The 114318-nt window shown below is 72.4% G+C and carries 97 protein-coding genes and 1 pseudogene; 39 read left to right on the top strand and 59 right to left on the bottom strand.

Annotated elements, in window-relative coordinates; all coding sequences use genetic code 11:
* The first annotated feature begins 70 nt into the window (after positions 1-70).
* Complete coding sequence (locus tag ACZ6CL_RS31450) at positions 71-682, top strand: GOLPH3/VPS74 family protein (RefSeq protein WP_468941847.1); 612 nt, start codon at positions 71-73, stop codon at positions 680-682.
* Positions 683-704: 22 nt separating this feature from the next.
* Here ACZ6CL_RS31450 and ACZ6CL_RS31445 read toward each other — a convergent pair whose 3' ends face one another.
* On the bottom strand, positions 705-1835 hold the full coding sequence (locus ACZ6CL_RS31445) for a carboxylesterase/lipase family protein (protein ID WP_468941844.1): 1131 nt from the start codon (positions 1833-1835) through the stop codon (positions 705-707).
* Positions 1826-2719 carry an MBL fold metallo-hydrolase gene (locus ACZ6CL_RS31440; protein ID WP_468941841.1) on the bottom strand — a complete coding sequence of 298 codons (894 nt, stop codon included), beginning with the start codon at positions 2717-2719 and terminating at the stop codon, positions 1826-1828. The genes ACZ6CL_RS31445 and ACZ6CL_RS31440 overlap by 10 nt, the downstream gene beginning before the upstream one ends.
* A 79-nt stretch (positions 2720-2798) precedes the next feature.
* Between ACZ6CL_RS31440 and ACZ6CL_RS31435 the strand changes: the two genes are divergently transcribed.
* Positions 2799-5498, top strand: coding sequence for a helix-turn-helix transcriptional regulator (locus ACZ6CL_RS31435; protein WP_468941882.1), 2700 nt, complete (start codon positions 2799-2801; stop codon positions 5496-5498).
* 35 nt (positions 5499-5533) lie between these two features.
* Here ACZ6CL_RS31435 and ACZ6CL_RS31430 read toward each other — a convergent pair whose 3' ends face one another.
* The 6 genes from ACZ6CL_RS31430 to ACZ6CL_RS31405 all read right to left on the bottom strand — a co-directional run bounded on the left by ACZ6CL_RS31430 (position 5534) and on the right by ACZ6CL_RS31405 (position 15562).
* Positions 5534-6934 carry a nitrosuccinate lyase gene (locus tag ACZ6CL_RS31430; RefSeq protein ID WP_468941838.1) on the bottom strand — a complete coding sequence of 467 codons (1401 nt, stop codon included), beginning with the start codon at positions 6932-6934 and terminating at the stop codon, positions 5534-5536.
* Positions 6931-8910: an FAD/NAD(P)-binding protein gene (locus ACZ6CL_RS31425; protein ID WP_468941836.1), complete on the bottom strand. Its 1980-nt coding sequence runs from the start codon at positions 8908-8910 to the stop codon at positions 6931-6933. Before ACZ6CL_RS31425 ends, ACZ6CL_RS31430 begins: the two co-directional genes overlap by 4 nt.
* Positions 8911-9146: 236 nt before the next feature.
* Positions 9147-11993: an SAV_2336 N-terminal domain-related protein gene (locus ACZ6CL_RS31420; protein ID WP_468941833.1), complete on the bottom strand. Its 2847-nt coding sequence runs from the start codon at positions 11991-11993 to the stop codon at positions 9147-9149.
* Positions 11994-12002: 9 nt separating this feature from the next.
* Positions 12003-12977, bottom strand: a complete 975-nt coding sequence (locus tag ACZ6CL_RS31415; RefSeq protein ID WP_468941831.1) for an AAA family ATPase — start codon at positions 12975-12977, stop codon at positions 12003-12005.
* 16 nt (positions 12978-12993) lie between these two features.
* Positions 12994-15219, bottom strand: a complete 2226-nt coding sequence (locus tag ACZ6CL_RS31410; RefSeq protein ID WP_468941828.1) for a VMAP-C domain-containing protein — start codon at positions 15217-15219, stop codon at positions 12994-12996.
* Positions 15220-15235: 16 nt separating this feature from the next.
* On the bottom strand, positions 15236-15562 hold the full coding sequence (locus ACZ6CL_RS31405; RefSeq protein WP_468941825.1) for a CU044_2847 family protein: 327 nt from the start codon (positions 15560-15562) through the stop codon (positions 15236-15238).
* Between the two features lie 249 nt (positions 15563-15811).
* Between ACZ6CL_RS31405 and ACZ6CL_RS31400 the strand changes: the two genes are divergently transcribed.
* The 6 genes from ACZ6CL_RS31400 (at position 15812) to ACZ6CL_RS31375 (ending at position 24759) form a co-directional block, all read left to right on the top strand.
* Positions 15812-18064 (top strand): HelD family protein, encoded by a 2253-nt coding sequence (locus ACZ6CL_RS31400; RefSeq protein WP_468941879.1) that lies wholly within the window; start codon positions 15812-15814, stop codon positions 18062-18064.
* 542 nt (positions 18065-18606) lie between these two features.
* Positions 18607-19368: a GNAT family N-acetyltransferase gene (locus ACZ6CL_RS31395; RefSeq protein WP_468941823.1), complete on the top strand. Its 762-nt coding sequence runs from the start codon at positions 18607-18609 to the stop codon at positions 19366-19368.
* Positions 19369-19774: 406 nt separating this feature from the next.
* Entirely contained in the window at positions 19775-20563 is a 789-nt protein-coding gene (locus ACZ6CL_RS31390) for a CAP domain-containing protein (protein WP_468941820.1), read from the top strand.
* Positions 20564-20662: 99 nt separating this feature from the next.
* Positions 20663-22378: a phospholipid carrier-dependent glycosyltransferase gene (locus ACZ6CL_RS31385; RefSeq protein WP_468941818.1), complete on the top strand. Its 1716-nt coding sequence runs from the start codon at positions 20663-20665 to the stop codon at positions 22376-22378.
* A gap of 267 nt (positions 22379-22645) precedes the next feature.
* Complete coding sequence (locus ACZ6CL_RS31380) at positions 22646-23581, top strand: hypothetical protein (RefSeq protein WP_468941815.1); 936 nt, start codon at positions 22646-22648, stop codon at positions 23579-23581.
* A complete protein-coding gene (locus ACZ6CL_RS31375) occupies positions 23578-24759 on the top strand; it encodes a S8 family peptidase (protein WP_468941813.1) in 1182 nt (393 codons plus the stop codon). Before ACZ6CL_RS31380 ends, ACZ6CL_RS31375 begins: the two co-directional genes overlap by 4 nt.
* A 67-nt stretch (positions 24760-24826) precedes the next feature.
* Here the strand turns inward: ACZ6CL_RS31375 and ACZ6CL_RS31370 are convergent, their stop codons facing one another.
* Positions 24827-25492, bottom strand: a complete 666-nt coding sequence (locus tag ACZ6CL_RS31370; RefSeq protein WP_468941811.1) for a TetR/AcrR family transcriptional regulator — start codon at positions 25490-25492, stop codon at positions 24827-24829.
* Between the two features lie 82 nt (positions 25493-25574).
* Here ACZ6CL_RS31370 and ACZ6CL_RS31365 point away from each other — a divergent pair, with 82 nt between their 5' ends.
* Positions 25575-26681 carry a DUF3533 domain-containing protein gene (locus ACZ6CL_RS31365; protein ID WP_468941808.1) on the top strand — a complete coding sequence of 369 codons (1107 nt, stop codon included), beginning with the start codon at positions 25575-25577 and terminating at the stop codon, positions 26679-26681.
* A 100-nt stretch (positions 26682-26781) separates the two neighbouring features.
* On the opposite strand, the gene ACZ6CL_RS31360 is transcribed toward ACZ6CL_RS31365, so the two are convergent.
* Both ACZ6CL_RS31360 and ACZ6CL_RS31355 read right to left on the bottom strand, forming a co-directional pair.
* On the bottom strand, positions 26782-27444 hold the full coding sequence (locus ACZ6CL_RS31360) for a CATRA conflict system CASPASE/TPR repeat-associated protein (RefSeq protein ID WP_468941876.1): 663 nt from the start codon (positions 27442-27444) through the stop codon (positions 26782-26784).
* Positions 27441-28217, bottom strand: coding sequence for a class I SAM-dependent methyltransferase (locus ACZ6CL_RS31355; RefSeq protein WP_468941805.1), 777 nt, complete (start codon positions 28215-28217; stop codon positions 27441-27443). The genes ACZ6CL_RS31360 and ACZ6CL_RS31355 overlap by 4 nt, the downstream gene beginning before the upstream one ends.
* 232 nt (positions 28218-28449) lie before the next feature.
* On the opposite strand from ACZ6CL_RS31355, the gene ACZ6CL_RS31350 reads away from it, so the two are divergent.
* The 6 genes from ACZ6CL_RS31350 (at position 28450) to ACZ6CL_RS31325 (ending at position 35400) form a co-directional block, all read left to right on the top strand.
* Positions 28450-29673, top strand: coding sequence for a sensor histidine kinase (locus ACZ6CL_RS31350; RefSeq protein ID WP_468941803.1), 1224 nt, complete (start codon positions 28450-28452; stop codon positions 29671-29673).
* Positions 29674-29710: 37 nt separating this feature from the next.
* Positions 29711-30373 carry a response regulator gene (locus ACZ6CL_RS31345; RefSeq protein WP_468941800.1) on the top strand — a complete coding sequence of 221 codons (663 nt, stop codon included), beginning with the start codon at positions 29711-29713 and terminating at the stop codon, positions 30371-30373.
* A 505-nt stretch (positions 30374-30878) separates the two neighbouring features.
* The gene (locus ACZ6CL_RS31340; RefSeq protein ID WP_468941798.1) at positions 30879-32099 is read left to right on the top strand and encodes an ABC transporter substrate-binding protein; all 1221 of its coding nucleotides are present in this window, start codon (positions 30879-30881) and stop codon (positions 32097-32099) included.
* Positions 32100-32115: 16 nt separating this feature from the next.
* On the top strand, positions 32116-33234 hold the full coding sequence (locus ACZ6CL_RS31335; protein ID WP_468941795.1) for a carbohydrate ABC transporter permease: 1119 nt from the start codon (positions 32116-32118) through the stop codon (positions 33232-33234).
* Positions 33227-34081 carry a carbohydrate ABC transporter permease gene (locus ACZ6CL_RS31330; protein ID WP_468941793.1) on the top strand — a complete coding sequence of 285 codons (855 nt, stop codon included), beginning with the start codon at positions 33227-33229 and terminating at the stop codon, positions 34079-34081. Before ACZ6CL_RS31335 ends, ACZ6CL_RS31330 begins: the two co-directional genes overlap by 8 nt.
* Complete coding sequence (locus ACZ6CL_RS31325) at positions 33964-35400, top strand: alpha-L-fucosidase (protein WP_468941790.1); 1437 nt, start codon at positions 33964-33966, stop codon at positions 35398-35400. The genes ACZ6CL_RS31330 and ACZ6CL_RS31325 overlap by 118 nt, the downstream gene beginning before the upstream one ends.
* 58 nt (positions 35401-35458) lie before the next feature.
* Here ACZ6CL_RS31325 and ACZ6CL_RS31320 read toward each other — a convergent pair whose 3' ends face one another.
* The 3 genes from ACZ6CL_RS31320 to ACZ6CL_RS31310 all read right to left on the bottom strand — a co-directional run bounded on the left by ACZ6CL_RS31320 (position 35459) and on the right by ACZ6CL_RS31310 (position 41819).
* Complete coding sequence (locus ACZ6CL_RS31320; protein WP_468941787.1) at positions 35459-36370, bottom strand: endonuclease/exonuclease/phosphatase family protein; 912 nt, start codon at positions 36368-36370, stop codon at positions 35459-35461.
* Between the two features lie 113 nt (positions 36371-36483).
* Positions 36484-37881 (bottom strand): M1 family metallopeptidase, encoded by a 1398-nt coding sequence (locus ACZ6CL_RS31315; protein ID WP_468941785.1) that lies wholly within the window; start codon positions 37879-37881, stop codon positions 36484-36486.
* Entirely contained in the window at positions 37878-41819 is a 3942-nt protein-coding gene (locus tag ACZ6CL_RS31310; RefSeq protein ID WP_468941782.1) for a Pls/PosA family non-ribosomal peptide synthetase, read from the bottom strand. Before ACZ6CL_RS31310 ends, ACZ6CL_RS31315 begins: the two co-directional genes overlap by 4 nt.
* 567 nt (positions 41820-42386) lie before the next feature.
* On the opposite strand from ACZ6CL_RS31310, the gene ACZ6CL_RS31305 reads away from it, so the two are divergent.
* A complete protein-coding gene (locus ACZ6CL_RS31305; protein WP_468941874.1) occupies positions 42387-43868 on the top strand; it encodes an amino acid permease in 1482 nt (493 codons plus the stop codon).
* Entirely contained in the window at positions 43865-44941 is a 1077-nt protein-coding gene (gene dapE, locus ACZ6CL_RS31300) for a succinyl-diaminopimelate desuccinylase (protein WP_468941779.1), read from the top strand. The genes ACZ6CL_RS31305 and dapE overlap by 4 nt, the downstream gene beginning before the upstream one ends.
* Here the strand turns inward: dapE and ACZ6CL_RS31295 are convergent.
* The gene (locus tag ACZ6CL_RS31295; protein ID WP_468941777.1) at positions 44938-46539 is read right to left on the bottom strand and encodes a PucR family transcriptional regulator; all 1602 of its coding nucleotides are present in this window, start codon (positions 46537-46539) and stop codon (positions 44938-44940) included. The genes dapE and ACZ6CL_RS31295 overlap by 4 nt on opposite strands.
* A gap of 82 nt (positions 46540-46621) precedes the next feature.
* Here ACZ6CL_RS31295 and ACZ6CL_RS31290 point away from each other — a divergent pair, with 82 nt between their 5' ends.
* From ACZ6CL_RS31290 to ACZ6CL_RS31280, 3 genes are read left to right on the top strand one after another with little or no spacing between them, the layout of a single operon-like run.
* Entirely contained in the window at positions 46622-47470 is an 849-nt protein-coding gene (locus tag ACZ6CL_RS31290; RefSeq protein ID WP_468941774.1) for a chorismate synthase, read from the top strand.
* Positions 47467-48576, top strand: a complete 1110-nt coding sequence (gene menC, locus ACZ6CL_RS31285; RefSeq protein ID WP_468941772.1) for an o-succinylbenzoate synthase — start codon at positions 47467-47469, stop codon at positions 48574-48576. Before ACZ6CL_RS31290 ends, menC begins: the two co-directional genes overlap by 4 nt.
* 25 nt (positions 48577-48601) lie before the next feature.
* Entirely contained in the window at positions 48602-49435 is an 834-nt protein-coding gene (locus ACZ6CL_RS31280) for a class I SAM-dependent methyltransferase (RefSeq protein WP_468941770.1), read from the top strand.
* 14 nt (positions 49436-49449) lie between these two features.
* On the opposite strand, the gene glpK is transcribed toward ACZ6CL_RS31280, so the two are convergent.
* Entirely contained in the window at positions 49450-50949 is a 1500-nt protein-coding gene (glpK, locus tag ACZ6CL_RS31275) for a glycerol kinase GlpK (protein WP_468941767.1), read from the bottom strand.
* Positions 50950-51016: 67 nt separating this feature from the next.
* Positions 51017-51784: an IclR family transcriptional regulator gene (locus tag ACZ6CL_RS31270; protein WP_468941765.1), complete on the bottom strand. Its 768-nt coding sequence runs from the start codon at positions 51782-51784 to the stop codon at positions 51017-51019.
* Between the two features lie 153 nt (positions 51785-51937).
* On the opposite strand from ACZ6CL_RS31270, the gene ACZ6CL_RS31265 reads away from it, so the two are divergent.
* Positions 51938-52372, top strand: coding sequence for an ATP-binding protein (locus ACZ6CL_RS31265; protein ID WP_468941763.1), 435 nt, complete (start codon positions 51938-51940; stop codon positions 52370-52372).
* A gap of 23 nt (positions 52373-52395) precedes the next feature.
* Here ACZ6CL_RS31265 and ACZ6CL_RS31260 read toward each other — a convergent pair whose 3' ends face one another.
* The 4 genes and pseudogenes from ACZ6CL_RS31260 to ACZ6CL_RS31245 all read right to left on the bottom strand — a co-directional run.
* A complete protein-coding gene (locus ACZ6CL_RS31260) occupies positions 52396-53517 on the bottom strand; it encodes a PP2C family protein-serine/threonine phosphatase (protein ID WP_468941761.1) in 1122 nt (373 codons plus the stop codon).
* Between the two features lie 61 nt (positions 53518-53578).
* Positions 53579-54805 (bottom strand): cytochrome P450, encoded by a 1227-nt coding sequence (locus ACZ6CL_RS31255; RefSeq protein ID WP_468941758.1) that lies wholly within the window; start codon positions 54803-54805, stop codon positions 53579-53581.
* A gap of 57 nt (positions 54806-54862) precedes the next feature.
* Positions 54863-55996, bottom strand: a complete 1134-nt coding sequence (locus ACZ6CL_RS31250) for a PP2C family protein-serine/threonine phosphatase (RefSeq protein ID WP_468941755.1) — start codon at positions 55994-55996, stop codon at positions 54863-54865.
* Between the two features lie 65 nt (positions 55997-56061).
* Positions 56062-57018, bottom strand: a pseudogene (locus ACZ6CL_RS31245) (gluconate:H+ symporter); the annotation flags it as partial.
* 122 nt (positions 57019-57140) lie between these two features.
* On the opposite strand from ACZ6CL_RS31245, the gene ACZ6CL_RS31240 reads away from it, so the two are divergent.
* Positions 57141-58265, top strand: coding sequence for a DUF5954 family protein (locus ACZ6CL_RS31240; RefSeq protein WP_468941752.1), 1125 nt, complete (start codon positions 57141-57143; stop codon positions 58263-58265).
* A gap of 12 nt (positions 58266-58277) precedes the next feature.
* Here the strand turns inward: ACZ6CL_RS31240 and ACZ6CL_RS31235 are convergent, their stop codons facing one another.
* From ACZ6CL_RS31235 to ACZ6CL_RS31210, 6 genes are all read right to left on the bottom strand, one after another.
* Positions 58278-58814, bottom strand: coding sequence for a hypothetical protein (locus tag ACZ6CL_RS31235; protein ID WP_468941750.1), 537 nt, complete (start codon positions 58812-58814; stop codon positions 58278-58280).
* Between the two features lie 100 nt (positions 58815-58914).
* Positions 58915-59289, bottom strand: coding sequence for a hypothetical protein (locus ACZ6CL_RS31230; RefSeq protein WP_468941748.1), 375 nt, complete (start codon positions 59287-59289; stop codon positions 58915-58917).
* 58 nt (positions 59290-59347) lie between these two features.
* Positions 59348-59740, bottom strand: a complete 393-nt coding sequence (locus ACZ6CL_RS31225; RefSeq protein ID WP_468941746.1) for a roadblock/LC7 domain-containing protein — start codon at positions 59738-59740, stop codon at positions 59348-59350.
* A 133-nt stretch (positions 59741-59873) separates the two neighbouring features.
* A complete protein-coding gene (locus tag ACZ6CL_RS31220) occupies positions 59874-60641 on the bottom strand; it encodes a transcriptional regulator (RefSeq protein WP_468941744.1) in 768 nt (255 codons plus the stop codon).
* Positions 60641-61090: a hypothetical protein gene (locus ACZ6CL_RS31215; RefSeq protein ID WP_468941741.1), complete on the bottom strand. Its 450-nt coding sequence runs from the start codon at positions 61088-61090 to the stop codon at positions 60641-60643. The genes ACZ6CL_RS31220 and ACZ6CL_RS31215 overlap by 1 nt, the downstream gene beginning before the upstream one ends.
* Before the next feature lie 459 nt (positions 61091-61549).
* Complete coding sequence (locus tag ACZ6CL_RS31210; protein ID WP_468941738.1) at positions 61550-62632, bottom strand: Lrp/AsnC family transcriptional regulator; 1083 nt, start codon at positions 62630-62632, stop codon at positions 61550-61552.
* A gap of 123 nt (positions 62633-62755) precedes the next feature.
* Here ACZ6CL_RS31210 and ACZ6CL_RS31205 point away from each other — a divergent pair, with 123 nt between their 5' ends.
* Positions 62756-64051, top strand: coding sequence for a metal-dependent hydrolase family protein (locus ACZ6CL_RS31205; protein ID WP_468941735.1), 1296 nt, complete (start codon positions 62756-62758; stop codon positions 64049-64051).
* Entirely contained in the window at positions 64051-65634 is a 1584-nt protein-coding gene (locus ACZ6CL_RS31200; RefSeq protein WP_468941732.1) for an AbgT family transporter, read from the top strand. Before ACZ6CL_RS31205 ends, ACZ6CL_RS31200 begins: the two co-directional genes overlap by 1 nt.
* A gap of 48 nt (positions 65635-65682) precedes the next feature.
* On the opposite strand, the gene ACZ6CL_RS31195 is transcribed toward ACZ6CL_RS31200, so the two are convergent.
* From ACZ6CL_RS31195 to ACZ6CL_RS31125, 15 genes are all read right to left on the bottom strand, one after another.
* Positions 65683-66519, bottom strand: coding sequence for an undecaprenyl-diphosphate phosphatase (locus ACZ6CL_RS31195; RefSeq protein WP_468941731.1), 837 nt, complete (start codon positions 66517-66519; stop codon positions 65683-65685).
* Positions 66520-66643: 124 nt separating this feature from the next.
* A complete protein-coding gene (locus ACZ6CL_RS31190) occupies positions 66644-67696 on the bottom strand; it encodes an AEC family transporter (RefSeq protein WP_468941729.1) in 1053 nt (350 codons plus the stop codon).
* 36 nt (positions 67697-67732) lie between these two features.
* Entirely contained in the window at positions 67733-69493 is a 1761-nt protein-coding gene (locus ACZ6CL_RS31185; protein WP_468941726.1) for an NAD-dependent malic enzyme, read from the bottom strand.
* A gap of 83 nt (positions 69494-69576) precedes the next feature.
* The gene (locus ACZ6CL_RS31180; protein ID WP_468941872.1) at positions 69577-70608 is read right to left on the bottom strand and encodes a bile acid:sodium symporter family protein; all 1032 of its coding nucleotides are present in this window, start codon (positions 70606-70608) and stop codon (positions 69577-69579) included.
* Between the two features lies 1 nt (position 70609).
* A complete protein-coding gene (locus ACZ6CL_RS31175) occupies positions 70610-70999 on the bottom strand; it encodes a hypothetical protein (RefSeq protein ID WP_468941724.1) in 390 nt (129 codons plus the stop codon).
* Positions 70996-71859, bottom strand: coding sequence for an isocitrate lyase/PEP mutase family protein (locus ACZ6CL_RS31170; protein WP_468941721.1), 864 nt, complete (start codon positions 71857-71859; stop codon positions 70996-70998). The genes ACZ6CL_RS31175 and ACZ6CL_RS31170 overlap by 4 nt, the downstream gene beginning before the upstream one ends.
* Before the next feature lie 133 nt (positions 71860-71992).
* Complete coding sequence (locus ACZ6CL_RS31165; RefSeq protein ID WP_468941718.1) at positions 71993-72304, bottom strand: gas vesicle protein K; 312 nt, start codon at positions 72302-72304, stop codon at positions 71993-71995.
* 19 nt (positions 72305-72323) lie between these two features.
* Positions 72324-72533 carry a gas vesicle protein gene (locus tag ACZ6CL_RS31160; protein ID WP_468941715.1) on the bottom strand — a complete coding sequence of 70 codons (210 nt, stop codon included), beginning with the start codon at positions 72531-72533 and terminating at the stop codon, positions 72324-72326.
* A complete protein-coding gene (locus tag ACZ6CL_RS31155) occupies positions 72530-73351 on the bottom strand; it encodes a GvpL/GvpF family gas vesicle protein (RefSeq protein ID WP_468941713.1) in 822 nt (273 codons plus the stop codon). Before ACZ6CL_RS31155 ends, ACZ6CL_RS31160 begins: the two co-directional genes overlap by 4 nt.
* Complete coding sequence (locus ACZ6CL_RS31150; protein WP_468941711.1) at positions 73348-73752, bottom strand: gas vesicle protein; 405 nt, start codon at positions 73750-73752, stop codon at positions 73348-73350. Before ACZ6CL_RS31150 ends, ACZ6CL_RS31155 begins: the two co-directional genes overlap by 4 nt.
* A gap of 2 nt (positions 73753-73754) precedes the next feature.
* Entirely contained in the window at positions 73755-74009 is a 255-nt protein-coding gene (locus tag ACZ6CL_RS31145; RefSeq protein WP_468941708.1) for a gas vesicle protein GvpG, read from the bottom strand.
* 13 nt (positions 74010-74022) lie between these two features.
* Complete coding sequence (locus ACZ6CL_RS31140; protein ID WP_468941869.1) at positions 74023-74739, bottom strand: GvpL/GvpF family gas vesicle protein; 717 nt, start codon at positions 74737-74739, stop codon at positions 74023-74025.
* Positions 74740-74741: 2 nt separating this feature from the next.
* Positions 74742-75122, bottom strand: a complete 381-nt coding sequence (locus ACZ6CL_RS31135) for a gas vesicle structural protein GvpA (RefSeq protein WP_385441556.1) — start codon at positions 75120-75122, stop codon at positions 74742-74744.
* Between the two features lie 184 nt (positions 75123-75306).
* Positions 75307-75615, bottom strand: coding sequence for a gas vesicle protein GvpO (locus tag ACZ6CL_RS31130; RefSeq protein ID WP_450882096.1), 309 nt, complete (start codon positions 75613-75615; stop codon positions 75307-75309).
* A gap of 4 nt (positions 75616-75619) precedes the next feature.
* Positions 75620-76249 carry a TetR/AcrR family transcriptional regulator gene (locus ACZ6CL_RS31125; RefSeq protein ID WP_468941705.1) on the bottom strand — a complete coding sequence of 210 codons (630 nt, stop codon included), beginning with the start codon at positions 76247-76249 and terminating at the stop codon, positions 75620-75622.
* A gap of 150 nt (positions 76250-76399) precedes the next feature.
* On the opposite strand from ACZ6CL_RS31125, the gene ACZ6CL_RS31120 reads away from it, so the two are divergent.
* Entirely contained in the window at positions 76400-77590 is a 1191-nt protein-coding gene (locus ACZ6CL_RS31120; protein ID WP_468941702.1) for a cytochrome P450, read from the top strand.
* 5 nt (positions 77591-77595) lie between these two features.
* Positions 77596-77814, top strand: a complete 219-nt coding sequence (locus ACZ6CL_RS31115) for a ferredoxin (RefSeq protein ID WP_468941699.1) — start codon at positions 77596-77598, stop codon at positions 77812-77814.
* A gap of 9 nt (positions 77815-77823) precedes the next feature.
* Here the strand turns inward: ACZ6CL_RS31115 and ACZ6CL_RS31110 are convergent, their stop codons facing one another.
* From ACZ6CL_RS31110 to ACZ6CL_RS31060, 11 genes are all read right to left on the bottom strand, one after another.
* The gene (locus ACZ6CL_RS31110) at positions 77824-78672 is read right to left on the bottom strand and encodes a DUF4142 domain-containing protein (RefSeq protein WP_468941696.1); all 849 of its coding nucleotides are present in this window, start codon (positions 78670-78672) and stop codon (positions 77824-77826) included.
* Between the two features lie 206 nt (positions 78673-78878).
* A complete protein-coding gene (locus ACZ6CL_RS31105; RefSeq protein WP_468941694.1) occupies positions 78879-79280 on the bottom strand; it encodes a DUF3662 domain-containing protein in 402 nt (133 codons plus the stop codon).
* A 91-nt stretch (positions 79281-79371) separates the two neighbouring features.
* Positions 79372-79767 (bottom strand): SseB family protein, encoded by a 396-nt coding sequence (locus ACZ6CL_RS31100; RefSeq protein WP_468941691.1) that lies wholly within the window; start codon positions 79765-79767, stop codon positions 79372-79374.
* Positions 79768-79904: 137 nt separating this feature from the next.
* Positions 79905-80693: a hypothetical protein gene (locus tag ACZ6CL_RS31095; protein WP_468941688.1), complete on the bottom strand. Its 789-nt coding sequence runs from the start codon at positions 80691-80693 to the stop codon at positions 79905-79907.
* A 283-nt stretch (positions 80694-80976) separates the two neighbouring features.
* A complete protein-coding gene (locus ACZ6CL_RS31090) occupies positions 80977-82017 on the bottom strand; it encodes an NAD(P)-dependent alcohol dehydrogenase (protein ID WP_468941685.1) in 1041 nt (346 codons plus the stop codon).
* 231 nt (positions 82018-82248) lie between these two features.
* Complete coding sequence (locus ACZ6CL_RS31085; protein WP_468941682.1) at positions 82249-83628, bottom strand: MFS transporter; 1380 nt, start codon at positions 83626-83628, stop codon at positions 82249-82251.
* Between the two features lie 106 nt (positions 83629-83734).
* Positions 83735-85267 carry a mannitol dehydrogenase family protein gene (locus ACZ6CL_RS31080; RefSeq protein WP_468941680.1) on the bottom strand — a complete coding sequence of 511 codons (1533 nt, stop codon included), beginning with the start codon at positions 85265-85267 and terminating at the stop codon, positions 83735-83737.
* Positions 85268-85278: 11 nt separating this feature from the next.
* A complete protein-coding gene (manD, locus tag ACZ6CL_RS31075; protein WP_468941678.1) occupies positions 85279-86544 on the bottom strand; it encodes a D-mannonate dehydratase ManD in 1266 nt (421 codons plus the stop codon).
* Positions 86541-87539, bottom strand: coding sequence for a 2-hydroxyacid dehydrogenase (locus tag ACZ6CL_RS31070; RefSeq protein ID WP_468941675.1), 999 nt, complete (start codon positions 87537-87539; stop codon positions 86541-86543). The genes manD and ACZ6CL_RS31070 overlap by 4 nt, the downstream gene beginning before the upstream one ends.
* Positions 87536-88570: a LacI family DNA-binding transcriptional regulator gene (locus ACZ6CL_RS31065; protein WP_468941673.1), complete on the bottom strand. Its 1035-nt coding sequence runs from the start codon at positions 88568-88570 to the stop codon at positions 87536-87538. Before ACZ6CL_RS31065 ends, ACZ6CL_RS31070 begins: the two co-directional genes overlap by 4 nt.
* 152 nt (positions 88571-88722) lie before the next feature.
* Positions 88723-92100, bottom strand: coding sequence for a pyruvate carboxylase (locus ACZ6CL_RS31060; RefSeq protein ID WP_468941671.1), 3378 nt, complete (start codon positions 92098-92100; stop codon positions 88723-88725).
* 192 nt (positions 92101-92292) lie between these two features.
* Between ACZ6CL_RS31060 and ACZ6CL_RS31055 the strand changes: the two genes are divergently transcribed.
* Entirely contained in the window at positions 92293-93495 is a 1203-nt protein-coding gene (locus ACZ6CL_RS31055; protein ID WP_468941668.1) for a cytochrome P450, read from the top strand.
* A gap of 63 nt (positions 93496-93558) precedes the next feature.
* Positions 93559-94149 (top strand): helix-turn-helix domain-containing protein, encoded by a 591-nt coding sequence (locus tag ACZ6CL_RS31050; RefSeq protein WP_468941665.1) that lies wholly within the window; start codon positions 93559-93561, stop codon positions 94147-94149.
* Positions 94150-94161: 12 nt separating this feature from the next.
* Here the strand turns inward: ACZ6CL_RS31050 and ACZ6CL_RS31045 are convergent, their stop codons facing one another.
* Positions 94162-97344 (bottom strand): cytochrome P450, encoded by a 3183-nt coding sequence (locus ACZ6CL_RS31045; RefSeq protein ID WP_468941663.1) that lies wholly within the window; start codon positions 97342-97344, stop codon positions 94162-94164.
* 169 nt (positions 97345-97513) lie between these two features.
* Between ACZ6CL_RS31045 and ACZ6CL_RS31040 the strand changes: the two genes are divergently transcribed.
* On the top strand, positions 97514-98197 hold the full coding sequence (locus ACZ6CL_RS31040) for a PAS domain S-box protein (RefSeq protein ID WP_468941661.1): 684 nt from the start codon (positions 97514-97516) through the stop codon (positions 98195-98197).
* A 69-nt stretch (positions 98198-98266) separates the two neighbouring features.
* On the opposite strand, the gene ACZ6CL_RS31035 is transcribed toward ACZ6CL_RS31040, so the two are convergent.
* Positions 98267-99193, bottom strand: a complete 927-nt coding sequence (locus tag ACZ6CL_RS31035; RefSeq protein WP_468941659.1) for a hypothetical protein — start codon at positions 99191-99193, stop codon at positions 98267-98269.
* Between the two features lie 99 nt (positions 99194-99292).
* On the opposite strand from ACZ6CL_RS31035, the gene ACZ6CL_RS31030 reads away from it, so the two are divergent.
* The 8 genes from ACZ6CL_RS31030 to ACZ6CL_RS30995 are packed head-to-tail and all read left to right on the top strand — an operon-like array spanning position 99293 to position 106661.
* Positions 99293-100486 (top strand): NAD(P)/FAD-dependent oxidoreductase, encoded by a 1194-nt coding sequence (locus ACZ6CL_RS31030; RefSeq protein WP_468941658.1) that lies wholly within the window; start codon positions 99293-99295, stop codon positions 100484-100486.
* Positions 100483-100770: a (2Fe-2S)-binding protein gene (locus tag ACZ6CL_RS31025; RefSeq protein WP_468941656.1), complete on the top strand. Its 288-nt coding sequence runs from the start codon at positions 100483-100485 to the stop codon at positions 100768-100770. Before ACZ6CL_RS31030 ends, ACZ6CL_RS31025 begins: the two co-directional genes overlap by 4 nt.
* On the top strand, positions 100751-102244 hold the full coding sequence (locus ACZ6CL_RS31020) for an FAD-dependent oxidoreductase (RefSeq protein ID WP_468941654.1): 1494 nt from the start codon (positions 100751-100753) through the stop codon (positions 102242-102244). Before ACZ6CL_RS31025 ends, ACZ6CL_RS31020 begins: the two co-directional genes overlap by 20 nt.
* Positions 102241-103149 carry a dihydrodipicolinate synthase family protein gene (locus ACZ6CL_RS31015; protein ID WP_468941653.1) on the top strand — a complete coding sequence of 303 codons (909 nt, stop codon included), beginning with the start codon at positions 102241-102243 and terminating at the stop codon, positions 103147-103149. Before ACZ6CL_RS31020 ends, ACZ6CL_RS31015 begins: the two co-directional genes overlap by 4 nt.
* Positions 103150-103153: 4 nt before the next feature.
* Positions 103154-104155 carry a proline racemase family protein gene (locus ACZ6CL_RS31010; protein WP_468941650.1) on the top strand — a complete coding sequence of 334 codons (1002 nt, stop codon included), beginning with the start codon at positions 103154-103156 and terminating at the stop codon, positions 104153-104155.
* A gap of 43 nt (positions 104156-104198) precedes the next feature.
* Positions 104199-105191, top strand: a complete 993-nt coding sequence (locus ACZ6CL_RS31005) for an ornithine cyclodeaminase family protein (protein ID WP_468941647.1) — start codon at positions 104199-104201, stop codon at positions 105189-105191.
* Positions 105192-105201: 10 nt separating this feature from the next.
* Positions 105202-105936, top strand: coding sequence for a GntR family transcriptional regulator (locus ACZ6CL_RS31000; RefSeq protein ID WP_468941645.1), 735 nt, complete (start codon positions 105202-105204; stop codon positions 105934-105936).
* Positions 105933-106661 carry an oxygenase MpaB family protein gene (locus ACZ6CL_RS30995; RefSeq protein WP_468941643.1) on the top strand — a complete coding sequence of 243 codons (729 nt, stop codon included), beginning with the start codon at positions 105933-105935 and terminating at the stop codon, positions 106659-106661. Before ACZ6CL_RS31000 ends, ACZ6CL_RS30995 begins: the two co-directional genes overlap by 4 nt.
* Before the next feature lie 20 nt (positions 106662-106681).
* Here the strand turns inward: ACZ6CL_RS30995 and ACZ6CL_RS30990 are convergent, their stop codons facing one another.
* Positions 106682-108160: an FGGY-family carbohydrate kinase gene (locus ACZ6CL_RS30990; RefSeq protein ID WP_468941640.1), complete on the bottom strand. Its 1479-nt coding sequence runs from the start codon at positions 108158-108160 to the stop codon at positions 106682-106684.
* Complete coding sequence (locus ACZ6CL_RS30985) at positions 108160-109803, bottom strand: fucose isomerase (RefSeq protein WP_468941637.1); 1644 nt, start codon at positions 109801-109803, stop codon at positions 108160-108162. Before ACZ6CL_RS30985 ends, ACZ6CL_RS30990 begins: the two co-directional genes overlap by 1 nt.
* A gap of 142 nt (positions 109804-109945) precedes the next feature.
* On the opposite strand from ACZ6CL_RS30985, the gene ACZ6CL_RS30980 reads away from it, so the two are divergent.
* Entirely contained in the window at positions 109946-110953 is a 1008-nt protein-coding gene (locus ACZ6CL_RS30980) for a LacI family DNA-binding transcriptional regulator (protein WP_468941634.1), read from the top strand.
* A 25-nt stretch (positions 110954-110978) separates the two neighbouring features.
* On the opposite strand, the gene ACZ6CL_RS30975 is transcribed toward ACZ6CL_RS30980, so the two are convergent.
* Positions 110979-112100: a mechanosensitive ion channel family protein gene (locus tag ACZ6CL_RS30975; RefSeq protein WP_468941632.1), complete on the bottom strand. Its 1122-nt coding sequence runs from the start codon at positions 112098-112100 to the stop codon at positions 110979-110981.
* Between the two features lie 278 nt (positions 112101-112378).
* On the opposite strand from ACZ6CL_RS30975, the gene ACZ6CL_RS30970 reads away from it, so the two are divergent.
* On the top strand, positions 112379-113560 hold the full coding sequence (locus tag ACZ6CL_RS30970; protein WP_468941629.1) for a MalY/PatB family protein: 1182 nt from the start codon (positions 112379-112381) through the stop codon (positions 113558-113560).
* Between the two features lie 86 nt (positions 113561-113646).
* On the opposite strand, the gene ACZ6CL_RS30965 is transcribed toward ACZ6CL_RS30970, so the two are convergent.
* Positions 113647-114318: alpha-amylase family glycosyl hydrolase (locus ACZ6CL_RS30965; protein WP_468941627.1), on the bottom strand; the 672-nt coding region annotated here is incomplete at its 5' end.

Raw genomic sequence — 114318 nt, 5'->3', positions numbered from 1 at the left:
CTGGGAGGATGCATCCGTACGACACCGGGAGGACACTGGTCGTAACGGACGCCTGACGGGGAGCCCTTTCATGACCACACCCCGGGACCTGTTGATCGTCACCATGGACGCGGAGCCCAGCCGCCTGGTCGAGCGGGGCGATCTGTCACTCGCGCTCGCCGGGGCCGAATTGATCGACCTCCTCGCCGCCCGGGAGGCCGGGCTGGACGGCGAGCGCGTCGTGCCGGGCCCGGTGGGCGCCCCCGGCGATCCGCTGCTGCACCAGGCCGCCACCTCACTCGTGCGGGAGGAGCCGTACGAGACCGTCGCCGACTGGCTGTGGCGCCGGGGCCGTGGGCTGTCCGCGGACTATCTGTCCGCGCTGGAGGCGGACGGGCAGCTCGTCCGGCAGCGCAACCGCCGCTGGAAGGTGTTCTGGACCCGCGAACTGGCCCTGGTCGACACCGATGCGCGCCGCCGGGCTGCGCACCGCTGGCGGTCGGACGAACCCGTCCTGACCGCCCTGACGGAGGCCATCGGCATCCGCGAGCGGGACGGCGAGGCCCCGAAGGTGTCCGACGACGCCGTGGCACGCGTGCTCGCAGCCCTCGACGACGTGCTCGCGGAGCTGGCGGCCGAGCGGCAGCGGCGGGACCGGCGGCGTGACGCGGCGGCCGTGGACAACGTCCGCCGCGGCTACTGAGCCACGGCGGCCACTGACGCCGCTAGCCGAACCGGCGCGAACCCGACCAGCCCGGATCCCCCGTGGTGGCGAAGCGCACCCACGCCCCGTGCATCTCCGCGGCGAGCGACGGCGGGATGTCCGGCCCGAGCAGCCCGTCCGGCGTCCGCAGCTCGGGCAGGTCGGTGTTGTCGAACACGAACGGCAGTTCCGCGGTGTGGCAGGCGCCGTGCGGGCCGCCCCGCCAGTCGAAGTCGTAACGGAACGCCTTGCCGTGCAGGGACACCAGCCGCTGGCTGCCGCCCCGGAACATCGCGTCGATGGCCGTGCTGTACTCCGGCCGCTGGTAGAGCCGTGATTCCTGGGTGTTCGTGCCCACCAGCAGGTCCACCGGGTGCGCCTCGGGTACGTCGTCCAGGACCACCCCGAACGGGGTGATCCGGGCCCCGGCGGGCAGTTCGTTCACCGCGGACACCAACTGCTCGTCGGGGATGTCGGCGAACCCCGCCACCGTCGCCGGAACGCCCAGCCGGTCGGCCAGCGCCCGGGCCGTCTCCGCCGCCTCCTCGCCGGTCCGCGTGTGCAGTCCGCCGCTCTGGCTGATGGCGCGCCGGAACAGTCCGGCCGCCTCGGGCGTCACCAGCAGCCCACTGACGAGCATCGCGCCCGCCGACTGACCGAACACCGTGACCCGGTCCGCGTCCCCGCCGAACTCCGCGATGTGCGCGCGCACCCACCGCAGCGCGGCGATCACGTCCAGCAGGCCACGGTTGCGCGGGGCGTCCGGCAGATCGAGCCAGCCGGGCGCGCCGAGCCGGTAGTTGAGCGTGACCAGGACGACGCCGTCGCGGGTGAAGGACGTCCCGTCGTACAGCGGCGCCTGGCCGGTGCCGGAGAGGAAGCCGCCGCCGTGCACGAAGACCATCACCGGCGCGTTCGCGTCCGGCCGTACCTCCGGGGTCCACACATTGAGGGTCAGATAGTCGTCGCCGCGCACCCAGCCCGGACCCATCACCGGGCTCAGGTCCACCCCGAACCGCCGTGCCGGGGCGGGGGCGGTCGGCCCCGGCCCGTCGAAACCGCGCACACCGTCCACCGGCGTCGGCGCCGCGAACCGCGCGGCACCGGTCGGGGCGGCGGCGTACGGGATGTTGCGGAAGACCTTCACCGCCATGCCGCCCACTCCTTCACCGCGAACCGGTCGCCGTCGCGCCGCACTTCGGCCGCGCCCGCGCCGGGGAAGTGCGCGGGGAACAGCAGGGCCCCCTCGTCCGAGGCCGCCTCCAGCACCCGGCGGCGGGCGATCCGGGCCCGGTCCTCGTCCTCGTCGAAGCAGGGGCAGTCGTCGGGCTCGGCGATCTGCAGCGGGCTGTGCAGCAGGTCGCCCGCGAACAGCGCCCGGTCCGTGCCCGAGCGCAGCCGTACGACGGCGGAGCCGGGTGTGTGGCCCGGAGCGGCCTCAAGGCGCAGCTGGGAGTCGATGTCGTAGTGGTCGCCCTCCCACAACACGGTCTGTCCCGCCCGGTGGACCGGGGCCACGCTGTCCTCGAAGACGTTCGCCATGCCCGGGCCGGAGCGGGTGCGGTGGCCGTTCGCCGGGTTCCAGTAGTCGAAGTCGGCGCGGGAGATCACGTACCGCGCGTTCGGGAAGGTCGGCCGCCATGCGCCGTCGACCAGTGTGGTGTTCCAGCCGACGTGGTCGGCGTGCACATGGGTGCAGATCACCGTGTCGACGTCCGCCGGCCGCACACCCGCCGCGGCCAGCTCGCCGAGGTAGTTGGTGTCCAGCTGGTGGAAGAGCGGCATGTGCCGATCGCGGCCGTTGCCGATGCCGGTGTCGATGAGGATGGTCCGGCCCTCGCTGCGCAGCACCCAGGTCTGGATCATCGTGCGCACCTCGTCGGCGGCCAGGTCGACGAACTCGGGTGCCAGCCAGCTCTCGTGCGCCCGCCAGTGCTCCATGGGTACGTCGGGAAAGATGGTGTCGCGGGAGAGGCCCCTCGAGGGCAGTTCGACGACGCGGGTGACGTCGACGTTGCCCAGTGTCATGGTGTCCATGCGTCCAGCCTGCTCCCGGGCCCCGGGCCGGCGGTATCCGTCACATGACTGCACCGGCGGATACAGTCGAGTGATGACCATGGTGGGGAGGGAGCGCGAGAGCGCGACCGTGCTCGGAGTGACCAGCGGCGTGCTCATCGTGACGGGAGAACCGGGCGCGGGCAAGAGCAGCCTGCTCGGGCTGGCGGCGGACCGGCACCGGGGCCGGGTACTGCGGATGACGGGCAGCGAGAGCGAGGCGAACCTGCCGTTCGCCGCGCTGCACCAACTGCTGCGACCGGTCCTCGGCGACACCGCCCGGCTGCCCGCCCGCCAGCGGTCGGCGCTGCTCGGCGCGATAGGAGCCGAGGACACCGGGCCTCCCGACCGGCTGCTGCTCGGGGTCGCGCTGCTCGCCCTGCTGTCCGACCTCGCCCAGCGGTCGCCCCTGCTGGTGATCGTCGACGATCTGCAGTGGATCGACACCGGCTCGCTGGAGGCCCTGGCCTTCGCCGCCCGGCGCATCGACGACGAGCCCCTGGCCGTCCTCGCGGGGACTCGGGACACCACGGGCGCGGCCCCGGTGGCGTTCTCCGGATTTCCCACGCTCGCGCTGGGCCCGCTGGACGCCTCCGCCGCGGCCCTGCTGCTGGACCGGCAGCCGCATCCGCCCACCGGCGGCCGCCGGATGCGCATCCTCGACCAGGCCGCCGGAAACCCACTGGCCCTGGTCGAGCTGGCCCGGGCGTACGGGGCCTCCGGCCCGGACATCACGCCTGCCCCGGACCCCACCGGTGAGGACCTGCTGCCGCCCACCGACCGCCTGATGCGGCTCTACGCCGCCGACCTCGACGCCCTGCCCGAGGCCACCCGCCACGCGCTGCTCCTGGTCGCCGCGGACGAACGGGCCGTATCCGGCCGGATCGAGGCGCTGGCCCCGGCCGAGGCCGCAGGACTGCTCCGGATCACCGGCGGTGGCGACGCGCGGCGCGCCCGCTTCCGGCATCCGCTGATACGGTCCGCGATCTACCACTCCGTACCGCTGGCCGACCGGCGCCGGGCGCACCGCGACCTCGCCGCGTCGCTCGCCTCGTCGCAGGCCTCCTCGCAGACCACCTCGCAGACCACCTCGCACACGGCGTCGCCCACCGCGTCGCTCACCGGGGAACCCGACCGCCGCGCCTGGCATCTGGCCGCCGCCGCTGAGGGCCCGGACGAGGAGATCGCCGTCGCGCTGGAGGAGTCCGCGGGCCGGGCCCGGGAACGCGGTGGGTACACCGCCGCCGTCACCGCGCTGGAACGCGCCGCCGAGCTGAGCCCCGCACCCCACGACCGCGCCCGCCGCCTGGTGGCCGCCGCCCGCGAGGCCGTCGCCACCGGCCAGCCCCACTGGGTGCGCGAACTCGCCGCCCGGGCCCGCGCCCTCACCGACGACCCGGCGCTGGTGGCCGAGGCGTCGCTGCGGGTCGGGCAGGTGCTCACGCTGAGCGCCGAGCACGGCACCGCGCTGACGCTGCTGACGCGGGCGGCGGAGGATCCCCGGCTGCGCCGGACGGCCACCGTCCTGGCGTCCGTGGCCGGTTTCTACTCCGGCGACGAGGAGTACCGGCGCACCATACGGGCACGGGCGCAGGGCGACCCCTGGACGCTCACCGTGACCGACCCCATCGAGCACCGCTCCGCACACGTGGCGGCGCTCCCGGCGCTGGTGGAGCGGGCGAACGGCGACCCCGCGCTGCTCAACTCGCTCGGCGCGATGGCCTGGCTGCTCGACGAGACGGCCCTCGCGGTACGGATCTTCGACGACGCCCTCGACCGCTGGCGGCTGCGCGGCGCCCTGCCCACCGGCCTCGGCTGCACCGCCGGGTGGGCGTACCTGGACCACGGGCTGTGGGCGCAGGCCCGGATCGCCGCCGCGAACACCGTCTCCTCCGTCGCCGGGCTGCCCCACCTCGAAGCCGCCGTACGGTCCCTCGAAGCCGCCCCGCTGGCCCTGACCGGCCGGACCGCCGAGGCCCGCACCGCCGCCTCGGACGCCCTCACCCTCATCGACCCGCACCGCAGCCGCGCGGTCGCCGTCCGCGCCCGCTGGGCGCTCGGCATGGCCGCCGTCGCCGAGGGCGACCAGGCGACCGCGTACGAACAGTTCCGCCTGCTGTTCACCGCCGACGGCGACCCCGTCCACTACGCGTGCTCCCACGCCGGAGTGGCCGAACTCGCCGCCGCGGCCGTACGCACCGGCCACCACGCGGAGGCCGCCGCCATCGTGGAACGCACCGAGAAGCGGCTCGCCGACGACCCCTCACCCCGGATGCGCGCGCTGATCCACCGCGCACACGCCCTGCTCGACCCGTCCCGCGCGGAACCACACTTCCACGCGGCCCTGGCCGACCCGGCAGGCCGTCAATGGCCTTTCGAACGCGCGCAGATCCTCCTGGACCACGCCGAATGGCTGCGCCGCGCCCACCGCATCACTGACGCCCGCCCCCGCCTGCACACCGCCCTGGAGACCTTCCGCCGCCTCGGCGCCCAGCCCTGGACCGACCGCGCCGGGGCCGAACTCCGCGCCGCGGGCGTCGACCCGGCCCCCACCACCCCGGACGCCCTCACCACCCTCACACCCCAGCAGCAGCACATCATCCGCCTCGCCGCGAAGGGCCTGAGCAACCGCGAGATCGGCGAACGCCTCTTCCTCTCCCCCCGGACCGTGGGCTCCCATCTCTACCGCAGCTTCCCCAAACTCGGCGTCACGGCCCGCGCCCAGCTCCGCGACGTCCTGGAGGCCTCCGGCCAGACGTAACGCCTGGGCGCGGGGCCCGTCAGTCCCGCGGCCCGTCAGTCGCGCGGCCGCAGGGCGCGGTCGACCAGGGGGCCCGCGGCGCCGGTGTAGTGGGACGGGTCGCACAGGGGCGCCAGTTCCGTGGCGGTGAGATCCACCTCGGGCAGGGTGGCGAGGACCTTCGCGAGGGGCTGGCCGGTGCGCTCGGCTTCCGCCGTCGCCGTGTCGAGCAGCTGCCGGGCCGCCGCCTTGCCCAGGCGGGGGGCCAGGATGGCCGCGATGCGTTCGGAGACGATGCGGGAGCCGGTCAGCTCCAGGTTGTCGGCCATCCGTCCGGCCCGGACGCGCAGGCCTTCGGCCAGTTCGACGGCGGTGTGCGCGGCGCCGCCGGTGAGGCGGAGGCATTCCCGCAGGAGTTGCCATTCGGCGTGCCAGCCGCCCGCCGAGCGTTCGTCCTCGGACAGCAGACACTGCGTCAGGCCGGTGGCCATGGGCGGCACCTGGAGGGCGGCGCCGCGCAGCAACGTGGCCAGGACCGGGTTGCGTTTGTGCGGCATGGCCGAGGAGCTGCCGCGGCCGGGGGCGGCGGGCTCCTCGACCTCGCCGACCTCGGTGCGGGCGAGTGACTGCACATCGACGGCGATCTTGCCGAGTGCCCCGGCGGTGAACGCCAGGGCCGAGGCGAGGTCGGCGATGGGGGTGCGCAGCGTGTGCCACGGCAGCACCGGCCGGGCGAGTCCGGTCTCGGCGGCGAACGCGGCCACCAGAGCGTCGAGATAACCACCGGGTTCGACGAGCCCGGGGCCGGGGGTGCCGTCGAGTCCGGCGTATTCGAGATAGCCCGCCAGAGTCCCCGCGGCTCCGCCGAGCGACACCGGAAGGCCGGTGTCCGCGACGGTGCCGATCCGGTGGCCCGCCTCCAGGAGCAACTCGCGCCAGCCCGCCGCCTTGAGCCCGAAGGTGGTGGGCACCGCGTGCAGGGCCAGGGTGCGGCCCGCCATCACGGTGTCCCGGTGCTCGGCCGCGAGCCGGGCCAGCGCGTGGGCGGCGGTGTCCAGGTCCGCCCGGATCAGCCGGAGGGCGTTGCGCGCGACCAGCATGGCGCCGGTGTCGAACACGTCCTGGCTGGTGGAGCCGCGGTGGACGTACTCGGCGGCGGCCGGGTCCTCGGCCGCCACCACCTCGGTGAACGCCCGCACCAGGCCGACCACCGGATTCGCCGTCTCCCGCGCCCCTACGGCGACCGCCCGCAGATCGAGCCGTTCGGCGCGGGCCGCCCGGGTGATGGTCTCGGCCGCGGACCGCGGCAGGGTGCCCAGCCGGGCCTGGGCGCGGGCCAGCGCGGCTTCGGCGTCGAGCATGGCCTGCAGCCAGGCCAGATCGCACACCGTGGCCTCGGCGGGGGTTCCGGCGCGCACCGGTGAGAGCAGGCCCGCGTCGGTCAGGGTGTCGCTCACACGATCACTCCCGTCAAGTGGGTGTCCCCCGCGGTGGTGAGCGGGGCGGGGGAGAGGGACAGGACGGTACGGGCGATCGCGTCGGCGTCCTTGAGGGTCACCGAGTCCACGCCGGGGCGTATCCCGGCGGCGGTCACCCAGTGCACCGACTCGGTCGGGACACCGTAGGCGAACCGGCGCGGATGGAGCCGCCCCCGCGCGTCGACGACATGACACGGCCGCTCGGTGACGGCGAGCCCGCCCGTCTCGTGACCGGTGCCGCCGTCCCCCTCGATCCGGTACGGGCGGCACTGCTCGGTCAGCAGCAGATGGCGCACCAGTGGATCGGCGGCGCGGCGCACATCGGGCACCGGCAGCCGGGCCTCGATCAGATGCCGGGAGCGCACCCGCTCCCCGGGTACCAGCGTGGACCGCGCGACGAACGCGGGCCGCTCGGTGTCGATGCACACCTGGGTTCCGGGGCCGGTGACCTCCAGGACGCCCGCCTCGATGAGCGCGATCATCTCCTCGATACGGGAGACCGGCGGGCCGATGGACAGGAACGCGTTGAGCGGGGTGTACCAGCCCTCCAACTCGTCCAGATGGGACGCGCCGTCCAGACCGCCGTGTTCCACGACCAGACGTACTTCGTTGCGCAGGTCCCGCAGCACGTCCAGCGCCGCCTTGAGCGGGCCGCCGACGTTGCCCGCCTTCGCCTCCGCCACGTCCCGGGCCAGATGGTCCAGCAGCCAGGCCCGGAACTCCGCCCGGTCGGCGAACTCCCGCCCGGCGCAGGGCTGTTCGAGTCGCTGCCAGTCCCAGCGGTCGCCGGGGGCGATGCCGTACGCGTCCAGGAGGGCGGCCCGCTCCCGGGGCGACGCGGCCGACGAAGCCGACGAAGCCGACGCGGCCAGGAAGCGGTCGGTGAACGGCCCGGGGTCGGTGCCACGGGAGGTCAGCAGCGTGCCGTAGTAGACGCTCTCCACCTCCGCCGCGATCAGCGGCCACACATCGGTGCCGAAGCGCACCCGGTCGCCCGCCGCGGCGCGGCGGCGCAGCCCGGCGATGGTCCCGGGGGTGAGCAGCCGTGGAACGTGGCGGCCGGAGGCGCCCTTCTGGTTCTCCCCGCGCGCGTGGTACGGCACCCCGCGGCGCGAGCTGGCGTACATCACCGGCTCGCGCCCCGAGGGCCGGTACACCAGGCGGTCCCCGACCCGGTCGAACACCCCGCCGCGGCCGGTGGTGAACAGCGCCATGTGGTCGAAGAAGGTGAGGCCGAGCCCGCGCAGCAGCACCGGCTCCCCGGCCCCGATGGAACCGGTGTCCACATCGGCCGGGTTGGCCGGGGTGACATAGCCGAGGTGGTGGATGCGGGCCAGGCTGGCGGTGCGCTCCTCGCGAGGGGTGAGGTGGGTGGGAAGGTGGCCGAGGGCCAGGACCACGGCGTCCAGCTGGTGGATCCGGGTGCCGTCCGCCAGCCGGATGCCCTGCGGCCCGCCCGGCACTCCGCTGGTGTCCGCCATCGCCACCGCGCGCGAGCGGTGCACCCTCAGCGTGATGTGCTCCGGGGCGCGCGCGGCCACCCGCTGGAAGCTGTCCAGCAGATAGCGGCCGTAGAACGCGCGGGTGGGGTACGCGTCGGGGCCGAGCGCGCGGGCCTCGGCGAGCGTGGGCGTGTCGTACTCGCCCGGCTCACCGAACCGCGCGAGGCTCCGCGCCCACTCGTACAGGCTAGGCCCCGGCTCGATCGGACCCTCGACGCGCACGCTGTCGTCGGTGTACACGGTGATCTGGGACGCCACGGTGTTGGTGAGCAGATGCCGGGACTGGCCGGGGCGCCACACCGCCCCCGCGCCGGGCGCCGCCGGGTCGACGACGTGCACGGTGACGGTCTCGTACGACCGCGCCGCGCGCTCGTTGGCGCACAGCCGCTCCACCACACACAGCCCCCGGGGCCCGGCGCCGACGACACACACCTCCAGATGGCCGTCGCTCATCGGCGCGCCCCTTCGCCGCCGGACTCATGTGGTTTCGTGGCGGGCCTCACGGATATCACGGACAACATCTCGATCCTCGCTCTCGCTTCGGCTCCGAGGGGTGCCACAGCCGGGTGCTCTCCCGCGCGAGCAGCGTAGGGCGAGCGGTGCGTCTCCGTCGTCGCGCGCCGTTTTCCCCAGTCGCCCGCGGCGACTGAGCAGCGCCCCCGGCCATCGCCCCAGTTGTCCGCCGGAGTTCACCCCGGCGGCGCGCCATCGGACTCGGCCGCCGCCCGCTCGGCCCGGCGACGGACGTCCAGCGCCCGGCCGAGCAGCAGTTGCCGCTCGCCCCGCACGGGGTCCGTCCCGGGCGTACTCAGCACGGCCTCCCTCAGCACGTCCACCGCCTCCCGCACCGCCGCGAGGCCCACCGGTGCGCCGGATCCGGCGAGGTCGAGGAGTGTCACTCCCAGCGTCTCCAGAACGGCCGCGCGCTCCGCGGAGCCCCCGGTGGTCTCACCGGCCGCCCGCCGCAGGAAGCCGAGGGCCCGCGCCAGGGCGGTGTCCCCGCCGCCCGCCGCGAAGCGCCCCCGCCACGCCTCACCGAGGCGCGTCAGGATGGTCAGGCGCGTCGCCGGGGCGTACTCGCTGGCGCGCAGTGCCTCCTCCAGCGTGGCCGGTACGGACTCGCCCGCGTCGCCGGTGAGTTCCCGGGCACGCGCCAGGTCCAGCAGCAGGGCGCTCATCCGCGACGGCCCGTCCGGCTCCACGTCCAGCAGCTTCCGGGCGGCCGTCAGCTCCTCCACGGCGTCGGCCGCGTACCCGCGACGGCGCTCCTCCCGATCCTCCGGTGCCGTGGCCGCCAGCGTGAGCAGCACCCGGCCGAGCTGGAGATGGAGATCGGCGGTGTGCGGGGCCCAGAACGACTGGGCACCGGCCATCGCGCGCAGCCCACCCACCGCCTCGTGCAGCAACTGGTCGTCGCCGATCAGACCCCACAGCTCATGGAGCACCGCTGCCCGTTCCAGCACCGCTTCCAGCACCGCGTCCGTGTCCGGCACCAGCAGCCGCGACGCCCGGTCCAGCGTGCGCTCCGTCTGCCGCAGCAGGTCGACGGCCTCCTGTTCGCGGTGGCCGGACGAAGGGACCCCGGCGCGCTCCCGCAGCAGCCGCCCCAGGGTCTGATGGGCCCTGCCGAGCCACGGAGCGGGCGGCCCCTCGCCCAGCCGCGCCACGCACGAGCGCATCAGCACCACCGCCTCGTCCAGGACGGCGGGGTCGCGCCGCAGCCGCCACAGGGAGAGCAGCGCCCCGCCCAGCTCCGTGTCCACCTGGTCCGTCTCCGGGCCCCGCCGGTCCGCGGCCAGCTCGCGCAGGACCGCCACCGCCTCGTGCAGCGCCCCGGCGTCACCCCCCGTCTCGTACCGAGCGCGCAGCGCACGGGCCTCGGCGAGCCGCGTACCGTACGTCCGCGGCCGTACGGCGGTGACCGGCAGGAACCGCCGCACCACGAGCGCCGGTACCGCGGCGAACGGCGCGGGTACCCCCGCCGGGCGCGGCGGCTCGCCCGGGTGCGTGACCGCAGGCGCGGTGGCGCCGATCAGGTGGCCGAGGGCCAGGGCCGGGAAGTTGGGGCCCCCGGCGCCGAAGGCGCGCTCCACATGGGCGGAGGCGAGTTTGAGGATCAGGGCCGCCTCGTCCCGGGAGAGCAGGCTGAGCAGCAGCTCACGGACGCCGGGTGCGAAGTCGTACCACGGGCCGTCCACCCACGGGCCGTCCTCGACGCCCGCCGTGTTCCCGGTGCCGTCCCCGATGTACACCGTGTTCCTGGCCCCCGCCGGGTCGGCGTGCGAGAGCAGCCCGCTCAACAGCACCTCGGCCAGATCGGACGGGCCCCCGTCGGGCAGCATCGTCCGCTGGACGGTGAGCATCAGCGGCAGCACCAGCGGGACCGCCGAGAGGTACGTCGCCAGCCGTCGCGCCGCGGGCGAGGCGCCCGCCCGGAAGCGGCGCATCAGCTCCTCGGCACCGCGCGGCGCCCACTGCGGATCCGGCTCCGGCACCGCCGGATGGTCGCCCTCCACCCAGGCCGCGGCAGCCTTGATCCCTTCCGGTACCGCCCCCGCGAGCATCCGCGCCCAGGCTCCCAGCGCCACGGCAGACGGGGGCAGTACGGGAACCGGGAGCGCCCCCGGCGCCGGAGGGCCGTCCTGTGGCCGGAAGACGGGGAGCGCGCCCGGCCCGTGCCCCTGCCACAGCCGGCCCGGTCCCGGCCGCAGCGCCGTACGCCCCCACAGCCGCTGCGGCAGGGGCTGGAGCACCGCCACGGGCGCGTCCAGCGAGGCCAGCCGGTGCAGAAACCGCTGGGCCGCGCCGCTGCGCCACAGCGGGCCCGCACAGTCGCTGACCAGCAGCGTGAACGTCCGTCCTGTGGGGTCCCGCAGCTCGTCGGCGGGGCGCGCCCGGCGGGCCGGGTCGTCGCGTGCGCCGACGGCGAGGCCGCTGCCTGGGGCCGGGTGCAGCCGCAGCAGCCGCACATCGCGGAACGCGCCGCTCCGTTCGCAGACCTGCCGCACCTGCTCGACCGTCCGCTCCCAGACGACCATCGAAGAGGAGGAGTCGAAGAGCAGATGAAGGGACAGGGTAGGTACGTGGCGGGCGGGCCCGAGCACCGGAAGGAGCAGGCCCGCACGGGCCGACAGATCCGCCGTCGCCCCCTCGTCCAGCGCCCGGGGCACCGGGCCCACCGCGGAGCGGAGCCGCCGCAGCGGCCTCAGGGCCCGCTCCAGGGGCAGGAGCCCGGGCAGCGCTTCGCGGATCGGCGGGGGCGGCGGAGGGATGTGCCGGGGCGGCAGGCTGCCGGGCCGCACCGGCGGCGGGTACAGAGGTGCCTCCAGTCGCGATTCCCCGGCGGCCATCGGAGGGCCCACCTCCGGCGGACGCGGGTGCGGCCCGGCCGCTCCGGCGTGCCGCGACCGCGCGCCGGGTCCGGGCCCGGCCCACTGGGCGAGCCACAGCGCGTCCGCGACGGACACCACGTCCACGGGATGGCCCGCCTCTGCCAGCCGGTCCAGGAGCCTGCGGATCGGCTCATGCGCGGTCATGGCCGCACCTCACCAGGGACGGTTGAGCGGCCGCATGAGCTGCTCGGCGAGCCGCTCGCGGGCGAGCGCCCCGCCGGAGGTGAGGACGGCCAGGTAGATGGCGTTCAGCAACTGGTCCACGGCCCGGAGGTCGCCGGGGGCGCTGTCGAGGAAGCGTTCGATCAGGGCCGCCGACTCCTGTGCGGCCTCCTCGCCGAGATGGGCCACGACCATCGCGGTGAGCCGCTCGTGGTCGGGCATCGTGAGGTGCAGATGGAGGCAGCGGCGCAACAGGGGCGCTGGGAAGTCCCGTTCGCCGTTGCTGGTCAGCACCACCAGCGGAAAGGCGAGGCAGCGGACCCGGCCCCCGGTGACCGGGGCCCGCTCGCCGTCGTCCGTCGCCACCTCCACGACGTGCGGATCCGCCAGCCGCTCCAGCTCCGGGATCGCGAACTCCCCTTCCTCCAGCACATTCAGCAGGTCGTTGGGGAAGTCGGCGTCGCTCTTGTCGATCTCGTCGATGAGCAGCACCCGCGGACGCTCCCACGGCAGGAGCGCGGTGCCCAGCGGCCCGAGCCTCACATAGCGGCCGATGTCCTCGGCCGACCCGCCGAGCTGGCTGTCCTGCAGCCGGGCGATGGCGTCGTAGCCGTACAACCCGTCCTGGAGCGCCGAGCGGCTCACGATCGGCCACCGCAGGACGCGGCCCAGTCCCAGTTCCTGCGCGACCGCGTGCGGAATGGTGCTCTTGCCCGCGCCCGGCGGGCCCGTGACGAGGAGCGGACGGCGCAGGTACAGCGCCGCGTTGACCATCTCCAGCTCTTCCGGCCCGGGCCGGTACGCGTGGGCCGGTTGCCCGAGGCGGCGTGTGGACGCCGAGTCGAGCGCCGCGGGCGCGGGCAGTGGCGGACCGCCGTCGAAGCGCCGCCAGGGCGGTGGGGGCGGCAGCTCCGCGATGCCGTCGTGCGGCTCTCCCGTGCCCCGGTAAATGAGCCATTCGGTCACTTCTGCTCCTGTGCGGTCATGGTGTCTCCAGCAGATCGGATGCGGGTGCCCCGCCGGGTCGCCGACCGGGGTCGTGATGGAGCAGGACGATGCCGCGGGCCCAGTCCGTACCGGGGTCGCCCCGCCAGTTCCGGGCGCGTAACTCCGTGACGGCCGACGGAAGGTCGGCCAGTGTGGCAAGACCGTCGACGAACCCGGCCGCCGCCCGGTGGAACCGCTCCTCCGCCCCGGCGCTCCCGGTGTCCTCCCCGGCGGCGGGGTACCGCCGCCACAGCAGGGCCGTGAGGCCGCGGTCGAGCGCCCGCCGCAGCCGCCCCGCCGTGTCGCCGTCGCCCACCGGGCCGCCGTGGACGAACACGGCGCCCGGGCCGGGGAACGGCTCGCGGCCGTCCGCCGCGAGCGAGTCCAGCCGGACGGCGAACGGGCGTGGCGCCGGGGGCGGCGTGGCCCGCCACCGGGAGCGGCACCCGTTCGGCCGGTGTTCCGGGGTCGCCTGGTCGACCACGATCACGGCCCGGGTCACGCCGAGCGGCCGCCGCCTGAAGGTCCATTCGTCCACCGGTATGTCGAACAGCTCCTGCGGCAAGTGGAGTTCGACGGGGGCGATGTGATGACCGGCGTCGGCGCGCAGGAACGCCTGGTGGAGTGCGTCGAGCAACACGCCGGGCGGATCGGCCAGTCCGGCCGGGCCCAGGTCCTCGCCCATGGCGAGCAGTTCGACCTCCCCGAGGGAGGTGACGAGGCGGGCCGTCCAGCGGTAGCGGTTCTCCTGCCACCAGTCGGTGCGCAGGTCGAGCACGACGACGGAGGGATCGAAACGCTCCAGCGGTTCCGGTTCCGGTTCCTGTTCTGGTTCGGGCAGCGGTTCGGGTTCGGGAGACGGCTCCGGGCCTGGTTCGGGCTCGGGCCGGGTCTCGGGCTCGGGCGTGGGCGTGGGCGTGGGCGTGGGCTCCGGCGTGGGCGCGGGCTCCGGCGTGGGCACAGGCACAGGGTTGGGCTCGGGCACAGACACAGGCTCCGGCGCGGGCGGGGCCAGAGGCACGGGCACCGCCACCTCCACCGCATCGGGCACGAACACCAGTCCGGCCAGCAGCTTCCGCAGCGACCACGGCAGTGCGTGGGCCCGGTCCAGCGCCCACTCCTGGAGGCTGAGCGCGCCCCGCGGGCACTCGGCGCGCACGCTCCGCGCCACCCGCAGCAGATAGTCGAGGAAGACGACGATCTCGTTCTGCCCGGTCGGGTCGTACAGCAGCCCCGCCCCGTCCCGCCAGCCGCGCGGTGGAGCGGTGCGGCTGGTGGGCTGTTCCGCGCCCGCCTCCACCACAAGCCGCTCCACCGTGCCGACGTCCGGCGCCGGGGGAAGCCCGGCGAGCAGCCCCAGCGCCTTGGTGCGGTCGACGGGCTGCCACAGCCCGCTGGAAAGGGGGAGGCCGCCCTGGACGTCGGTCCAGGTGTTCCGCGCCGCCTTCGGCGGGTGCTGTGCCATCCAGTGCCAGTGGTCATGGGCGGTCATCAGGTCCTGGTACGGATCCGATTCCGCCCCCTCGACCGGCAGTTCCCGCAGGGCCGTGAGCTGCACGGCCTTTCCGCCGTCCCGGTCGTTGCGCTGCGCTTTGACGACCCCGACGACCGCGCCTCGGCCGAGGTCGACCACCGGGCCCCCGGAGACACCGGCCCGGATCTGTCCGCCCTCGATCCCGAGGCGGAAGACATGGTTCTCCTGAGCACCCTCGACCGTGCATTCGCCGGTCCAGGGGTACACCGGGCCGGTCTCGTCGGCCGTGAATCCCTGGAGCAGAACCTTGCCGCCCTGCCCGTGGGGCGGGGTGGAGAGGTCGGAGAGCCATGCGCACGGGTGATCGTCGACCGGGTCGGCCAGTTGGATGATGGCCAGGTCGGGGGTCGGCCATGCGCCCTCCGAGCCGTCGGGCACATCCGCCCACCCGGGCAGGGCGTGGAGCAGTTGCCCTGTCGTCGTCACCAGGTCCCGGCCCGCGCGGTAGGTGACGCCGATCGGAGCGGTGCCCTTCCACTCGGCCGTCCGCCCCGAGCCGCGCAGCAGGACATGGGCGCAGGTGAGGACCCGCCCAGGAGCCGCGAAGAATCCGCTCCCCCATAAGTCGGCCGGGGCTGGTGCGCCGTCGGAGTCCGGGCTGTGGATCCACACCGTGACGTCCTGGACGAGGTCGCGCAGATTGTTCTCGGCCGTGCGCTGCCGCAGCCCTCGTTCGTTGTCCGACATCGCCGTCGGAGCGCTGTCAGCGCGCGGCCCCGTCCCGCCAGGTGAGGGTGACGGTGACCGACGCCTTCGCCTCACCGTCCGCGAGGACGCTCACGACCTTGCCGGGCTTGGCGGCCAGTTCGACTCCGAAGGTCACCGCGACCTCGTCAGGCGCCACGGCCGCCGTCGCCTGCCGCATGCTGGCGGCCACGCCCCTGATCATCTCGGTCAGCCCCTCGACCCGGGCCGTGAACGCCTCCGACAGCCCGGTATCGCTGTAGCCGCCGGGGCTTTGGCCAAGCTGTGCGGCGTCCGAGATCCGTGCCTCGATCACCGTTCCGTCCGGCAGTTCGACCTGTGTCATGTTGTTGTCCCCCGATGTCCCACCGGCCGATGACCCGCCGGCCTATCGCCCACCCGATCGTGGACACCGTTCAAACTACCCATGGGCGCCCGGCGGAACACGCGGAAAACAAAAGACGCTCCGTTCGCCTTGACGGCCGGAGCGTTTCTCTGCGTATATTGGTGATTTGCATGTCTGCCTTGTTTTTAGGCAAAGCAATACTCGATGAAGTCATCTTATCCAGCGGGAGTTGAATTGTCAAACGCGGAATTGCGCCAGGAGCAGGAATTCATCGACCTGCTCCATGCGCGTCTCGCCGAACTGCGGGCCGGGGCCGAGGAGGCGGTGAGTGACGCCCTGTCGATGGAGGGGCGGAACTTCCAGGCGCGGCTGGAGCGCGATGTGCTGGTGGCCGAGCGGTCCGGGCTGCTCGCCGCGTTCGACGCGGGGGAGCGGGGGCTGTGCTTCGGGCGGCTGAAGTTCCGCGACGGCCGCGACCACCACATCGGGCGCATCGGCATCCGGCGCGACGACGCGGAACGCACCCCGCTGGTCATCGACTGGCGGGCCGATGTGGCGCGCCCGTTCTACCTGGCGACCGGACACACCCCGATGGGGCTGCGCCGCAGGCGCCACATCACCACCGAGCGCGGGCAGGTCACCGCCCTGCACGACGAGATCCTGGACCTGGACGACACCGTGAGGACCGGGCACGAGAACAGCGACGCGGACGCCGTGCTGCTCTCCGCGCTCGACTCCGCGCGCACCGGCCGGATGCACGACATCGTGCAGACCATCCAGGCTGAGCAGGACCGGATCATCCGTGCCCCGCACCACGGTGTCCTCGTCGTCGAGGGCGGCCCCGGCACCGGGAAGACCGTGGTCGCGCTGCACCGCGCCGCGTATCTGCTCTACGCGCAGCGGGAGCTGCTGGCCCGCCGCGCGGTGCTGGTCCTGGGGCCCAACCCGGCGTTCCTCGGGTACATCGGCGAGGTGCTGCCCGCGCTCGGCGAGACCGGTGTGCTGCTCGCCACGCTCGGCGAGCTGTTCCCTGGTGTGACGGCCACCGGCACCGACACCCCGGAGGCCGCCGAGGCCAAGGGCCGCGCCACCATGGCGGACGCCCTGGCCCGCTTCGTCCGGGACCGGCAGGCGCTGCCCGACCCGGAGATCGTGATCGACCACGACGACGGTGACCTGGTCCTGGACGCGGATATCGCGAGCGACGCGCGGTGGCGGGCACGCGAGACCCGGCTGCCGCACAACCTGGCCCGCCCGCACTTCGCGTTCAGCGTCATCGACGGGCTGACCGCCCAGCTGACCGACCGGATCGGCGCGGACCCGTACGGCGGCCCGAACCTCCTCGGCCCCGACGACATCGCCCAGCTCGGCAAGGCGATCGCGGCCAGCCCCGAGGTGCACGCCGCCATCGACGAGCTGTGGCCCGAACTCACCCCGGAGCAGCTGGTCGCGGACTTCCTCACCGACCCCGTCCACGTCTCCGACGCCGACGCCGCCGCGATCCGCCGTACCGGCGGTGAGTGGACCCCGGCGGACGTGCCGCTGCTGGACGAGGCCGCCGAGCTGGTCGGCGAGGACGACTCGGCGGCCCGCGCCGCCGCCGAGGGGGCACGGCTGGAGCGCATCGAGTACGCGCAGGGCGTGCTCGACCTCTCCTACGGCTCCCGCACCCAGGAGTTCGAGGACCGCGAGGACGACGACTCGGAGGTGCTGGCCGCCCACAACCTCATCGACGCCGAGCGCCTGGCGGACCGGAACGAGGAGATCGACCACCGCAGCGCCGCCGAACGCGCCGCCGCCGACCGCACCTGGGCCTTCGGCCACATCATCGTGGACGAGGCCCAGGAGCTGTCCCCGATGGCGTGGCGGCTGCTGATGCGCCGGTCCCCGACCCGTTCCATGACGCTCGTCGGCGACCCCGCGCAGACCGCGGAGCCGGGCGGCTGCGGCTCCTGGGCCTCGATCCTCGCCCCGTACGTCGAGGACCGCTGGGAACACACCCGGCTCGGCGTCAACTACCGCACCCCGGCCGAGATCATGGACGTCGCGGCGGAGGTGGCCTGGACCGCGGACCCGGCCTTCGAACCGCCGCGTTCGGTGCGCGCCACCGGCGTACGCCCCTGGGCGCGGCACACCGCCGACCTGCCGGGCGCGGTGGCCGACGCGGTGGCGCGGGAGTCGGGGACGGAGGGCCGCGTGGCGGTGATCGCCCCGCCCGGTCACCACGACGCCCTCGCGGCCGCGCTTCCGTACGCCTCCGCGGGCCGGTCCCCGGACCTGACGTGCCCGGTGGTGCTGCTGGCCCCGCGGCAGGCCAAGGGGCTGGAGTTCGACACGGTGATCGTGGCCGAGCCGGGGGAGTTCGGGACGAGCGACCTGTACGTGGCGCTGACCCGGGCGACCCAGCGGCTGGGCGTGGTGCACACCGGGGCGCTCCCGGAGGGGCTGGCCGGGGCCGGGCTGGCCGGGCCGCAGGACACGGCCGCGTCGCCGGAGCGGTGAGCCGGGCCGCGGTGTCCGGCCGCGGTGCCGGGCCGCGGTGTCAGGCTGCGGTGCGGCGCGCCGGGCCGTGCGCGCAGGCGTGGCGGCCCCGGCGGGCCGGGCGTCAATGCCCGGCCCGCGCCCACGGTGTCCGTCGTGCCCCGGTGGCCAGGGCGGTCAGGGCCAGACGCTCCCCTCCCTCGGCCACGCCGGACGGCCGTACGGGGACGGCAGGGCCCGGCGGACCCTGGCAGAGGCGTCGCGGCGTGGATCGCTCGTAGCCCGCGGGCAGTTGACCCAGTGCCGGGCAGGGGGACGCCCGGCGTCGGAATCCTGAACGGCGGGGGACACCTCCGGGGCGGTCGGACGAACGCCTGGTGGGCGACCTCCGCCGATTTGCCCCAGGCCGGGGGCCGTATGCGAGAGTAGACCGCCCCGCTCGGCCGGGCGCGCCCGCGCGCGCAGCCGCCGACGGGCTCCCCATACCCCAGTAGGCAGTCTCCGGTCGCGCCCGCGCGTGTCCGGGCTGTCGCCGTCCCTCCACTACGTCCTTCCTGAGAGCGATGCTGGCAACGACTCTTCCTCCCCGGACCACGGACCTGTTCGACCAGGGCCTGGAGTTGCGACCCGGTTCCGCGCTGCTGCGGTTCGGCGCGGCGCGACAGCGACCGGCCGGCCGGTTCGGCTGGTCGGGCCATGGTGCCGCGGCGTGGCTCGACGACGTCCGCGGGCATGTGTGGACCGTCGGCGGTCCGGAGGCGGCCGCCGGGCTCGTCCTGCGCGCCGCGCAGCGCCGCCCGGAGCAGGTGCGGGAGTTCACCGGGCCACGCGGCACCGACACCCTGGTCGCCCGCCATCTGCCGGTGAACGACATCGTCGAGTGGGTGTTCCGCTGGACGCTGGAGGAACCGCCCGTGCAGCGGGGCGAGGAGCGCGTGGTCGTCCTCGACGAGAGCCACCACGACGAGCTGCTCACCTTCCTCGGCGAACACAGCCCCGCCTACTCGACCGGCCCCGGCTCCCCGGATGTGAGCCTGTGGTGTGGAATCCGTGACGACGAGGGCAGGCTCGTGGCCTGTGGCGCCATGAGCAGCCTGCGGGACAGCGGGGCGCCGCTGATGGCGTCCGTCGCGACCGACGCCGCCCAGCGCGGCCAGGGTCTTGGCGCGGCGCTGACGTCGTGGCTGACCCGGTACGCGGTGCGCCGCCACGGTTTCTGCACCCTGTGGCAGCTCGCGGACAACGCCCCCGCCGAGCGGCTCTACACCCGCCTCGGCTACCGCAACGAGGACCCCTGCGTGGCCGCCCGGATCGCCTCCAACTGATCGCGGCGAACCTCATGACAACAGTCACACCGCGCCCCGGAACGAACGGGGCGCAATAGTAGATACCCGCTCGGCGAAATCGGAGACTTTTCGGCTCTTGCCGACATGTCGCATCCGGGTTCGCGGCGGGTCCGGTGTCCCGCCCAGTCGTCTGGCCACCAGCGTTTCTGACGGCGGAACACCGTCACATCTCCTTCACGGAACCTGCGCAGCACACCTCGGTGTCCCTCCGCAAGCGACGTCCCGCACTACGACCCCCGGTAGTAGCGAACACTCGTTGCATTGCTTTCGGCGCGGACCTAACAATGACGGCCCACACCGCGCCTCGGCAGTCCTGGCATCGCTGCGCACAGAGTCAGCCGTACACGGGGGAGGGCGTACCGCGACTACCGAGTGAGGGTCACGCATGAGCAAGCACCGGACCACGAAGACGCACCACCGGAAGATAGCCGTCGCCGCCGTCGCGGTGGCCGCCGTGGGTGTGCCGTCGGTCGCGATGGCGTGTCTGAACGGGCCGGATGACAAGGGCGACGAGGCCCGTGGGGTGGAGACCAGTGCGACCGCGGAGCACGGGCAGGGCCAGCGGTGGCAGGAGAAGAAGAGTGACCACCGGGACGCGGAGAAATCGGCGCCGGTGAAGCGGGCGAAGGAGACGGAGCGGGCGTCGCGGTCGGCCTCCGCCACGCCGAGAGCCCGTACGGCCTCCGCCCCCGCCACCACCCTGTCCGCCACCGCCCCGGTGGCGGCGAAGTCCAAGGCCCCGGCCACCACGGCCGCCGCCACCACCAAGGCCGCCGCCTCCCCGTCGTCGGCGGCGTCCAGCGCCGAGTCCCAGGTCGTGGACCTCGTCAACGACGAGCGCGCCAAGGTGGGGTGCTCGCCGGTGAAGGTGAACGCGAAGCTCACCGAGGCCGCCGAGGCCCACAGCAAGGACATGGCCGAGCACAGCAACATGTCGCACACCGGGTCCGACGGGTCCCAGCCGGGCGACCGGATCGAGGCCGCGGGCTACTCGTGGAGCACCTACGGTGAGAACGTCGCCTACGGCTACAGCTCGGCCAAGAGTGTGATGGAGGGCTGGATGAACAGCTCCGGTCACAAGGCCAACATCCTGAACTGCGACTTCAAGGAGATCGGCGTCGGCCTCTCCGGGTCCGGTAACTACTGGACGCAGGACTTCGGCACGGCCCGCTAGCCTGCCCTCCCGTGCTCGCTCCCGCGCGCTTTTTGCGGATCGCGCCGAGTTCGCGTCCCTGAGCACCTTCGCGGACGCGCACCATTATGGTCGGGTGCCATGCACGTGGCTGGTGTCCTCGACAGGGTGACCCGGGTGGCCGTCGGTCCGGTGGCGCGGGCCGGGGAGCCGCGGGTCAGACAGCCGTGGCGACGCCGGGTGGCCGTGCTCGTCGTGGTCCTCGTGGTCGTGCTGCTCGCGCAGATGGCCGTCGCGATGGTGACCGCGGCCGTGGAGCAGACGCCGACCATCGACGAGCCGGTGTACGTGGGGACGGCCCTGACCTACCTGCGGGAACACAGCCTGCGGTTCAACCCCGAACACCCGCCACTGGGCAAGCTCGTCATCGCCACCGGGCTGCTGTTCGCCCACGCCCGCCTGGCCCCCGGATTCGCCGGGGACCAGGGGGCGCTGGGGCGGCGGCTGTTGTACGAGTCGGGCAATGACCCGTGGCAGGTGATGCTGTGGGCGCGGCTGCCGGTGATTGTGCTGACGCTGCTGTTCGGGCTGGTCGTCTTCGCGTTCGCAAGGGATCTGGCCGGTCCGGTGGGCGGAGTGGCGGCGCTCACGCTGTACACGTTCTCGCCCGATGTCATCGCGCACGGCTCGCTCGCCACGCTCGACGTACCGATGGCCGGATTCCTGCTGACCTCGGTGTGGTTGCTCTGGCGGGCCCGGCGCCGCCCCCGGACACATCTGCCGCTCGCCGGGGTGGCGCTCGGCGCGGCCGTGGCCACCAAGATGAGCGCGCTGCCCGCGGTTCCGGTACTGATGCTCCTGGCGGTGCTCTCGTACGTGTCGTACGCCCGCCGCACACCCGGCACCGGGCGGTGGCGCGGCACGGCGTGGGGCATGGCGCGGGGCGTGGCGGGCGCGGTGGGCATGGCGCTGGTGGCGCTCGCCGTGGTGTGGGCCGCGTACCTCGCCGTGGACCCGCGGCTGCGCTGGACCACGCCCGGCCAGGTGCCCGCCGTGCACGGGCTGCGCGGGCTCGCCGTCGACCTGCTGCCGGTCCCCGAGCCGTTCCGCGACGGGATGCGCGTCCAGTTCGGATTCGAGAACGAGCTGTGGCGCGGCTTCCTGTTCGGCCACCGGTACCACGGCTCGCTCTGGTACTACCTGCCCGCCGCGCTGCTGGTGAAGACGCCCCTGGGCATGCTCGCGCTGTGGGCCGCCGGTGCCGTGGCGATGGTGGCGGTGCCCCGGCTGCGGCCCGCGGCGCCGTACGTCCTGGTGCCCGCTGCCGTGCTGATGGCCGTGGCCATGATCGGCGCCCGCGACCTCGGCGTGCGGTACGCCATCTTCCTGCCCATGTTCCTGGCGGTCGCCGTGGCCGGGCTGGTCACGCTCCGGTGGCGAGGGGCGCGTGGCGTGACGGCGGCCCTGGCCGTGTGCGTGGCGGTCAGCTCGCTGCGGACGTTTCCGTACTACCTGCCGTACGCCAACGAGGCGTTCGGCGGCCCGGCCAGGACCCATCTCCACCTGCACGACTCGAACGTCGACTGGGGCCAGGACCTGGGGCGGCTGGCCGACCGCCTCCGGGGGCGCTACCGGGACGAGCGGGTGTGGCTGGTGTACAAGGGCAGCGGTGTGCCGTCCGCGTACGGCATCCGCGCCCGCGACCCGCGCAGGGTGTTCCCGGGCCGGGTCCACGGGTTGCTCGCCGTCTCGGACTCCTCGGTCGCCCAGGCGCGGGGCAGGCTCGCGTCGCTGATCGAACACAGCCGTCCTGTCGACGAGATCGGACACTCCATCACCGTCTACCGCCGGACATAGCGCGTGAACGGCGCCTTTCCGGCCGCGCCTCCGAGGCCGGTTGCTCCGATTCCAGCCATGATCGGTAAAGTTCTCCTCTGCACGTGCGGGGGCGTGTGCCGTGGGAGGTCATCTCCTCAGCTGTCGTGCGCCCGCTCACCGGCCGCCGACACCGAGGAGGGGTGCCCCATGTCGTACCCGAGGCCGTCCGAAGGCCCTGGCAACGCTGGACCCTACGGACAGCAACAGCCTCAGCAGGGCCAACCACCCATGCCACCCCCACCGCCCATGCCCCCGCCACCCGGCCCCCCACAGGCCTGGCAGGGGACACCGGGGTACGGCGGGCAACCACCCCACGGCGCACCGCCATACGCCGCGCCGGGCGCACCGTATGCCGGGCAGCCGCCCCAGGGCGCACCGTATGGCCACCCGTCCGCCCCGCAACCGCCGCCGCCCGCGCCACCGCGGAAGAGCACAGGCCGCACCTGCCTCACCGCCTTCCTCGGCATCACCGGCGCGCTCGCGATGCTGGGCGGTGGCGCGCTGACCGCGCACGCCTACTCGAACCACAGCCAGAACATCGCCAACCGCACCGAGTACGGCGGGTCGATGTGGCGCAACGAGCCCGCCGACAAGCTCTTCCCGGACACCCTGGCGCCCAAGGAGAACTCCCAGTCCGAGAGCGCGGACCGCAAGCGCGCGCAGTGGCACCGCATCGGGATATCCGAGCAGACCGGCTGTGCCGACGGGCTGAGCGGAGCCACCGCGGCCGAGGCGAAGAAGCTCGGCTGCAAGGCCGTGCTGCGCGCCACCTACGTGGACCCGACGGGCAACACCGTTGCGACCGCGGCGCTGATCGTCCTGCCCGAGGGCGACTCCGTGAAGAACGAGATGAGCACCTTCTTCGACGCCGAGCAGGAGAAGGACGACCCGGGCCCGGGGGTGAAGGCGTACGGCGTCCCGGGCACCATCGCGGCCCGGTGGAGCGACGCGCGGTCCAACGGCTCGGCGGGGCAGTCGGCCACCGAGATGTATCTCCCCTGTGCCCTCATGGTTTCCGCCGGTGCCGTCGACGGCCGCAAGGCGGGCGAGCTGCCGGGGGAGTGGGGCAAGTACAGCTCCGACGCCGAGCAGGACCGCGCGCCATGGCGGGGCGCCGCCACCGGCCTCGTCGACGCCCTGAACATGCACCTCGGTGATCTGCTGTTGGAGGAGACCTCATGAGCGTCCGGCGACACACCGGCGTACGCCTCGGCACGGCCATGACGGCGACCGTCCTCAGCTCGGTGCTGGGCGTGGCGGCCGCGCCGCCCGCGGCCGCTGCCAACCCCACCCCCACCAGCTGGGAGGCGAAGGCGCTCGGCCTGGCGTCGGCGCAGAGCACCGCGCAGGGCGAGGGCATCAAGGTCGCGGTACTCGACACCGGCGTCATGACCAACCACGTGGCGCTGAACGGCAAGGTGACCACCGGCCCCGACTTCCTCAAGGACGGTCTGCGGCCCGGCGATCCGCGCTGGGGCGGCCATGGCACCGCGATGGCCTCGGACGTCCTCAAGGTGGCTCCGAAAGCGAGCATCCTGTCGGTCCGGGTGATCGACGACAAGGAGGAACACGATCCCGAGGACTGGAAGCAGGGGCCCAGCCCGGTCGGCCAGGGCATCGACTACGCGGTCGACCACGGCGCCGATGTGATCTCCATGTCGCTCGGTGGCGAGATGTTCGGCGACAGCGTCGACGAGGACGAGGTCGATGCCCTCGCCCGGGCGGCCCAGAAGGGCATTCCGGTCATCGCCTCGGCGGGCAACGACGGCGACATGTTCAACGACGCCTCGTACCCGGCGGGCTACCCGGGTGTGATCGCCGTGGCCGCCACCCAGCAGAACGGCAGCCGCGCCGAGTTCTCCACGGTACGGACGTACAACTCGGTGGCCGCACCCGGTGTGGCCATCGTGAGCGCGAAGAACACGGGCGGCTACGAGCCGGTCAACGGCACCTCGCCCGCGGCGGCGCTCACCTCGGGCGTCGTGGCCCTGATGCTGTCGCACAACGACAAGCTGACCCCGGCCCAGGTCCGCGCCCTGCTGACGAAGACGGCGACCCATCCGGCCGGCGGGCGTAACGCGCTGGTCGGGTACGGGCCGATCAACGCCGCTGCCGCCGTCCGGGCCTCCGCGAAGCCGCCCGCCGACGGGACGGGCCCGGTGAAGTACACGGGCAAGGAGCATCTGGCCACCCCGGACGGTACGCCGAAGACCCAGCACCCGCCCCTGGAGACGGATCTGGTGACGATCGGCCTCGGCGCGGCGGGCGTGGGGCTGCTGATGGTCATCGGCGCGGTGCTGATCACCCGGGCGGGCCGCCGCCGGGCGGCCACGGCTGTCGCGGGCGCTCCACGGGGCTGATGGCTGATACGAATGTGGCGGGTGGCGAGCGCGTCTCGCCCCCCGCCACACGCGTCTCGTCTCCCCCTCAGCGCCGGGGGGTGAGCAGAGCGGTGAGCATGTCGCGCAGCCAGTCGCGCGGCGCGTCGAGATCCGGGTCGAGCAGCAGCCGTTCGGCCGCCGCGTCGTGGATCGTGAGGACCGCCGCCGTCAGCGACTCGGGGTCGCGCAGCCCGGGCGGCATGGTGTCGGGGTCGACGAAGGCGGTCACGATCGGCTGCAGCGTTTCGCGCAGCGCCTCGCGGTGCCGGATCAGGGCGGCCGCGGTGTCCGGGTCGCGCGCCGCGTACAGCATGAAGTCGGTGCGTACGAGGACCCAGGTGCGGTCGATGAGCAGCGCGCTCACCACCCGGTCCAGCAGGACCGCCAGCCCCTCGTCGGGGGTGGCGCCGTCCAGCGCGTCCCGTACCTGGGCCGTCACCAGCGCGGCCTGCCGCTCGTAGAGCGCGAAGAACAGCTCGTCGAGGCTGTCGAAGTTGGAGTAGAAGGCGCCGCGCGTGTACCCGGCGGCCTCGCAGATCTCCTCGATCCCCGCGCGGCCGAAGCCGCGCTCGGCGAAGACCGTGAGCGCCGCGGCCAGCAGCCGTTCCCGGGTCTCGGCCCGGCGCCTGGTGACGCGGGTGGGGGTGCCGTCCGCGCGTCGTCCGCTGCGCAGCGCCCGGCGGTCGACTGCGCTGTTACTGGCTTCCGTCATGCGCTCCATCCTAGTTCGATACACTCGTGTATCCGATACGATTGTGTATCGAACTCGTCGGTGATTGAGGAAGTGCGGATCAGTGAGCCAGGTGGATACGGACGACACGCAGACCCCGGTGGCGCGGAGCGGGGAGTCGGACGCGGACCAGTCGGGAGGCGAGGGCGCGGCGCGCCGGGGATGGTGGTCCCGGCTGCGCGGCGCGGTCCCGGCGCGCATCGCGGCGATGCTCGTCGGCGCGCTGCTGCTGCAACTGGGATTCGTCCTGTCGTACGTGGGCGCGTTCCATCACCCCGAGCCGCACCGCATTTCGATCGCGGTCGCGGCACCGGAGCGGATGGCCCCGGGCGCGGTGAAGAAGCTCAACGAGATCCCCGGCCACCCGCTGAAGGCCACCGCCACCGATGAGGCCACGGCCCGCGAGCGACTGCGTACGGGGGAGATCAGCGGCGCGCTCATCGTGAAGCCCGGCTCCCGCACCGACACCCTCCTGACCGCCGGTGCCGGTGGCGCCTCCACGGCCACCGCGCTGGAGACGGTGATCACGAAGGCCGAGAAGGCTCAGGGCCGCGCCGCGTCCGTCGTCGACGCCTTCCCCGCGCAGGCCGGTGACGCCCGGGGCTTGAGCAGCTTCTACCTGGTGGTGGGCTGGACCGTGGGCGGCTATCTGTTCGCCGCGCTGCTGGGCATGTCCCTCGGCGCCCGCCCGGCCACCGCGCGCGGCGCCGGACGGCGACTGCTGGCGGCCGTGCCCTACGCGGTGCTGTCCGGCCTGGGCGGCGCGGCGATCGTGGGTCCGCTGCTCGGAGCGCTGAACGGCCACTTCCTCGCCCTGTCGGCGATCGGAGCGCTGGTCGTCTTCGGCGCGGCCGCCATGACGATCGCCTTCCAGGTGCTCTTCGGTGTCCTGGGCATCGGCGTCACGATCCTGCTGTTCGTGGTCCTCGGCAACCCCAGCGCCGGTGGCGCGTACGGCCCCGAGCTGCTGCCCCCGTTCTGGCGGGCGCTGAGCCCCGCGCTGCCCAACGGCGCCGCCACCCATGCCGTGCGCCACATCATGTACTTCTCCGGCCACGGCATCACCGCCAACCTGGCGGTGCTGGCCGCCTACGCCCTCGGCGGCGCGCTGGTCAGCGTCTTCGGCGTCACCCTGTTCCGCCGTCGGCGCGCAGCAGTCGCCGCCGCATGACCAGCCACCCGCGGCCGAACGCCGGAAGCGCGACCGCCCAGGTCAGCACGGGCGGCGCGGCGCTGCCGGTGGCCGCGTGCACGGCCACCGTGCTGGCCAGTCACCCGGCCGTGGCGCCCACCAGCCCGGCGAGCAGCGAGCCGAGCCGGGCCGGTGCCCGGCTCTCCGGCGGGGTGGCCAGCCACAGCACCAGCGTGGCCAGCAGGAGGGCGAGCGCGCCGAGCAGGGCGATGAGGGCGGGCACCACGGGAGGCGGCAGGAACGGGACGTCGTACGCGAAGCTCTGGATCGCGGCGAGCACCATGAGGACCGCGCCGAGGAACGCGCTCTGCAGCAGATTGACCTTGCTCTGCCGCTGCTGCGCGGCGGCCTCCCGGCGCTGCGTCAGCTCCCGGCGCCGCTGGAGGGCGTGTTCCGACGCGACCGTCAGGGCCGTCAGCGCGTCCCGGGCCCGTTCCCGGTCCGCCTCCAGATAGACCAGGCCGTCGCCCAGCCGCTGGACGAACCAGGCGGCCAGCGCGAGGTCTTCGGCGAACGGGCCGTGGCCGCCCTCGGGGACGCCCGCGGCGTCCCGCTGGGCGCGCAGGTTGGCCTCGGCGACGCGGACGGTGGCGCGCATCTCCCTGAGCCTGGTGATCCACTGGGTGAGGCCCGTGGAGCCCGCGGTGAGTGACAGCAACTGGACGCGCCACCGCGCGAGTTCCTCGCCGCGGTCCTGGGTGTGCCCGTCGTCGGCGGTGTCCCGGCGGCCGGGAGGGCTCAGTCGCCGTGGGTGACGCGGATCTTGGACTGGCCGTGTGGAAGCTCCTCCCAGTCCTCCATGAAGCGGGCCGCCAGACCGTGTTTCCCGGCGAGGTCGATGAGGGTTTCGGTGCGGTAGTAGAAGTCCTCCCGCAGGACCTGGTGCTCCTTGCCCTCGGTGCGGTCGAAGGTGAAGTCGAACCAGCCGCCCGGCGCCAGCACACGGCCGACGTTGGCCAGGCACTCGTCGATGACCGGCAGCGGGGAGTGGGAGAACACGCTGTGGGCGTGGACGACGTCGAAGTGCGCCTCGGGCAGAAAACGCAGAGTGAGGTCGCGGACGGGGGTGAGGGTGGGAAGCCGGTCCTGCAGCTCGGTGTGGACCAGGGTGTCCTGCGCGGCGACCAGGATGTCGGGGGAGATGTCGACGCCGTAGTAGTGGCCGGGTTCGAGGTGGCGGATGAAGCGCCATCCCGCGCGCAGATTGCCGCAGCCGATCTCCAGCATGCGGTGCTCGGGGCGCAGACCGTGCTTCACCAGGTAGTCGAACTGCATCGCGCCCAGCGCCAGCCACCGCTCCCGGGTGCGGCCGCCGACCGCCGCGTCGGCGCTGGCACGGGTGTCGGAACGCATCACGGCGCGGTAGTAGGAGACGTGGTCCGGCCAGCGGTAGCGCAGCCAGGCGTCCCGGGTGGCCCGCACCAGATGGCGCGGTACGCGCTCGGGGTGACGGAGCGCGTACGAGACACGGTGGCCGAGGCTGGCACGGTTGACGGTGACGTTCTTGGCGGGCATGAAGGGTCCTTTCCACGGGAGGCGGGGTGTGTGTCGCTGGCCCCGGACTTCAGCCTCCGTGCGGGTGACGGCCGTCGGCGTCGGCAGACCGGCCACCGGCCGGAGGCGGTTCGGGCGACGGCGGGGTCAACCGATCGGATGATGCGGAGCGCGGTACGGCGTAATAGGACTGGCTGTAGAGGGCTGGCTCGAGGACGGGCCAGGGGACGGCGAGGCAGTGAGGGGTGCGGCGATGCGGAGCGGTCCGGCGGGGGAGGGCGAATGGGTCGATCCGGACGCCCGGTGGCTCCGGGCTGTACTGGACGGGGCGTTCCTCCTGCTGCTCGGTTCGTCACTGATCCGCTTCCTGACCCGCGATCAGGGCCGGACGCACACCGGATATGCCGTCGCCCTGTTCATCGCCTTCGGGCTGCTGTATGTGCTCGGACGGCTGCTGGCCCCCGCGCCACCCCCCGGCGCCCGGCCGAGCGCACGGCATCTGGCCTGGCTGGGTGCGGTGTCGGTGGTCTGGGCCGGACTACTGGGCCTCGCCCCGAGCGCCACGTGGTGTGCCATGCCGCTCCTGTTCACCGGGCTGCAGACGCTGCCCGTACGCGTCGCGGTGCCGCTGGCGGCCGTGCTCACCGTGGCGGTCGTCGCCACCGAGCTGCGACTGTCCCACCAGGGGCTCAACCCGAATGTGGTGGTCGCCCCGCTCGCCATCAGCGCCGTCGCCACCGCCGTGCTGGTCCATCTGCAGCGCCAGGCGGCCCGGCAGCGCGTCCTGATCGACGACCTGGTCCGCACCCGCCGCGATCTGGCCGCCACCGAGCGGCGGGCGGGCATCCTCGCGGAACGGCAGCGGCTGGCCAGCGAGATCCACGACACCCTCGCGCAGGGCCTGTCCAGCCAGGGGATGCTGCTCCAGGCCGCCGACCGCACCTGGGAGACAGACCCCGACGCGGCCCGCCGCCATGTGCGGGACGCGGCCGGGATCGCGGCCCGCGGCCTCGCCGAGGCCCGCCGGTTCGTCCATGACCTGGCCCCCGCCGACCTCGCCTGCCGCACCCTCGCCGAGGCGCTGGGCGCCCTCGCCGACCGCGAGTGCGGCGACGGGCTGACCGTCGGCTTCCGGCTCGACGGTGTGCCGGGCCCGGTACCGGAGCGGGTCGAGGCCGCGCTGCTGCGCATCGCCCAGGGCGCCCTGGCCAACGTGCGGGAACACGCCTGGGCGACCCGGGCCGCCCTCACCCTGACCTGGCTGGACGACCAGATCTCCCTGGACATCGCCGACAACGGCCGCGGCTTCGACCCCGAGCGCCCCCGGGCGGCGGACACCGGCCGGGAGCGGGGCCACGGGCTGCCCGCCATGCGGGTGCGGGCCCGCCAGCTCGGGGGCACACTCACCATCGAATCCACCCGGGGGGAGGGCACCGTCGTATCGGCCGCCGTCCCCCTCGCCGCCCCCGCCACCTGACGCCCCCAGCCACCCGCCCACGGAGGACCGCCGCACCATGACCGCGACCGACGCCACCCCGCCCATCCGGCTGCTGTTGTGCGACGACCACGCCGTGGTGCGCGCCGGGCTGCTCGCGCTGCTGTCCAGCACCGCGGGGATCGAGGTGGTCGGCGAGGCGGGCAGTGGCGAGGAGGCGCTCGCCATGGCCGCGCGCGTACGCCCCGATGTGGTGCTCATGGACCTCCAGCTCGGCGACGGCATGGACGGGGTGGAAGCCACCCGGCGACTGGCCACCGGCGCGGGGCCGGAGCCGGGGACACCGGCCCCGCGGGTGCTGGTGCTCACCATGTTCGACACCGACGCCGACATCGCCCGGGCCATCGAGGCGGGCGCCACCGGCTATCTGCTCAAGGCCGAGCGGCCGGAGGAGCTGTTCGCGGCGATACGGAACGCGGCGGCCGGGCGCACCGCACTGTCGGCGCCGGTCGCCGACCGGCTGATGGCCCAGATGCGCACGCCCCGCCCCACCCTCTCCGAACGGGAGCGGGACATCCTCCAGCAGCTCGCCCGGGGGCTGGGAAACCGGGAGATCGCCCGCGCCCTGTTCATCAGCGAGGCCACGGTGAAGACCCACCTGGGGCGGATCTACGGCAAGCTGGGCGTGGACACCCGGGCGGGCGCGGTCGCCGTCGCCACCGAGCGGCGGCTGCTGGGCTGATCCCTCCGACACATCCCCTCACCCCGTCCGACCCGACACATCGGATGTTCCGCTCCCGCGTGGGGTGGCCTTCGCCGGGCCCGCCCGGACGGGGTACGGCACCCGGTCCCCGGCCCGTCGGAGCGCCCGCGACGAGCGCGAAGAGACATCCCAACTATGGCTGGCCGCCAGGGGGCGATCGCCAGGGAAATAGGGCCGTACGACGCCTTGACACCCCAATACATCGGATGTTCTGATGCCGATGCGTCCTGGTAAATGGGACCGGCCGAAGGAGTCACCGTGGGTCGGATCAACGCCTTACCCGGTATCTGACTTTCCTCATTCCGTCTCGCCCCCCCTCGCCGCGATCCGCGGCCTTCTCTCCAGCATCCGTACGCGCATTCCGTACGCGCATTCCGTACGCGCACCTCGTACGGGCATTCCGTACGCGCCTTCCGTGCTGCCGGAGTACGTCCATGTGAGCACGCAAATTGAAGTGGACACTGCTATGAAAAGACGACTCCTCGTGAGTGCCACCGCGGCTGCCGCCGCATTGGGCCTCACGTTGTCGGGATGCTCCTCCAGCGGCGGCACGTCGGGCCAGTCGAAGGACAAGCTCACCTGGTCGATGTGGATCGCCGGTTCGGCGGACAAGGCGGCCTGGCAGAAGGTCGCCAACGCGGTCAAGAAGGACGGCGGCGCGAAGGTCACCATTCAGGGGGCGCCGTTCGAGGATTACTTCACCAAGCTCCGCACCCAGCTGAGCACGGGCAGCGCCCCGTGCATCGTCAGCATGCAGAGCCTCCGCGCGGCGAACTACACGGACGTCCTCCTGCCGCTCGACTCCCTCGCGAAGAAGCAGGGCGTCGACCTGTCGCAGTTCGACACCACCGCGCTCGACGCCCTGAAGGTCGACGGGAAGATCTACGCCCTGCCCTACGACACCGGCCCCATGCTGCTGTTCTACAACAAGGACCTGTTCAAGCAGGTGGGCGCGAAGGCACCCGAGCCGGGCTGGACGGTGAAGGAGTTCGAGGCCGCCGCGGCGAAGTTCAAGGCCGCGGGGAAGAAGATATTCGGCTCGGCGATCGGGGACATGAACCTCGAGTCGATGATCCTCGGTTACAACGGCGGCCGCGTCATCAAGGACGACGGCACGCTCGACCCGTCGGACCCGAAGTTCGCCAAGGGCTTCGACTACCTCGGGTCGCTCGTGAAGAACGGCTGGGCCACCCAGGCGAGTTCGGACACCTCGACCGCGTCCAACGACTTCGTGGCCAAGAAGGTGGGCATGTACCCCGACGGCCCCTGGTCGCTGCTCGACCGGAAGGGCAAGGCCAAGTTCGACATCGGGATCACGACCATCCCCGTCGGCACGGCCGGTGCCACCCCGTCCACCTACTCGGCGGGCTCCGGCTTCGGCGTCTCCAAGCAGTGCAAGTACCCCGACCAGGCCTTCGAAGCGGTCAAGACGATGACGAGCCAGAAGGTGCTGACAGGGCTGGCGGAGCAGGGGCGCGCCTTCCCCGGCCGCACTGCGGCGCAGCAGGCGTGGTACGACAACGCGAACATCGCGGGCGTCGAGACCGTCCTCAAGGCGGCGCAGAAGGCGTCGACGCCGCTGCCCGGGAACAAGCAGAGCGACCAGCTCCAGCAGCTCTTCTTCCAGTACGGGATCCAGGCCGTGAACGGGCAGCAGTCGGGTGCGCAGACGATGAAGTCGATCGCGGGACAGCTCCAGAAGTGAGCTGGCCGACCGGGAGGTGCCGGCCGGTGCGGAGTTCCCGCCGCACCGGGATCCGCCGGTACCTCCCGGCCACCGGGACGAGAGAGGTCAGGAAATGACGGAATCGGTGTCCCAGCCACCGCTCGCGTCGACGTCGCCCGTTCCTCCCGGGGCGGCGTCCGCGGTGCCGGCGGCCGGTACGGGTGCCGCCGACGTGGTGGTCGCGGCAAGGGAGGGACCGAAACACAAGGCGGGACGGCAGACCGGGGAGCGGTCGGGACGGCGGCAGATCGGGCGGCGCTCGTGGTGGGGCGCCGTGTTCGCCACTCCCCACTCGCTCGGGCTGGCGATCTTCACGGTCGTCCCGATCGTCGCCTCCCTCGTCGTGAGCTTCATGAACTGGCCGATGCTCGGCGAGCACTCCTGGACCGGCCTCGGCAACTACCGCAAGCTCTTCTCGGACCAGATCTTCTGGGCCGTGGCACGGAACACCGTCGAGTACGTGGTCCTCTATGTGCCGCTGAATCTCGTGGTCTCGCTCGGACTCGCGGCCTGGCTGACACCGCGGATCCGGCACCGGCACGTTTTCCGGGTGCTGTTCTTCATTCCGACGATCACGCCGCTGGTGGCGAACGTCGTCGTGTGGCGGATGCTCTACCAGCCCGATGGCCTGATCGACGCGACGATGCAGTCGACGCTCGGGGTGAACGCGCCCAATTTCCTCGCGGACGGCACCTGGGCCATGGTCGCGGTGGTCGCGATGAGCGTCTGGGCGGGTTTCGGCTACAATATGCTGATCTTCTCCGCCGCTCTCGACGCGGTGCCGGAAAACCTGCTCGAGGCCGCCCAGATCGACGGCGCGAGCGTGTGGCAGGTCTTCTGGCGCATCAAATTCCCGGCCATTTCCCCGTCGATCTTCTTCGCGACGATGATGACGCTCATCACCTCGTTCCAGGTGTTCACCCAGCCGTTCCTGCTGACCAAGGGCGGCCCGGGGACGGAGACCGAGACGCTCGTGCAGTACATCTACAACACCGGCTTCCAGACCCAGCAGCTCGGGCTCGCCTCGGCGGGCGCCTGGGTGCTCTTCGTGATCATTCTCGGCATTACGGCGGTCCAGTTCCTCGGCCAGAAGCGTTGGGTGCACTATGAGTAGCGACACTCGGGCGACGAAGGCTGTTTCGCGGACCCGGCAGGCCATCGGCTACGTGCTTCTGTGTCTGATCGCGCTGGCGTTCATGGCACCGCTCATCTACATGGTGGCCACCAGCCTCAAGCCCGAGGCCGACACCTTCACCACGCCGCCGACGCTCTGGGGCTCGGAGCTCCGCTGGCAGAACTTCGCGGACGTCTTCAGCTATCTGCCGTTCCAGCGGTTCATCCTGAACGGCGTGTTCGTCGCCGCCGTCGGCACCGCCATCAACGTCGCGGTCGCGGCGTTCAGCGGATACGCCTTCTCGCGCCTTCGCTGGCGCGGCCGGAACGTCGTCTTCGTCCTCTTCCTGGCGACGCTGATGATCCCGCAGGACGTTCTCATCATCCCGATGTACGTGATGATGCAGAACTTCGGATGGGTGGACACCTTCCAGGCGCTCATCATCCCGTGGGCGTTCACCGCGCTGGGCGCCTTCCTGCTCCGGCAGTTCTTCCTGACCGTGCCGCAGGAACTGGACGACGCCGCCCGCGCCGACGGGGCGGGGACGGTGCGGACCTTCATCGCCGTGATGCTGCCGCTGGCCCGCCCGACGCTGGCCGTGCTGGCCGTCTTCACGTTCATCAGCTACTGGAACTCCTTCCTGTGGCCCCTGGTCGTCGTCAACGATGTGAACGCCCGCGCGACCATCCCCCTCGGTCTCCAGGCGTTCTTCGGCCAGCAGGGCACTCAGTGGAGCCTCGTCATGGCGGCGTCGGTGATTTCCATGCTGCCGACCGTGATCCTCCTGGTACTCCTCCAGAAGCACCTCGTCCGCGGCATCGTCACCAGCGGCCTCGGCGGCCGCTGAACCACAGCCCTTCCCGAAAGGAATCCGCTTTAATGGCCATCCCCGCCTGGTTCACCGAGGACCGCTTCGGCATGTTCGTCCACTGGGGCCTCTACGCACTGCCCGCCCGCCACGAGTGGGTGAAGAACCGCGAGCGGATCACGGACGAGGACTACGACCGCTACTTCCGCCACTTCGAACCGGACCTCTACGACCCCCGTGAGTGGGCGCGGTCCGCCAAGCGCGCCGGAATGAAGTACGTGGTGCTCACCACGAAGCACCACGACGGCTTCTGCCTGTGGGACTCGAAGCTGACGGACTACACCTCGATGCACACCCCCATCGGCAAGGACCTGGTCCGTGAGTTCGTCGACGCCGTGCGCGCCGAGGGGCTGCGCGTGGGCTTCTACCACTCGCTCATCGACTGGCACCACCCCGACTTCGTCATCGACGGCCTCCACCCGCGCCGCGACGACCCGCCGGAGGAGATCGCGCGGCTCAACGAGGGCCGTGACATGGCCCGGTACCGTGCGTACCTGCACGGTCAGGTCGAGGAGCTGCTGACCGACTACGGCCGCATCGACTACCTCTTCTACGACTTCTCGTACAAGCGCGGCAGGCACAGCGAGGTGTTCAACGCCAAGGGCGCCGACGAGTGGGGCTCGGAAGAACTCCTCGCGCTCACCCGCCGCCTCCAGCCCGGGATCATCGTCAACGACCGGCTCGAAATCCCCGGTGACCTCGTCACCCCGGAGCAGTACCAGCCCGACAAGGCCATGGAGGTCGACGGCGAGCCGGTGGTCTGGGAGGCGTGCCAGACCCTCAACGGCAGCTGGGGCTACGACCGCGACAACCTCAACGTCAAGAGCGTCGAACTCCTGCTCCGGATGCTCATCGACGGCGTCGCCAAGAACGGCAACATGTTGCTGAACGTCGGGCCCACCGGGCGCGGCGAGCTGGACCCGGTCGCCGTCACCACGCTGGAGGGCATCGGGGAGTGGATGTCCCGCCACAACCGCTCGATCTACGGCGCCGGGCCCTCCGCACACCGCGCCCCGGTCGACACCCGCTACACCCAGCGCGGCAACCGCCTCTACCTCCACCTCTTCTCCTGGCCGTTCACCCATGTGCACCTGCCCGACCTGGGAGGCAAGGTCGAGTACGCGCAGTTCCTGCACGACGCGTCCGAGATCCACTACCGCGAGATCGACCCGTCGGCCACCGCCCAGAACACCACCCTCGGCGGCCAGCCCCCGGGCACCCTGACCCTGTCCCTGCCGGTGGTCCGGCCGGATGTCGCGGTGCCGGTCGTGGAACTCTTCCTGCGCGACGGCGCCTGACGGCTCCTGGGCGAGCCCGCCGCGCGTCCGGCGGCGGGCTCGCCCGAGGGTGCGTGGCCTACAGCTCCAGCACGGCGTGCACCGGCAGGTGGTCGCTGGGGAACTGGCCACCGGAGGAGTAGGTGTTGATGGCGGCGTAGCGGGTCCGTACGCCCGGTGAGGTGAGGATCCAGTCGATCCGGTCCCCGTCCGGGACCAGCGGCTTGTAGCCGTGGAAGGTCGCGTACAGCTTGCTACGCCGGTCGGCGGCGTCCCACGCGTCGGTGAGCGAGCCGCCGTCCAGCATCGTGTCGTAGACCGGGTTGCGGTGGGCGGCCACGTTGAAGTCACCGGTGACGACGCGGGGGAGGGCCGGGTCGAGACCGCCCAGCCGCTCGGTGATCAGCCCGGCGGCGCGCTCCCGGGCGTACTGGCTGAGATGGTCGAGATGGGTGTTGAGCGCGTAGAACTGCCGGTCGGTGGCCCGGTCCTGGAAGCGCACCCAGGTGACCATGCGCACCACGGCGCCGCCCCAGGTGTTGGAGCCGATCACATACGGGGTGTCGGACAGCCAGAAGTGGTCGAACTCCAGCGGCTCCAGCCGTCTCGTGTCGTAGAAGACGGCCATGAACTCATCGCGGCTGCCACCCGCCCGGCCCATGCCCAGCCAGTCGTAGCGCGGGCCGAGGTCGGCGGCGATGTCGCGCAGCTGGCCGTACAGCCCCTCCTGGGTGCCCAGCAGATGCGGCTCGGCGCGGCGCAGCAGCTCCCGCATGACGGGGCGCCGCCGCGCCCAGGTGTTGGGCGCGGTGTCGCTGGCGTAGCGCAGGTTGAAGGTCATGGTGTGCAGCTGTGAACCGGCCACGGGGACGGCCGAGCCGTCCCCGGTGGTGTCGGCCCGGGCCTCCGGCTGGGTGGCGAGCGGAAGTCCGAGGGCTGCGGCGGCCGCGGCGCGCATACCGTGGCGACGGCTGAAGAGCGGTGCGGGCATGGCTCCTCCAGATGTCCGGCGATGACACCAGTATCAGGCCGACTGGGAGGAATGAAGTGGCCTGGGAGAGCCGTGAGTTGAAACGTCACGGGTCCGGATGTGAAACGCGCGGCTCACACCGGGCCGCCGCCACCGGGGAGTTCCGGCAGCCGGGGAGTGTAGAGCCAGGCGGTGAGCAGCGCGTCCAGGGGCTGCGTCGTGTGGCGCCGCGCCAGGGCCGTGAACTCCATGGTGGTGACGGTGGCGTGGCGGTGGGTGGCCGTCCACTCCCGCAGCACCGCGAAGAAGGCGTCGTCCCCGAGGACCGTACGCAGCGCGTGCAGCGTCAGGGCACCCCGCTGGTAGAGCCGGTCGTCGAACATCCGTGCCATGCCCGGGTCCGCGACCAGCAGATCCTGCGGCTGCTCCGCCAGCGCGGCCCGGAACCGGGCGGCGTGGACGGCGGCCGGGACACCGCCGGACACCTCCGACCACAGCCACTCGGCGTACTTGGCGAAGCCCTCGTTCAGCCAGATGTGGCGCCAGTCGGCGACGCTCAGGCTGTTGCCGAACCACTGGTGGGCCAGCTCATGGGCCACCAGCCGCTCACAGCCGCGCTGCCCGTCGACGTGGTTGGAGCCGAAGACGGACAGCGTCTGCGCCTCGACCGGCACCTCCAGCTCGTCGTCCGTCACCACCACCGCGTACTCGTCGAACGGATACGGGCCGAAGAGGTCCTCGAAGGCGGCCATCATCCGGGGCTGGCGGGCGAAGTCGTGGTCGAAGCGGTCGCGCAGCCGCGGCGGTACGGCCGCCCGCTGGGGCACCCGGCTCACCGACGTGTCCGTCAGCTCGACCAGGTCGTACAGGCCGATCTGGACGGTGGCGAGATACGTGGACATCGGCGCCGGGTGCTCGTACACCCAGGTGGTGGTGGAGGCGCTGACCGTGCACGACTCCAGCGTGCCCGCGGCGACCACCGTGTACGGCGACGGCGCGGTCACCGCGATCCGGTACGACGCCTTGTCGGCCGGGTGGTCGTCGCACGGGAACCAGGACGGCGCGCCGATCGGCTGGCCCGCCACCAGCGCCCCGTCCTCCAGCTGCTCCCAGCCCAGGTCGCCCCAGTGCCGGGTCTTCACCGGCCGGGGCACCCCGACGTACCGCACCTCGACGGTGAACGGCGTCCCGGCGGGCAGCGGGCGGGCCGGGCGGACGCGCAGCTTGTCCGCCCGGTGGGTGTAGCGGGCCGCGCGGACCCCGTCGACCAGCACCCCGTCCACCCGGAACGCGCCCAGGTCGAGGCTGAACCCGGACAGCGGCTCGCCCGTCGCGCCCGGCTCGGCGACCGCCGAGATCCGGGCCCGGCCCGAGAGCCGCCCGGTGCTCGGACGGCACGTCAGCTCCAGGTCGTAGTGGGTCACCCGGTAGCCGCCGTTGCCGTGCCCGGGCAGATACGAGTCCGCGGACCGGTCCGCCCCGACCGCGCCGCCGGTCGCTCCCTGCGCCCGGCCGCCCTTGCCCCTGCTCACTTCGCCGTACCCTCCGTCTTCCGCATGTCCCGCTCCTTCTCCGGCTGCCACGCCGCGATCGGGTTGCCCAGCCACCGGGTGCCCGCGGGCAGTTCCTCGCCGCGCATCACCAGCGACGCCGGACCCACCGTGGCACACGCGCCGACCGTGGCGCCCGGCAGCACGATGCCGTGCGGGCCGAGCGTCGCGCCCTCCTCCAGCGCCACCTCGTCCATGCGCATGATCCGGTCGTGGAAGAGATGGGTCTGCACCACGCAGCCCCGGTTCACGCTCGCCCCGGCGCCGATCCGCACCAGGTCGGCCTCCGGCAGCCAGTACGTCTCGCACCAGGCCCCGCGCCCGATGCGCGCGCCGAGCCCCCGCAGCCACCAGTTCATCAGCGGCGTGCCGGACACGGCCCCGGCCAGCCACGGCACCGCCAGCACCTCCACGAAGGTGTCCGCCAGCTCGGTGCGCCACACGAACGAACTCCACAGCGGCCGTTCGGTGGCCCGGAACCGGCCCACCAGCAGCCACTTGGCCAGCACCGCCACGACGCACGCCACCAGACCGCCCGCGAACAGCAGCACCCCGCCGCCCGCCAGCGCGGCCGGGAATCCGAACCGTCCGGCGACCGCCCCGAAGGCGGCCAGCACCAGCACCGCGAGCGCCGTGCTGCCCATGACGGGGACGATCCGGCACAGCTCGACGGCGCCGCGCGCCCACTTCAGCCGCCGCGCCGGACGGTACGTACGGCTCTGGTCGCCCTCCTCGGCCGCCCGCGGCAGCTTCATCGGCGGCATCCCGAGCCACGAGCTGCCCGCCTTGGCGCCCTTGGGCGCGGCGGACAGCACACCGACCAGACCGCGCTTGGGGACCGAGCTGCCGCCCGCGGCCATACCGGAGTTGCCGAGGAACGCCATCTTGCCGACCCGCGACTCGGCGATCCGCAGCCGTCCGCCGCCCAGTTCGTACGACGCCACCATGGTGTCGTCGGCGAGGAACGCGCCATCGCCGACCGTGGTCATCGACGGCAGCGCCAGCACGGTGGACGCCTCGACCCCGCGGCCCACCTTCATCCCGAGCGCCCGCAGCCACACCGGGGTGAACAGGCTCGCGTACAGCGGGAACAGGTGCACCCGCGCCATGTCCATCAGCCGCTCGGTGGCCCACGCCTGCCAGGCGATCCTCCCGTGGACGGGGTGATGTCCCGCGCGCAGGCCGATGCCGAGCGCACGGACCCCGGCCAGGATGAGCAGCGCGTAGCAGACCATCCCGGCCACGGTCGCCAGCGGCACCGAGGCCAGCGCGTGGAGCAGCGCCTGGCCCGCGCCATGGGTGCCCCGGACGAACAGCGCGAGGACGGCGAGGGCGGGCAGCAGCGCCAGCGCGGGCAGCAGGGTCAGCGCCAGCGAGGTGAGTCCGTACACCACGGCCCAGCGGCGGGTGCGCTCCGGCCGGTCCGCGGGCCGGTGCTGCGCCGCCTTGCCGGACTTGGCGGCCGGTACGCCCGCCCAGCGGCGCCCCGCGGGCACCGCGCCGGACACCCCGGACCCCGGGGCGACCTCCGCGCGCTTGCCGATCCGGGCGCCGGGGAAGAGCGTGCTGCGCGCGCCGACCGTGGCGCCCGCGCCGATCCGGATGCGGCCGATCCGCAGCCGGTCGCCGTCCAGCCAGTGGCCGGACAGGTCGACCTCGGGCTCGACCGCGCTGCCCCTGCCGAGCTTGAGCATCCCCGTCACCGGCGGCAGCGCGTGCAGATCGACATCCGGGCCGATCCGCACGCCCAGCGCCCGGGCGTAGTGGGTGAGCCAGCTGCCCGACAGGCCGGTGGCACCGCTCAGTTCGGCCAGCCGCTCGGCCGTCCACAGCCGCAGATGGACGCCGCCGCCCCGCGGGTACGTCCCCGGCTTCAGCCCCCGCAGCAGCAGCCGCGCACCGCCCGCGGCGATCGCGATCCGGCCCGGCGGCGATACGAAGAACAGCCAGCCGAGCGCGATCCACCACCAGGGGACGGTGGGCGCCCAGGGCGCGGAACCCAGCAGGTGCAGTGCGTTGAGGACGGCGGCCGCGGCCACGCCCCAGCGCAGCCCGGCGACCGTCAGCATCGGTAGCGTCAGCAGCGTCTGCGCCACCCCGGTGCGCCGGGGGACGGGCCGCACCGTGCGCGCAGCCGTCGCCTCGCAGCCCATCGCGTCCAGCGTCCGGGCGAGCGCGCCCAGCCGCGGGTTCTGGTAGATGTCGCTGACCGACCCGCTGGGGTAGCGGTCCCGGACGCGCGAGACGAGCTGGGCGGCGGCGAGGCTGCCCCCGCCCGCCGCGAAGAAGTCGGCGTCCGGCCCGCTCGCGGGAGTGCCCAGCACCTCGCCCCACAGCTCGGCCAGCCAGCTCTCGGTCCCGGTCAGCTCCGCCGCCGCTCCGGCCGTGCCGACCCCCGGCAGCGGCCAGGGCAGCGCGGCCCGGTCCACCTTGCCGGAGGTACGGGTGGGCAGCGTGCCGACCACCGCGAGCAGCGGCACCAGCGCGGCGGGCAGCACCTCCCGCAGCCGGTCCAGCGCGTCCCCCTGGTCGAAGCCGCTCTCCTCTTCGGGCACGACGTAGCCCACCAGCAGCTGGTGGCCCGCCTTCGTCGTCCGCACCGCGGCCGCGGCGCCCGCCACGCCCGGCAGCGCCTGCAGCGCGGCGTCCACCTCGCCCAGCTCGATCCGGCGGCCGCCCAGCTTGACCTGTTCATCGGCCCGGCCGACGAACAGCAGCCCCTCCTCCTCGGCGCGCACCAGGTCACCGCTGCGGTACGCCCGCGACCAGCCCAGCGCGGGCAGCGGGGCGTACTTCTCGGCGTCCTTCGCCGGGTCCAGATAGCGGGCCAGACCGGCCCCGCCGATCACCAGCTCGCCGACCTCGCCCATCGGCACGACCTCGCCCCGGGCGTCCACGGCGGCCAGCTCCCAGCCGTCGAGCGGCAGCCCGATCCGCACCGGGCCCTCGCCGGTCAGCTGCGCCGCGCACGCCACGACGGTGGCCTCGGTCGGACCGTAGGTGTTCCACACCTCACGGCCCTCGACCGCCATCCGCTCGGCCAGCTCCGGCGGGCACGCCTCGCCGCCGAAGATCAGCAGCCGTACGTCGTCCAGGGCCTCCACCGGCCACAGCGCCGCCAGGGTGGGGACCGTGGAGACCACGGTGATCTCCTGCTCGACCAGCCAGGGGCCCAGGTCGACACCGGTGCGCACCAGCGACCGGGGCGCGGGCACCAGACAGGCGCCGCTGCGCCACGCGAGCCACATCTCCTCGCAGGACGCGTCGAAGGCCACCGACAGACCGGCCAGCACCCGGTCACCCGGGCCCATGGGCTCCTCCGCCAGGAACAGCCCGGCCTCGGCGTCCACGAACGCGGCCGCGCTGCGGTGGGTGACGGCGACGCCCTTGGGCTTGCCCGTCGATCCGGAGGTGAAGATGATCCACGCGTCGTCGCCGGGCCCCGGGCGGCCGGGGCCGCCGTGCGGCTCGGCGCGCACCGTCATCTCCAGTCCGGCCCCGAGCACCACGCTCACCGCGGCCTCGGAGAAGACCAGTTCGGCCCGCTCCTCCGGGTCCTCCGCGTCCACTGGCACATAGGCCGCACCGGCGGCCAGCACGGCCAGGATCCCGACGTACAGGTCCGCGGTGCCGGACGGGACGCGGATGCCGACCCGGTCGCCGACGCCGATGCCCGCCCCGGCCAGCCGCCGCCGCACCCGCTCCACCTCGGCCAGCAGCGCCCGGTAGCTCAGCGCGGACGTGCCGTCGTCGACGGCGGGGGCGTTCGGATGGCGGCGGGCGGTCGCGCCGAGGACGTCCATGAGGGTGCGCTCGGCGTGGGGGCCGCGCCCCGGGAACAGGGCGGGCGGTGCCGGGGGTTCCGCGACGGGCGCGGTCAGCGGGTCGGTCAGCGTCTGGGACTCGTCTACTACAGTCATCCGGCCTCTCCGGCATCGGTGGACCGAGAGTTCGGCGACACCGTCCGGACCACCGGACCATCGGCCTCTGCCATACCGGCTCCACACTGAGCCGGGTCCCGAACACCCGCTCGCGGCTGAGGGATGCCACGAGGGCGAACACTCTTCGCGGCCCTTCCAGCGGCCGATCCGAATCCGCGGTCACCGGTCGCCGAACGGGCTTGTTCCGCCCCCCAACCGAACCGGCGCCGCATACGCCGAGCAGGCAGTTTACCCAGCGTTAACAGGAGTCCCTGGTTTCACGGAACGCCGACGGCCCCGCGCGGTGGCCGTGCGGCCCGGCCGCCCACCGCCCCCGCCCGGCCCGGGCTTCGAGGCATCGTGCCTGGTGGGAGCCGGTTTTCCCGGTGCAGTGCGGGGCCGGACGCACGGCCGGGAAGCGGCCGGTGATCCTGTGTCCGGACTCACAGGAGCCCTGGTCAGGGCGGCCCTTCTCCGACCAGCGCCTCCAGCCGGGCGGCGCTTGGCCGATCGTGCAAAGCGACCCGGGGCATCTTGGCCGATGCGCGCACCCCCGCGCCCACCCCGCTGCCGCATCATCAGACGCCATGCGGCAGTGGAAGGAGCGGGTCGGTGCAGGGTGAGAACAAGCTGACAAGGCGCCGGAGCGTGGCGGGCCTGGTCGCCGACGCGAGCGGCGGCCCGCTGCGGCGCACGATGGGGCTGAGCCAGCTCACACTGCTCAGCGTGGGCGCCACCCTCGGCACCGGGATCTTCGTGGTGCTGGGCGAGGCGGTGCCCGAGGCCGGTCCGGCGGTGGTGGTCTCGTTCGTCCTCGCCGGGCTCACCGCGCTGTTCTCGGCGCTCTCGTACGCCGAGCTGGCGGGCATGATCCCGGGCGCCGGGTCCTCGTACAGCTACGCGTACGCCACCCTCGGCGAGCTGGTGGCCTGGGTCTGCGGCTGGTGTCTGATCCTGGAGTACGGCGTGTCGGTGGCCGCGGTCGCGGTCGGCTGGGGGCAGTACGTCAACGAACTGCTCCAGCTGACCATCGGCTGGACACTGCCCGACGCGCTCGCCGCGCCACCGGGGGAGGGCGGGGTGCTGAACGTGCCCGCCGCCGTGATCGTCCTCCTCGCCATGGTGGTGCTGCTGCGCGGGGCGCGTCAGAGCGCGGTCGCCAACGCCGTCATGGTGACGGTGAAGGTCGTCGTGCTGGTGATGTTCTGCGCGGTCGCCTTCACCGCCTTCCACGCCGGGAACTTCCGCCCGCTCTTCCCGCTCGGCACCGCCGGGATGACCGCGGGCGCCGCCTCGCTGTTCTTCTCGTACATCGGCTTCGACGCCGCGTCCACGGCCGGTGAGGAGGCGAAGAACCCGCAGCGCGATCTGCCGCGCGCCATCATCTTCTCGCTCGCCCTGGTCACCGCCCTGTACTGCGCGGTGGCGCTGGCGGCGGTCGGGGCGATGCCCTGGCAGCGGTTCGCGGGCACCGAGGCCACGCTGAGCCAGGTGCTGGTGCGTTCCGTCGGCGGCGGCGACCTGTGGCCCGTCCTGCTGTCCATCGGCGCGGTCATCGCCACCACGAGCGTCGTCCTGACCGTGCAGTACGGCCAGATCCGCATCCTCTTCGCGATGTCCCGCGACGGGCTCATCCCGCCGCTCTTCTCCAGGGTTCACGCGCGGACCGGGGTGCCGCGCGCGGGCACGGTCATCGTCACCGCCTTCGTCACGGTCCTCGCCGCGCTCATTCCGCTCGGCGCCCTCGCGGACGCCACCAGCATCGGCACCCTCTTCGCCTTCGCCCTGGTCAACCTGGCGGTGCTGATCCTGCGGCGGCGCAGCCCGGAGGCGCCCCGCGGCTTCCGGGTGCCGTTCGCGCCGGTGACACCGCTGCTCGGCGTGGCCGCGTGCGTCTATGTGATGTACGGGCTCGGCGCCGACACCTGGATCGCGTTCGGCGCCTGGATGGCGGCGGGGCTCGCGGTGTACGGGCTCTACGGCATCCGCCACTCCGCGCTGGGCCGCGCCGCCACCCCCGAGAAGACCGTTCAGGAGACCACGCCATGACCACCCCCACGCCCGTCCTCGACCCGGCCTCCGATGTCGTCGCGCTCGCCCGGGCCCTGGTCGACATCCCCTCCGAGAGCGGCGAGGAGGCCGCACTCGCCGACGCCGTCGAGACCGCGCTGCGCGCCCTGCCGCATCTGACGGTCGAGCGGATCGGCGACTCCGTGGTGGCCCGCACCGGTCTCGGCCGCGACCGGCACGTGATCGTCGCGGGCCATCTGGACACCGTCCCGGCCGCCGGGAACCTGCCGGCCCGCCTCGACGCCGAACGGCTCCACGGGCTCGGCGCCTGCGACATGAAGGGCGGCGTCGCGGTGGCCCTGCGGCTCGCGGCCACCCTCACCGCACCGGCCCACGACGTGAGCTACGTCTTCTACGCCTGCGAAGAGGTCTCCGGCGACCGCAACGGCCTCGCCCAGATCGCCACCGAGCGCCCCGAACTGCTCCACGCCGACCTCGCGATCCTCATGGAACCCTCCGATGCCGGGGTCGAGGCGGGCTGCCAGGGCATGCTGATGGCCGACATCACCGTACGCGGCGCCCGCGCGCACACCGCCCGCGCCTGGCGAGGGGTCAACGCGGCCCATCGCGCCGCCGCCGTCCTGCAGCGCTTGGACGACCACACCGCCGAGCGCGTCGTCATCGACGGCCTGGAGTACCGCGAGGGGCTGAGCGCCGTCGCCGTGCGCGCGGGCGTGGCCGAGAACGTCGTCCCCGACAGCTGCGCGATCACCGTCAATCTGCGCTTCGCACCCAGCCGTTCACCCGAGCAGGCCGAAGCGTATGTGCGGGACCTCTTTCCGGAGTACGAGGTGGAGATCACCGAGGCCACGCCGGGCGCCCTCCCCGGCCTCGACCGCCCCGCCGCCGCCTCGTTCGTGGCCGCGGTGGGCGCGGTGCCCCGCCCCAAACTGGGCTGGACCGACGTCGCCCGCTTCACCGCGCTCGGCACCCCGGCCCTCAACTACGGCCCGGGCGACCCTTCCCTGGCCCACACCCCGGGCGAGTACGTACCCCTGGCCCAGCTGCGCGCCTGCGAGACACGGCTCGCGGACTGGCTCCAGCGCGGCTAGCGGCCCGCCAGCGTGCGCAGCTGGAGCCACAGCACCAGCCGCTCGTCCGGGTCGTCCAGATCGATGCCGAGCTGCGACCGCACCTGGCGGAGCCGGTAGCGGCAGGTGTTGGGGTGCACAGCCAGCAGCTTCGCCGCCCGGGCCATGTCGCAGCCCGCGTCCAGCCAGCACACCAGGGTGCGGGCGTAGTCCGTACCGTGGCCGTCGTCGTACGCCAGCACCTCCCGCCACGCCCCGGCCGCCAGCTCGCGCCGCTCGCCGAGGAGTCCGGCGAGCCGGAACAGGACGGCCCGGGCCCGCACCTCGTGCACCGCCGCGACCCTCTCGTCCGGCCGGAGCACCCGCAGCACCAGATCGGCATCCTCCCGCGAGCCGGGGATCTCCGCCGGGTCCGGCACCACCTCGCCGAGCCCGGCCCGCACCGGCGCCCGCAGCGCCTGCCCGGCGCGCCGCACGATGTCCTCCGCGAACCGCCGCTGCCGCTCCCCGGCGGTGCCGCCGCGCTCCCCGCTCACCGGCAGCAGCGCGTACACCACCCCGTCGACCAGGACGCACGCCTGCCGCCCGTAGCGGGCCTCGCACTGCAGCCGTACGAGGTCCAGCAGCCGCAGCGCGGCCTGTTCGCCGTCCGGCGCGGAGGCAGTGGAGTCCAGCGCGAACGCGGCCACCCGCAGCGGCACGCCGGGGGTGAGGCCCAGGCGCTGGGCGGCGGTGGCGGGCTCGGTGGTGCCGTCCAGCAGGCGGCGCAGCAGATCGCCGGTCAGGTGCCGGGACAGCTCGGCCGCCGCCCGCGCCCGCAGCAGCAGGAGGGCGGCCGTGGACGCGCCTTGGGCGAGCTGGGTCTCGGCGTCGGGGGCGAGCGTCCCGTCGTCCACGACCCACACGGAGCCGAGGGTCTCGCCGCCCGCCCGGACGGCGACGGCCAGCCGCGGCAGCTCGCCCGCGCCGAGGGCGGCGAGCCGGACCGGGCCCTGGGTGGCGAACAGCACCCGGTACTGCTCGGTGTTCTCCGGGCTGTCCGGCACCTGACGGCCGAGGATGCCCTGCCGCCGGGCCTCGTCGACCGGCTGCCCGGGCACGGTCGAGTACGCGAGGACGCTCTGCCGCGGATCCTCGATGACCGTGGCGCCGCCCACCGCCGCCGCCACCGCGCCCGCCAGCGAGAACAGATCCCCGAGCGCGGCCCCCTCGCCCGCCGGGGACGGCCGCGCCCCGATGGCCTGGGCGAGCAGCAGATGGACGTGGTGCCAGGCGGCGTCCTCGTCCACGGCGAGCAGGGCCGTACCGCACTCCTTCGCCTCGGCGACCGGCCCGGCCGCGCCGCGCACCACGACCCCGGCCATACCGGCGGCCGCCGCCTCCCGCACCAGCGGTCCGGCGGCCTCCGCCCGCACCCCGACGGCCAGCAGCAGGGCGCCGGGCGCCCGGGACGGCAGCGCCGCGTGGGCGTCGTACAGCAGCACCTCGGTGACGGGCGCGGTGAGACCGGCCGGGTCGGGGCTGAGCGGGCGCAGGGTGGGCTCGCCGAGAACGGCGAGGAGATCCCCGAGGGTGCGGGCGTCCATGGGTGCGGTGTCCGGGCCTTTCTCTGTGGCCATTGGCCGATCGTCACAGGACCCTAGGCCGCCTTTGTGTGCCTGGACAAGAGAAGGCCGGGTGCGGCCCGGGAGACTCGGTGCCATGACACCAGCAGTGACGATGGACGCCGGTGCGCTCGCGTCCGCCGCCGCCCACACCGCCGGGGTCGGCGTCCGCGCCGTGGACGATGTGGCCGGTATCCAGGCGGTGGCCGACTTCCTCGCCGACGTATGGCAGCTGCCGCACACCAATCCGCCCTATCCCAGCGAGGTGCTGCACAGCCTCGTGCACGCGGGCGGCGCGGTGCACGCCGCGTACGGCACCGGCGAGCGGCTGGCGGGGGCGGCGGTCGCCGTCTTCGGGCCGCCCGCCGACCGATGCGCGTACTCGTTCGTGGCGGCGGCCACCTCCTCCGACCGGGGCGTCGGCTTCGCGATCAAGCAGGCCCAGCGGGTCTGGGCGCTGGAGCGCGGGGCCCGCACCATGCGCTGGACCTTCGACCCGCTGGTGCGCCGCAACGCCCGGTTCAACCTGGTCAAGCTGGGCGCGGTCGGATCCGAGTACCTGGTCGACCTGTACGGGCCGATGAACGACGGGGTGAACGACGGCGACGAGAGCGACCGGCTCACCGCCGCCTGGGACCTCGCCCCCGGGACGGCGCACACCACCGGGGAAGCCGAAGCCGACGAGGCCCGGGCCCGCGCCGCGGTGGTCCGCCCCGCCCCGGACGGCGGCCCGCTCGCCGTACGGGACGACCGGCGGCTGTGGTGCCGGGTGCCCGAGGACGTCGTCGCGCTGCGCGCCGCCGACCCGGCCCTGGCGTTGCGCTGGCGGCACGCCGTACGGGAGGTGTTCACCGACGCGTACACCGAGGGGCTGCGCGCCACGTCCATGTCCCGCGACGGCTGGTACCTGCTCACCCCGGACACAGCTGAGGAGCCGCGCACATGAGGCTCGAACGCGTCGAACTGCTCCATGTCGCCCTTCCGCTCGTCACCCCCTTCCGGACCTCCTTCGGGACGATGACCAGCAAGGACACCTTCCTGCTGCGGGTCGTCACCGACGCGGCCGAGGGCTGGTCCGAGTTCGCCGCCGACCCGGAGCCGCTGTACTGCTCCGAGTTCGTCGCCGGTGCCGAGACCGTGATCCGCGACTTCCTGCTGCCCCGCGTCGCCGCCCTCCCCGAGCCGACGACGGCGGCCCTCGCCCCCGCCATGGCCGCCGTCAAGGGACACGAACTCGCCAAGGCGGCCCTGGAGACGGCCCTGCTGGACGCCGAACTCCGCGCCTACGGCATGCCGATCGCCACCTTCCTCGGCTCGGTCCGCGACCGGGTGCCCGCGGGCGTCTCCGTCGGCATCAAGAACTCCCTCCCCGAGCTGCTCGACGACGTCGAGCAGTACCTGGAGGAGGGGTACGTCCGCATCAAGCTCAAGATCGAGCCGGGCTGGGACCTGGAGCCGGTGCGCGCCGTACGGGAACGGTTCGGCGAGGCGCTGCCCCTGCAGGTCGACGCCAACACCGCCTACACCCTCGCCGACGCCCCTCACCTGCGGAAACTGGACGCCTTCGACCTGCTGCTCATCGAGGAGCCGCTGGCGGAGAACAACCTCCACGCCCACGCCCAGCTGCAGCGGCGGATCACCACCCCGGTCTGCCTGGACGAGTCCATCCACACCGCGAGCGACGCCGCGTCCGCGATCGCCATGGACGCATGCCGGGTCATCAACGTCAAACCCGCCCGGGTCGGCGGCTATACGGAGGCCCGCCGCATCCACGACCTCGCCACCGCCCACGGCGTCCCGGTGTGGTGCGGCGGCATGCTGGAGACCGGTATCGGCCGGGCCCCCAACCTGGCCCTCGCCGCCCTCCCCGGCTTCACCCTGCCCGGCGACACCTCGGCGTCCAAGCGGTACTTCGCCGAGGACATCACCGAGCCGTTCGTCCTGGCGGACGGCCATCTGCCGGTGCCCACCACACCCGGCATCGGCGTCACCCCGCTGCCGGACGCCCTCGCCCGGTTCACCACGGCCACTCGGGTGCTGTACGGCCGGTGAACCGGATTCTGCCATGATCGACGGCATGGACAGCGCACACGGCGGGGCGGGCAGGCCAGGCGAGGACCAGGGCTATCTGCTGGACAACCGGCAGACGGAGGCGGGCATCCGGTTCGGCGCCCTGGCCGAGCTGTTCGACCCGAGCACCTTCCGCCACGTCGACCGGCTCGGCATCGGCCCGGGCATGCGCTGCTGGGAGGTCGGCGCCGGAGGCACCTCCGTCCCCGAGGGGCTGGCGGAACGGGTCGGGCCCACCGGGCAGGTGATCGCCACCGACATCGACGTGTCCTGGACCCGCACCACGGCCACCGGAGGGTACCGGGTGATCGAGGTGCTGCGCCACGACGTGGCCGCCGACCCGCCGCCGCCCGGCCCGTTCGACCTGGTGCACGCCCGCCTCGTCCTGGTGCACGTCCCCGACCGGGCCGAGGCCCTGCGCCGCATGATCGAGGCGCTGCGGCCCGGCGGATGGCTGCTGCTGGAGGACGCCGATCCAGGGCTTCAGCCGCTGCTGTGCCCGGACGAGTCGGGCCCCGAACAGCGCCTCGCCAACCGGCTGCGCTCCGGCTTCCGCGAGCTGATGGCGCGGCGCGGCGCCGACCTCGCGTACGGGCGCACCCTGCCCCGGCTGCTGCGCGAGGCCGGGCTCGAAGACGTGTGCGCCGACGCGTACTTCCCCGTGGCGTCACCGGCCTGCACGGTCCTGGAGACCGCCACCGTGCGGCAGATCCGCGCCCGGCTGGTGGCCGCGGGCCTGGCCACCGACGAGGAGATCGACCAGCATCTGGCGAACGTGGCCACCGGACGCCTCGACCTGGCCACCGCCCCCATGATCTCCGCCTGGGCGCGCCGCCCCTGAGCGCTCCCGGGCCCCTACCTGAGCCAGCCGAACGACAGCTCCACCGCCCGCTGCCAGTTCTCGTACTCCGCCTGCCGCCGCCGCGGATCCATCGCGGGCAGCCACTGCCCGGCCCGGTGCCAGTTGCGGCGCAGCCCCTCCAGGTCCGGCCAGTAGCCGACGGCGAGCCCCGCGGCGTACGCGGCACCCAGCGACACGGTCTCCGAGACCATCGGCCGCACCACCGGGACGTCGAGCACATCGGCCAGGAACTGCATCAGCAGATTGTTGGCCGTCATCCCGCCGTCGACCTTCAGCGCCTTCAGCGGCTCGGGCGAGTCGGCGTTCATGGCGTCCACGACCTCGCGGGTCTGCCAGCCGGTGGCCTCCAGCACCGCGCGGGCGAGATGGCCCTTGGTGATGTACGAGGTGAGGCCGACGATGACGCCGCGCGCGTCGCTGCGCCAGTGCGGGGCGAACAGGCCCGAGAAGGCGGGCACGATGTAGCAGCCGCCGTTGTCCTCGACGCTGCGGGCCAGGGTCTCGATCTCGGGTGCGCTGTGGATCAGGCCCAGCCGGTCGCGGAACCACTGCACCAGCGAGCCGGTGACGGCGATCGGCCCCTCCAGGGCGTAGACGGGCGGCTCGTCGCCGACCTTGTAGCCGACGGTGGTGAGCAGCCCGTGCCGGGAGCGGACCAGATTGGTGCCGGTGTTGAGCAGCAGGAAGCTGCCGGTGCCGTACGTGCACTTGGCCTCGCCGGGCGCGAAGCAGGTCTGCCCGAACAGCGCCGCCTGCTGGTCGCCGAGGGCGGCGCCGATCCGCACGCCCGGCAGCACCTCCCGCGCCACTCCGTAGCCCTCGGCGGACGGGCGGATCTCGGGCAGCATCGCCCGGGGCACCCCGAAGTAGGACAGCAGCTCGTCGTCCCAGGTGAGGGTGCGGATGTTCATCAGCATGGTGCGGCTGGCGTTGGTGGCGTCGGTGATGTGCAGCCCGCCGGACGGACCGCCGGTGAGGTTCCAGATCAGCCAGCTCTCCATCGTGCCGAACAGCACCTCGCCGCGCTCCGCGCGCTCCCGCAACCCCTCGACGTGGTCGAACAGCCAGCGGATGCGGGGCGCGGAGAAGTAGGTGGCGGGGGAGAGCCCGCAGCGGTCGAGGAAGAAGTCGTCACCGGTGCGGCGCCGCAGCTCCTGGACGAGCGCGTCGGTGCGGGTGTCCTGCCAGATGATCGCGTTGCCCACGGGATGGCCCGTATCGCGCTCCCACACCACCGTGGTCTCGCGCTGATTGGCGATGCCGATGGCCGCGATCTGCTCGGGCCCGGCGTCCGCGTCGCGCAGCGCCCGGGGCACCACGCGGCGCAGGTTGGACCAGATCTCGGCGGGGTCGTGCTCCACCCAGCCGGGCTTGGCGTAGTGCTGCCGGTGTTCCCGCTGGGCGACGGAGGCCAGCCGCCCCTGGTGGTCGAAGAGGATGCACCGGGTGGACATGGTGCCCTGGTCGATGGACATCACATAGCGTTCAACCATGGCCTTTGCCTGCCTTCGGGCGGGTGCGAGGGCGGGTACGAGCGGGGCGCGGCGGGCCGCATGGGGGTCACCAGCGGGCCGCGCCGAGGTCGCGGGAAATGGCCCGTGCGGCGTCCCGGGTCAGGCCGACCAGCGACGGCTGGGGCCTGCCCTTGCTGTCGCAGACGCGCTCCACGGTGCCGGACACCCCGACGGCGCCCACGACCAGGCCGCCCTGGCCGCGTATCGGCGCCGCGATGTCCGCCTCACCCATGACGGTTTCCTGGACCGCGGCCGCCCATCCGGCCTCCCGGATCTCGCCCAGCGCCTGGTGCAGCGCGGACGGGGAGGCCAGCGTGTGCCGCGTATAGGTCTCCGGCTCCGCTTCCAGTACCGGTTCCACCGGCGTCGCCCCGAACGCCAGCAGGACCTTGCCCAGGGCGCTGGCGTGCAGCGGCAGCAGCGAACCGACGTCCAGGGTCTGGAAGGTGTCGTCGGGCCGGAAGACATGGTGGACGATGAGCACCTTGCCCTCCAGCGGCACCCCGAGCCGGACCGCCTCCCCGCTGCGGGCGGCGAGCGCGTCGGCCCAGTTGAGGGAGCGGGACCGCAGCTCGTTGATGTCGAGGTAGCTGGTTCCCAGGTGCAGCAGCGCCGCGCCGAGCTGGTACTTGCCGGTGGCCCGGTCCTGCTCGACGAAGTCGACGCTCTGGAGGGTGCGCAGGATTCCGTGCGCGGTGCCCTTCGCCAGACCCAGCGAGGCGGCCACCTCGCCCAGTCCGAGCCGACCGGAACCCTGGGCGAGCAGCCGCAGGATCGCCGCCGCCCGCTCGATGGACTGCACCGGGCCGGCCATGACGTGATCGTAGCTCTTCGGGCATGCGTTCACCCCCGCACGGGAACGTTCGGTAATGCCGACCAGGATTCGTTGACCCCGCCGGTCGTCGCCCATAGCGTCCGTATCAGGACATGAGGAACACGACCGGCGGAGTATCCGGAAGGAGGAGATATGGCGGATCAGCTGACCATGCCGTGGACCGGCGGAGCGTACGTCGATCATCACTTTCCGGTGCCGCATCTCCACGAGGCCGTCGCCAGCGTGCGGCGGCGGGCGCACGCGCTGCTGGCCGACTGGGGGCTGGCCGCCGAGACCCTGGAGGACGCGCTGCTGGTGGTCTCGGAACTGATCACCAACGCGGTTCTGCACGCCCTGCCCCCGGCCGTTCTGCGGCTGCGCTGGAGCGAGAGCAAGGGATGCGGCACCCTGCACATCGCGGTCACCGACGGTGGACCGGCACCCCGGGGCGCGGACCCGGCGGAGGAGGCCGAGCCCGATGAGCACGGGCGCGGACTGGGCATCGTCACCGCGCTCTCGGCCCGGCACGGCACCGACCCGGGCCACGGGGGAATCGTCACCCGGTGGGCGGAGATGCCCGTCGGCTGACCGGCGCGGGGCGGCGGGCCGGTTCATGTGCGCTCGTGCGGGGAGATGGCGAGGACGGCGACGTCGTCGTGGAGCGCGCGGGCGTGGGCCGGCAGATCCGTGTTGAGGAACTCGATGACGTCGATGGGCTCCGGGGGCGGCGCCCCGGCGAACCGGTCGCGCAGCCGGTCCAGGAGGGGGTAGAAGGCCCCCGTCACATCGCGGGCCTCGATCAGCCCGTCGGTGCACAGCAGCAGCACGTCGCCGCGCAGGAAGCGGTGGTGGACGGGGACCGGGCTCTCTTTCGCCAGCGATCCCAGGCCCAGTGGCAGCGACGGCGGCCCGCTCAGCGTCATCACCTCGCCCCGGGAGATCAGGACGGGCTCGATATGCCCGTGGTTGATCACCGTCAGCCGGTGCGCGAGCGGGTCGTACTCGATCAGCGCGGCGGTGACGAACAGCTCGTCGTCCGGGATCTCGGCGGCCTCCCGCGCCATCCGGCTCTCCAGCCGGGTACAGACCTGCCCCAGATCCCCCGGTTCGTAGGCGGCCTGGCGGAAGCCGCCGAGCACATCGGCGACGGTACGGACCGCCTGCAGCCCCTTCCCCCGGACATCGCCGATGATGGCCCGCTCACCGGTCCGGGTGGCGCGGATGTCGAAGAGATCACCGCCGATCATGGTCCCGGCCTCGGCGGGGCGGTAAAGCCCGGCCGTCAGCACGTGGCCGACCTCGTGCGGCAGCGGCCGCAGCAGGGTGCGCATCAGGGCCTCCGTCACCGTGGCCGCGTGCACCAGCTGCTGCTCCTGGCGCTTGCGGTGGGCGGCCAGCGCGGTGCCGAGGGCGCCGACCAGGGCGGTGGAGAGGTACGAGGCGACGTAGTGGCGCTCGAAGAGATAGCCGACGCTGCGGCCCGCGCAGCACGGGGTCCCGGCCAGCACCCCCTCGAAGACCACGGTGAACAGCGTGACCCCGGCGACCCCGGCCGGGCCGAGCGTGAACGCGGCCACCACCGGCAGGGCGATGAGCAGGAAGCTCACCGGCCACTGGACGGGGGTGATGGGCTCGATGGCCAGGATCGCCGCCACATAGAGGACCGGCAGCCAGCGCAGCCAGGCCGGGGGAGCGGGTACGCCCCGCAGCGTGTCCCGGGCCGGTGGCGTCACGCTCCTGGGCGCCTTGGAGCGCACACTCAGCCCTTGTCCGGCCCGTCGCCCACGACGCGCATCACGCTCCCCTGTCCCAGGTGACGGGGAGCCGGTGCACCCCGTAGACCAGCATGTCGTCGCGCAGCGGCACCTCCTCGGTCGGCACCGCCAGCCGCAGCGTGGGGAACCGCCGGAGCAGCGCCGGATAGCCGGTCCGCATCTCCAGCCGGGCCAGGTGCTGGCCCAGGCACTGGTGGGCGCCGTCGCCGAACGCGATGTGCCCGGTGGCGTCACGGGTGACGTCCAGGCCGTCGGGGTCCGGGAACCGGGCCGGGTCCCGGTTGGCGGCGGCGATCGAGGCGACCACGGTCTCCCCGGCCCGCACCCGCGCCCCGGCGATCTCCACGTCCTCCCGCGCCACCCGGACCGTACCGAACTGGACGATGGTCAGATAGCGCAGCAGCTCCTCGGCCGCGTCATCGGCCCGCTCGGGACGCTCGCGCACCAGCCGCGCCTGCTCGGGATGGCACAGCAGCGCGAAGGTGCCCAGGGCCAGCATGTTCGCCGTCGTCTCATGACCGGCGATGAGCAGCAGCAGCCCCACCCCGGTCAGCTCCGCGTCCGAGAACGACGCCGCCGCGTCCGCGTCGTGCACCAGCCGGGACAGCAGCGCCCCGTCCGGCCGCCGCCGCTTGGCCGCCACCAGGTCCCGCATGTAGTCCCACACCGCGTCCCGGGCCGCGAAGATCTTCTCCTCGTCCTCGTCGATCCGGAACAGGGTGGCCGACCAGCCCTGGAAGGCGGTCCGGTCGGCGTACGGAACCCCCAGCAGCTCGCAGATCACCAGGGACGGGATGGGCTGGGCGAACGCCCGCACCAGATCGGCCGGCGGGCCGGCGCGCTCCATCGCGTCCAGATGATCCGTGACGATCCCCTCGACGCGCGGCAGCAGCTCCCGCGTCCGCCGCGCCGTGAACCACCGCGAGAGCAGCCGCCGGTAGCGGGTGTGCTCGGGAGGGTCCATGCCGATGAACGAGCCCAGCCGGCGAGCGTCGTCCTCCCGGACCGGAAACGCCCGGACCGGCGACGAGGCCCGGACGCGGTCCGAGCTGAAGCGGTCGTCCGCGAGCAGATCGCGGACATCGTCGTAACCGGTGAGCAGCCAGCCCGTCTTCCCGTCCGGAAAGGCCAGGCGGGCGGCCCTCCGCCGCGCGCGGAGCGCCCCATACGCACCGGGCGGGTCGAACGGGCAGCCGCGATGCCGGGGCAAGGAGACCGGGGACGGCCCGGATGAGGTGACGGACACGGATGCGCTCCCTTCCACCAGCCCTTCACATTCGAGCGTAATCGGTATAAAGCGGGCCTACTCGGCGTGGCTCGCGGTGGACGGGAGGGGGCAGCGGGCGGCGACGACGATGGCCGCGTCATCGCCCACCTCACCGCCCGCGTGCTGGAGCAGGCTGTCGCGGAGGTGGTCCGCCAGGGACTCCGGGCTGCCGCCGCGCCAGGCCGCGACGCGGTCGGCCAGCGGGAAGAAGGCGCCGTCCGCGTCGCGGGCCTCGATCACCCCGTCGGTGTGCAGGACCAGCAGGTCCTCGTCCTCGAAGCCGAACGTCTCGACCGCGCAGCCGTCCCGCGGCGCCATGTCCAGCCCCAGCGGCAGCGCGGGCTCGCCCAGCTCCAGCGTCCGTACCGCGCCCCGGCGCACCAGCAGGGGCGGCGGATGGCCGCAGTTCACCATTCCGGCGACCGCGCGGTCGTCGTACACGTCCACCACCAGGGCGGTGACGAACGACTCCTGGGCGGCGCCTTCCTCCACCGCGGTGTGCACCCAGTTCCAGCGCACCGCGTTGCCCAGATGGTCGGCGATGCCCGGCAGCGTGAGATCGCGGTAGGCGGATCCGCGGAACGCGCCGATCAGCACCGCCGCGTCGCCGATGGCGGACAGCCCCTTGCCGCGCACATCGCCGATGAGCAGCCGGGTCGCGCCCTCGGTGCGGACCGCGGCGTACAGATCACCGCCGATCTGGGCCTCCTCCTCGGCGGACAGATAGACGGCGGCGATCCGCAGTTGCCCGACCCGGTCGGGGAGCGGCCGCAACAGCACCTCCTGCGCCGCCACGGCCACCGACCGCACCTGCGACAGCCGCCGCTCCCGCCGGTCGGTCACATACCGGAACGCGGTCACCAGCGCCGAGATCACCACCAGGGCGCCGATCTGCGACTGGTGGTTCGCGGTCATCGGCCCCCCGTGCAGATGCCCGATGGCCACCTGTGCCCCCACGGCCAGCACCCCGACCGCCCCGGTGGCTAGCGGCCCCGCGAACGAGGCGGTGACGGCGGGCGCCACGGCCAGGAAGGGGCCGAGATGCACGGCCTGCGGGGTGTGGATGTCGATCAGTGTGATGGTCAGGATGACGGCGAGCGGAAAGAAGAGCAGCGCCGGGTTCGACCGCGATGACCTGACGGGCGGGGCGGGGGCGTGCCGAACGCGCATACCTCCTGCTTACACCCGTTGTCCCCGCGATGCCCGGCCTCCGCCCGCCCCGCCGTCGGGGCCCCTCACAGGCCGAGCGCGTCCAGGCTCGCCTCGACCGCCAGGACGCCGCCGAGGCCGAGCACCGCGAGCACCGTGGTGTACGTGGTGCGCGCCTTGATGGCGTCGATGACGGAGAGGTTGAAGTACTCCTTGAACATCCAGAAGCCCGGGTCGTTGACGTGCGAGAAGGCGATGGAGCCGCAGGAGACCGCGAGCACCATGAGTTCGGGGTGGACCCCGCTGCCGTCGAGCAGCGGCTGCACCACCCCGGCGGCGGTGACGACGGCGACCGTGGCCGAGCCGAGGGCGATCCTGAGGATGACCGCGATGAGCCAGGCCAGGAAGATGGGGGACACCGGCCAGTCGTCCGTCAGATCCTTGATGTAGTCGGATATCCCGCCCTCCACCAGGACGCCCTTGAAGGCGCCGCCCGCGCCGATCACCAGCAGGATCATCGCCATCGCCTGGGCGGCCGAATTGCATGACGTGCTGACCTCCGCGAGCCCCCGCCCGATCCGCGGACCGAACGCCCACAGGGCCAGCAGCAGGGTGAGCAGCAGGGCGATCGGCGCCGAGCCGATGAAGGTGACGAGGGGCAGCGCCGGGTTGGAGTCGGGTACGGCCATGTCGTACACCGCCGCCCCGGCTATCAGGACCACCGGGAACAGCGCCACCGACAGCGACCAGCCCAGGCCGGGCATCTCCTCGTCGCTGAAGGTGCGCTCGGTGACCAGGCCCTGGGGGATCTCGGGGTTCATCCGCCGGATGAACGGAAGCCGCGGCCACACCAGGGCGATCAGGGCGCCGAACGGTACGGCGAAGAAGAGGCCGTAGAACAGGGTCAGCCCGACCGAGGCGTCGAACGACGCGGCCACCGCGGTGGGTCCGGGGTGCGGCGGCAGGAAGCTGTGCATGGTCGACAGGGCGATGGACATCGGCAGCCCGACCCACAGCAGGTTCGCCCGGGTGACGCGGACGATGCACGGGTCAATAAGCGTGCGCCACCTTGTTGTTGGGCGCGCCGCAAGGGCTCATCCCACGGTCGGATGGACTTTCAGCCGATCTGTCGCGCAAGCGGCTTGTATGTGCTCATGCTGGCCCCATGACGGAAGAGGGCGAGAACGTCCCCGCCTATCGGACGGTCCGGGTGGCCGCGCCGGAGGCGCCGGTGGCGGCGGTGGCGGATGTGGAGGCATGGCGGTCGCGGGAGGTGTATCCGGAGATCCTCTCGGCCGGCGGACCGGTGTTCGGGGTGGTGCGGGAGTGTGAACAGGGCGGCTGGGAGCTGGTGTCGCCCTTCTCGGGGCTGGCGCCGCAGGACGCCCGCGAGGGCATGGGCTGTCAGTTCCGCAAGATGGCGCGGGAGGCGGAGGCCACCGGTGACCGGGTGGCCCAGAAGGAGTGCCTGGCGGCCGCGGAGCGGATGGACTGGGAGGTCATCGACGAGATGACGGTCCTCGGCGGCCGGTTCCGGGTGGTCCGGGCCGAACGCTTCCTCCGCTCCGGCCCGGTGGGGCCCGAGCCGCCGCGGATCACCGACCTGGATCCGGCGCCGCCGGGGGAGGCGCACAGGGCGCCCGACCCCACCACGGGGTTCGTCATCGATCCGGTGACCGCCACCGGGGTCTCCGACGGCATCCTGAAACTCGAACTGCTGTCGATGCTCCCCAAGCGGGGCAGCGTCCCCCGGGAGGTGCGCGACGACTGCCTGCGCGCGGCGGATACCCACCCGGGAGGCGTGCTGCTGCCGCCGACGTTCATGACGGTCGAGAAGTCCGCCGGGGAGTGGCGCTCCGACTGTACGGGGACGTCCACCACACCTCAGGGCGCACGGGACACCCTGGCGCTGGAGATGCGTGTCCTCATCCCCTGGAAGCTCGGCCTCGAACCTGCCGAGCGCGCGCCGTACACGGCCGCGGCGGACCGGCTGGACACCGAGCGGGGTGATGAACTGGAGGTGCTGGGGCGGCTGTTCCGGATCGTGCGCGTCGAGCGCCTGGTGCGGATCGGGCCGGACGGCCCCGAGGGCCCCCGGCCCTCCGACTGGGACCCGCAGCCGCCGGTGAAGCTGCACGACCAGCAACTGCGCGACCAAGGCCTGCTCACCGACGATGACGAGGGCGACGACGAGGATGGCGAACTCGAACTCGACGCGCACACCCGGAAGCTGGCCGAGCTGTTCAACGAGGAGGAGGCCCGCCGCAAGGCGCGCCAAGAGGGGCGCTGAGCGCCGCCGGTGTCAGCTGATGAGAGCCTCGGCCACCGCGGAGACGGCGCCGACGGCCACCCCGTAACCGGGTAGGGCCAGCAGTGGCCAGGGGACGGGCGCGGGCACGAGCGCCCGCCAGTGGAAGGCGTAATCCCCGTACTCGGGCATCCCGTCCGTCCCCGGCAGCACCATGAAGCGCGGCTGGACCGTGCAGAACAGCCACCAGTCCAGGACCAGCAGATCGGCGAGGACGAGGACGAGGAAGGCCACGCCACCGAAGACGAAGCCGGGCCAGAAGCCGAGGGTGCCCTCCGCCCGCCCGTGCAGGTCCAGGACGCCCACGACCGGGACGGCGACGAACAGCAGCGCGTTGAGCAGCCCCATCACGGTGGCCGTGCGCTGGCCCCGGGCGCTCTGCGGGCCGTGGCGCTCCCGGATCGCGGGCGGACAGTCGTCGAGCAGCGCGTCCCGCGCCACCAGTAAGCCGCCCACGATGACCGCGGTGAACAGCGCTGTAAGGACGAGCGCGTATCCGAGGCTCACCATCATCACGTCCGACCAGCTCATGGCGGATCAGCATAGAATCGATAGTGAGGATTGCCTAGCCTAAGTTTCCGGTGCGGGGCGACCCGTCGCCCCGCACCAGATGCCGGGTGAGCCGGGAGGGTCAGACCTCCAAATCGGCCTCGATCTTGCGCAATTGGTGGCGGGCCATCGCCAGGTTGGCCCGGTTCTTGTCCAGCGCCAGGTAGAGGAACAGCCCCTGGCTGTTCCGGCCCTTCAGCAGCCGGATCAGGTGGTACTGGGAGCCGAGGGTGATCAGGATGTCCTCGATGCCGTCCTTGAGGCCGAGCTGCTCCATGGTGCGCACCTTGGCGCGGACCACGTCGGTGTTGCCCGCGGCCGCCACCGTCAGGTCGAGTTCCTTGCCTCCGCCCAGGGTGCCCAGGGCCATGCCGCTGGAGTAGTCGACCAGCGCGACGCCGAGGGTGCCCTCGATGGACGTCATCGCCTCTTTGAGCGCGGTCTGGGTGTTCGCCATGATCTGGCAGTTCCTTTCGATGGTTGGTGCGTTGGGTGGTTCGATCGGACGGTGTGGCTCAGCTCTGCTCGGCCTTGCCGAGCGCGTCGCCCACCAGCTCGGCGACGCGGGCGCCGGACCGGCGGGCCTCCATGTGCAGACGGCCCACGTTGGTGCGCCCGTCGGCCAGCACGGTCAGGACGGCGGCGGGGCCCGCGGCATAGGTGGCGACGTAGCCCTCCTCGCCGCGGACGAGCAGTTCACGGAAGGCGCCCCGGCCGGTGGCGTGGGCCAGGGACTGGGTCACCCCGAGAGCCGCGGCGGTCAGCGCGGCGACGCCCTCGGGTTCGATGGCGGCCGTGTCGTGGGCCAGCACGAGACCATCGCTGGTGGCGACCAGGGCGCCGGTCACATGGATGACGCGGGCCCGCAATCGGCGCAACTCGTCCAGGACTTCGGGTTCGGCGGCCAACAGCTCTCTCCTTTCCGCACGCTGTCGCGGTTCGGCGGGCCGACGCGGATCGGCGCGCTGCCGCGGGTCCGTGCGCTGCCGCAGGGCGCGTCTCACGACGGGACATCCGGGGCGGCGGGGGCGGTCGGGGGAATCACAGGTGTGCCTCCAAGGCGTCACGGAGCCGGCGCAGCAGCGGGGCGTCGGGTTCGGCGAAGTCGACCGAGGCCGGGCCGAGACGCGGGAGCGGCGGCATCGGGGTGCCGGGCCGGGGCGTCTCGACGCATCCGGCGGCCGCCAGCCGCCGTACGTCGAGCAGCGTGTGGAAGGCGGGACGGCCCAGCGCCCGGGCGATCCCGGCGGGGGTGCGGGTCCCGTCGGCGAGCGCCAGCACCGCGCGCTGACGGCGGGTGACCGGCGGAAGGTGACCGTCCGCCCGGCGCGGCACCACCGGCTCGGTGTCCACCGACGGATACGGCCACACGCTGTCGAGCAGCTTGCCGCGCCGCAGGATCTCCCGCTCGACGGTGACCGCGCCCACCGGGCGCACCGGGCCGAGCCAGTGCGTCGCGCCCCGCTGGAAGCCGCGCGGCCCGCTGCCCGGCCCGAGCGCGAACCAGACCGCGTCGAACAGCGCGCCCAGATGGCAGATCTCCAGCTCCGCGTCGGTCAGCCGCCCGCTGTCCACGAGGAACCGGCCGACCCGCCCGGTGGCGGCCGTGCGCTCCACCGCCTCCCGCCAGCTGTCGGCGGTCAGCCGTCCGCCGGTGGTGAGCAGTACGTCGAGGCCCGGGGCTTTCGGGCTCTCCGCGTGCACGACCTGACCGTCCGCGAGATAGACGGTGCCCGCGTCGCACAGCAGGGCGCCGCTGGCCCGCTCGGCGGCCAGCTCGGTGAGACGGGGCGCGCGGCCGGGTCTCATCAGAGCGCCAGCCGTTGCGACAGGTCGCGCAGCCGCATCCGGGCGAGCGCCAGGTTCCCCTCGCGGCGGTCGAGCCACAGGTAGAAGAAGACCCCGCTGTCGAAGGCGGTGTCGACGAAGCGCAGCAGGTGGTAGCAGGTCCGGGTGGTGACGATGACATCCTCCACGGGCGCCTCCCCGGGCGCCCCGCCGTCGTCGCTTCCCCCACCGGCACCGGCACCCGCGCCCCCGCCGTGGCTCGCACCGTGCGGTTCGAGCGGCGCGAACGCGGACTGTTCGGCGGCCATGCGCGCCAATTCGGCCGTCTCCGCCGCGGTGGCCTCGGGGTCGCCGTGGCGCGTCTCGCCGACCATGCCCAGCGCGAGACCACTGGTCCACTCGATCACGGCCGCGCCGCGCGCGCCGTTCACCGTCATGGCGTCGAGCAGGCATTCGTCGATTCCGGGCATGCGGTCTCCCCTCCTGCGTTGCCCGTGGCGCACCCGGGGGCTCGCCAGTGACGGAGAGGTTACGCACGGTTCAGCGGATGGGGGTCAAATCTGTCGATGGGCCGCAGTCGCGCAGGCCGTGTAGTAGGGTCCGCGGCCCTCCCGGGCCGCCACGGCTCCCTGGCCGCCGGCGGGGGAGCGGCCGGGGTGTGGGTCACCGCCCGGCGCACCGCCCCGGACCAGGCTGTTCGCGCCACACCGCGACCGTTCGTACGTCAGTGCCCCGGGCTGGTGCGGTCGCCGTACTGGCCGGTGCCGCGACCGCGCCGGATCAGCGCGGTGCCGGGCCGGACGTAGCGGGAACAGGCTCTTCTGGGTTACCGCGAGGGAGACGCACCATACGATTGTCCTACGTAGGCATATGACAGATGGATAAGCGCCGGGCGCTTCCCGCTCGCTGAGCTGACCGGATCCCGACGCTCAGTTCTCGTCGCGGTTTTCCTCGCGTACCGTGCCGTGCGACCCCTGCGGCTGGCGCAGCGGGACGACGCCCACACAGCGTCCGTCCCGGTTCAGCAGCCGTCCCATGTGCTTCACCGTGCGCAGCACCACCGAGCGGTCGTCGATGGTCAGATGGGGCACCTGCCGCGCCACATGTGCCTCGAAACCGTGCACATCGCTCATCGCGCGCAGCCAGACATCGATCACCACGTTGTGCGGACCGGCCGTGATCGAGCACGACCGCACCTCCCGCATCCCGGCCAGCACTCCGGTGGTCTCCCGCAGATACCGTGCCGGTACGGACGCGAAGTACACCGCGGACAGCGGCCAGCCGGACAGCGGCCGGGCCAGATCGCAGCGCAGGCTCACCCAGGAGGCCAGCAGCACCCCCAGCCGCCGCCGCACCGTGGTGAGGCCCGCTTCGGCGCCCGCCGCCAAGTCCCGGATGGACATCCGGCCGTCGGTGCTCAGCAACTCCAGCAGTCGCGCGTCCAGGGCGTCCGGGCCCGGGGCGCCGCGAGCCGCTTCCGGCGCGGGGCAGGCCGCCGCCTCCAGCCGGGCGCACTGCGCCGCGTCCAGGCTGCGCAGCCGCCACCGGCTGCCCTCGGTCGGTACGGCCGTCGCCACATGGGTCCGGGTCGCCCGCACCCCCGGCCGCCCCCGGAACAGCACGGTGCTCAGGTGCGCCAGCTCACCGAGGTCCGCCGCCTGCACGGCGGCCACCAGATCCCGACTGCCCGCCGTGAGCTTGACGTTCGCCACCGCCGGGTCGGCGGCAAGCGCCTCGGCCACCTCCTCGCCGACCCCCGGCTCGGAGTCGATCTCCACCACGGCGGTCACCACGATGCGCGCGTCGGACAGCCGCGGATAGGCGGTCACCCAGGCCAGGCCCGCGTCCTCCAGCCGGTGCCAGCGCCGCGCGGCCGTCACCGGGTTCACGCCGAGGACATCGCCGACCAGCGTCCATGGCGCCCTGGGGTGGATTTGCAGGGCGTGCACCACCCCCCGGTCCAGTTCGTCCAGCTCGTCCGGCGGGTGCCCGGCGGAAAACTGCGTGTCCATGGGCGGCTGATTCCTGCGCGTCGTGGCCGATTCTCGATGGAATGCTGCACCGTAGCACGCGGCTAACACACCAGCCCAACACTGCTCCTACCTGTTTCCGTATGCGAGGAGTGAATCCGATCCATGAAGGATCAGCTGGCACCTGACACCGTCCGGACCGCGCTGCGCATCGAGAACGCGACGCTCATCGACGGCACCGGAGCGTCCCCCGTGGCCGACGCCGTCGTGATCAGCGACGCCGAGGGCACCCTCACCTACGCCGGACCCGCCGCGGACGCGCCCCCCGCGCCCGGCGGTGACCCGGCCGGGCACCGCGTCATCGACGCCGGGGGGCGCACGGTCCTCCCCGGCTTCTTCGACTGCCACACCCACCTCGCCTACGCGCACTCCTCCCCGCCCGGCCGCCGCGGCGAACTCGACCCGGTGCTGGTCACGTTCGACAGCGCCACGCGCATGCGGCAGACCCTGGACGCGGGCATCACCAGCGCCCGCGACCTGGGCGGACTCTCCGCGGGCTACCGCACCGCGGTGGAGACCGGACGGATCACCGGCCCCCGGCTGCACACCGCCGTACGGATCATCAGCCACACCGGCGGCCACGCCGACGTCCGCCTGCCCGACGGCACCGACCTCAGCGGCGGCGAGATGTCCGAGATCGCCGACACCGTGGACGAATCCCGACTCGCCGTCCGCAGGGTGCTGCGCGCGGGCGCCGACCTGGTCAAGATCTGCGCCACCGGCGGCATGGGCAGCCCCTACGACCAGCCCGAGGACGAAGGGCTGCTGGAGGACGAGATCCGGGCCGTCGTGGACGAGTGCCGACGCCACGGAGGCAAGCCCGTCGCCGCCCACGCCCAGGGCACCGCGGGCATCCTCAACGCCCTGCGCGGCGGCGTCACCAGCATCGAGCACGGCTACGGCCTGAACGACCAGGCCCTGGAGATGGCGGGGGAGCGCGGCACCTTCGTCGTACCGACCCTGTCCACCGTGTACGCGGGCATCAACAAGGACACCATGGCGCCGTTCCACTACCAGAAGAAGGTCCGCTGGTCCGGCATCACCAAGGAGAACATCGCCCGCGCCATCGAGCAGGGCGCCCGCATCGCGCTCGGCACCGACGCCGCCGTGTGCCCGCACGGCCAGAACCTGATGGAGCTGAGCTACCTGGTGGACCTGGGCATGGACCCCATGGCCGCCATCGTCGCCGGCACCCGCACCGCCGCCGAACTCCTCGGCGTGGACGACCGGCTCGGCACCCTGACCGCCGGCCGCACCGCCGACCTGATCCTGTGCGACGGTGATCCGCTCACCGACATCGGCGTCCTCGGCGATCCCGCCAGCGTCGTGTGCGTCGTCCAGGACGGCACGGTCAAGAAGGACCTCCTGCTCCCAACAGACCCGAGGGGAGAGCGACCCTGATGGCATCGCTGACCGGAATACCCGCGCAGAACGGCAAGCCCCCGGACAACGGTCGGCCCCGTGGGATCGACCGGGTGCTCTCCCTCATCGAGCGGGCGGGGAACGCCCTGCCCAACCCCGTGGTCCTGTTCGCCGGGCTCTTCGCGCTGCTGGCCGTCGTCTCCACCGCCCTCGCCGCCGCGAGCGTCTCGGTGAAGGTCCCCGGCACCGACGACACCAAGAACATCGAGGGACTGCTCACCGGCACCGGGCTGCGCTGGCTGCTGGAGAACCTGATCCCCAACTTCGCCACGTTCCCGCCCATCGGCGCCGTCGTGGTCCTGATCATGGTGGTCGGGCTCGCGGAGAAGACCGGCCTGCTGGAGACGGTGATGCGGGCCACCCTGGCCCGCATACCGCGCGCCGCCCTCCCGTACGCGGTGGCGCTCATCGCCAGCCAGGCACACATGATGAGCGACGTCGGGGCCATCGTGCTCCCACCGCTGGCCGCCATGGTCTTCAGGAGCGCCGGACGCCACCCCGTGGCGGGTCTCATCGGCGGCTTCGCCTGCGTCACCGCGGGCTACGCGGCCGGGTTCACCATCGGCTCCCTCGACGCCCTCTACGTCGGGATCACCCAGCAGGCGGCCGCGGTGCTGCCCGCCGCCGAGGGTCTCCACATCCACCTGCTCATCAATTACTTCTTCACCGCCTCCAGCAGCATCGTGCTCGCGCTGCTCGGCGGATTCCTCATCAGCCGCGTCCTGGAGCCGCGCCTCGGTCCGTACGAGGGCACCTACGAGCCGGCCGACGGTGAGTCCGGGCAGGAGGACCTGACCCTCACCCCGGTCCAGCGCCGCGGCCTGGTGGCCACCTGTCTCGTCGTCGTCGGCTACCTGGCCGTGGTCCTCGCGCTCTGGCTGCCGCCCGGGGCCCCGCTGCGCGGCAAGGGCGGGGCCTTCGTGCCCTCGCCCGTGCTGGACGGCATCGTCCCGGTGCTGTTCTTCGCGTTCCTGCTCGCCGGGATCACCTACGGCTTCACGGTCAGGAAGCTCAGCGGTGCGGACGACGTGGTCACGGCCATGACCGACTCGATGAAGAACATGTCCGGCTACCTCGTCATGATGTTCTTCGCCGCCCAGGTCATCGCGCTGTTCACCTGGTCCAATGTGGGGGTGCTGCTGGCGGTGAAGGCCGCCGCGGTGTTCAAGGCCCTGGGGGTGACGGGCTTCTGGGCGATCATCGCGTTCGTCCTGCTGGCCTCGCTCCTCAACCTCTTCATCCTCTCCGGGTCCGCCCTGTGGTCCCTGGTCGCCCCGGTCTTCCTGCCGGCGTTCATGCTGATGGGCATGAGCCCGGCGCTCAGCCAGGCCGCGTTCCGCATCGGCGACTCCGCCACCGGGGTCATCACGCCGATGAACCCGTACCTCTTCCTCATCCTGGCGATGGTCCGCCAGTACGAACCGGAAGCCCGGCTCGGCACCCTCATCTCCCGGCTCGCCATCTTCGTCGTGCCGTTCATGGCGGTGTGGCTGGCCATCCTGGGGATCTTCTACGGATTCGACCTGCCGCTGGGCCCCGGCGCCTCCATCCATCTGAAGTGAACCGCGAAGGCCCCGGGCAGCGGCCCGGGGCCTTGCGCAGCCTGGCCGTCAGGGGGTGAGGACATGCGTCCCCAGCAGGCCGAACAGCAGGACGCCCACGGCGACGCGGTAGATCACGAAGGCGTTGAAGGAGTGCTTGGCGACGAACCTGAGCAGCCAGGCGATCGACCCGTACGCCACGACGAACGACACCACCGTGCCCACCGCCAGCGGCGCCGCCGCGACGCCGCCGCCGAGCGCGTCCTTCAGCTCGTACAGCCCCGCGCCCGTGAGGGCGGGGAGACCGAGGAAGAACGACAGCCGGGTGGCGGCCAGCCGGTCCAGGTCCAGGATCAGCCCGGTGGACATCGTCGCGCCGGAGCGGGAGAAGCCGGGGAAGAGCAGGGCGAGGATCTGCGAGCCGCCGACCAGCATGGCGTCCTTGAGCGAGGTGTCGTCCTCGCCGCGCTTGTGGCGGCCCAGGCGGTCGGCCGCCCACATCAGCCCGCTGCCCACGATCAGCGATCCGGCCACCACCCACAGGGACGCCAGCGCCCCCTCGATCAGCGGCTTGGCGGCGAGTCCGACGGCCACCACGGGGAGGGTGGCGTAGATGACCCACCAGGCGAACTTGTAGTCGTGCCGCTGGCGCTGCTCCCGGTCGATGATGCCCCGGCCCCAGGCGCGTGCGAAGCGGACGATGTCCCTGAAGAAGTAGAGCAGCACCGCGGCGATGGCGCCCACCTGGATGACCGCGGTGAAGGCGACGACGGCCTTGTCGTCCACCGGGATGTCCATCAGCCCCTCGGTGATCTTGAGGTGGCCGGTGGAGGAGACGGGCAGGAACTCGGTCACCCCCTCGACGACGCCGAGGACCACGGCCTGGCCGATGCTGATCGTGCTCAATGGAGCCATCCCTGTGCCGGAGACATGTCCCTTTTTGTAGCACGGTGGCCTTTGTGTCACGGCCCGCCGGTACGCGATCCGAGCGCGTACCGGCGGGCCGTGAGCCGTCCGGGGACCGGCCCCGTCAGCTGGTCAGGTTGATGATCAGCGGCAGCGAGACGAACGCCAGCAGGATGCTGATGATCACCGACGAGGCGATGCGGTGCTCCTCGCTCTTGACGTGCTGTGACGCGAGCATCATCGGCACCGGGGAGACGGGGAACGCCAGGATCAGGGCCGTTTGCGCGGCGACCTCGTGGCTGGTCAGCAGCAGGCCGATGCCGTAGGTGCTGAGCGGCAGCACGACCACGCTGGTCAGCGCGATCGCGATGGAGCCCGGGCTCAGCTGGGGCACGCCGACGCGGGCGAGGGTGACGCCCACCGACAGCAGCGCCACACCCGAGGAGGCCTGGCCCACCAGCGACAGCGAGTTCTCGATCATCTCGGGCGGACGCACCCCGATCAGCGCGATGACCAGCCCGAGCAGCGGGGCCCAGGCGAACGGCTTGCGCAGCGGCTGCAGAACCTTCACCCAGGTGGGGACGGTCTTGGCCGCCGGTGCCGCGGACCCGGGCTCGTCGTCCCGCTCCTCCTCGGCCGCGGCCGGCCCGCCGCCCGCGGACACCAGGACGTGCGAGGGCGCGGGGGCCGACGCGGTGGCTTCCGCGGCGTGCGGGCGGTCGAGGTTGAGCAGGATCAGCACGAGGGGGTCGAGGAGGACGTTGACGAGGATGCCCGCGATGGCGATCGGGATCGCGGCCTCGGCGTCGCCGAACAGGTTGCCCAGGATCGTGACGCCCATGAAGGCGTACTGCGGCTGGACGGAGGCGAGCGCCAGGATCGACGCCCGCTCGAGCGATAGCCGCCCGATGACGCGCAGGCCCAGCAGGATCAGTCCGAACAGGCCGAGCAACCCGAGGGCGAGCATCCCCACCAGGGGGCCCTGGCTCAGCAGGATGTGGCGCGGGGTGTTCGCGATGCCCAGGAAGAGGGACGCCGGGAGGGCGAACTCCATCGTGAGCACCCGGAGCGCGTCCGCGCGCTCGCCGCCGAACGACGTGCCCCGCCCGGCCCCGTAACCGAGGGCGATCACGAGGAAGACGGGCACGACGATGGTGAAAATGTGCGAAAAAGCCATGGTCTTGTCCCTTGGTCAGCCGGTGTGTACGAGTCGTCAGACCGGCTGGATCGGGCGGTAGACCGGGCTCCACATGGCCTCGTGGACCGTGCGGTCGAGCTGATCGTCGGCGATGGGCGTACGGGCCACCCCGTCGTGCGCGGCGGCGCGGGCGACGGCCGCGGCGACCGCGGCGGAGGTCTCGCGCAGCTGGTCGACCAGCGGGAGGATCGGGGCTCCGGGGGTGCCGGGGTCGATCATCTCGGCGATCCGCTCGGCGGCGGCGAGCAGCATGCCGTCGGTGATCCGGGTGGCGTGCGCGACGATCGCGCCGAGGCCCAGGCCGGGGAAGACCAGGGCGTTGTTGGCCTGCCCGATGACGTGGGTGACCCCCTCGTGGGGCACCGGGGCGAAGGGGCTGCCGGTGGCGATCAGGGCCCGTCCGCCGGTCCACCGGACCAGGTCCTCGGGCTTGGCCTCGGCCAGCGGAGTCGGGTTGGACATCGGGAGGATGACGGGCCGCTCGGCGTGGGCGGCCATCTCACGGACGATCTCCTCGGTGAAGGCGCCGCCCTGGCCCGAGGTGCCGATGAGGATGGTCGGCTGTGCGCGGCGGACCACCTCGGCGAGCGCGATGCCGCCGACCTGCTCGTCGCGGTGCCAGTCGGCGACGTCGGCCGCCCGGCGGGCGTAGCGCCGCCGGTGGTGGTCGAGCCCCTCGGCGTCATCGGTGATCAGGCCGTACCGGTCGATGCACCAGAACCGGTCGGAGGCCTCCTGCGGGTCGAGCCCGTCGGCGATCAGGGCGTCGCGCAGCTGATCGGCGATGCCGAGCCCGGCCGAGCCCGCGCCGAAGATCACGATGCGGTGGTCGCGCAGCGGCGTACCGGTGACCCGGGCACCGGAGAGGACGGCGGCCAGGTTGACGGCACCCGTGCCCTGGATGTCGTCGTTGAAGGTGAGCGCCTTGTCGCCGTAACTGTCGATAATGCGCCGGGCGTTGCCGGACCCGAAGTCCTCCCAGTGCAGCAGCGCGTCGGGGAAGACCCGGCCGACGGCGGCGATGTACTCGGCGATGAAGGCGTCGTACTTCTCGCGGTCCACGCGCGGGTGACGGTTGCCCAGGTAGAGCGGGTCGTCCAGGAGTTCCTGGCGGTTGGTACCGGCGTCCAGGACGACCGGGAGCGCACGGGCCGGGTCGATTCCGGCGGCGGCGGTGTACACGGCGAGCTTGCCGATGCAGATGTCCATGCCGCCGACGCCCCAGTCGCCGATGCCGAGGATGGCCTCGCCGTCGGTGGCGACGAGCAGGTCCACGTCCTCGGGGCCGAGGCCGCTGGCGCGCAGCGAGCGCTCGATGTCCTGCGGGGCGTCGACCGAGAGGTAGACGCCGCGGGAGCGGCGGTACTCATGGCTGTAGCGCTGGATCGCGGTGCCGACGGTGGGGGTGTACACGATCGGCAGCATTTCGCTGAGATGCTCGCCGAGCAGGTGGTAGAACAGCACCTCGTTGCGGTCCTGGAGGGACCGCAGGTACACGTTCTTGTCCAGGTCGGTGGCCTTGGCCCGGTACTGGGCGTAGGCGCGGGTGGCCTGCTGCTCCAGGGTCATGACCTGGGCGGGGATGAGGCCGGTCAGTCCGAGGGCGTCGCGCTCGGACTCGGTGAACGCCGTGCCCCGGTTGAGCCGCGGGTCGCTGAGGATGGCGCGCCCTCGCGAGGTGGTTTCCCAGGTGTGGCCGGTCGGGCTCCACCGGGTCGCCGCGGCTGCGGAAGAGGCCGGATCGGACGCCTCCGCTTCGGGTAGATCGCTCTTCATGGGTACTGCTTCCTCACTGGTTGTGCTTCGCGGCGGTTCACACCGCTAAAAATCACGGTACCAAGAGGTTGAAACGCGGACCTTTAGGGGGTGGTGGTATGCGCGCTGGTCAGGGGTGTTGACCTGGTGTGGCGGCGGGCCCACCGGGCCGCGATGAGTGTACACACCATCAATTGGAGCTGGTGGAAGAGCATCAGCGGCAGGATCACCGGACCCGCCGATTCCCCGAACAGCACCGCGGCCATCGGCAGCCCGGTGGCGAGGCTCTTGTTGGAGCCGCAGAAGACGATGGTGACCCGGTCCTCCCGGCTGAAGCCGAGGCGCCGCGCGGCCCAGGACGTTGTGACGAGGGCCACCGCCAGCAGGGTCGCGGCCAGGCTCAGCAGGGCGAGCAGCCGTCCCGGAGTGATCTGCCGCCAGACACCCTCCGTCATCCCCCGGCTGAAGGCCGTGTAGACGACGAGCAGGATCGCGCCGCGGTCCAGCGGACCGAGCGCCCGTCGGTGACGGAGGGTGAACCCCCCGATCCAGCGGCGCAGACATTGTCCGGCGGCGAAGGGCAGCAGCAGCTGGGTGGCGATATTCAGCAGACCGTCGGCCGAGAAGCCGACGGAGGAGCCGATGAACCAGGCCGCCAGCAACGGTGTGAGGACCATCCCGGCCAGGCTGGAGTACGTACCGGCGCAGATGGCTGCCGGGACGTTCCCCCGGGCCGTGGAGGTGAGGGCGATGGAGGACTGGACGGTCGAGGGGACGACGCACAGGAAGAGCACGCCGGTGTAGAGCCGGTCGGTGAGCAGAAACGGGGCCAGACCGCCCGCGGCCAGCCCCAGCAGCGGGAACAGGACGAAGGTGCTCGCACCCACCACGAGGTGGAGCTTCCACTGCCGCAGGCCGTGCACCGCCTCCCGGGTGGACAGCCGGGCGCCGTACAGGAAGAAGAGCAGCCCGATGGCGAGGTCCGCGGCACCCCCGACCGCCCCGGCCGCCCGCCCGGAGGCGGGCAGCAGCGCCGCGAGCGCGACCGTGCCGAGGAGGGCGGCGACGTACGGGTCGACCGCCTTCCTCAGCCGGCCCGGCCGTGACCTTGGCCATGGCCAGGACAGCGACTTCACGTCAATCACCGCTTTCGCTTTCGCTTTCGTGATCACTGCCTGCCGTGCCCGCGCTGAGGAGCAGGGCGTTGAGGGTGCGGTCGATCTCCAGCCAGGAGTCCGCGAAGGAGTTGTCGATGACCACCAGGCCGATGTGCGACCCGGCGACCGGCGTGGGCTCCTCCGGCTCCTCGCCGGGCGCGACCGGGCACGGAGCGGATGCGGCGGATGCGGCGGCCCACGCGGTCTGGCCGCCGCACAGCACGCCCGCGGTGGCCGCGAGGACGATTCCGGTGGCGGACGCCCGGGTAAAGCCGCTCTCTTTTCCCGGCTTTCGGTGACGTCCGGTACCGGACCGGAAAGGCAGGGGCGGGAAAGGCGGGGGCGATACGGAACGGAATCCGCGGGTCATACCGCGGCCGGATGGTGATCCTGGTGATGCCTGCTGATGTTCCCCTCCAGCAGTTCCGTGGATCCCTTCACGCCGACGCAGTCGGTTTCCCGGGTATCCGGCAGTCGGCCGTCCGCCATTTTCAGGTCGACCAGCGCACCCTCGATCGCACCGTGCGCGGCGAAAAGGCACGGGGTGCTGTAGATCGCGACATCGACGCCGAGATCCGTCAGCTCGGAAAGCGAAAGCCGGGGTGATTTCCCGCCCGCGATCTGATTGAACAGCAGCGGCTTGTCGCCGACGACCGTACGGATCCGGCGGATCCACTCGACGCTGCGCACCCCGTCGACGAGCACCACATCCGCGTCGGTCTCCGCCAGCGCGGCGGCCCGCCGCATGATCTCCGCCTCCTCGGTGGCGTCCGTGCGCGCCACCACGAGCAGGTCCTTCCTGCTGCTCAGCACCAGGTTGAGCTTCTCCAGGTACTCGTCGAGCGGCAGCACCAGCTTCCCGTCCGCGTGTCCGCACCGGCGCGGCCGCTTCTGGTCCTCCAGGATCACCCCGGACGCGCCGCCGCGCTCCAGCCGCTGCACCACATGGCAGGCGACCTCGGGGTCCACATAGCCGTCGTCGATGTCCACGAGCAGATGGTGCCCGGGGAACGCCAGCCGCAGCCGCTCCACGAAGTTCACCATGTCCGGCCAGGCGATGAATCCGATGTCGGGCAGCCCGTAATACGAAGCGGCGAATCCGAAACCGGAGACGAAGAAGCCGTTGTAGTGGCGGGCCGCGATCGACGCCGAGTACATGTCGTAGATGCCGATGAGTGGTGTGGTGCGAGGAGACCCGATATCTTCTCGCAAGGCATGGCCATACTCCATGGTCTTCCCTTCGGGTTCGGGACCTTTAGTCGATTCTGGTCCAGGGAAGAATTTGCCGGGACGGCCTTGTGGGGCGGTGGAGAGCACCTTGAGGTGCGGGCGGTGCGGATGAGGCGTCGCCCGCCGGCCCGCCCTACGCCTGGCCCGCCGGGGACAGCAGGGTGCCCAGCGGGCCGAGGTCGAGGTTGAGGTCCTCCATGCGCAGCCCGTGCCGGTCGCACATCTCCTCCATGCGCTGCTGGAGGATCATCAGCGTCATCCCGATCCGCTCCTCCTGCTCCTCCGTCAGGTCCCCCTTGTCGACCCGGTGCAGCGCCTGGCGCTCCATCAGCTGACGCAGCAGCTCGACCACGGTCAGCACGAGCTGGGCCAGATCGCGTTCGACCGAGTCCGGATCCGTGCGCAGACGCTGGGCGGAACGGGAGGGGGCGGGAGTGGCTGACATACGGCAGGAGTCCTTCCGGTCAGAGCAGCGACGGAGCCGGGTGTTCGGCGTCGACGGGGGCGATCACCGCGCGCAGGTCGATCCGTACGAGATCGACGTCCGCGATGGACAGCACGAGGTCCCCGGCCAGCACGACCCCGCCCTGGAGCAGCCGGTCGAGGATGTCGATCAGGGCGACCTCGCGGCCCGCGAGGGCCCGGGCGTCCTCCTCGTCTAGCGCGGTGCTCACGCGGACTCCCGGTGGGCGGCCGGGGCGGGCGGCAGGGCGAACGAGTACGGCGCCCAAGGGCCGGTCACCTCGACCCGCACCCCCTCCTGGCCCCCGGCGGCGGCCAGGACGCGGGCGCGGAAGTCCTCGGCACGGTCGGCGGGCACCAGATACGCGTCGTTGGCGATGTTCTCGCCGCCTTCCGCCTTCGCCAGCTCGCCGCGCTGCGGCCGGTGGGCGACCCGCTCGACGGCGATCTCCCCGGCCTCGTCGGCGATGCGCGCGGCTGTCCGCACCGCGGCCTGCCAGGCGTCCTCGGCACCGCGCCGCCGCTTGCGGCGCGCGGCGAGATAGGCCCGGCCCGGGCTGAGCCCGGCGTCCCCCGCGTCGCTCTCCGGCGCGTCCGCCGTCTCGTCACCCGCACCGGTGACCGTATAGACCTTGACGCCCCATTCGACGCGCCCGGTGAGCCGCTCCAGCAGCGGCAGGAACTCGTTCCGGCGCTCCTGGAGCGTCTGCCGCACCCGGTCCTCGTCCCGGTAGACGGTGGCCAGCCGCAGCGGCAGCACGGCGCCCAGCGGGGCCAGCGCCGCCACCACCCCGTGGTGCCCCCGGGCCAGCGATTCCAGCCGGGGAAGCTCCTCCAGACGCGCCGTGAGCGCCGCTTCCCCGAACTCCTCGGCCGGAACCGGGCCGACCGCCGCGGCGAGGTCCCCGGTCTCCACGAGCCCCACCTGCTCACCAGCCACCCCGCGCAGCGCGGCGACCACCCGCGCGGCCTCGGGGGTGGGGGGCAGCACCGCGTAGGCGTACACCATGTGCTGTGCGATATCGGTCACCCGTCCACGCTCCTGTCGCTCGTGTCACTCGTGTCGCCCGTGTACTGGGGGTGCGCCCGCAGCGCCGCGATCTCGGCGCGCAGCCGTGCGTTCTCCTCGCTGAGGGACCTTTCCGCCTCGCCGTTTTCCACGGCGGGGGTCCGGGCGCGCGAGGACAGCGACGGATCGTGCTCCCACCAGTCGATGCCCATCTCCTTCGCCTTGTCGACGGAGGCGACGAGCAGCCGGAGTTTGATGGTGAGCAGTTCGATATCGAGCAGGTTGATCCGGATGTCACCCGCGATCACCACGCCCTTGTCCAGCACCCGTTCCAGGATGTCGGCCAGCGACGGGGCATCCCGCTGGTCGTACGAGGCGGGCAGGCGCGGCGGGCCCAGCCTGCTCGCTACCGGTTCTGTCATGGTCAGGGGGCTCGTCTCTGCTCGTCGTGCCGTTCCAGCTCTTCCAGCCGGTCCAGCAACTCGTCTTCGCGGCGGTCGTATTCGTCCTCGTCGATCCGCCCGGCCAGCAGGTCCCGCTCCAGCTCGGTGAGGGCGCGCCGGACCGGCGCCGGGTCGTAGTACTCGCGCTCGGCGGCCTCGACCACCTGCTCGGCGACCCAGACGGTCGCGCGCACCGGCGCGAGCGGAAAGGTGAGGAGCCCGGTCAGCAGTCCCACGGCGCCCCCGCCCTCAGGCCACGAAGCTGTACGGGGGCAGCGGGCCGCGCAGCCGGAAGTCGTAGCCGTCCCCGAAACCCCGGGCCAACCGCTCCGCCGCGCGGGAGAACTCCTCGGCGCGCCCCCGCTCCACCAGGAACGAGGCGTTGACGAAGTCGTCCCCCGCCGGGGACGACACGACCTGGCCGCGCGCCATCCCGGACAGGCTGCCGACGACCTGCTCGGCGAGTCTCTGCTGCCGCGCCCCCAGCTGGCGGGCGATCAGCTCGCCGAGGGCCACCCGGTCCTCGTACGAACCACGGCCGTCGCGGGTGCGTTCGTTGAGCCGCCGCGCGTCGTCGGACTCGGTCAGAACCTCCCGCAGCAGATCGTCCTGGGAGCGCGCCGCCTTCAGGTTGAACTCCGCGGTGGCGTCCAGCTCATCGAGACCGCGGACGTACTCGGCGCGCTTGGCGTCCAGCGCCGACCTGACCGCGGCCTCGTCGGGGGCGAGCAGCCCGAACCGCATCGGCAGCACCGCCCCGTCCGCCATCAGCCGCTCCTGGACCTCCTGGTGGGCGGCGAGGTCGCGGCGCTTGGGGCGCAGGGTCTCCGGCGCCGGGCTCACCACGCCCGTCAGCGGGCCACTGGCCACCGCGCGCGGCACGCCGGAGACGCCGCCCACCGTGCGCAGCCCCTCCAGCCGCAGCGGGTGGTCGGAGCGGGTGATCGCGTAGAGGTAGAGATGCATGCTCACTTGTCCTCGTCATCGTCGCCGCCGAACACATTGCCGATGGCGTCGATGGCGCCGCTCAGCGCGCCCTCGGTCTTGCCCCGGGCGCCGCCCTCGACGATGGTGCCGACGATGTCGCTGAGCTTGTCCGGGGCCTTGCGGCCGGATTCCAGGTCGAGGCGGTTGCACGCCTCGGCGAAGCGCAGATACGTGTCCACGCTGGCGATCACGATGCGTATGTCGATCTTCAGGATCTCGATGCCCACGAGGGACACCCGGATGAAGACATCGATGACGAGGCCGCGGTCCAGGATGAGTTCGAGAATGTCGAAAAGGCTTCCGGTCCCTGAACCGGTCGCGGTCGTGGCTGGTACTCCGCCGGTCTGCGTCATGACGGTCACGTGTGGTCGTCCTCTCGCTCGCTCGGTCTGCCCGACTGCTGGTACGAGCGGGAGGGCACCCGTGTTCACCCGTGATCCGGTGGGAAACACGTGTGCCGCACAACGACAAGCGCCCCGCGCCACTGGGACACAGGGGCGCGGGGCGCGGGGCGCGGGCGGATGAGGATCAGCGGGGAAAGGGTGGTTAGCGGCCGCGGTCGAGCTGGCCGCGGGCGTAACGGCGCAGCCTCTCATAGCCCAGGAGCATGCCCTCGAAGTCGAGGGTCACCCGGTACGAGGCCATGATGGTCATGGTGTCCGGCACCCGCTCCAGCTCCACCACCTCCACATCGGCCAGCCATCCGTCCTGGGTCGGCTGCAGCGCGGAGACGGACTCCGGCGCGGTGCCCAGCAACTCGCCGAGCTGCTGGGCCGCGCCACGCATGGCCTGGGCCGCGGGGACTCTGCGCGGCCGGTCGTTCGTCTCCGGGGTGTCCGGATCATTGCTCGTCATGGTCCTACCGTGCCAAGTCCGCGGAGCGCGTGGTGTGCGGATCGCCAAAGCGCGCAACCGGCAGATCCTCCAGCAAGGTGGCCAGCGCGCCGGTGACGAGCGCGCACACCTCGTCCGGATCGGCCTCGGCGAGCGACTCCTTGCCCACGACCACCCGCATCAGACCGATGCCCAGCATCCACGACAGCGCCAGGTCGGCGCGCAGCCCGCGGTCCTCGGCGCTGCTCAGGGAGGCCAGCACCCGGGCGTAGTCGTCCCCCATGCCGCGCACCGCGGTACCGATCTCGTCGCCACTGCCGACCGAGCGCAGCAAGGTGGCCAGCGCACGGTCCTCCCGGGCCCGGTCACCGCCGTGTCCGAGCATGCCGCGCAGCGCGGTCTCGAACAGTTCTCTCGGCGGTGTGGTGTGCAGCTGTTCCTGGCCATCGTGCGCCACCACCTCCCCGAACAGGGCCTTCTTCGAGCCGAAGTAGCGGAACAGCAGCGCCTGGTTCACCCCGGCGCGCTCCGCGATGTCGCGTACGGTGGCCCGTTCGTACCCCCGTTCGGCGAACAGCGCCGACGCCGCCTCCAGCAGCATCCGCCGGGTGCCCCGCGCGTCCCGCCGATGTGTTTCCGGTGTGGTTCCACCCATCATCCACTCCTGTCGTCGGCTGCTCACCCCGCCACTCGCCGCCTTCGACTCTCCGTCGGAGCGTCAGAACACCGGCCGATAGGCGCCGTTGACCGTATCAAGGGGACCCGCCTAGCTTTGTAAGCACGTGCTTACGCCAGGGAGATCACGGTGACCACAGCGGAGACGACACCCATCGCCTATCCCTTCAACCACCCCGACGGCCTGGAGCTGTCCGAGGCCTACGAGGAAGCGCGCCACCGCCCCGGACTGCTCCGGGTGCGCCTGCGATACGGCGAACCCGCGTGGCTGGCCACGCGGTACGCCGATGCCCGGATGGTCCTCGGCGACCGGCGTTTCAGCCGCGCGGAGGCCCTGAACCGGGATACGCCGCGGCAGGGCGAGGGGCGCACGGACGGCGGCATCCTGAGCATGGACCCGCCCGACCACACCCGGCTGCGCACCCTCGTGGCCAAGGCGTTCACCGTCCACCAGGTGGAGAAACTCCGGCCGTACGTGCGGGAGTTGACGCACCAGCTGCTGGACGAGATGGAGGCCGCCGGACCACCCGCCGACCTCGTGGACCGCTACGCGCTGCCCATCCCGGTCGCCGTCATCTGCCGGTTGCTCGGGGTGCCGGAGGAGGACCGGCCGAAGTTCCGGGTGTGGAGCGACGCCGCCCTGTCCACCAGCTCCCTGACCGCGGCGGAGTGGGAGAGCAACCGCGAGGAACTGCGCGCGTACATGGCCCGGTTGGTGCGGGAACACCGGGAAGCCCCGCGCGACGACATCATGACCTCGCTGATCGAGGCGCGGGACGAGGGCGACCGGCTCTCCGAGCTGGAACTCGTCGATCTGTGCGTCGGCATCCTCGTCGCCGGTCACGAGACCACGGCCACCCAGATCCCCAACTTCGTGATGGTGCTGCTCGACCACCCCGAAGAGCTGCGCCGGCTGCGCGAGGAGCCCGAGCTGCTCAAGGGATCCGTCGAGGAGCTGATGCGCTTCGTGCCGCTCGGTGTCGGCGCCTCCCAGGCCCGCTACGCCACCGAGGACGTCGAGGTGGGCGGCACCCTGGTACGGGCCGGGGAACCCGTCCTGGTGGCCGTCGGCTCGGCCAACCGCGACGCGCTGCGCTTCGACGAACCGGGCAGGCTGAACGTGGCCCGGCCCGCCACCCAGCACCTGGGTTTCGGCCACGGGGTGCACCACTGCCTGGGCGCGTCGCTGGCCCGCCTGGAGCTTCAGGAGGCGCTTGGCGCGCTCGTCGGCCGCTTCCCGAACCTGCGTCTGGCCGGGGACGTGGTGTGGAAGGACCAGATGCTGGTTCGGGGGCCGCGGGTCATGCCGGTGGGGTGGTGATCCGGGTGACCTGGAAGGCCGAGATCGACGGCGGCCGGTGCATGGCGTCCGGGATGTGCGCCGGGATCGCGCCCGATCTGTTCGTCCTTGACGAGGAGCGGGCGCGTCCGCTGAGCGAGGAGGTTCCGGAGGAGGAGCGGGTGCTGGACGTGGCGGACTCCTGCCCGGCGCTGGCCATCACCATCCTCGACGGGGATGCGACGGTGGTCGGACCGCGTCCCTGACCGGAGGTGTTACGGAACGACGGGCGGCGCGGAGGACACGGCGGGCGGCGTGGTGACTCCGCCCGCACCGCTCGCGGCCCCCACCCCGGCACCGTTGACCACGTTCGGGTCGAGGCTCTGCTCGCCCCCGTTGTCCGCCGTGCTGACGGCGTTCGGCGGGGGAGTGGGCTTGGACGTGCCGACGATGAACGTGGGCTCGCCCGGGGCGGGCTGGGGCGGCTTGGTGTACTCCGGGCCCTGGGTCGGGGTGGTGGTGATGTCGGCGACGGCGGAGTCGAAGTTGACCATCCCCGTCTTCTCCATCTGGGTGATGTGGTCGAGCACGGTGTTGTTGGCCTGCGACGCGAGCTTGCGCACCAGCGAGTTCTTGCTGGTCTGCCGGATCTTGGCGATGGAGCTGAAGATCTGGCCGTGGGTCACGCGCAGGATGTTCGCGTAGTAGGTGTCGAAGTCCTTGCCGGTCTTCGCGTTCATCGTGTCGATGAAGCTCTGCTGTTGTGGCGTTGGCTTGTTGGGGAGGACGATGCCGAGCTTGGGGGCGATCTCGCGGCTGATGGCGTCGAGCAGCTGATGGCCGTCGAGCAGGTGCTTACCGGCGGTCTTGACCTGCTCCGTCGTCCCCTTCTCAAGTCCGATCTTCCCGGCCGGGTACTCCCACAGCCCGGCCAGCCGCACCTTGACCACGAAGTCCTTGTCGGCCCCGCTGAGCGGCCCGAACTGGTTGTCCGTCATCTTGCTGAGATTCGTGGCGGACTCCTGCGTCAACCCGGTCATCACGGGGGAGACGATCACGGCGAGGGTGACCACTACCGAGCCGATGAGCAGTGAGGTGCCTGTCACAAAGTACCGTGATCGCATGGAGCCTCCTGGCGGGGACCGCTTGTCGTTGTACGGAGCAGGTGTCGCGTCGTGCTGATGTCAGATGATGGCTGACACCAGTGAATACGGACCGTTCACTTCCGTCGCTCAAACATCTCGCGGTTTTTTACCCGTACTTGGGTGGCCGCGCCCTGACCTGGGCGGTCGCCGCGGTCCCAAGGTGAAGGAGGCTCCGGGCCAGGCGGTTACCGGGGGTTATCGGCGAAGGCGTCCGCGCGGATGTGGGTCAGCGGGGTCGCGGCCACCCGGTACCGGCCGTTGGGCACCCGGCTCGACTTGGTGACATGGACGGCGAGGGGGCCCGCCCACTCGTACCCGTGCTCCTCCGCGTGCCGCATCAGACTGTCCGTGAGGGTCTGGCCCGCCTGCTTGCCGTGCCGGGACAGCTCCTCGTACACCTCGTCGGACAGCTCGACGTCATAGGCGTTGGGTACGACCACCCGACTGGAGCTGCACACCACCGCCTGGCTGTCGCATTCCTCCCGCAGGGCGCCCAGCAATTCCACCGGCTCGGGGTGGAACACCTTGGCGAGCAGTGCGTCCTCGAAGCGCTCTATCGCTCGTTCGATCCGGGTCAGCGTGTCCATGCGCGGACGTGTGCCCGAAAAGCAGCGGGTGTATGTGCGCGACTACGGTCCGCACATACACCCGCTCCCAGGGTGAACATGGAGTAAACGCTCAGCCGGCGCGGCTGAGCAGGGTCTTGACCCCGCTGGCCGTCAGCGTGACCGCTTCCGGGGCGCCGGCGTCGATGGTCAGCGAAAGCTCCTCGGAGGGCCAGCCCTGGGCAAGCGCGCCCAGCGGCACCTGGTGGTACCGCTCGATCTGCGGCAGCGCCTGGTGCATGCGCTCCGGAGTCGTGAAGACGGGCACCAGCTGGGCGCCGTCCTCCTGCTGGAACACCGGCAGGGTCACCGCCTGCGGGTCGGTGTTCTCGGCGCTCTCGGCGGCGGGAAGCAGAACCTCACTGCCGGCGAGAGTGTTCAGCGCGGACTCGTCCGCACGGTCCGCGGCCAGCTCACCGAGGGCGTGCTGGGTGGCGGTAACGGTGTTGTCATCGGGAAGAGCAGTCATGATTCCGTCCAAGATCGGGATATGCGAGTGGCCGTGCCCGGGAGCGGGCGTCCTGGCCACGGCTGGCTCGAATACCCGGTTGCACGGCACTCACACATCCCGTGGCGGAGTGTTTTTGTTTTCTGCTCGGATGCCGCTCAGGCGCCGCGGTAAGCCCTGTAGTTCCGGAAGAGCAGATAGGTGTCCAGGATGTCGGAGGACGCGCTCTCGACCGACCGGTAGATGCCCCACTTGGGCCGCTGGTAGTCGCCCTGGTCCGGTATCTTCACGTTCGACATGCTGCCCTGTACTGCCACCGGGGCGCCGGAACCGGTGCCGTTGCGGGCCGTGAACGTGGCGGTTCCGCTGGCCCCGATGGTCAGTTTCCACTCGACGGTGATCCACTTGTTCCGCAGCGGCGCCAGGTCGGTGGAGGCGATGTCCGGCGAGCCGGAGTTCGCGTAGGCCCGCGCCCGCAGCGTTTCCTTGCTGCCGTTGCGGCCGAGGCTCAGCGTGAGGTACGGGCCACCGTTGTCGACCGGGGTCTTGGTCTGGAAGATGTGGGTGAACTTGCTGGTGCCGTGCAGTGAGGACGGCATGTACATCTCGTACGACAGGGTCCAGGTCTCCCCGTCCCGCATCTTCAGCTTCGTACCGCCCTGCACCATCCCCTTGGACTCGGTGCGCTGGCGGTCGCCGCCGCCGGTGGTGTCCCGGTCGTCCTTCCAGATGTTGAAGCGGTAGTGGTCACCGCCCTCGATCACGACATAGTCCCGGTCGGGGTGCTGGTTGCCGCGGTCGGCCTCGATGCCCTCGAACGCCTTGAGCCCGACGCCGGACGGGCTGGGGTTCCAGACCAGTTGCGGCGCCCGGACGGCCGCGGCGGCCGGGGAGACGCCCGACGTCAGCTGCCCGAGGAGGGGCGCGCCGACGGCTGTGGCGGTCATGGAACCGAGTAACGTCCGACGACTGAAGCCGCGTGGAGCAGAGTCTTCTGCCATGTGGGGTCCCTGTGGAGGAGGTCGGAGGAGCTGGGAAAAGGTCGGTCCCGCGCGGCTGTGCGCGGGCGTGGCGCGTACATACGATGGACTGGACCATTGGGGTCGTCAAGGCTCGCGACACGGTTATTCATCCCATGTCTCATGAAACGGCCTCGGCGGCCGCTCCCGCGAGGGGGGAACGGCCGCCGAGGCCGGAAACGCGCTCTGTCGGCGCGGAGTTGACGGTATGTCACATAGTGGCGGCGTCGATGACGAACCGGTAGCGGACATCGCTGGAGAACACCCGCTCGTACGCCGTGTTGATCTCCTCGGCGCGGATGGTCTCGATCTCGGCGCCCACCCCGTGCTCGGCACAGAAGTCGAGCATCTCCTGCGTCTCGGCGATGCCGCCGATGAACGAACCGGCGAGGGTCCGGCGGCCCATGACCACCGAGAACAGGTTGAGCGTGATGGGCTCCTCCGGGAGACCCACGTTGATCAGCGCGCCGTCCGTCTTCAGCAGCTTCAGGTACGCGCCGAAGTCCAGCGGCGCGGACACCGTGGACAGGATGATGTCGAAGGTGTCGGCCAGCTCCTTGAAGGTCTGCGGGTCGCTGGTCGCGTAGTAGTGGTCGGCGCCGAGCCGCAGCCCGTCGTCCTGCTTGCGCAGCGACTGGCTCAGCACGGTGACCTCCGCGCCCATCGCGTGGGCGAGCTTCACGGCCACGTGGCCGAGGCCGCCCATGCCGAGGACGGCGACCTTGCTGCCCGGCCCGGCCTTCCAGTGGCGCAGCGGGGAGTACGTGGTGATACCGGCGCACAGCAGCGGCGCGGCCACGTCCAGCGGCAGCGCGTCCGGGATGCGCAGCACGTAGTTCTCGTCGACGACGATGCCGGTGGAGTAGCCGCCCTGGGTGGTCTCGCCGTACTTGTCGGTGGCGGCGTAGGTGGCGGTCTCGCCCTGGGTGCAGTACTGCTCCAGGCCCTTGCGGCAGTTCTCGCACTCACGGCAGGAGTCCACGAAGCAGCCGACGCCCACCCGGTCGCCGACGGAGTACTTGGTGACACCGGGACCGACCTCGCTGACGACACCGGCGATCTCGTGGCCCGGCACCAGCGGGAAGGGCACCTCGCTCCAGCCCTCCCGGACCTGGTGGATGTCCGAGTGGCAGATGCCCGAGTACGTGATGTCGATCGCCACGTCGAACTCGCCAACCGGACGGCGCTCGATCGTGGTGCGCTCCAGCGGGGCCTTGGGGGCAGGTGCGGCGTACGCGGCAACGGTACTCATGGGGCGTTTCACTCCTTGCGGTGGTTCTGTGTTCGGTCTCCTTCGAATCCTTGGCCGAACACAGTGGCAAGGGTGCCAAGGTGAGGCAAGAGTGGCCAAAAGTAGGGTCAACCTGCGAGGATGGGGGCTAGCGGGAGGAACGCCCCGCACTGGGGGAAGAACACCCCGAGCGGGCCGCCGGTGGGGCGCCGACGACCCGCCCGCAGAGGGGGAAACGCCCGGTCACACGGGTCAGCGCGATTCCGGGGCGAGGGCCGGGCCGGTGGCGTCGGCCGCGGTGTTCAGATCGCGGTCCAGGGTTTCCGGGGTCATCCGGGTCGTGATGAGACTCACCGCCGCGACCACCGTCATGTAGACCGCGACCGGTATCCAGGAGCCGGTGAACGCGGTGAGCAGCGCGCTGCAGATGAGCGGTGCGACACCACCGCCGATCACCGAGGAGAACTCCCGGCCCAGGGCGACTCCGGCGTAGCGGTAGCGGTTGCCGAACAGCTCGGGGAAGTAGCTCATGTGCACACCGACCAGACCCTGGCAGGCCAGGATGAAGCCGACCGCGATCGCCACCGCGATGGCCACCTGCGAGCCGGAGTTCAGCGCGATGAACGTCGGGGCGGGCAGCAGCACCATGGCGCTGAGAATCAACGTACACACCGGGCGCCGTCCGATGCGGTCCGACAGGGTGCCGAACGCGATGGCAGCCACGCCGCCGCACAGGGAGCCCAGCAGCAGCACCTCGGGCACGAAGCTCTTCTCGACGCCCACGCTGGACACCAGGTAGGAGGCCATGAACACCTGGTAGGTGTACGACTGCGTGCTGACCCCGAAGTTCATGAGGATCACCAGGAACAGGGGCTTGCGGCCGTGCCGGAAGACCTCCTTGACCGGTGAGGCGGGCCGCTCGTGCTGAGCCTTCAGCTCCTGGAAGACCGGGCTCTCGTTCAGCTTGCGGCGCATGATCATGGCGGCCACGGTCACCAGGAGGCTGCTGGCGAAGACCACCCGCCAGCCCCAGGACATCAGGGCGTCATCGGGGAGTTGCTGGGCGAGCATCCAGGCCACCGCGCCTAGCGCGGTACCGAGCGCCGCCCCCGTCATGACCAGGGAGGACAGCCTGCCGCGCCGCCCCGTGGCGGCCGTCTCCGTGAGCAAGGTGGCGCCTCCGGCCTGCTCGGCGCCCGCGCCGAAGCCCTGCGCCATGCGGCAGATCAGCAGCAGGATCGGGGCGAGGATGCCCACCGCTCCGTACGTCGGGAGCAGACCGATGGCGAGGGTGGAGCCGCCCATGAGGAACAGGGTGGCGATGAGCACCCACTTGCGGCCGAGGCGGTCCCCGAAACGGGAGAAGAAGAGCCCGCCCAGCGGCCGGGCGGCGAAGCCGACGGCATAGGTGCTGAAGCTGGCGAGGAGGCCCACGGACGCCGAGACATTGGGGAAGAACAGATCGCTGAAGATCAGTGCCGAGGCGGTGCCGTAGATGACGAAGTCGTACTGTTCGAGCGCGGTGCCGACCAGACCGGCCCAGGCCGCGCGGCGTACCGCCTGGGGGTCGGCGGGTGGTTCGGCGCTGGGGGTGGTGGCCGGTGGCGGGGGAGTGGTGGTGTTGCTCTCCATGATCCATGCCTCCTTGAACGGATCGTGTCCGGAGCGGAATCCGGCAGGGCGAAGCAGAGCGGGGAAGGAAGGGGGACGGGGGAGGGGGACGGGGGTGGTCGCGGTGTCAGACGGTCCGGCCACCGGTGGCATCGGCGGCCGCCGCGGCGGGTCCGTGCCGGACGATGATGTCGATGAGTTCGGCGATCCGGGCGGTGAAGGCCGGATGGTCCCTCAAGTGGTCGCCGAGCAGCCCGCTTTCGAGGACGGCCTCGACGAACGCGGTACGGGGCCCGGCGGGCGCGCGCCGGGCGAGGTCGGCGAGCGGCTCACGGGCCGGATCGGCCATCGCGGCCGCCTGGGGTCCGGACTCGAAGCCGGACGGCGGGGCCACACAGCACAGATAGGCCGCCACGGTCAGCGCCAGATGGTGGGGCATCCGCCCGGCCCGCAGATGGAGCAGGGCCGGTTCCGGCACCCGCTGGCGGAGCTTGACCGAGCCGTCCGAGCCGACCTGCCGGGTGCGGTGGCCCAGCGCGGTGTTGGCCCAGCGATCGAACAACTGCCGTACGTAGTCTTCCAGTTGGATGTCGGCGGGCACGGTGAGGCTCGGCAGATAGTCGTCGTGGAGCACATCGCGCGCGGCCTCGGCGATGAACGGCCGGGCGATGGAGTCCGGGATGGTCTCCCGCCCGTCCAGCGCGCCGAGATAGGCGATGAGCGAGTGGGTGCCGTTGAGCAGCCGCAGCTTCAGCAGCTCGTACGGTTCCACATCGTCCGTGAACAGGGCCCCGCCGTGTTCCCAGCACGGACGGCCTGCGGCGAAACGATCCTCCATGACCCACATGGAGAACGGTTCGGCCGGTACGGGGACGGCGTCCCGCACCCCGAGGCGGCCCGCGACCGCGTCACGGTACACATCGGTGGTGGCGGGCACGATCCGGTCGACCATGGAGCTGGGGAACGTTACCGAACGTGTCAACCAGGGCAGCAGCTCCTCGCGCTCCGCAGCCGGAAGCGCCTCGGTGAACTCATGCACCAGCCGCCGGGTCTGGGCTCCGTTCCCCACCAGGTTGTCGCAGCTGAGCACCGTCAGCGGCTGGGCGTGGGTGCGTACGCGGCGCTGCAGTCCGCGCACGATCCGCCCGATGGTGGTCCTGGGCGGGGCGTCCCCGCGCAGATCGGCCCGCACCTCGGGGGAGTCGAGGTCGAGTCCATGGGTGCGCGGGGAGAAGGTGTAGCCGTGTTCGGTGACCGTCAGGGTGACGATCGCCGTGCCGGGTGCCGCCAGCGCACTCTGGACCTCGTCCGGCTGCTCCGACGCCACCAGCGCCCCGGTGTGCACCGCGGGCACCGTGGCCCGGGTGCCGTCGGGGGAGATCTCCACCACCGTGTAGCGCAGCTGCTGCTCGCGCAGCGCCCTGGCCACCGTGGCCGAGCGGCCCGCGACCCCGAGGATGCCCCAGGGGCCCTCGGTGTGGTCCAGGGCGGCCGCGGTGTGCACGGCCTGATGGGCGCGGTGGAAGTTGCCGAGCCCCAGATGCACGATGCCGGTCTCGGTGGGTGGCCGCCGGGGGGTCAGCGCCGCCGCGGGGGTGGTGGCGCGGCCCAGGCGCGGCAGGCGCGCCGGAGTGGGCAGTGTGGTGGGCGTCGTGGCCATCGGGGAGATCCTCACCAATCCGTCATCGAGCCGTCGAGCTTTCGCGCGACCGGCAGGTAGGCGGGTTCGTACGGGAAACGGGCGGCGAGTGCCTCGTCCACCTCGATTCCGAGGCCGGGCCGGTCGCCCGGGTGCAGATGCCCGTCGGCATAGGACCACGCGTGGCGGAACACCTCGTGCACGACCGGTTCGTAGCCCATGTACTCCTGGATGGCGAAGTTCGGCGTGGCCAGACCCACGTGCAGGGACGCGGCCAGCGCCACCGGGGACACATCCGAGGGACCGTGCGGGCCGAGCCGTATCTGCCAGATCTCGGCGAGGGCCGCGATCCGCCGCAGATGGCTGATCCCGCCCGCGTGGCTCACACAGGTCCGTACGAAGTCGATCAGCTGCTCGGTGATCAGTGACTGGCATTCCCAGACCGTGTTGAACACCTCGCCGATCGCCAGCGGCACGGTGGTGTGCTGCCGCACGTGCCGCAGCACCTGCTGGTTCTCCGCCGGGGTGACGTCCTCCAGCCAGAACAGGTCCACCTCCTCCAGCGCGCGGCCGAGCCGGGCGGCCTGGCCGGGGGTGAGGCGGTGGTGCACATCGTGCAGCACCTTGAGCTCGGGCCCGACATGCTCGCGTACCGCGCCGAGGACCTTCGGCGCGTGCCGGAGGTAGGCGTCGGTGTCCCACGCCTCCTCCGCCGGGGCGGCGCCGCGCCCGGCCGGTTCGTAGCCGCGGCCGCCGCGGCTCACCCCGTACACGGTGTCCAGCCCGGGGACACCGCTCTGCGCCCGTACCGCGCGGAATCCCTCCTCGCGCCGGGCGTCGATGGATTCCAGCAGCCGCGGGACGTCCCAGCCGGTGGCATGGGTGTACGTGAGGATCCGGTCGCGCACCGCGCCGCCCAGCAGCTGGTACACGGGCTGCCCGGTGGTCTTGCCCTTGATGTCCCACAGCGCCATGTCCACCGCGCCGATGGAGGTCATGGTGACCGGGCCGCGCCGCCAGTAGACCCCGCGGTAGAGGTACTGCCAGGTGTCCTCGATCCGCGCCGGGTCGCGGCCGATGAGCAGCGGTGCCACATGGTCGCGCAGATACGAGGCGACGGCCAGCTCACGGCCGTTGAGGGTGGCGTCGCCCCAGCCGACGAGGCCTTCGGCGGTGGTGATCTTGAGCGTGACGAAGTTGCGGCCGGGGCTGGTGACCAGCACCTCGGCGGTGGCGATGGTGTCGGTTCGGGGCGTCGCGGTGGCGGCGATGGTGTCGCTCCGGGGTGTCGTGCTCACCGGGCCACCGCCACCACGTTGTGCAGCGGCGCTCCGGTGGCCAGTCGGCCGATGTTGGCGGTGATGTCGGCGGCACGGCCGATGAAGGTCTGCCGGGTGAGACCGGAGGAGTGGGGGGTCATCAGCACGTTGTCCAGCGTCTCGAAGGGGTGCTTGCTGGGGGCGCCGGTGTGTCCGCTCGTCGGGTACCGGTACCAGACGTCGAGCGCGGCGGCCCCGATGGTGTGTGTGCTCAGTGCCTGGTACAGCGCGTCCTCGTCCACAACCGGGCCGCGTCCGACATGGACCAGCACCGCGGACGGGCCCATCCGGGACAGCTCGGCCTCGCCGATGAGCCCGGTGGTCTCCGGGGTGAGCGGCGCCGACACCACGACCACGTCGGAGGTCTCCAGCAGGGCGCCCAGTTCGTCGGTGGTCGCGGCCCAGGCCAGCCCCTCGGCGGCCGCGTCCACCTCGCCCCGCCGGGTGACGGCCGTACCGCTCGCGCCGAACGCCCGGAACCGCTGCCAGCAGCGGGCGCCGATGTGGCCGAAGCCGACGAAGCCGATGGTGGCCGCGGACAGCGCGTCCATCCAGGGGGAGCGCGGATCGTGTGCGGGGGAGTCCCACACCGCGCGGCGCAGCGCGTCGTGCTGGCGCAGAAAACCACGGCGCAGCAGGATCGCCGAGGCCACCGCGTATTCGGCGATCGCGTCCTCGTGGTGGAAGGTGTTGGCCACCTGGGTGCCGGGCGGCAGCGCGGTCAGGTCGATCTTGTCCGTCCCCGCGCCGGCCGTGTGGACCAGCCGGAGCCGGGTGGCTCGGGCGGCCGTCCGGGCGGTGCACTGTCCCGCCACCAGCACATCGGCGGTGGCCACCGCGGCCTCGACGGCCTCGGCGTCCCGGGGGTCGGGCCAGTTGACGGCCGTACCCGCTGGAAGGGCGGCCTCGAACTCGGCGCGCAGTGGATGGAGGTTGGCGTCGGCCACCACCACGGTCAGGGGCTCGGCGGTCATGGCGTGTCCTTCCCCGCCGCCACCGCGACACCTTCCAGGACGGTGTGCGCCGGGCCGGTGGACCCGCGCACGATGAGCTGGGTGGGCAGCCGCAGGGTGCGGGGGGTCTGCCGCTCGCCGCCGAGGATCTGCCCCAGCATCTCGTGGCTGAGTCGACCCGCCCGGGCCATCGGCACCGCGATGCTGGTCAGGGACGGCTGTGCCACTTCGGCGAACGGGATGTCGTCGACGCCGATGACGCTCAGCCGCTCGGGAACGCTCAGCCCGAGCGCCCGGGCGCCGGAGATCACGCCCAGGGCCATCAGGTCGTTGTGCGCGATGACGGCGGAGGCGCCCGAGGCCATGACACTGGCCGCGGCGGCCGTTCCGCCCGCCACCGTCTCGGCCTGCCAGCCCAGCAACTCCAGCTCCAGACCGGCCCGTTCGGTCTCGGCGCGGATCAGCGCCACCCGGTGGGAGTTGGACCAGGAGCGCTGCATGCCCTGCACATAGGCGATCCGCCGGTGGCCGAGCGCGGCGAGGTATTCCACGGCCTGGCGCATCCCGTGGGCGGCGTCGGCGATCACACAGTCGGCACCGGCCGTCTCCCGGTTGACCAGGACGGCGGGTGTGCGTCCGCAGAGGTCGAGCACCTCGTCCGCGTCCAGCCGGGGCGAGCACACGATCAGGCCGTCCGCCTGGTGCTTCAGGTGGGCGATCACCTCGCGCTCACGGCCCGGGTCGAGGTCGGTGTCGGCGAGCACGACGGTCTGCCGGTGACGCCACCCCTCGCCCTGGGCGGCCTTCACGAACGACCCGAAGACGGGGTTCGCGATGTCGGGGACGACGACGGCGACCGTGGCGGTCTGGGTGGTGGCGGGGGCCTCTTGGGCACGGGCGGTCACCGGTGGTTCGTAACCCAGCTCTTGCGCGACGCTCAGGATCTTGCGCAAGGTCTGGGGGCCGAGCCGGTCCGGGTTGCTGAAGGCCCGGGAGGCCGTCGACAGGGCCACATTGGCGCTTTTGGCGACGTCGGTGAGGGTGGGGGCCATGGCGGCCCGCTACCGGTGCGAGGAGACAGCGCGGGTGAACGACATAGTTAATGGTGTTCACCGCCCGGCAACCTTGTCAACGCTTGCCGCAATATTGGCAAGGCCCGGTCCGATGGGCGGCTCACCCACCGGGCCGGGGCCCTGGACCTGGCTCAGCCGAGGTCGACCAGCAGATCGCCGCCCTCCACCTGCTGGATGGCGTTGATGGCCACCCGGGAGACCCGGCCGGCCTTGGGTGCGGCGATGGTGGCCTCCATCTTCATCGCCTCGATGGTGGCCACGGTGGCGCCCGCCTCGACCTGGTCGCCCTCGGCGACGGTCAGCGTCACCACCCCGGCGAACGGCGCGGCCACATGGCCCGGATTGCTCTTGTCGGCCTTCTCGGTGGCGGGGATGTCGGAGGCCGCCGAGGTGTCCCGGATCTGAATCGGGCGCAGCTGGCCGTTCAAGGTGGACAGCACCGTACGCACGCCGCGCTCATCGGCCTCGCCGATGGCCTCCAGCTCGATGAGCAGCCGCACCCCGGGCTCCAGGTCCACCGTGTACTCCTTCCCCGGCCGGATCCCGTAGAAGAAGTCCTTGCTGTCCAACACGCTGGTGTCGCCGAACGTCTCCCGGTGGGTCTCGAACTCCTTCGTCGGACCGGGGAACAGCAGCCGGTTCAGGGTCCGGCGCGGGTCGTCGGCAAGGTGCTGCCGGTCCTCGGCGGACAGCTCCTCCGTCGTCGGCCTGGCCTCGGCGCGGCCCTCCAGCGCCTTGGTGCGGAAGGGCTCCGGCCAGCCACCGGGCGGGCTGCCCAGCTCGCCGCGGAGGAAGCCGATGACCGAGTCGGGGATGTCGAACTTGTTGGGCTCGGCCTTGAAGTCCTCCGGCGACACCCCGGCGCCCACCAGGTGCAGCGCGAGGTCGCCGACCACCTTCGAGGACGGGGTGACCTTCACCAGGTGGCCGAGGATGCGGTCGGCGGCGGCGTACATCGCCTCGATGTCCTCGAAGCGGTCGCCGAGGCCGAGCGCGATGGCCTGGGTGCGCAGGTTGGACAGCTGGCCGCCGGGGATCTCGTGGCGGTAGACCCGCCCGGTCGGCGAGGCGAGGCCCGCCTCGAACGGTGCGTAGACCTTGCGCACGCTCTCCCAGTACGGCTCCAGCCCGCCGATGGCCTCCAGATCGAGGCCGGTGGGCCGCTCGGAGTGGTCGGTGGCGGCCACGATCGCCGACAGCGAGGGCTGTGAGGTGGTGCCCGCCATGGACGCCACCGCCCCGTCCACCGCGTCCGCACCGGCCTGGATCGCGGCCAGATAGGTGGCGAGCTGGCCGCCCGCGGTGTCATGGGTGTGGATGTGCACCGGCAGGTCGAACTCCCGGCGCAGGGCGGACACCAGCTTCGCGGCGGCCGGCGCGCGCAGCAGCCCCGCCATGTCCTTGATGGCCAGTACGTGCGCGCCCGCGTCCACGATCTGCTCGGCGAGCCGCAGGTAGTAGTCCAGCGTGTACAGCTTCTCCGACGGGTCGGACAGATCGCTGGTGTAGCACAGCGCCACCTCGGCGACCGCGGTGCCGGTGTCCCGTACCGCCTGGATGGCGGGCCGCATCTGCCCGATGTCGTTGAGCGCGTCGAAGATCCGGAAGATGTCGATGCCGGTGGCGGTGGCTTCGTGGACGAAGGCGTCCGTCACCTCGGTCGGATACGGGGTGTACCCGACGGTGTTGCGGCCGCGCAGCAGCATCTGCAGACAGATGTTGGGCACCGCCTCGCGCAGCGCGGCCAGCCGCTCCCAGGGGTCCTCGGCGAGGAACCGCAGCGCCACGTCGTAGGTGGCGCCGCCCCAGCACTCCAGCGACAGCAGCTCCGGCACGGTGTGCGCCACAGCCGGGGCCACGGCGAGCAGGTCCTTGGTCCGTACGCGGGTGGCCAGCAGCGACTGGTGGGCGTCTCGGAAGGTGGTGTCGGTGACCCCGATCCGCGGCGACTCCCGCAGCCACCGCGCGAACCCCTCCGGGCCCAGCTCGGTGAGGGTCTGCTTGGACCCGGGGGGCGGCGCCCCCTCGGGCACCCGTGGCAGCTTTCCGGCCGCGTCGATCAGCTGGGGCCGGGGGCCGTGCGGCTTGTTGACCGTGACGTCGGCGAGATACGTGAGCAGCTTGGTACCGCGGTCGGCGGAGTGCCGCGCGGTCAGCAGATGCGGTCGCTGCTCGATGAACGAGGTGGTGACCTTCCCGGCCTGGAAGTCCGGATCGTCCAGGACGGCCTGGAGGAACGGAACGTTGGTGGACACCCCGCGGATACGGAACTCGGCCACCGCGCGCCGGGCCCGCCCGATTGCGTGGTCGAAGTCGCGGCCCCGGCAGGTCAGCTTCACCAGCATCGAGTCGAAGTGGGCGCTGATCTCGGCACCGGCGTGGGTGGTGCCGCCGTCGAGGCGGATGCCCGAGCCGCCCGGTGAGCGGTAGGCGCTGATCATGCCGATGTCCGGGCGGAAGCCGTTGGCCGGGTCCTCGGTGGTGATCCGGCACTGCAGCGCGGCGCCGCGCAGATAGACCGTGTCCTGCGACAGGCCGAGGTCGGCCAGGGTCTCCCCGCCCGCGATCCGCAGCTGCGACTGGACGAGGTCGACATCGGTGATCTCCTCGGTCACCGTGTGCTCGACCTGGATGCGCGGGTTCATCTCGATGAAGACATGGTTGCCGTCGCGGTCCAGCAGGAATTCCACGGTGCCCGCGTTGCGGTAGCCGATCTGCCGGGCGAACTTGACCGCGTCCTCGCAGATCCGGGTCCGCAGTTCCTGGTCGAGATGGGGCGCGGGCGCCATCTCGATGACCTTCTGGTGGCGGCGCTGCAGCGAACAGTCCCGCTCGAACAGGTGCATGACATTACCCTCGGCATCGGCGAGGATCTGCACCTCGATATGGCGGGGCTCGACGACCGCCTTCTCCAGGAAGACCGTCGGATCGCCGAACGCCGACTCGGCCTCGCGGGCCGCCGCCTCGATAGACTCGCGCAGCAGCCGGGGCTCCTCGACCCGCCGCATTCCGCGCCCGCCACCGCCCGCCACGGCCTTGACGAACACCGGGAAGCCCAGCTCTTCCGCCGCCCTCACCAACTCGTCCACATCCGAGGAGGGCTCCGAGGAGCCGAGCACCGGCACCCCCGCTGCCCGGGCCGCGGCCACCGCCCGCGCCTTGTTGCCGGTCAGCTCGAGGATCTCCGCGCTCGGGCCGACGAAGGCGATCCCCGCCTCCTCGCACGCCCGCGCGAGGTCGGGGTTCTCGGACAGGAAGCCGTATCCGGGATACACCGCGTCGGCACCGGCCCGCCGCGCAGCGGTGACGATCTCCTCGACGGACAGATAGGCCCGCACCGGATGGCCCGGCTCACCGATCTCATACGCCTCATCGGCCTTGAGCCGGTGCAGCGAGTTACGGTCCTCGTGCGGGAACACGGCGACCGTCCTCGCTCCCAGCTCGTATCCGGCGCGGAACGCCCTGATGGCGATTTCTCCACGGTTGGCGACCAGCACCTTGCGGAACATGTCCCATCCCTTCCTACTGCCCGTCCTACTGCCCGGTACGAATACAGCTTGCCCGCGACACTACTGCTGCCCCGCACGCCAGACGGCACCCTTGTGATCCAGTTCGCACCTCGGGCATGGTGCCCGGGGGACCGAACGGCGTTCCCCGGAAGAGTCCGCAAGAGCCGCAGGCTGCCGCCGAGGAGGACCATCGTGAGTGCCCCGTCGTCCGCGCCCCACCAGGCCCCGCCGTACCCCATCCAGCGCGCCAACTACGTCGACCCCGCGCCCGCACTGATCACCGGCCCCGCCGTCAGCCCGCTCCGGTTCGTCGGCGGCAGTACGGGATGGCTGGTCACCGGATACCACGAGGCCCGGGAGGTGCTGCGGGACCCGCGGTTCAGCGCCGAGCGGTGGCGCGGAGACGACACGGTGCGGCCCATCTCGCAGACCATCCGGAAGAACCGCGGCAACGGGCCGGGATCGTTCCTGGCCATGGACGCCCCCGAACACAGTCACTATCGCGGATTACTCACCCGCTACTTCACCGTACGGCGGATGCGCGCCCTCGAACCCCGGATCGACGGCATCGTCACCGACTGCCTGGACGCCCTGGAGGCCGCGGGAAAGCCGGCCGACCTGGTGGAACACTTCGCGCTGCCGGTCCCCTCGCTGGTGATCTGCGAGATGCTCGGCGTGCCCTACGAGGAGCGTGAGACCTTCCAGCGGGCCAGCGCGCAGATCCTGGTCCAGGATCAGAGCGGCGGCCAGTTCGACCAGGGGATGCGTACGATCACCGGATTCCTCGGCGAACTCACCGCCGCCAAGCGGCGCGCTCCCCAGGACGATCTGATCTCGTACCTCACCTCCGTCGCCGAGCTGTCCGACGTCGAGATCGTCAACATGTCGGCGCTGCTGCTGATCGCCGGCCACGAGACCACCACCAACATGCTCAGTCTCGGCACCTTCGTCCTGCTCCAGAACCCCGAGCAGATGCGGCGGCTGCGCGAGGACGACGCGCTGGTGCCGGGCGCGGTCGAGGAGCTGCTGCGCTACCTGAGCATCGTCAACGCCTTCCCCGTCCGGATCGCGCTGGAGGACGTCGAGATCGGCGGCGTCACCGTCACGGCGGGCCAGAGCGTGGCGGTCTCGGTGCCCGCCGTGAACCGGGATCCCGCCCTGGTGGACGAGCCCCACACGCTCGACGTCGGCCGCCCCCGCAGCAGCCACCTCGCGTTCGGGTACGGCATCCACCAGTGCCTCGGCGCGAACCTGGCCCGGATCGAGCTGGCGGCGGGCTACCGCGGACTGCTCGGCCGTTTCCCGGGCCTCGCGCTCGCGGTGGAGCCGGAGAAGGTGCCGATGCGCAGCGACATGGTCATCTACGGGGCCCATGAGCTGCCCGTCACCTGGTGATCAGAACATCTCGCCGAACAGCGGGACTTGACAAAACTTCTTGCCGCATCGGCAAATGGGGGCATGGCAGACGACATTCCCGAGGTGCTGAACGCCGTCGGCCCGCGCCTGCGGGCGTTGCGGCGGGACCGCGGAGCCACCCTGGCCCAGCTGAGCGAGACCACCGGGATCTCGCTCTCCACCCTCTCGCGGCTGGAGTCGGGGCAGCGCAAGCCCACGCTGGAACTGCTGCTGCCCCTGGCCAAGGCCCACGGTGTCCAGCTGGACGAACTGGTCGGAGCGCCGCCCACCGGCGACCCCCGCATCCATCCCCGCCCCTTCACCCGGCACGGGCAGACCTTCGTGCCGCTGACCCGCTACCTCGGCGGGCTGCACGCCTACAAGCAGATCCTGCCCGGCCGGAAGACGGGTGCCGACGTCCGGCCTTCGCAGGCGGTGCATGAGGGTTACGAGTGGTTGTACGTCCTCTCCGGCAAGCTGCGCCTCGCCCTCGGCGAGCACGATCTGATGCTCACCGCGGGCGAGGCCGCCGAGTTCGACACCCGTACGCCCCACGGCTTCGCCAGCGCGAGCGCACACCCCGTCGAGTTCCTCAGCCTCTTCGGCGCCCAGGGCGAGCGCATGCATGTGCGCGCCCGCCCCACAGGCGACTGAGCCGGGCCCGGGTCACCCGGCGTAGACGTCCTCCACGAAGCGGCCCTCGGCCATCAGGGAGTCCAGCCAGCGCTGCGCCGAGGCCTCGTCCGCGCCGGGCGTGTGGGCCGCGTACACCGACCGGAAGGCCTCCCGCACCCCGGGAGCCATCCGGGCGCCGTCGCCGCACACGTACACCTCGGCGCCCTCCGCCAGCAGCCGCCAGATCTCGTCGCCGTCGGCGGCGATGCGGTGCTGGACGAAGCGGTGGCCGGAGACCGGGGCCTGGCTGAACGCCGGGCGCATCGACACGGCACCCGCGGCCTCGGCGGCACGCAGCTCCTCGGCGTGCAGATAGTCGGCGTCCGGCGCGTCGCAGCCGAAGTAGCACAGCGCCGGGGCCAGCGGTGTGCCGGACTCCACGAGCGCCCGCCGGTCGGCGATGGTGCCGCGGAACGGGGCGAGACCGGTGCCCGCGGACACCATGATGACCGGCCGGTCCGGCGCGTGACCGACGCGGAACGCGTCCCGGCAGGGTTGCACCCGGGCCAGCACGGTGTCCCCGGGCCGCACCGCGTTCAGGTGGCCGGAGCCGGTGCCCTGGAAGCCACTCGCCTCGTCACGCAGCAGCGACACCATCAGATCGACGTGGCGCGGGGAGACGGCGGGGGAGGAGGACACCGAGTAGTGGCGCGGCCGCAGCGGCGGCAGCAGCTCCAGCAGCACCGGCCAGGTCAGCGTCTCCCGCAGCGCCGGGTTGGCCTCGACCAGGTCCAGCAGGGTGCGTTCACCGGGGGCCTGCGCGGCGAGCGCCGCCTTCTCCGGCGGGCAGGGGTTCAACTCGGCGAGCTGGGCCAGCTGCTCGGCGTTCGGACGGTGGTTCAGCTCCACGTGGTGGGTCAGCAGCTCCCGTACGCTGAGCGGCCGGTCCACCGCCAGATTGCCGCGGCGGCCCGGGCGGGTGGGCACGATGCCGAGCACCGTCTCCGGGTCGGCGTGGAGCAGCTTGGCGGCCCGCGTCACCAGCTCGGGGTCGTTCGCCGGAAGCACGGTGAGATGGTCGGCGGTGCGGTACGTGACCCCCTCGGGCAGGGCCAGCCGGACGAACCGCTTGACGCGCGCGTACGACGGATCGCTGAGGCTGCCGGTCTCGGTGACCTCCATCGCCACCATGCCGTGCTGCCGCGCCAGACCGTCCAGCGGCCCGCCGGTGACCTCGGTGACGGTGTACGCAGGGCCGTCGTCCGCGGTGTCGGCCGGGACCGCGCCCACGGTGGCCGGGTCGCCGTGGCGCTCCAGCAGCGCGGTGCGCAGCCGCTCGGTGAAGTCCCGTACGGTCCCGCTGAGATCGCCCGAGGCGTCGGCGGCGGCCCGGTCGACGAGCCGGGTGGCGCCGAGGGCGGCCAGCCGCTCGTCGATCAGGGTCGGGACGCGCTGGTAGGTGGCGGCCCAGTTGCGGTCGCCCACACCGAGCACCGCGTAGCTCACGCCGTCCGCCGCGCCCGGCTCGGCCGTCTCCAGCCAGGCCAGGAAGGCGGCGGCGTCATCGGTGGGCTGCCCGTTGTAGGAGGCGGCGGTGATGATCACCGGACGTTCGGCGGGCAGCCCGCCCGCGTACGCGTCGAGCGGGGCGACTTCGGTGGCGCAGCCCAGCTCGTCGGCGCCGGCGGCCAGATCCTCGGCGAAGGAGCGGCAGGTGCCGAAGTTGGTGCCGTACAGCAGCAGCGCGCCGGTGTCCTGGCGGACCCGGGTGGGCAGCGAGGCGTCCCGGGCGGGCGCGCTTGTCGCCACCGCGGCGTCCGCCCCCACCGCCCGCTCCTGCGCGGTGCGGGGGACGAGCCGCAGGGTGAGGCCCTCGGGCTTGAGGGTGAGCGACTCCTTGATGTGCAGCTGGTAGTCCGCGTGGTCGATCAGCCGGTAGCGGTGGACGAGCATCGCGAGCAGCATGGTGGCCTCGTGCAGCGCGAACTGCCGCCCGATGCAGGCCCGCTCACCGGTGCCGAACGGCTTGTACGCGTGCACCGGACGCGCCGCCTCGGCCTCCGGGTCGAAGCGCGAGGGGTCGAACAGCTCCGGGTTGTCGCCCCACACCTCGGCGCGGTGCAGCATCGGGGTGAGCACGATGGCCGGATCCCCGGCCCGCATCGGAACGCGCCCGCCGAGCATGGTGTCCTCGCGCGCCTGCCGGGAGAAGGCGGCCGCGGTCGGCCACAGCCGCAGCGCCTCGTTCAGCACCTGGCGGGTGTAGCGCAACAGCCCCACCTGCTCGAACGTCGGCTCCGGGTCCGCGTCGGCGCCGAACAGCGCGTCGGCCTCCCGCTGCACCCGGCGCAGCTCGCCCGGGTTCTTGGACAGGTAGTGGAGGGCGAAGGACAGCGCGCCCGAGGTGGTCTCGTGACCCGCGATCAGAAAGGTGATCACCTGGTCCCGGATGTTGGCGTGGTCCAGCGGGGTGCCGTCGGAGGGATGCGTGGCGCTGAGCATCAGCCCCAGCAGATCGTCGGTGCCCGACTCGCCCGCGGCGACCCGTGCCTGGATCACCTCGTCGACGACGGACGCGAGATACGCCGTATCGGCGCGGAACGCCTCGTCCTGCTCGCTGTAGTCCACGTCCGGGCGGCGCCCCACCTTGCGCATGCTCCACTCCAGGCAGCGGACCATGGCTTGGACGAACGGATGCGGTTCCGCGCGGTCGAAGGAGCCGAAGTCATAGCCGAACCCGGCCAGCCCGATGGTGTCCAGCGTCATCCGCGTCATGTCGTCCGTCACCGCGACCGGCTCACCGCTCGCCGCGCCGGCGTCCCAGGCGTCGATCACCCGCCGCGCCACCTGGAGCATCACCGGGTGATACGTGCGCATCGAGCCGAGCGCGAAGGCGGGCATCAGGATGTCGTGGGCCTTCGCCCAGTTCGGCTCGTCGTTGTACGCGGTGAACAGCCCGTCGTGGGTGAACTCCCTGACGTTCTCCAGCGACTGGTTGATGTACTTGGAGAACCGCTGGTCGTCGCAGAGTTCCGCCACCAGATCGGGGTCGCTGACGAACAGCATGTCGGTGCCGTGCAGACGGCGCCGCACCACCGGCCCATGGCGCCGCGTCAGCTCCATGACCTGCTGGATGGGCGTGTTGTTCGTGTGCGCGGAGATGTCGACGACCGGGACGCCATCGGCGCCGCTGCCGTCAGCGGTCTCGGCCGGAAGGAGGGAGGTTTCGGTCATGACGATGCGATGCCTTCCATGCGGGGGATGTCTCCAGCCTCGCCCCGCCGCCCCGGGCCGCTCGCGCACCGCACTACATGATTTTGTAGTCCCGGACGGTGCTGCGGACTTGCGCACGCGACGCCCGTGGTGTCAAGGGGCAGGACGGAGAACGAGAGCGAGGGCCGGCGTGAACGACGACGAGGTGCCGGAAGAGGCGCGGCGGATCCTCGGCGGCGAGGACTGGGTCGTCTGGCGCAACCGCTCCCTGCTGCTCTTCGACCGGGTGCCGGTGCCGTGCGCGGTGTGCCGTACGGACGGCGAGATCCTGATGGCCAACCCGGCGATGGCGGGCGAGTGGGGCACCACCCCCGGGCAGCTGGCGGGGCGCAACGTCCTGGAGCTGTTCCACCCCAACGCGGCCGCCCAGGTGCACCGCATCGTGGAGGCGGTCCGGCTCGGCCGCCGCTCCCGCTATCCGATCGAGGTGCGGTGGCACTCGCCGGACGGGGTACGGCGGCACGGTGAGCTGACCGCGGACACCGTGAGCGACACCGACAGCCCGATGTGGCTGCTGGTGCTGCTGCGGGTGCTCGGCGAGGAACCCCGGCCGCGGGTCACCGGAACGGCGGACACCGCGCCCGGCGCACCGGAGCGGACCGCGCCCATCGAGGCCCGGATTCTCGCGCTCGCCGCCGGTGGCCACACCACCGCGCAGATGGCCCGGCAGACCGGCCTCACCGCGGACGGCGTCAACTACCACCTCACCCGGCTCTCCCGGCGCTGGGGCATCGGCAACCGTGCGGAGCTGGTGGCGCGGGCGTACGTGCTCGGCGTGCTGGCCCCGGGGACCTGGCCGCCCGAGCCCTCCTGACGGCCGGAACCTGCCCGCCCGAGCCCTCCTGACGGCCGGGTCCTGGCCGACGGATGCCCTGACAGAGGCTCAGCCGCGAATGGTCACGCCGTGGTGCGTACGCAGCCGCCGCAGCTCCCACAGCGACAGAGCGGTCACCGACAGCGGCCCGCCGAACGCGGCGCACAGCTGGGCGGCCAGCGGCCCGTTGGGCAGCCCGTCCGACAGCAGGTTGAAGAACGCGATGAGCCACACCAGCACCCCGGTGAGCACGGGCGGCAGCGCGGCGTGCACATAGGCGGTGTTGAAGGCGCTGCGCGCGACGTACGCGGAGGCCAGGAAGAGGAACACCAGCGCCCACGGCAGCCCCGCCATCAGCGACAGGCCGACCACCCACAGCTTCCAGCCCTGCAGCCCGTGCAGCAGCGTCGTCTGGCCTGCCACATAGATGAAGACGCCGAAGGCCACCAGGATCAGTACGTACCAGCCCACCGTCTTGAGCGGGCCGCGCAGCCGGGAGCGCAGCTCCGGGCGCCGGTGCGCGGGCGCGTAGAGGATGAAGCCGAACACGACCAACGGTCCGGTGAGGAGGAGCAGGAGCGGGGTCGCGAAGAGATTGCCGACACCGTCGGTCGCCGCACCGCTCCAGCCGCCGTCCGCCCCGTACATATAGACGAGCGCCAGGGTCGCGACGATACCGAGGACGGAGCGGGTGAGCTGGACCTGGTCGACGAGATGGTCCCGGACCCGCCCGCCGCCCTCCTGGTCGAACAGTCGCTTCGCCACGCGGTTCGCCGAACGGACCAGCGGGATGAGCGGCGAGAGCAGCCACCACCGACGGCGGCGCACCGGGACCGGCCGATACGGGCCGGGCGGCGGCGGTCCGTAGGGGTTCGGCGGCGGTGGGCCGTAGTACGGATTCTGCGGCGGCGGCCCGTACGGGCCGGGCGGGGGCGGTGGCCCCCACGAGCCTCCCTGCCCAGGATTGTTCGGCGGCTGCCATCCCCCCGTAGCCACGTGCACTCCTCTCCCGATCTGTGCCGTGGCGGCGAATTCTAGCCATAGGCCGTTGCGGCACCCTGGCGAGGGGTAGTGCCATATGACACGCTACTGGCCATGACCGGTACGAGTGCCCGACCCGGCATTCCCCGCCCCCCGGATGTGCTCGTCATCGGGGCGGGTGTCATCGGCGCGGCCTGTGCGTATTACTGCACGTCAGCAGGGCTGCGCGTCACCGTGGTGGAGCGCGGCGCGATCGGCGGCGGAACGACCAGCGCGTGCGAGGGCAACATCCTGGTGTCCGACAAGGAGACCGGACCCGAACTGAACCTGGCGCTGCTGTCCTCCCGGCTGTGGCGCGAAATCCGGGACGATCTCGGCGTTGAGGCCGTGGAGTACCACGCCAAGGGCGGCGTGGTGGTGGCCGGTTCGGACGCTACGGCGGCGGGCCTGCGCCAGCTCACGGAACGGCAGCGCGCGGCCGGGGTCGAGGCGGTGGACGTCCGCCCGGACGAACTGTTCGAACTGGAGCCGAACCTGCACCGCGAGGTGGCGGGCGGCGCCCACTACCCGCAGGACGCGCAGGTCCAGCCCGTACTGGCCGCCGCGCATCTGCTGCGCGCCGCGCGCGCCCGGGGCGCCACCGTCCACACCGGCATGAACGTGACCGGCTTCCTCCGGGACCCACGGGGCGCCGTCACCGGGGTACGCACCGACTCGGCCAGGCTGCCCGCTCTGCACGCCCGATGGGTCGTCAACGCGGCGGGCACCTGGGCCGGGCAGCTCGCCGACCTGGCCGGGGCGCCGGTGCCGGTACTGCCCCGTAAGGGGTTCATCCTGGTCACCGAGCCGCTGCCCCGCGTCGTACGGCACAAGGTGTACACCGCCGAATACGTGGCCAACGTCGCCAGCGACGACGCCGGGTTGGAGACCTCGGTCGTGGTCGAGGGGACCCGGGCGGGCACCGTCCTGATCGGCGCGAGCCGGGAGCGCGTGGGGTTCGACCGCACCGTGGCGCTGCCCGTGCTGCGGAAGCTGGCGGACCAGGCCATCGGGCTCTTCCCGTTCCTCTCCGATGTCGCGCTGCTCCGCGGCTATCTGGGCTTCCGCCCGTACTGCCCCGACCATCTGCCGGTGATCGGGCCCGACCCCCGTGCCCCCGGCCTCGTCCATGCCTGCGGCCACGAGGGCGCCGGGATCGGACTGGCGCCCGCCACCGGGCATCTGCTCGCCCAACTGCTCACCGGCCGGGCACCGGACCTGCCTCTCACGCCGTTTCGACCGCAGCGATTCGAGGAGGCCGCCGCATGAACCGGACCCGGACCCCCTTCACCTTCCGCTTCGACGGCCGGGAGGTGCGGGCCGAGCCGGGCCAGAGCATCGCGGCCGCGCTCATCGCCGACGGACAGCGCTCCTGGCGCAGCACCCGCGAAGGCGGCCGTCCGCGCGGGATGTTCTGCGGCATCGGTGTGTGTTTCGACTGCCTGGTGACCGTCAACGGGCGCCCCAACCACCGCGCGTGCCTGGTCGAGGTGGCGCCGGGGGACGTGGTGGAGACGCAGGAGGGAGCGGGCCGTGCCGACCTCGCCTGCTGAGCCCGTTGAGCCCGTTGAGCCCGCTGAGTCTGCGGGTGTCCCGTACGACATCGCGGTGCTCGGCGCCGGGCCCGCCGGACTCTCCGCCGCGACCGCCGCGGCGGCCCACGGCGCCCGGGTCGCACTGCTGGACGCGGCACCCCGCCCCGGTGGCCAGTACTGGCGCCACCGCCCCGCCGACGACGGCGCCGCGCACCACGACTGGCCCGCCTTCCAGCGGCTGCGCACGGCGCTGGACACGTATCGCGCCCGGCTCGACCATCTGCCCGGCCACGCCATCTGGCACATCGAGCGCACCGCCGCCGGTTTCGTCACCCACGCCCTGAGCGACGGCGCGTCCCACGAGGTCCGGAGCCGTACCGTCGTCGTGGCCACCGGTGCCTACGACCGCCAACTGCCCTTCCCCGGCTGGGACTTACCCGGCGTCTACACCGCGGGCGGGGTGCAGGCCCTGCTCAAGGGGCACGGCGTCGTCGCGGGGCGGCGCGTGGTCGTCGCCGGGACCGGGCCCTTTCTGTTGCCGGTGGCCACGGGCCTGGCCGAGGCGGGTGCCACGGTCCTCGGCGTCTTCGAGGCGGGGCGGCCGACGGCCTTCGTCCGCCATCCGCTCACCACCCTGCGCGCCGTCGGCAAACTCGCCGAGGGCGCGGACTACCTGCGGACGCTGCGGCGCCACCGAGTCCCGTACCGCACCAGCGCCACGGTGGTCCGGGCCCACGGCACGGACACCGTCACCGGGGCGGAGGTGGCGCGGCTGGACGGCGGGTGGCGGATCGTGCCCGGCAGCCGTCGGCGGCTGGAGTGCGACACGGTGGCCGTGGGCTACGGCTTCACCCCGCAGACCGAGATCCCCCTGCAGCTGGGCTGTGCGATGCACCGCGACGCCGATGGCAGCCTGAGCGCCCGCGTGGACACCCGGCAGCGCTCCACCGTGCCCGGTGTCTATGTGGCGGGCGAGACATGCGGGGTCGGCGGCGCCGAACTCGCGTGCGATGAAGGTGAGTTGGCCGGGTTGCATGCGGCGTACGTCACCACCGGTGCCCGCCCCGACCCACGCCGCGTCGCCCGGCTGCTGCGGCGCCGGGCCGCCCGGCGCGGCTTCGCCGCCGCGCTGTACGCCGCGTATCCGGTCCGGCCCGGCTGGCGGGAGTGGCTGACCGAGGACACCGTCGTCTGCCGCTGCGAGGAGGTGACCGCCGGTGCCATCCGCCATGCCGTCACCGACCTGGGCGCCACCGATCCACGGGCGGTGAAGCTGTGCGCGCGCCCCGGTATGGGCCTGTGCCAGGGCCGGGTGTGCGGCTACGCCACCGCCGCCCTGGCCGCCGGCCACGCCGGGCGCGATGTCACCGAGGAGGACCTGCGCGGGCTGGCGAGCAGGCCCATCGCCCAGCCGGTGCCACTCGGGCTGCTGAAGAGCCCGGGGGACCTGGCGAACGGAACCATGCCACACCACGACGAGGAGGGCGCATGAACGCACAGGCCAAGTCATGGCACGGGGTGCTCGTCGCGACGGCGCTGCCGCTGCGCGAGGACACCACCGGCACGCTCACGGTCGACTTCGACGGCTACGCCGAACACGTCACCTGGCTCGCGGAGAACGGCTGCCACGGTGTCGTCCCCAACGGCTCCCTGGGCGAGTATCAGACCCTGACCGCCGAGGAGCGGGCCCGCGTGGTCACCACCGCGATCCAGGCCGCCCCCGAGGGCTTCACCGTCATGCCCGGAGTGGCCGCCTACGGCGCGGACGAGGCCCGGCGCTGGGCCGAGCAGGCGGCCGGGGCGGGCGCCCCGGCCGTGATGCTGCTGCCGCCCAACGCCTACCGCGCCGACGAGCGCGCGGTGCTGGCCCACTACCGGGAGGTGGCCAGGGCCGGGCTGCCCGTCGTGGCGTACAACAACCCCATCGACACCAAGGTCGACCTGGTGCCCGAGCTGCTGGCGGAGCTGTACCACGAGGGGCTGATCGTGGCGGTGAAGGAGTTCACCGGCGATGTCCGCCGAAGCTACCGGATCCATGAGCTGGCCCCCGGGCTCGACGTCCTGTGCGGCAGCGACGACGTGGCCCTGGAGCTGGCCGTGGCCGGGTCGCCCGGCTGGATCGCCGGATACCCCAACGCCTTCCCGCGCGCCTGCGCCGAGCTGTGGCGGGCCGCCGCCGAAGGCGATCTCACCACGGCGCTGCCGCTCTACCGCACCCTGCATCCGCTGCTGCGCTGGGACGCCAGGACCGAGTTCGTCCAGGCCATCAAGGGCAGCATGGACATCGCCGGGCGCTACGGCGGGCCCTGCCGCCACCCGCGCGTACCGCTCACCCCCGAACACGCCGACACGGTGCGCAAGGCCACCGAGAAGGCCCTCGCGGAAGGGCTCGGCTGAACCCATGCGCAGCGACCGGGTCTTCCACGCCGTCGACTCGCACACCGAAGGGATGCCGACCCGTGTCATCACGGGCGGCGCGGGGGTGATTCCCGGCGCCACCATGTTCGACCGGCGCCGGTACTTCATGGAACACCTCGACCACATCCGCCGGTTCCTCGTCAACGAGCCGCGCGGCCACTCCGCGATGAGCGGGGCCATCCTCCAGCCGCCGACCCGCCCCGACGCCGACTGGGGTGTGCTCTTCATCGAGGTCTCCGGCTGTCTGCCGATGTGCGGACACGGCACCATCGGCGTCGCCACCGTCCTGGTGGAAACCGGCATGGTGGCGGTCGAGGAGCCCGTCACCACCATCCGGCTGGACACCCCCGCCGGGCTGGTCGTGGTGGAGGTGGCCGTCGAGGCGGGCGCGGCGCGCGGGGTGACGCTGCGCAACGTACCCGCGTTCACGCTCGCCCTGGACCGTACGGTGAAGGCCGGGCCCTTCGGCGACATCCGCTATGACATGGCCTTCGGCGGCAACTTCTACGCCATCGCCGACCTGGGCGACCTCGGCATCCCCTTCGACCGGGCCCACAAGAACCGCGTCATGGACGCCGGGATGACCATCATGGCCGCCATCAACGAGCAGGACCGCCCGGTCCACCCCGGCAACCCCGAGATCAGCGGCTGCCACCACGTCTATCTGGCCGCCCCCGGATCGGACGCCCTGCACTCCCGCCACGCCATGGTCATCCACCCGGGCTGGTTCGACCGCTCACCCTGCGGCACCGGCACCAGCGCCCGCATGGCCCAGCTGCACACCCGCGGACTGCTGCCGCTGCACACCGACTTCCGCAACGAGTCGTTCATCGGCACCCACTTCACCGGGCGGCTGGTCGAGGAGACCACGGTCGGCGGACTGCCCGCGGTGGTGCCCACCGTCACCGGGCGCGCCTGGATCACCGGAACCGCCCAGTATCTGCGCGACCCCGACGACCCGTTCCCCGAAGGCTTCGAGCTGTGAAGAGCTGACCAATCTGTGAAGAGCCGACTATGAAGAGCCGATCATGAAGACCATCGACGCGGCCTCCGTGGCCGCCGCCCTGCCCCCGCACACCGCGATCCGGGCGCTCCAGCAGGCGCTGCGGGACGGGCTCGACCCCGAGGCGGACCCGCCGCGCGGGGTGGTGCCGGTCGACCACGGCCAGCTGCTGCTGATGCCCGCCGAAGGCCGTACCGCCCGGGGAAGCGCCTACGCGGGCGTCAAAATCGCCACCGTGGCGCCGGACAACCCGGCGCGCGGACTTCCCCGCATCCAGGGGCAGTATCTGCTGCTGGACGCCGAAACGCTCACCCCACTCGCCCTGCTGGACGGGGTCGCGCTCACCAACCTCCGTACCGCCGCGATGTCCGCCGCGGCCGCCGACCTGCTCGCCCCGCCCGGCGCGTCCCGCCTGGTGCTCTTCGGCGGCGGCCCGCAGGCCCACAGCCATCTGGCGGCGCTGCGCGCGATCCGCCCCCTCACCGAGGTCACCGTCGTCGGCCGCACCCCGGAGCGCACCCGCCAACTCGTCGCGGGCTTCCCGGAGACCGCCGGGGTCCGCGTCATGGCCGGTGCGCCGGACGCGGTCGCGGACGCCGATCTGATCGCCTGCTGCACCACGGCCCGCACCCCGCTGTTCGACGGGACCCTGCTGCCCCCGCACGCCACCGTGCTGGCCGTGGGATCGCATGAACCCGGCGCGAGGGAGGTCGACGATCACACCGTCCGCCACGCCACCGTCGTGGTCGAGTCCCGCGCCGCCGCCACCCGGGAGGCGGGCGACCTCATCCAGGTCATCGACCGCGGTCTGCTCGACCCCGCCCAACTGGTGCCCCTCGCCGACCTGGTGCGCGACCGGCCGGGCGGCCCGGCCGTGGACGGCGGACGCCCCCGGCTGTTCAAGAGTGTGGGAATGGCATGGGAAGATCTGGTGCTCGCCGGTACCGTCCATGAGGCCATCGAGTCCCGTCAGGCCGAGGCCATCAAGTCCCGTCAGGCCGACGAGAGCGACAGATGAAGGAGACCGCATGACCGTGGACGACGGGGCCACCACGCGCCTGCCCTCGCTCCGCGGCCGCCTCAGCCTCCGCGAGGAGATCGCCGAAACCCTCCGCGGCGCGGTGATCTCCGGAGAGCTGAAGCCCGGTGTCGTGTACTCCGCGCCGAGCCTGGCCGAACACTTCGGGGTGTCCGCCACACCCGTGCGCGAGGCCATGCTCGACCTCGCCAAGGAGGGGCTGGTCGAGATCGCCCGTAACAAGGGCTTCCGGGTCACCCACCTCTCCGCGGCCGAACTGGACGACATCACCCACCTGCGCGCGCTCATCGAGATCCCGGTGATCCGGCAGATCACCGAGGCGGGTGTGGCCCCCGAGGTCATCGCGCGGCTGCGGCCGCTGGCGGCGGGCATCGAGGATGCCGCGCACCGCCGCGACTTCATCGCACACGTCACCATCGACATGGAATTCCACCTCACCCTGCTGGAACAGGCCGGGAACAGCAGACTGGTGGAGATCGTGCGCTCCCTGCGCACCAGCTCCCGGCTCTACGGTCTGCGGACACTGACCGAGGGCAGCGCCCTCTTCGACTCCTCCCACGAACACGCCGAACTCCTCGACCTCATCGAGGCGGGCGACGCGGACGGCGCGGAGGCCCTGATGCGCCGCCACCTCGGCCACGTCCGCGGGATCTGGGCCGAGCGGACCCCTGACCCCGCACCCGGAGGCCACCCGGCTCGCCCGGCCGGGGAGCCGCCCCGGTGAGCGCGTTACACGAGGCCGAGGAAACCTACCGGCGGATGGTGTACGACACCTTCGCCCGGGACCTGAAGATGGGTTTCAACCTGGGCTTCTGCCGTACGTTCGCGGTCCCCGCGATCGCCCGGGTGCTCGCCTCCACGGGCCGGATGACCGAGCACACCCGGGTACGCGCCAAGGCCACCGGCGCGATGATGTACGGGCTCTTCGAACACGGGCTGGACAGCGAGCGGGGCGCCGAGACCATCGCGGCGCTGAACCGGCTGCACGCCCCGTACGCCATCGGTGACGACGCCTTCCGCTATGTCCTCGCCTGCTTCGACCTCGCCCCGATGCGCTGGTGCGCGGACCACGCGTGGCGCGCCCCCACCGACGCCGAGCGGACCGCCTCGCACACCCTGTACCTCGGCCTCGCCGACCGCATGGGCATCCCCGATGTGCCCGCCACCTGGCGCGAGTTCGACACCTGGATGAGGGCTTACGAGCGCGCGCACTTCGCCGCCACCCCGCAGGGGCGGGCGCTGTGGCAGGCCACTCGCGGCATGCTGGCCGACCGGGTGCCCGGGGTGCTCGGCCCACTCGCGGGCGCGGCCGCGGACAGCCTGTTCGACGACCGGGCGCGGGAGGCCTTCGGCGCCCGGCGGCCCCCGGCCCTGGTCCGCGCCGCCACCCGGGCCGCGCTGCGGACGCGGGCGTGGCGCGGGCGGCGGGCGCGCGCCCAGGAGCCGTAAGACACTCCGGGCGCGGGCCCTCAAGAGAGCCCGTGGACGATGTCCGCGGTCGCCGGGTACAGCGCGCGGTAGCGTGCGTACAGCTCGTCGTAGCGCGCGGTGGTGGCGGGGTCGGGGCGGCAGCGGGCGGCGGGCGGATTCCATCGCGTGATGTCGGCGTCCCCGACGGCCGACGCGGCGAGGAACGCCGAACCGAGGCTCGCGCCGACGGTGTGGGTGGGGATGTCCTGGGTCAGCCCGGTGATGTCGGAGACGATCTGCGTCCACAGATGCCCCTGGGCGCCACCGCCCACGGCCACCACCCGGTCGATGCGCCCACCGGCGGCGCGGATCGCCTCCACGTTGTGTCGGACGCCGAAACCGGTGGCCTCCAGCGCCGCGCGGTAGAGATCGCCGCGGGTGTGGGCCAGGGTGAGGCCCGCGAGGACGCCGCGGGCCGCCGGGTCGGCGACCGGGGTGCGTTCCCCGTCGAAGTACGGCAGCATCAGCAGGCCGCGCGCACCCGGGCCCGAGGTCTCCGCATCGGCCAGCAGTTCGGGCACGGACGGGTCCCCGAACAGCGAGCGCAGCCAGTCGGTGATGGCCCCCGAGGACGCCATGCCACCGGCCAGATTGCGGGTGCCCGGGAGCGCCCCGACGGTGCCCCACAGGGCGGGGAAGGTGACGCGCTCCTCGACCGTGTTGATCAGGAACATCGTCGAGCCGTACATCAGCATCAGATCACCGGCGTTGTGCGCGTCGCCGCTGACCGCCTCCGCCCACGCGTCGATGGTGCCGACCGTCACCGGGGTGCCCGCCGCGAGCCCGGTCGCCTCCGCCGCCCGCGGTGACACCCGTCCCGCCGTGTCCCCGGACCAGCCGAGCCGGGGGAGTTCGATCCGCCCGGCCAGCCCGTCCGACCAGGGGCGGTACCAGTCGAGCGCGCCGGTGTCGTAGAGCGGGGTGCACTGGCTGGCCGAGTGGTGGTCCAGTACGTACTCCCCGGTGAGCCGGTGCACCAGCCAGGAGCTGGGCATGAACAGCCGCCGGGCGCGGGCGAAGACACCGGGCTCGTGCCGGGCGAGCCACGCCAGCTTGGGGCCGACCGCCTGCGTGGAGAGCACCGAACCGCAGCGGCGCAGGATCTCCTCGCGGCCCAGCTCGCCCTCGATCTCGCGGATCTGCTCGGTGGCGCGGGTGTCGATCCCGTACAGCAGGGCCGGTCGCAGCGGCGCACCGGCGTCGTCCGTGACCGCGACACACGGCCCCATCCCGCTGACCCCGACCGCCTCCACGGTCACCTCGGCGGACCCGAGCAGATCCCGCACCAGCGTGATGAACTCCCGCCACCACACCTCCGGATCCATCTCCACCCAGCCCGGACGCGGCCGGTCGACGGAGTGCCGTACGACGGACTGGGCGAGGACCGTGCCGTCCGTCGACACCAGCACACCCTTGGAGCTGGAGGTCCCGATGTCCACGCCCACCACGGCGCGCCTCGGCGCACGCTGCGACGTCATCACCCGGCCTCGATCGCCACGTCGCCGCACAGGTGCACGGACACCCCCAGCCGTGCGAAGGCCGCCGCCTTGGCGGCCAGCGCGCGGTCGGCCGTGGCCGGGTCGGGCGCGTACACCACCTGGATGTGATTGGCCCTGTGACGGGCCATGAACTGGTCACGGCTCACCCCGTCGAGGACCGCGTGCATGATCGGCCACTCCGGGTTGGTGGCCTTCCGGCGCCGCCGCGTCTCCTCCTCGGGCAGCTCCACCGCCCGGCCGCGGCCGATGTCCAGATGCAGCCTGCCCCCGGCGATATACAGCCGGGACCAGACGATCTCGCCGGGCCGGGACACCCCGGCCAGGGTGCCGCCGCCGGCCGGGAAGTACACCGGGTTCTGCCGCAGCGAGACGGCCTCGGCATAGCCCCCGGCCAGGTGCGATGCCGGGATGGAGCCGGAGATCTCGAAGACCCAGACGAAGTGGCCGTCGTAACTCTCGCCCCAGCGGACGTCGTGCAGGGTGGTGGCCGGGTCGAGGCCCATCGCCGTCCAGACGCGGTTGCTGAGCAGCGCGTCCACCGCCACGCCCTCGTCCACCTCGTTGAAGTGGGGGAGCGGACGGCCCTCCCACAGCACCCGGGAGCCGTCGCGGCTGCGTACCGGGGGACGCTCGGCGTTGTTCAGCAGCCCCTCGGCGAGGTCGGACGCGGCCACCAGGTCCTTCAGGCCCTGCTGGTACTGGATGCCCACCGCGTCAAGCCCGAAGTCGTCGCTGATCCGCAGTGCGGCGATGTACATCGCGAACTGCTGGCGCAGCTGCTCATCGGTCAGCTCGGTGGCCTCGTCCGTACCGGTCTCGAAGCGCATGCCGCGCTCGGTGAGCCACGCGCGCACCGCGGTGGTCTCCGCCTCCGGCACCGTGGACATCTCGGCGTACAGCGCGCTCTGTGACAGGCGCTCCTTGTAGATGCCGAGGGGGTTGAGGAGTTCGTCGTCGATGATGGCGTTGTACATGCCCATGCAGCCCTCGTCGAAGACCCCGATGATGGCCTTGTCCGCCATCAGCTGGTCGGCGACCGCGTGTCCCAGTTCGCGCTCGGGCGTGGCGGGAAGCGGTGGCAACGGCCGCACGTGCGAGGCGTCGTGGGGGACGGTGCCGGTGTCCACCCAGCTCCGAAGCCCGTCCAGGAACCAGTCGTCGGTGAAGTCCACGCTCCACAGCGTGGCGTACTCCTTGCCCATCTTGGTCAGGCCCGCGTTCACCCCGAGCAGCCCCACCAGGCCGGGCCAGGTGCCGTCGAAGTTGGCCACGGTCAGGATGGGACCGCGGTGAGTGCGCAGTCCGGCCAGCACATGATGGCTGTACTGCCACACCGCCTCGGCGACCACCAGGGGCGCGTCGGGCGGGATCGAGCGGAACACGGTCAGCCCCATGCGCTGGCTGTCGATGAAGCCATGGCCCTTGACCGGATCCACCTCGTGCGCCCGGCGCACCGTCCAGCCGAGCTTCCCGAAGGCCTCGCCCAGCGCGGCTTCCACCGACTCCTGGACCGGCCATCCCGCCGCGTTCGCGGAGGGGCGCAGATCGCCGCTGGCCACGAGCCACACCGTGGCGGGCTCCACGGTCGGCCTCGGCGTACTGACCGGCACGGTGTACGGCATGGGCGCCACCACATTTCCCTGCGTCATCGATGGGCCCGCGACGGCCGCCACGGGTGCCCGCAGGCTCTCAGAAATCGATTTCTCAGACAAGGGTCCGACACCTGTGGTGATGCCGCGCCGAGAGGTGGCTACCGTGGGTGAGGTGACACCAACGCCGACGATCAAAACCGTTGCCGAGGAGGCGGGGGTCTCCCCGGCCTCCGTATCCCGGGCCCTCAACGGCAATCCGTCCATCGCGCCGGAGATCGTCGAGCGGGTGATGCGGGCCGCCGACGCGGTGGGGTACCGGCCGAACGGGATCGCGCGCAGCCTGCGCACCCGCACCACCAAGGTCATCGCGCTGCTCATCCCCGACATCGGCAACCCGTTCTTCACCGCGGTCGCGCGCGGCGTCACCGATGCCGCCGAGGCGGAGGGTTTCACCGTCCTGCTCTGCAACACCGACGAGGATCCCGAGAAGGAGCGCCGCCACCTCGCCGTGGCCGAACAGGCCCGGGTGGCCGGGGTCGTGCTGTCCCCGCAGGGCCGGGACACCGACATCTCCCGGCTGCGCCAGAGCCGCATCCCGGTCGTGGTGATCGACCGCCCGCTGAGCGAGAAGACCGATGCCATCGTGGTGCGCTCCTTCGCGGGCGCCCGGGCCGCCACCGCCCACCTCATCGAGCAGGGCTGGTCACGCCCGGCCTGTATCACCGGCCCGGCGTCCGCCGACACCGCCCGCGCCCGGCTGCGCGGCTACCGCGCGGCCATCCGCGAGCATCCCGGCCTGCCGGAGATCGTCGCGCACGCCGACTTCCGGCAGGACGGCGCGATGCTCGCCGCCCGGGAGCTGCTGTCCCGGTCCGATCCGCCCGACGCGTTCTTCGTCGCCAACGCCCCGATGGCGCTCGGCACTCTGGCCGCCCTCGCCGAACGCGGCCTGCGCGTCGGCTCCGACGTCGGCTTCGTCTCCTTCGACGACGCCCCCTGGGCCCCGTACATGACGCCGCCCATCTCGGTCGTCGCCCAGCCCGCCCACCCCCTGGGCGAGCGCTCGGCACGGCTGCTGCTGGAGTCCCTCCGCGCCCCCGCGGAACGCCCCCCACGCCGCATCACGCTGTCCCCCACCCTCATCGTTCGCGCCAGCTCCCTGCGGCCGCAGCGGGGGTGAGCCGGTTTCAGGGCGTAGCGCGAGGTCAGGAGACGCGGGTCGGGGGCGTGACCGGCTCCGGGGCTGGGGCCGGGGCGGAGGCCGGCTCGCTGGTGCGCTGGGTGGGCAGGGGGACCTGGCCCGGCTGGTGGAGGACGACGGTGCGCATCGGGAGCGGGATCTCGATGCCCTCGGTCTGGTAGCGCCGGTGCAGCCGCTTCATGAATTCGTGCTTGATCAGGTACTGGTCGCTGAACTCCAGCGCGCCCAGGAAGACCGAGAAATCGATGCCGGACTCGCCGAAGGTGTGAAAGCGGATACTCGGCTCAAAATCGACCACGCCACCCGAGACGTCGGCCATCACCTTCGCGGCGACCTCGGCCGTCACCCGTTCGACGTGTTCGAGGTCACTGCGGTACGCCACCCGCACCTGCACCATCACCGACATCTCCTGTCCCGGCTGGTGGTAGTTGGTGGTGATGGTCCCGGCCAGCTTGGCATTGGGGATGATCACGAGGTTGTCGGACAGCTGACGGATCGTGGTGTTACGCCAGTTGATGTCCACGACGTACCCCTCCTCCCCGCTGCTGAGCCGGATGTAGTGACCGGGCTGGACCGTCTTGGACGCCAGGATGTGCACGCCCGCGAACAGGTTGGCCAGGGTGTCCTGCAGGGCCAGCGCGACCGCCAGGCCGCCCACGCCCAGCGCCGTGAGCAGCGGCGCGATCGAGATGCCCAGGGTCTGGAGCAGGATCAGCACGCCCATCATCAGTACCGCGATGCGGGTGATGTTGACGAAGATGGTGGCGGTGCCCGCCACTCCGGACCGGGACAGCGCCAGGGTCTGCACCAGACCGGCGACCACCCGCGCGGCCGTGACGGTGGTGGCCAGGATCAGCGCCGCGATCACCACCTGGTTGACGGTGTGGCCGACGGTGCGGGTCAGCGGCAGCGCCGCGGCCGCCGACGACACGCCCACGGACATCGCCGCCCACGGGGCCAGGGTGCGCAGAGTGGCGACGATGACGTCGTCCCCGCTCCACCGCGTCCTGCGGGCCCTCTCGCCCAGCCAGCGCAGCGCCATCCGCGCCAGCAGTCCGGCCGCCGCGGCGGCGAGCAGCGCGGCGCCGACGATGAGGATGTCGTGCAGCGTGAGTGCCCGGTTCACCGCTTACCTCCCGACGTGCCGCCCGCCGCCCTCGGGGCGTCGGGCCGCGTCGTCTCCGGCCCGGAGTCGTGTCTGCTGCTCACCTGGTCACCTGTTCGTGCGGAGGATGTGCTGATGGCGTCGCGGCTCGTTCACACGGCCTCGACGTGACCTGCCATCTTGCCGCATCCCGTCAACATGCTGATGACCGCCCGGCCATGACCGCGAGGGGGGAAATGGCCGGTCGTCACAGCATGGACCACGTGGAGAACATGGATATCGCGGGGACCATGGATGACATGGATCTCATTCCGCACGGCCCCGCCGAGGACGACCCCAATCCGCTGAACCGGCTCTCCCTCGACCAACTGCGGCTCCGGACCAGCATGAAGTGGCGCACCTACCCGCACGACGTGCTGCCGCTGTGGGTGGCCGAGATGGACGTCCCGCTCGCCGGGCCGGTGGTGCGGGCGGTCACGGACGCGATGGCCCTCGGCGACACCGGCTATCCGGCCGGTACGGCGTACGCCGAGGCGCTGGCGGGCTTCGCCCGGGAGCGCTGGGGCTGGGACGGGCTCGCCGTGGACCGTACGGCCATCGTGCCCGATGTGATGCTGGGTGTCGTCGAGGCGCTCAAGCTGATCAGTGGCCCCGGGGACGCGGTGGTGGTCAACTGTCCGGTCTATCCGCCCTTCTACCCGTTCGTGGAGCACATGGACCGCCGGATCGTGGAGGCGCCGCTGGGCGCGGACCTGAGGCTCGACCCCGCCGCGCTGGAAGACGCCTTCCGGCGCGCCGTCGCCGGTGGCCGACGCGCCGTCTATCTGCTGTGCAGCCCGCACAATCCGACCGGGACCGTGCACACCGCCGGGGAACTGACCGCCGTCGCCGCGCTCGCCGACCGCCATGGCGTACGGGTCGTGGCCGACGAGATCCACGCGCCCCTGGTGGCCCCGGGTACCGTCTTCACCCCGTATCTGAGCGTGCCCGGCGGGGAGAGCGGACTGTCGCTGATGTCCGCCTCCAAGGGGTGGAACCTCGCCGGGCTCAAGGCCGCGCTGCTCATCGCGGGACCCACGGCCGCCGAGGACCTGGCGCGCCTCCCCGAAGAGGTCGGCCACGGCCCCAGCCACATCGGTGTCATCGCCCACACCGCCGCGCTGCGCGAGGGCGTGGAGTGGCTGGACGCGCTGCTCAAAGGGCTCGACGACAACCGGCGGCTGCTGGCCGGTCTGCTGGCCCGGCAGCTGCCCGGGGTCCGCTACCGGCCGGGCCCGGCGACCTTCCTCGCCTGGCTCGACTGCCGCGCCCTGGGCCTGGGGGACGACCCCGCCGCCGTCTTCCTCGACCGTGGCCGGGTGGCCCTCAACTCCGGCTTGCCCTTCGGCACGGGCGGGGCGGGCCACGTCCGGCTCAACCTGGCCACCTCGCCGGAGCTGATCGCCGAGGCGGCACGGCGGATGAGCGCGGCCCTCAGCTGACGCGCGCCCTCACCCGACGCGCGTCCGGACCGGCCGTCGGCGCTCCGTGCGCGACGGCCGGTCCCGCTGGGGGACCCCCGTTGGCGTCAGCCGGTCAGGTCCGTGATCCACCAGGCCGCGGCGCTGCCCGGCAGTGTTCCGGGCGGGCAGGAGGTGCTGGCCAGAATGGGCGCTCCGGTGACCGGAGCCGGGACCGCGTGGTCGCTGAAGTTGATCGCGCACACCAGCCCGTCGCCGCGCATGAACGCCAGCACCTCGGGCGGCGACTCCATCCACACCAGCGGGCCCTCGCCCATCTGCGGCAGGCTGCGCCGCAGGTACAGCCCTTCGCGGTACAGGTGCCAGAACGAGTCGGTGTCGGCCAGGGCCCGGTCGGTGGCGTGTTCGGCGAACCATTCGGGCTGCGGCAGCCAGGGCTGTGCCACCGCCTCGCCTGTGGTGAAGCCGAACGGCGAGGCCTGCCCCGACCACGGCAGCGGCACCCGGCAGCCGTCGCGGATGTGCTGACGGCTGCCGGTGCGGTGGAAGATGGGGTCGGTCAGCACATCGTCCGGCAGGTCGACCACCTCGGGCAGACCCAGCTCCTCGCCCTGGTAGACGTACGCGGCGCCGGGCAGGGCCAGCATCAGCAGGGCGGCGGCGCGGGCCCGCGCCGGGCCGAGGCACGCGGCCTCGTCGGTCGCCGAGTCGCTCGCGTACCGGGTGACGGTGCGGACCTGGTCGTGGTTGTTGAGGACCCAGGTGACGGTGGAGCCGGT

The sequence above is a fragment of the Streptomyces sp. NPDC041200 genome, assembly GCF_055591805.1.
The sequence above is the reverse complement of the archived record's forward strand: the minus strand, read 5'-3'. Positions and strand labels throughout refer to the sequence as shown.

Coding starts and splice junctions, on each gene's coding strand:
- ACZ6CL_RS31450 (WP_468941847.1), top strand. CDS start 71: ATGACCACACCCCGGGACCTGTTGATCGTCACCATGGACGCGGAGCCC.
- ACZ6CL_RS31445 (WP_468941844.1), bottom strand. CDS start 1,835: ATGGCGGTGAAGGTCTTCCGCAACATCCCGTACGCCGCCGCCCCGACC.
- ACZ6CL_RS31440 (WP_468941841.1), bottom strand. CDS start 2,719: ATGGACACCATGACACTGGGCAACGTCGACGTCACCCGCGTCGTCGAA.
- ACZ6CL_RS31435 (WP_468941882.1), top strand. CDS start 2,799: ATGGTGGGGAGGGAGCGCGAGAGCGCGACCGTGCTCGGAGTGACCAGC.
- ACZ6CL_RS31425 (WP_468941836.1), bottom strand. CDS start 8,910: ATGAGCGACGGCCATCTGGAGGTGTGTGTCGTCGGCGCCGGGCCCCGG.
- ACZ6CL_RS31420 (WP_468941833.1), bottom strand. CDS start 11,993: ATGACCGCGCATGAGCCGATCCGCAGGCTCCTGGACCGGCTGGCAGAG.
- ACZ6CL_RS31410 (WP_468941828.1), bottom strand. CDS start 15,219: ATGTCGGACAACGAACGAGGGCTGCGGCAGCGCACGGCCGAGAACAAT.
- ACZ6CL_RS31405 (WP_468941825.1), bottom strand. CDS start 15,562: ATGACACAGGTCGAACTGCCGGACGGAACGGTGATCGAGGCACGGATC.
- ACZ6CL_RS31395 (WP_468941823.1), top strand. CDS start 18,607: ATGCTGGCAACGACTCTTCCTCCCCGGACCACGGACCTGTTCGACCAG.
- ACZ6CL_RS31390 (WP_468941820.1), top strand. CDS start 19,775: ATGAGCAAGCACCGGACCACGAAGACGCACCACCGGAAGATAGCCGTC.
- ACZ6CL_RS31385 (WP_468941818.1), top strand. CDS start 20,663: ATGCACGTGGCTGGTGTCCTCGACAGGGTGACCCGGGTGGCCGTCGGT.
- ACZ6CL_RS31380 (WP_468941815.1), top strand. CDS start 22,646: ATGCCCCCGCCACCCGGCCCCCCACAGGCCTGGCAGGGGACACCGGGG.
- ACZ6CL_RS31375 (WP_468941813.1), top strand. CDS start 23,578: ATGAGCGTCCGGCGACACACCGGCGTACGCCTCGGCACGGCCATGACG.
- ACZ6CL_RS31370 (WP_468941811.1), bottom strand. CDS start 25,492: ATGACGGAAGCCAGTAACAGCGCAGTCGACCGCCGGGCGCTGCGCAGC.
- ACZ6CL_RS31355 (WP_468941805.1), bottom strand. CDS start 28,217: ATGCCCGCCAAGAACGTCACCGTCAACCGTGCCAGCCTCGGCCACCGT.
- ACZ6CL_RS31350 (WP_468941803.1), top strand. CDS start 28,450: ATGCGGAGCGGTCCGGCGGGGGAGGGCGAATGGGTCGATCCGGACGCC.
- ACZ6CL_RS31345 (WP_468941800.1), top strand. CDS start 29,711: ATGACCGCGACCGACGCCACCCCGCCCATCCGGCTGCTGTTGTGCGAC.
- ACZ6CL_RS31330 (WP_468941793.1), top strand. CDS start 33,227: ATGAGTAGCGACACTCGGGCGACGAAGGCTGTTTCGCGGACCCGGCAG.
- ACZ6CL_RS31320 (WP_468941787.1), bottom strand. CDS start 36,370: ATGCCCGCACCGCTCTTCAGCCGTCGCCACGGTATGCGCGCCGCGGCC.
- ACZ6CL_RS31310 (WP_468941782.1), bottom strand. CDS start 41,819: ATGACTGTAGTAGACGAGTCCCAGACGCTGACCGACCCGCTGACCGCG.
- dapE (WP_468941779.1), top strand. CDS start 43,865: ATGACCACCCCCACGCCCGTCCTCGACCCGGCCTCCGATGTCGTCGCG.
- ACZ6CL_RS31295 (WP_468941777.1), bottom strand. CDS start 46,539: ATGGCCACAGAGAAAGGCCCGGACACCGCACCCATGGACGCCCGCACC.
- ACZ6CL_RS31290 (WP_468941774.1), top strand. CDS start 46,622: ATGACACCAGCAGTGACGATGGACGCCGGTGCGCTCGCGTCCGCCGCC.
- menC (WP_468941772.1), top strand. CDS start 47,467: ATGAGGCTCGAACGCGTCGAACTGCTCCATGTCGCCCTTCCGCTCGTC.
- ACZ6CL_RS31280 (WP_468941770.1), top strand. CDS start 48,602: ATGGACAGCGCACACGGCGGGGCGGGCAGGCCAGGCGAGGACCAGGGC.
- glpK (WP_468941767.1), bottom strand. CDS start 50,949: ATGGTTGAACGCTATGTGATGTCCATCGACCAGGGCACCATGTCCACC.
- ACZ6CL_RS31270 (WP_468941765.1), bottom strand. CDS start 51,784: ATGGCCGGCCCGGTGCAGTCCATCGAGCGGGCGGCGGCGATCCTGCGG.
- ACZ6CL_RS31265 (WP_468941763.1), top strand. CDS start 51,938: ATGGCGGATCAGCTGACCATGCCGTGGACCGGCGGAGCGTACGTCGAT.
- ACZ6CL_RS31250 (WP_468941755.1), bottom strand. CDS start 55,996: ATGCGCGTTCGGCACGCCCCCGCCCCGCCCGTCAGGTCATCGCGGTCG.
- ACZ6CL_RS31240 (WP_468941752.1), top strand. CDS start 57,141: ATGACGGAAGAGGGCGAGAACGTCCCCGCCTATCGGACGGTCCGGGTG.
- ACZ6CL_RS31235 (WP_468941750.1), bottom strand. CDS start 58,814: ATGAGCTGGTCGGACGTGATGATGGTGAGCCTCGGATACGCGCTCGTC.
- ACZ6CL_RS31230 (WP_468941748.1), bottom strand. CDS start 59,289: ATGGCGAACACCCAGACCGCGCTCAAAGAGGCGATGACGTCCATCGAG.
- ACZ6CL_RS31220 (WP_468941744.1), bottom strand. CDS start 60,641: ATGAGACCCGGCCGCGCGCCCCGTCTCACCGAGCTGGCCGCCGAGCGG.
- ACZ6CL_RS31215 (WP_468941741.1), bottom strand. CDS start 61,090: ATGCCCGGAATCGACGAATGCCTGCTCGACGCCATGACGGTGAACGGC.
- ACZ6CL_RS31210 (WP_468941738.1), bottom strand. CDS start 62,632: ATGGACACGCAGTTTTCCGCCGGGCACCCGCCGGACGAGCTGGACGAA.
- ACZ6CL_RS31205 (WP_468941735.1), top strand. CDS start 62,756: ATGAAGGATCAGCTGGCACCTGACACCGTCCGGACCGCGCTGCGCATC.
- ACZ6CL_RS31200 (WP_468941732.1), top strand. CDS start 64,051: ATGGCATCGCTGACCGGAATACCCGCGCAGAACGGCAAGCCCCCGGAC.
- ACZ6CL_RS31190 (WP_468941729.1), bottom strand. CDS start 67,696: ATGGCTTTTTCGCACATTTTCACCATCGTCGTGCCCGTCTTCCTCGTG.
- ACZ6CL_RS31185 (WP_468941726.1), bottom strand. CDS start 69,493: ATGAAGAGCGATCTACCCGAAGCGGAGGCGTCCGATCCGGCCTCTTCC.
- ACZ6CL_RS31175 (WP_468941724.1), bottom strand. CDS start 70,999: ATGACCCGCGGATTCCGTTCCGTATCGCCCCCGCCTTTCCCGCCCCTG.
- ACZ6CL_RS31170 (WP_468941721.1), bottom strand. CDS start 71,859: ATGGAGTATGGCCATGCCTTGCGAGAAGATATCGGGTCTCCTCGCACC.
- ACZ6CL_RS31165 (WP_468941718.1), bottom strand. CDS start 72,304: ATGTCAGCCACTCCCGCCCCCTCCCGTTCCGCCCAGCGTCTGCGCACG.
- ACZ6CL_RS31150 (WP_468941711.1), bottom strand. CDS start 73,752: ATGACAGAACCGGTAGCGAGCAGGCTGGGCCCGCCGCGCCTGCCCGCC.
- ACZ6CL_RS31140 (WP_468941869.1), bottom strand. CDS start 74,739: ATGCATCTCTACCTCTACGCGATCACCCGCTCCGACCACCCGCTGCGG.
- ACZ6CL_RS31130 (WP_450882096.1), bottom strand. CDS start 75,615: ATGACGAGCAATGATCCGGACACCCCGGAGACGAACGACCGGCCGCGC.
- ACZ6CL_RS31125 (WP_468941705.1), bottom strand. CDS start 76,249: ATGGGTGGAACCACACCGGAAACACATCGGCGGGACGCGCGGGGCACC.
- ACZ6CL_RS31110 (WP_468941696.1), bottom strand. CDS start 78,672: ATGCGATCACGGTACTTTGTGACAGGCACCTCACTGCTCATCGGCTCG.
- ACZ6CL_RS31105 (WP_468941694.1), bottom strand. CDS start 79,280: ATGGACACGCTGACCCGGATCGAACGAGCGATAGAGCGCTTCGAGGAC.
- ACZ6CL_RS31100 (WP_468941691.1), bottom strand. CDS start 79,767: ATGACTGCTCTTCCCGATGACAACACCGTTACCGCCACCCAGCACGCC.
- ACZ6CL_RS31095 (WP_468941688.1), bottom strand. CDS start 80,693: ATGACCGCCACAGCCGTCGGCGCGCCCCTCCTCGGGCAGCTGACGTCG.
- ACZ6CL_RS31090 (WP_468941685.1), bottom strand. CDS start 82,017: ATGAGTACCGTTGCCGCGTACGCCGCACCTGCCCCCAAGGCCCCGCTG.
- ACZ6CL_RS31085 (WP_468941682.1), bottom strand. CDS start 83,628: ATGGAGAGCAACACCACCACTCCCCCGCCACCGGCCACCACCCCCAGC.
- ACZ6CL_RS31080 (WP_468941680.1), bottom strand. CDS start 85,267: ATGGCCACGACGCCCACCACACTGCCCACTCCGGCGCGCCTGCCGCGC.
- ACZ6CL_RS31070 (WP_468941675.1), bottom strand. CDS start 87,539: ATGACCGCCGAGCCCCTGACCGTGGTGGTGGCCGACGCCAACCTCCAT.
- ACZ6CL_RS31065 (WP_468941673.1), bottom strand. CDS start 88,570: ATGGCCCCCACCCTCACCGACGTCGCCAAAAGCGCCAATGTGGCCCTG.
- ACZ6CL_RS31060 (WP_468941671.1), bottom strand. CDS start 92,100: ATGTTCCGCAAGGTGCTGGTCGCCAACCGTGGAGAAATCGCCATCAGG.
- ACZ6CL_RS31050 (WP_468941665.1), top strand. CDS start 93,559: ATGGCAGACGACATTCCCGAGGTGCTGAACGCCGTCGGCCCGCGCCTG.
- ACZ6CL_RS31045 (WP_468941663.1), bottom strand. CDS start 97,344: ATGACCGAAACCTCCCTCCTTCCGGCCGAGACCGCTGACGGCAGCGGC.
- ACZ6CL_RS31030 (WP_468941658.1), top strand. CDS start 99,293: ATGACCGGTACGAGTGCCCGACCCGGCATTCCCCGCCCCCCGGATGTG.
- ACZ6CL_RS31025 (WP_468941656.1), top strand. CDS start 100,483: ATGAACCGGACCCGGACCCCCTTCACCTTCCGCTTCGACGGCCGGGAG.
- ACZ6CL_RS31015 (WP_468941653.1), top strand. CDS start 102,241: ATGAACGCACAGGCCAAGTCATGGCACGGGGTGCTCGTCGCGACGGCG.
- ACZ6CL_RS31010 (WP_468941650.1), top strand. CDS start 103,154: ATGCGCAGCGACCGGGTCTTCCACGCCGTCGACTCGCACACCGAAGGG.
- ACZ6CL_RS31005 (WP_468941647.1), top strand. CDS start 104,199: ATGAAGACCATCGACGCGGCCTCCGTGGCCGCCGCCCTGCCCCCGCAC.
- ACZ6CL_RS31000 (WP_468941645.1), top strand. CDS start 105,202: ATGACCGTGGACGACGGGGCCACCACGCGCCTGCCCTCGCTCCGCGGC.
- ACZ6CL_RS30990 (WP_468941640.1), bottom strand. CDS start 108,160: ATGACGTCGCAGCGTGCGCCGAGGCGCGCCGTGGTGGGCGTGGACATC.
- ACZ6CL_RS30985 (WP_468941637.1), bottom strand. CDS start 109,803: ATGCCGTACACCGTGCCGGTCAGTACGCCGAGGCCGACCGTGGAGCCC.
- ACZ6CL_RS30970 (WP_468941629.1), top strand. CDS start 112,379: ATGGATCTCATTCCGCACGGCCCCGCCGAGGACGACCCCAATCCGCTG.